This is a genomic window from Streptomyces sp. NPDC037013, assembly GCF_055607265.1.
Genome location: NZ_JBVJRV010000012.1, coordinates 1 through 112520 on the forward strand (window position 1 = coordinate 1; position 112520 = coordinate 112520).

At 72.1% G+C, this 112520-nt stretch carries 102 protein-coding genes and 1 pseudogene (1 of these 103 running past the window's edge); 50 read left to right on the forward strand and 53 right to left on the reverse strand.

Annotated elements, in window-relative coordinates; all coding sequences use genetic code 11:
- The coding region (locus ACZ7DY_RS35260) for a pyridoxine 5'-phosphate oxidase C-terminal domain-containing protein (RefSeq protein ID WP_471143324.1) at positions 1-91 on the forward strand (91 nt) is incomplete at its 5' end.
- Between the two features lie 522 nt (positions 92-613).
- Here ACZ7DY_RS35260 and ACZ7DY_RS35265 read toward each other — a convergent pair.
- Both ACZ7DY_RS35265 and ACZ7DY_RS35270 read right to left on the reverse strand, forming a co-directional pair.
- Positions 614-1669 (reverse strand): methyltransferase, encoded by a 1056-nt coding sequence (locus tag ACZ7DY_RS35265; protein WP_471143014.1) that lies wholly within the window; start codon positions 1667-1669, stop codon positions 614-616.
- A 267-nt stretch (positions 1670-1936) separates the two neighbouring features.
- Positions 1937-3532, reverse strand: coding sequence for a prenyltransferase/squalene oxidase repeat-containing protein (locus tag ACZ7DY_RS35270; protein ID WP_471143017.1), 1596 nt, complete (start codon positions 3530-3532; stop codon positions 1937-1939).
- Between the two features lie 639 nt (positions 3533-4171).
- On the opposite strand from ACZ7DY_RS35270, the gene ACZ7DY_RS35275 reads away from it, so the two are divergent.
- From ACZ7DY_RS35275 to ACZ7DY_RS35295, 5 genes are all read left to right on the forward strand, one after another.
- Positions 4172-4633, forward strand: coding sequence for a hypothetical protein (locus tag ACZ7DY_RS35275; RefSeq protein ID WP_471143020.1), 462 nt, complete (start codon positions 4172-4174; stop codon positions 4631-4633).
- A gap of 205 nt (positions 4634-4838) precedes the next feature.
- Entirely contained in the window at positions 4839-5777 is a 939-nt protein-coding gene (locus ACZ7DY_RS35280; RefSeq protein ID WP_471143022.1) for a sigma factor, read from the forward strand.
- Positions 5778-5889: 112 nt separating this feature from the next.
- Entirely contained in the window at positions 5890-6816 is a 927-nt protein-coding gene (locus ACZ7DY_RS35285) for an aromatic prenyltransferase (RefSeq protein ID WP_471143024.1), read from the forward strand.
- A 129-nt stretch (positions 6817-6945) separates the two neighbouring features.
- Positions 6946-8463, forward strand: coding sequence for an MFS transporter (locus ACZ7DY_RS35290; protein WP_471143026.1), 1518 nt, complete (start codon positions 6946-6948; stop codon positions 8461-8463).
- 213 nt (positions 8464-8676) lie between these two features.
- Positions 8677-9075, forward strand: coding sequence for a nuclear transport factor 2 family protein (locus ACZ7DY_RS35295; RefSeq protein ID WP_471143029.1), 399 nt, complete (start codon positions 8677-8679; stop codon positions 9073-9075).
- A 380-nt stretch (positions 9076-9455) separates the two neighbouring features.
- Here the strand turns inward: ACZ7DY_RS35295 and sigJ (ACZ7DY_RS35300) are convergent, their stop codons facing one another.
- A complete protein-coding gene (sigJ, locus tag ACZ7DY_RS35300; RefSeq protein ID WP_471143031.1) occupies positions 9456-10400 on the reverse strand; it encodes an RNA polymerase sigma factor SigJ in 945 nt (314 codons plus the stop codon).
- Between the two features lie 509 nt (positions 10401-10909).
- Here sigJ (ACZ7DY_RS35300) and ACZ7DY_RS35305 point away from each other — a divergent pair.
- Positions 10910-12496, forward strand: a complete 1587-nt coding sequence (locus ACZ7DY_RS35305; protein WP_471143033.1) for a class I adenylate-forming enzyme family protein — start codon at positions 10910-10912, stop codon at positions 12494-12496.
- Between the two features lie 63 nt (positions 12497-12559).
- A complete protein-coding gene (locus ACZ7DY_RS35310; RefSeq protein ID WP_471143034.1) occupies positions 12560-13630 on the forward strand; it encodes a methyltransferase in 1071 nt (356 codons plus the stop codon).
- 36 nt (positions 13631-13666) lie between these two features.
- On the opposite strand, the gene sigJ (ACZ7DY_RS35315) is transcribed toward ACZ7DY_RS35310, so the two are convergent.
- Complete coding sequence (gene sigJ / locus ACZ7DY_RS35315) at positions 13667-14596, reverse strand: RNA polymerase sigma factor SigJ (RefSeq protein ID WP_471143037.1); 930 nt, start codon at positions 14594-14596, stop codon at positions 13667-13669.
- A 393-nt stretch (positions 14597-14989) separates the two neighbouring features.
- On the opposite strand from sigJ (ACZ7DY_RS35315), the gene ACZ7DY_RS35320 reads away from it, so the two are divergent.
- A complete protein-coding gene (locus ACZ7DY_RS35320; RefSeq protein ID WP_471143040.1) occupies positions 14990-15535 on the forward strand; it encodes a ferritin-like domain-containing protein in 546 nt (181 codons plus the stop codon).
- A 69-nt stretch (positions 15536-15604) separates the two neighbouring features.
- On the opposite strand, the gene ACZ7DY_RS35325 is transcribed toward ACZ7DY_RS35320, so the two are convergent.
- Together ACZ7DY_RS35325 and ACZ7DY_RS35330 are read right to left on the reverse strand one after the other, a co-directional pair.
- Positions 15605-15976: a hypothetical protein gene (locus ACZ7DY_RS35325; RefSeq protein WP_471143043.1), complete on the reverse strand. Its 372-nt coding sequence runs from the start codon at positions 15974-15976 to the stop codon at positions 15605-15607.
- 69 nt (positions 15977-16045) lie between these two features.
- Positions 16046-16336 (reverse strand): hypothetical protein, encoded by a 291-nt coding sequence (locus tag ACZ7DY_RS35330; protein WP_471143045.1) that lies wholly within the window; start codon positions 16334-16336, stop codon positions 16046-16048.
- Between the two features lie 254 nt (positions 16337-16590).
- Between ACZ7DY_RS35330 and ACZ7DY_RS35335 the strand changes: the two genes are divergently transcribed.
- Positions 16591-17769, forward strand: coding sequence for a PP2C family protein-serine/threonine phosphatase (locus ACZ7DY_RS35335; RefSeq protein WP_471143050.1), 1179 nt, complete (start codon positions 16591-16593; stop codon positions 17767-17769).
- Positions 17770-17826: 57 nt separating this feature from the next.
- Here ACZ7DY_RS35335 and ACZ7DY_RS35340 read toward each other — a convergent pair whose 3' ends face one another.
- The 4 genes from ACZ7DY_RS35340 to ACZ7DY_RS35355 all read right to left on the reverse strand — a co-directional run bounded on the left by ACZ7DY_RS35340 (position 17827) and on the right by ACZ7DY_RS35355 (position 21897).
- Positions 17827-18045, reverse strand: a complete 219-nt coding sequence (locus ACZ7DY_RS35340; protein ID WP_471143052.1) for a hypothetical protein — start codon at positions 18043-18045, stop codon at positions 17827-17829.
- Positions 18046-18114: 69 nt separating this feature from the next.
- Entirely contained in the window at positions 18115-19380 is a 1266-nt protein-coding gene (locus tag ACZ7DY_RS35345) for a cytochrome P450 (RefSeq protein ID WP_471143054.1), read from the reverse strand.
- 86 nt (positions 19381-19466) lie between these two features.
- A complete protein-coding gene (locus tag ACZ7DY_RS35350; protein ID WP_471143055.1) occupies positions 19467-20363 on the reverse strand; it encodes an SDR family oxidoreductase in 897 nt (298 codons plus the stop codon).
- A gap of 541 nt (positions 20364-20904) precedes the next feature.
- Entirely contained in the window at positions 20905-21897 is a 993-nt protein-coding gene (locus tag ACZ7DY_RS35355; RefSeq protein WP_471143057.1) for a GlxA family transcriptional regulator, read from the reverse strand.
- Between the two features lie 104 nt (positions 21898-22001).
- Between ACZ7DY_RS35355 and ACZ7DY_RS35360 the strand changes: the two genes are divergently transcribed.
- The gene (locus ACZ7DY_RS35360) at positions 22002-22838 is read left to right on the forward strand and encodes a dienelactone hydrolase family protein (protein WP_471143058.1); all 837 of its coding nucleotides are present in this window, start codon (positions 22002-22004) and stop codon (positions 22836-22838) included.
- Between the two features lie 161 nt (positions 22839-22999).
- On the opposite strand, the gene ACZ7DY_RS35365 is transcribed toward ACZ7DY_RS35360, so the two are convergent.
- Positions 23000-24595: an SDR family oxidoreductase gene (locus tag ACZ7DY_RS35365; RefSeq protein ID WP_471143060.1), complete on the reverse strand. Its 1596-nt coding sequence runs from the start codon at positions 24593-24595 to the stop codon at positions 23000-23002.
- A gap of 184 nt (positions 24596-24779) precedes the next feature.
- Positions 24780-25721: an MBL fold metallo-hydrolase gene (locus tag ACZ7DY_RS35370; RefSeq protein ID WP_471143063.1), complete on the reverse strand. Its 942-nt coding sequence runs from the start codon at positions 25719-25721 to the stop codon at positions 24780-24782.
- 162 nt (positions 25722-25883) lie between these two features.
- Between ACZ7DY_RS35370 and ACZ7DY_RS35375 the strand changes: the two genes are divergently transcribed.
- The 4 genes from ACZ7DY_RS35375 (at position 25884) to ACZ7DY_RS35390 (ending at position 28688) form a co-directional block, all read left to right on the forward strand.
- Positions 25884-26129 (forward strand): hypothetical protein, encoded by a 246-nt coding sequence (locus ACZ7DY_RS35375; RefSeq protein ID WP_471143065.1) that lies wholly within the window; start codon positions 25884-25886, stop codon positions 26127-26129.
- Positions 26116-27492 carry an amidase gene (locus ACZ7DY_RS35380; protein ID WP_471143067.1) on the forward strand — a complete coding sequence of 459 codons (1377 nt, stop codon included), beginning with the start codon at positions 26116-26118 and terminating at the stop codon, positions 27490-27492. Before ACZ7DY_RS35375 ends, ACZ7DY_RS35380 begins: the two co-directional genes overlap by 14 nt.
- A gap of 111 nt (positions 27493-27603) precedes the next feature.
- Entirely contained in the window at positions 27604-28146 is a 543-nt protein-coding gene (locus ACZ7DY_RS35385; RefSeq protein WP_471143326.1) for a TetR/AcrR family transcriptional regulator, read from the forward strand.
- Between the two features lie 89 nt (positions 28147-28235).
- Positions 28236-28688, forward strand: a complete 453-nt coding sequence (locus ACZ7DY_RS35390; protein ID WP_471143070.1) for a hemerythrin domain-containing protein — start codon at positions 28236-28238, stop codon at positions 28686-28688.
- Positions 28689-28695: 7 nt separating this feature from the next.
- On the opposite strand, the pseudogene ACZ7DY_RS35395 reads toward ACZ7DY_RS35390, so the two are convergent.
- From ACZ7DY_RS35395 to ACZ7DY_RS35430, 8 genes and pseudogenes are all read right to left on the reverse strand, one after another.
- Positions 28696-31243 (reverse strand): annotated as a pseudogene (locus ACZ7DY_RS35395) (helix-turn-helix transcriptional regulator).
- Positions 31244-31447: 204 nt separating this feature from the next.
- On the reverse strand, positions 31448-32344 hold the full coding sequence (gene bdeA / locus ACZ7DY_RS35400) for a bis(hydroxyethyl) terephthalate hydrolase (RefSeq protein WP_471143072.1): 897 nt from the start codon (positions 32342-32344) through the stop codon (positions 31448-31450).
- Between the two features lie 172 nt (positions 32345-32516).
- Entirely contained in the window at positions 32517-35369 is a 2853-nt protein-coding gene (locus ACZ7DY_RS35405; RefSeq protein ID WP_471143074.1) for an NHLP bacteriocin export ABC transporter permease/ATPase subunit, read from the reverse strand.
- A 1-nt stretch (position 35370) separates the two neighbouring features.
- Positions 35371-37653, reverse strand: a complete 2283-nt coding sequence (locus ACZ7DY_RS35410) for an NHLP family bacteriocin export ABC transporter peptidase/permease/ATPase subunit (RefSeq protein ID WP_471143076.1) — start codon at positions 37651-37653, stop codon at positions 35371-35373.
- Complete coding sequence (locus ACZ7DY_RS35415) at positions 37650-38456, reverse strand: hypothetical protein (RefSeq protein ID WP_471143079.1); 807 nt, start codon at positions 38454-38456, stop codon at positions 37650-37652. The genes ACZ7DY_RS35410 and ACZ7DY_RS35415 overlap by 4 nt, the downstream gene beginning before the upstream one ends.
- 96 nt (positions 38457-38552) lie before the next feature.
- Complete coding sequence (locus ACZ7DY_RS35420) at positions 38553-38780, reverse strand: type A2 lantipeptide (RefSeq protein ID WP_471143082.1); 228 nt, start codon at positions 38778-38780, stop codon at positions 38553-38555.
- A 450-nt stretch (positions 38781-39230) separates the two neighbouring features.
- Positions 39231-40001 carry a polysaccharide deacetylase family protein gene (locus ACZ7DY_RS35425; protein ID WP_471143083.1) on the reverse strand — a complete coding sequence of 257 codons (771 nt, stop codon included), beginning with the start codon at positions 39999-40001 and terminating at the stop codon, positions 39231-39233.
- A gap of 393 nt (positions 40002-40394) precedes the next feature.
- Positions 40395-41039 (reverse strand): hypothetical protein, encoded by a 645-nt coding sequence (locus ACZ7DY_RS35430; protein WP_471143086.1) that lies wholly within the window; start codon positions 41037-41039, stop codon positions 40395-40397.
- Between the two features lie 536 nt (positions 41040-41575).
- Here ACZ7DY_RS35430 and ACZ7DY_RS35435 point away from each other — a divergent pair.
- Both ACZ7DY_RS35435 and ACZ7DY_RS35440 read left to right on the forward strand, forming a co-directional pair.
- Positions 41576-42052, forward strand: a complete 477-nt coding sequence (locus ACZ7DY_RS35435; RefSeq protein ID WP_471143088.1) for an AraC family ligand binding domain-containing protein — start codon at positions 41576-41578, stop codon at positions 42050-42052.
- Between the two features lie 120 nt (positions 42053-42172).
- Complete coding sequence (locus ACZ7DY_RS35440) at positions 42173-42898, forward strand: esterase/lipase family protein (protein ID WP_471143090.1); 726 nt, start codon at positions 42173-42175, stop codon at positions 42896-42898.
- A 51-nt stretch (positions 42899-42949) separates the two neighbouring features.
- Here the strand turns inward: ACZ7DY_RS35440 and ACZ7DY_RS35445 are convergent, their stop codons facing one another.
- The gene (locus tag ACZ7DY_RS35445) at positions 42950-43807 is read right to left on the reverse strand and encodes an alpha/beta fold hydrolase (RefSeq protein ID WP_471143092.1); all 858 of its coding nucleotides are present in this window, start codon (positions 43805-43807) and stop codon (positions 42950-42952) included.
- A gap of 100 nt (positions 43808-43907) precedes the next feature.
- Between ACZ7DY_RS35445 and ACZ7DY_RS35450 the strand changes: the two genes are divergently transcribed.
- Complete coding sequence (locus ACZ7DY_RS35450) at positions 43908-44318, forward strand: winged helix-turn-helix transcriptional regulator (RefSeq protein WP_471143095.1); 411 nt, start codon at positions 43908-43910, stop codon at positions 44316-44318.
- A gap of 102 nt (positions 44319-44420) precedes the next feature.
- Here ACZ7DY_RS35450 and ACZ7DY_RS35455 read toward each other — a convergent pair whose 3' ends face one another.
- The 3 genes from ACZ7DY_RS35455 to ACZ7DY_RS35465 all read right to left on the reverse strand — a co-directional run bounded on the left by ACZ7DY_RS35455 (position 44421) and on the right by ACZ7DY_RS35465 (position 46439).
- Positions 44421-44780 carry a hypothetical protein gene (locus ACZ7DY_RS35455; RefSeq protein WP_471143098.1) on the reverse strand — a complete coding sequence of 120 codons (360 nt, stop codon included), beginning with the start codon at positions 44778-44780 and terminating at the stop codon, positions 44421-44423.
- 11 nt (positions 44781-44791) lie between these two features.
- Entirely contained in the window at positions 44792-46048 is a 1257-nt protein-coding gene (locus ACZ7DY_RS35460) for a PP2C family protein-serine/threonine phosphatase (protein ID WP_471143099.1), read from the reverse strand.
- A 154-nt stretch (positions 46049-46202) separates the two neighbouring features.
- Positions 46203-46439 carry a hypothetical protein gene (locus ACZ7DY_RS35465; RefSeq protein WP_471143101.1) on the reverse strand — a complete coding sequence of 79 codons (237 nt, stop codon included), beginning with the start codon at positions 46437-46439 and terminating at the stop codon, positions 46203-46205.
- Positions 46440-46937: 498 nt separating this feature from the next.
- On the opposite strand from ACZ7DY_RS35465, the gene ACZ7DY_RS35470 reads away from it, so the two are divergent.
- Both ACZ7DY_RS35470 and ACZ7DY_RS35475 read left to right on the forward strand, forming a co-directional pair.
- Positions 46938-47447: a MarR family winged helix-turn-helix transcriptional regulator gene (locus ACZ7DY_RS35470; protein WP_471143105.1), complete on the forward strand. Its 510-nt coding sequence runs from the start codon at positions 46938-46940 to the stop codon at positions 47445-47447.
- 407 nt (positions 47448-47854) lie between these two features.
- Positions 47855-49060 (forward strand): PP2C family protein-serine/threonine phosphatase, encoded by a 1206-nt coding sequence (locus ACZ7DY_RS35475; RefSeq protein ID WP_471143107.1) that lies wholly within the window; start codon positions 47855-47857, stop codon positions 49058-49060.
- A gap of 59 nt (positions 49061-49119) precedes the next feature.
- Here ACZ7DY_RS35475 and ACZ7DY_RS35480 read toward each other — a convergent pair whose 3' ends face one another.
- On the reverse strand, positions 49120-49803 hold the full coding sequence (locus ACZ7DY_RS35480; protein WP_471143109.1) for a hypothetical protein: 684 nt from the start codon (positions 49801-49803) through the stop codon (positions 49120-49122).
- 252 nt (positions 49804-50055) lie between these two features.
- Here ACZ7DY_RS35480 and ACZ7DY_RS35485 point away from each other — a divergent pair, with 252 nt between their 5' ends.
- The 6 genes from ACZ7DY_RS35485 to ACZ7DY_RS35510 all read left to right on the forward strand — a co-directional run bounded on the left by ACZ7DY_RS35485 (position 50056) and on the right by ACZ7DY_RS35510 (position 53000).
- On the forward strand, positions 50056-50250 hold the full coding sequence (locus tag ACZ7DY_RS35485; RefSeq protein WP_471143111.1) for a hypothetical protein: 195 nt from the start codon (positions 50056-50058) through the stop codon (positions 50248-50250).
- Positions 50251-50386: 136 nt separating this feature from the next.
- Complete coding sequence (locus ACZ7DY_RS35490; RefSeq protein WP_471143115.1) at positions 50387-50557, forward strand: transposase family protein; 171 nt, start codon at positions 50387-50389, stop codon at positions 50555-50557.
- 102 nt (positions 50558-50659) lie between these two features.
- Complete coding sequence (locus ACZ7DY_RS35495; protein WP_471143119.1) at positions 50660-51073, forward strand: hypothetical protein; 414 nt, start codon at positions 50660-50662, stop codon at positions 51071-51073.
- Between the two features lie 143 nt (positions 51074-51216).
- Positions 51217-51627: a RidA family protein gene (locus ACZ7DY_RS35500; protein WP_471143122.1), complete on the forward strand. Its 411-nt coding sequence runs from the start codon at positions 51217-51219 to the stop codon at positions 51625-51627.
- A gap of 177 nt (positions 51628-51804) precedes the next feature.
- Positions 51805-52068 (forward strand): STAS domain-containing protein, encoded by a 264-nt coding sequence (locus ACZ7DY_RS35505; protein WP_471143125.1) that lies wholly within the window; start codon positions 51805-51807, stop codon positions 52066-52068.
- Entirely contained in the window at positions 52065-53000 is a 936-nt protein-coding gene (locus ACZ7DY_RS35510; RefSeq protein WP_471143129.1) for an anti-sigma factor RsbA family regulatory protein, read from the forward strand. The genes ACZ7DY_RS35505 and ACZ7DY_RS35510 overlap by 4 nt, the downstream gene beginning before the upstream one ends.
- Positions 53001-53079: 79 nt before the next feature.
- Here ACZ7DY_RS35510 and ACZ7DY_RS35515 read toward each other — a convergent pair whose 3' ends face one another.
- From ACZ7DY_RS35515 to ACZ7DY_RS35535, 5 genes are all read right to left on the reverse strand, one after another.
- The gene (locus tag ACZ7DY_RS35515) at positions 53080-55359 is read right to left on the reverse strand and encodes a catalase (RefSeq protein WP_471143131.1); all 2280 of its coding nucleotides are present in this window, start codon (positions 55357-55359) and stop codon (positions 53080-53082) included.
- Between the two features lie 142 nt (positions 55360-55501).
- A complete protein-coding gene (locus tag ACZ7DY_RS35520) occupies positions 55502-56320 on the reverse strand; it encodes a glycosyltransferase family 2 protein (protein ID WP_471143132.1) in 819 nt (272 codons plus the stop codon).
- On the reverse strand, positions 56305-57318 hold the full coding sequence (locus ACZ7DY_RS35525; protein ID WP_471143134.1) for a glycosyltransferase: 1014 nt from the start codon (positions 57316-57318) through the stop codon (positions 56305-56307). The genes ACZ7DY_RS35520 and ACZ7DY_RS35525 overlap by 16 nt, the downstream gene beginning before the upstream one ends.
- Positions 57315-58385, reverse strand: a complete 1071-nt coding sequence (locus tag ACZ7DY_RS35530; RefSeq protein WP_471143135.1) for a glycosyltransferase — start codon at positions 58383-58385, stop codon at positions 57315-57317. The genes ACZ7DY_RS35525 and ACZ7DY_RS35530 overlap by 4 nt, the downstream gene beginning before the upstream one ends.
- Positions 58382-59539 (reverse strand): glycosyltransferase family protein, encoded by a 1158-nt coding sequence (locus tag ACZ7DY_RS35535; protein ID WP_471143138.1) that lies wholly within the window; start codon positions 59537-59539, stop codon positions 58382-58384. Before ACZ7DY_RS35535 ends, ACZ7DY_RS35530 begins: the two co-directional genes overlap by 4 nt.
- A gap of 165 nt (positions 59540-59704) precedes the next feature.
- Here ACZ7DY_RS35535 and ACZ7DY_RS35540 point away from each other — a divergent pair, with 165 nt between their 5' ends.
- Positions 59705-60253, forward strand: coding sequence for a phosphatase PAP2 family protein (locus ACZ7DY_RS35540; protein WP_471143140.1), 549 nt, complete (start codon positions 59705-59707; stop codon positions 60251-60253).
- A gap of 7 nt (positions 60254-60260) precedes the next feature.
- On the opposite strand, the gene ACZ7DY_RS35545 is transcribed toward ACZ7DY_RS35540, so the two are convergent.
- A complete protein-coding gene (locus tag ACZ7DY_RS35545; protein WP_471143143.1) occupies positions 60261-61850 on the reverse strand; it encodes a diacylglycerol/lipid kinase family protein in 1590 nt (529 codons plus the stop codon).
- 173 nt (positions 61851-62023) lie between these two features.
- Here ACZ7DY_RS35545 and ACZ7DY_RS35550 point away from each other — a divergent pair, with 173 nt between their 5' ends.
- Positions 62024-62641, forward strand: a complete 618-nt coding sequence (locus tag ACZ7DY_RS35550) for a restriction endonuclease (protein WP_471143146.1) — start codon at positions 62024-62026, stop codon at positions 62639-62641.
- Positions 62642-62690: 49 nt separating this feature from the next.
- On the opposite strand, the gene ACZ7DY_RS35555 is transcribed toward ACZ7DY_RS35550, so the two are convergent.
- Positions 62691-63362, reverse strand: coding sequence for a DUF4232 domain-containing protein (locus ACZ7DY_RS35555; RefSeq protein ID WP_471143149.1), 672 nt, complete (start codon positions 63360-63362; stop codon positions 62691-62693).
- Between the two features lie 382 nt (positions 63363-63744).
- Here ACZ7DY_RS35555 and ACZ7DY_RS35560 point away from each other — a divergent pair, with 382 nt between their 5' ends.
- Positions 63745-65250, forward strand: a complete 1506-nt coding sequence (locus ACZ7DY_RS35560; RefSeq protein ID WP_471143151.1) for an FAD-dependent monooxygenase — start codon at positions 63745-63747, stop codon at positions 65248-65250.
- Positions 65251-65447: 197 nt separating this feature from the next.
- On the opposite strand, the gene ACZ7DY_RS35565 is transcribed toward ACZ7DY_RS35560, so the two are convergent.
- A complete protein-coding gene (locus ACZ7DY_RS35565; RefSeq protein ID WP_471143152.1) occupies positions 65448-66014 on the reverse strand; it encodes a TetR/AcrR family transcriptional regulator in 567 nt (188 codons plus the stop codon).
- A gap of 111 nt (positions 66015-66125) precedes the next feature.
- On the opposite strand from ACZ7DY_RS35565, the gene ACZ7DY_RS35570 reads away from it, so the two are divergent.
- The 14 genes from ACZ7DY_RS35570 to ACZ7DY_RS35635 all read left to right on the forward strand — a co-directional run bounded on the left by ACZ7DY_RS35570 (position 66126) and on the right by ACZ7DY_RS35635 (position 78833).
- Positions 66126-66524: a nuclear transport factor 2 family protein gene (locus tag ACZ7DY_RS35570; protein ID WP_471143155.1), complete on the forward strand. Its 399-nt coding sequence runs from the start codon at positions 66126-66128 to the stop codon at positions 66522-66524.
- 991 nt (positions 66525-67515) lie between these two features.
- Entirely contained in the window at positions 67516-68319 is an 804-nt protein-coding gene (locus ACZ7DY_RS35575; protein ID WP_471143157.1) for an SAM-dependent methyltransferase, read from the forward strand.
- The gene (locus tag ACZ7DY_RS35580) at positions 68280-69101 is read left to right on the forward strand and encodes a hypothetical protein (RefSeq protein WP_471143158.1); all 822 of its coding nucleotides are present in this window, start codon (positions 68280-68282) and stop codon (positions 69099-69101) included. The genes ACZ7DY_RS35575 and ACZ7DY_RS35580 overlap by 40 nt, the downstream gene beginning before the upstream one ends.
- A complete protein-coding gene (locus ACZ7DY_RS35585) occupies positions 69098-69964 on the forward strand; it encodes a hypothetical protein (protein ID WP_471143161.1) in 867 nt (288 codons plus the stop codon). The genes ACZ7DY_RS35580 and ACZ7DY_RS35585 overlap by 4 nt, the downstream gene beginning before the upstream one ends.
- Positions 69961-70713, forward strand: a complete 753-nt coding sequence (locus tag ACZ7DY_RS35590; RefSeq protein ID WP_471143164.1) for an ABC transporter ATP-binding protein — start codon at positions 69961-69963, stop codon at positions 70711-70713. The genes ACZ7DY_RS35585 and ACZ7DY_RS35590 overlap by 4 nt, the downstream gene beginning before the upstream one ends.
- Complete coding sequence (locus tag ACZ7DY_RS35595; protein ID WP_471143166.1) at positions 70710-71504, forward strand: ABC transporter permease; 795 nt, start codon at positions 70710-70712, stop codon at positions 71502-71504. The genes ACZ7DY_RS35590 and ACZ7DY_RS35595 overlap by 4 nt, the downstream gene beginning before the upstream one ends.
- A gap of 6 nt (positions 71505-71510) precedes the next feature.
- Complete coding sequence (locus tag ACZ7DY_RS35600) at positions 71511-72491, forward strand: MsnO8 family LLM class oxidoreductase (RefSeq protein ID WP_471143168.1); 981 nt, start codon at positions 71511-71513, stop codon at positions 72489-72491.
- 450 nt (positions 72492-72941) lie between these two features.
- Positions 72942-73448, forward strand: coding sequence for a hypothetical protein (locus ACZ7DY_RS35605; protein WP_471143169.1), 507 nt, complete (start codon positions 72942-72944; stop codon positions 73446-73448).
- A gap of 280 nt (positions 73449-73728) precedes the next feature.
- The gene (locus tag ACZ7DY_RS35610; protein ID WP_471143171.1) at positions 73729-74673 is read left to right on the forward strand and encodes a threonine/serine dehydratase; all 945 of its coding nucleotides are present in this window, start codon (positions 73729-73731) and stop codon (positions 74671-74673) included.
- Between the two features lie 126 nt (positions 74674-74799).
- Complete coding sequence (locus ACZ7DY_RS35615) at positions 74800-75180, forward strand: MerR family transcriptional regulator (protein WP_471143172.1); 381 nt, start codon at positions 74800-74802, stop codon at positions 75178-75180.
- A 46-nt stretch (positions 75181-75226) separates the two neighbouring features.
- Entirely contained in the window at positions 75227-76249 is a 1023-nt protein-coding gene (locus tag ACZ7DY_RS35620) for a zinc-binding dehydrogenase (RefSeq protein WP_471143175.1), read from the forward strand.
- 123 nt (positions 76250-76372) lie between these two features.
- Positions 76373-76732: a hypothetical protein gene (locus ACZ7DY_RS35625; protein ID WP_471143177.1), complete on the forward strand. Its 360-nt coding sequence runs from the start codon at positions 76373-76375 to the stop codon at positions 76730-76732.
- Positions 76729-78261 carry a helix-turn-helix domain-containing protein gene (locus tag ACZ7DY_RS35630; RefSeq protein ID WP_471143179.1) on the forward strand — a complete coding sequence of 511 codons (1533 nt, stop codon included), beginning with the start codon at positions 76729-76731 and terminating at the stop codon, positions 78259-78261. Before ACZ7DY_RS35625 ends, ACZ7DY_RS35630 begins: the two co-directional genes overlap by 4 nt.
- Positions 78261-78833, forward strand: coding sequence for a transcriptional regulator (locus ACZ7DY_RS35635; RefSeq protein ID WP_471143181.1), 573 nt, complete (start codon positions 78261-78263; stop codon positions 78831-78833). The genes ACZ7DY_RS35630 and ACZ7DY_RS35635 overlap by 1 nt, the downstream gene beginning before the upstream one ends.
- 39 nt (positions 78834-78872) lie before the next feature.
- On the opposite strand, the gene ACZ7DY_RS35640 is transcribed toward ACZ7DY_RS35635, so the two are convergent.
- Positions 78873-79385, reverse strand: coding sequence for a hypothetical protein (locus ACZ7DY_RS35640; protein ID WP_471143183.1), 513 nt, complete (start codon positions 79383-79385; stop codon positions 78873-78875).
- A gap of 4 nt (positions 79386-79389) precedes the next feature.
- A complete protein-coding gene (locus tag ACZ7DY_RS35645; protein WP_471143184.1) occupies positions 79390-79953 on the reverse strand; it encodes a hypothetical protein in 564 nt (187 codons plus the stop codon).
- Positions 79954-80492: 539 nt separating this feature from the next.
- Between ACZ7DY_RS35645 and ACZ7DY_RS35650 the strand changes: the two genes are divergently transcribed.
- Positions 80493-81413 carry an oxidoreductase gene (locus ACZ7DY_RS35650; RefSeq protein ID WP_471143187.1) on the forward strand — a complete coding sequence of 307 codons (921 nt, stop codon included), beginning with the start codon at positions 80493-80495 and terminating at the stop codon, positions 81411-81413.
- Here the strand turns inward: ACZ7DY_RS35650 and ACZ7DY_RS35655 are convergent.
- The 10 genes from ACZ7DY_RS35655 to ACZ7DY_RS35700 form a co-directional block, all read right to left on the reverse strand.
- Complete coding sequence (locus ACZ7DY_RS35655) at positions 81401-82444, reverse strand: carboxymuconolactone decarboxylase family protein (RefSeq protein ID WP_471143190.1); 1044 nt, start codon at positions 82442-82444, stop codon at positions 81401-81403. The two genes, ACZ7DY_RS35650 and ACZ7DY_RS35655, sit on opposite strands and share 13 nt — an antisense overlap.
- Positions 82445-82466: 22 nt before the next feature.
- Positions 82467-82727: a hypothetical protein gene (locus ACZ7DY_RS35660; RefSeq protein WP_471143192.1), complete on the reverse strand. Its 261-nt coding sequence runs from the start codon at positions 82725-82727 to the stop codon at positions 82467-82469.
- A gap of 95 nt (positions 82728-82822) precedes the next feature.
- Positions 82823-84172 (reverse strand): cytochrome P450, encoded by a 1350-nt coding sequence (locus tag ACZ7DY_RS35665; RefSeq protein ID WP_471143195.1) that lies wholly within the window; start codon positions 84170-84172, stop codon positions 82823-82825.
- The gene (gene sgcE6, locus ACZ7DY_RS35670; protein WP_471143198.1) at positions 84169-84717 is read right to left on the reverse strand and encodes an NADH-dependent FAD reductase SgcE6; all 549 of its coding nucleotides are present in this window, start codon (positions 84715-84717) and stop codon (positions 84169-84171) included. Before sgcE6 ends, ACZ7DY_RS35665 begins: the two co-directional genes overlap by 4 nt.
- Before the next feature lie 56 nt (positions 84718-84773).
- The gene (locus ACZ7DY_RS35675; RefSeq protein ID WP_471143201.1) at positions 84774-90587 is read right to left on the reverse strand and encodes a type I polyketide synthase; all 5814 of its coding nucleotides are present in this window, start codon (positions 90585-90587) and stop codon (positions 84774-84776) included.
- Positions 90584-91753 carry an enediyne biosynthesis protein gene (locus ACZ7DY_RS35680; protein ID WP_471143203.1) on the reverse strand — a complete coding sequence of 390 codons (1170 nt, stop codon included), beginning with the start codon at positions 91751-91753 and terminating at the stop codon, positions 90584-90586. Before ACZ7DY_RS35680 ends, ACZ7DY_RS35675 begins: the two co-directional genes overlap by 4 nt.
- On the reverse strand, positions 91750-93618 hold the full coding sequence (locus ACZ7DY_RS35685) for a CRTAC1 family protein (protein WP_471143205.1): 1869 nt from the start codon (positions 93616-93618) through the stop codon (positions 91750-91752). Before ACZ7DY_RS35685 ends, ACZ7DY_RS35680 begins: the two co-directional genes overlap by 4 nt.
- A gap of 72 nt (positions 93619-93690) precedes the next feature.
- Positions 93691-94659, reverse strand: a complete 969-nt coding sequence (locus tag ACZ7DY_RS35690; RefSeq protein ID WP_471143207.1) for a DUF1702 family protein — start codon at positions 94657-94659, stop codon at positions 93691-93693.
- A 77-nt stretch (positions 94660-94736) separates the two neighbouring features.
- Entirely contained in the window at positions 94737-95735 is a 999-nt protein-coding gene (locus tag ACZ7DY_RS35695; RefSeq protein ID WP_471143209.1) for a DUF1702 family protein, read from the reverse strand.
- 128 nt (positions 95736-95863) lie between these two features.
- A complete protein-coding gene (locus ACZ7DY_RS35700) occupies positions 95864-96826 on the reverse strand; it encodes a hypothetical protein (protein WP_471143212.1) in 963 nt (320 codons plus the stop codon).
- Positions 96827-97055: 229 nt separating this feature from the next.
- Between ACZ7DY_RS35700 and ACZ7DY_RS35705 the strand changes: the two genes are divergently transcribed.
- On the forward strand, positions 97056-97649 hold the full coding sequence (locus ACZ7DY_RS35705) for a carboxymuconolactone decarboxylase family protein (protein ID WP_471143213.1): 594 nt from the start codon (positions 97056-97058) through the stop codon (positions 97647-97649).
- Here ACZ7DY_RS35705 and ACZ7DY_RS35710 read toward each other — a convergent pair.
- Positions 97626-98093, reverse strand: a complete 468-nt coding sequence (locus tag ACZ7DY_RS35710; RefSeq protein WP_471143215.1) for an acyl-CoA thioesterase — start codon at positions 98091-98093, stop codon at positions 97626-97628. The genes ACZ7DY_RS35705 and ACZ7DY_RS35710 overlap by 24 nt on opposite strands.
- 264 nt (positions 98094-98357) lie before the next feature.
- Here ACZ7DY_RS35710 and ACZ7DY_RS35715 point away from each other — a divergent pair, with 264 nt between their 5' ends.
- A complete protein-coding gene (locus ACZ7DY_RS35715; RefSeq protein WP_471143217.1) occupies positions 98358-100259 on the forward strand; it encodes an FAD/NAD(P)-binding protein in 1902 nt (633 codons plus the stop codon).
- A complete protein-coding gene (locus tag ACZ7DY_RS35720) occupies positions 100260-101486 on the forward strand; it encodes a putative PEP-binding protein (protein WP_471143220.1) in 1227 nt (408 codons plus the stop codon). It abuts the gene before it with no gap.
- Between the two features lie 139 nt (positions 101487-101625).
- Here ACZ7DY_RS35720 and ACZ7DY_RS35725 read toward each other — a convergent pair whose 3' ends face one another.
- From ACZ7DY_RS35725 to ACZ7DY_RS35740, 4 genes are all read right to left on the reverse strand, one after another.
- Entirely contained in the window at positions 101626-103293 is a 1668-nt protein-coding gene (locus tag ACZ7DY_RS35725) for an FAD-dependent oxidoreductase (RefSeq protein ID WP_471143222.1), read from the reverse strand.
- Complete coding sequence (locus tag ACZ7DY_RS35730) at positions 103290-103868, reverse strand: DUF5987 family protein (RefSeq protein ID WP_471143224.1); 579 nt, start codon at positions 103866-103868, stop codon at positions 103290-103292. Before ACZ7DY_RS35730 ends, ACZ7DY_RS35725 begins: the two co-directional genes overlap by 4 nt.
- 304 nt (positions 103869-104172) lie before the next feature.
- A complete protein-coding gene (locus ACZ7DY_RS35735) occupies positions 104173-104826 on the reverse strand; it encodes a MerR family transcriptional regulator (protein ID WP_471143226.1) in 654 nt (217 codons plus the stop codon).
- 175 nt (positions 104827-105001) lie between these two features.
- Positions 105002-105718: a helix-turn-helix transcriptional regulator gene (locus ACZ7DY_RS35740; RefSeq protein WP_471143327.1), complete on the reverse strand. Its 717-nt coding sequence runs from the start codon at positions 105716-105718 to the stop codon at positions 105002-105004.
- Positions 105719-106149: 431 nt separating this feature from the next.
- Here ACZ7DY_RS35740 and ACZ7DY_RS35745 point away from each other — a divergent pair, with 431 nt between their 5' ends.
- Positions 106150-106953: a TIGR03084 family metal-binding protein gene (locus tag ACZ7DY_RS35745; RefSeq protein ID WP_471143229.1), complete on the forward strand. Its 804-nt coding sequence runs from the start codon at positions 106150-106152 to the stop codon at positions 106951-106953.
- A gap of 89 nt (positions 106954-107042) precedes the next feature.
- Here the strand turns inward: ACZ7DY_RS35745 and ACZ7DY_RS35750 are convergent, their stop codons facing one another.
- On the reverse strand, positions 107043-107450 hold the full coding sequence (locus ACZ7DY_RS35750) for an SgcJ/EcaC family oxidoreductase (RefSeq protein ID WP_471143231.1): 408 nt from the start codon (positions 107448-107450) through the stop codon (positions 107043-107045).
- Between the two features lie 740 nt (positions 107451-108190).
- Complete coding sequence (locus ACZ7DY_RS35755) at positions 108191-109381, reverse strand: acyl-CoA dehydrogenase family protein (RefSeq protein WP_471143234.1); 1191 nt, start codon at positions 109379-109381, stop codon at positions 108191-108193.
- A gap of 481 nt (positions 109382-109862) precedes the next feature.
- On the opposite strand from ACZ7DY_RS35755, the gene ACZ7DY_RS35760 reads away from it, so the two are divergent.
- Both ACZ7DY_RS35760 and ACZ7DY_RS35765 read left to right on the forward strand, forming a co-directional pair.
- Entirely contained in the window at positions 109863-110879 is a 1017-nt protein-coding gene (locus ACZ7DY_RS35760; RefSeq protein WP_471143236.1) for an alcohol dehydrogenase catalytic domain-containing protein, read from the forward strand.
- A gap of 233 nt (positions 110880-111112) precedes the next feature.
- Positions 111113-112210 (forward strand): acyltransferase family protein, encoded by a 1098-nt coding sequence (locus ACZ7DY_RS35765; RefSeq protein ID WP_471143239.1) that lies wholly within the window; start codon positions 111113-111115, stop codon positions 112208-112210.
- A 57-nt stretch (positions 112211-112267) separates the two neighbouring features.
- Here the strand turns inward: ACZ7DY_RS35765 and ACZ7DY_RS35770 are convergent, their stop codons facing one another.
- Positions 112268-112520, reverse strand: partial view of an MFS transporter gene (locus ACZ7DY_RS35770; protein ID WP_471143241.1) — the 3' end only. The gene runs 1328 nt beyond the window's last position; the window shows 253 of its 1581 coding nt (coding positions 1329-1581); its start codon lies off the right edge, out of view; its stop codon occupies positions 112268-112270.

Genomic DNA, 112520 nt, shown 5'->3' on the forward strand with positions numbered 1-112520 from the left:
GTTCTGGGCCAACGGCACCGACCGCCTCCACGAACGCCTGCGCTACGACCACACCCCCACCGGCTGGCACACCACCCGCCTCCAACCCTGACCCCACCCCTGCGCGGGGTGGCCGGGAACAGAAAAAAAGGGGGGCCGCCGACCGGATGGTCGACGGCCCCTGTCTCGGCGGCGGCGCTCTCAGGCGAGCGGCCGGCCCGCTGGTGATCCGCGAATGGAAGGCACGTTCACAAGAAAGCTCCTGACCGAGGGGTGAGCGGCTTCAGGCTCGAAGCCGGTGTCAGAGATCGGGAGTTGCGGATCGGGCTGCCGGGGGATGGGGCCCGGACCGTGTGTCGACCTCTGCCCAGTCCGACGACGCAGGCCGCCGGAATGTGAGGTGACACGAGCCGCCCCCTGGCGATCCCGCCCGCAGCCCTTGAGCAGTGCTCCCCGCAGCCGTGTTCCGGCGGCCGGCGGCGGTGCCGTACCGGAATGTGCGCCGGGGGCAAGAAGTGCAGCTCGCACCGGGCGTGCACCGTGCAGCCGGACTCGACCGCAGCTCTAGTGCGCGGGCCGATGGTGAGAGCACGGAACACGGCGCACGGCCCGGCCCGTTCCGCCCCCGGGTGTTTCAGGCCGCGGCGGTCACCACCGCCTCGAGCGCGGAGGCGTGCGGTGAGGGCTCCAGGAAACGCGAGACCTCAAAGCCCGCTTGGGCAAGGAGTTCCTCGTACTCCGCGCGGGTGCGGTTGCGCCCGTTGAGGACCGTCATCATCACCATGTCGATGGTCTTTCCCGGGTGGGGGTCGTTGCCCGCCGGGATCATGGGGTTGGCGACCAGGAGCCGGCCGTGGGCGGGCATGGCGTTACGGCACGTGCGCAGGATGCGCAGGCACTGCTCGTCGGGCCAGCTGGCCAGCACCTGTTTGAGGATGTAGACGTCGGCGCCGGAGGGCACCGCCACGAAGAAGTCCCCGGCCTCGGCCCGCCAGCGGCCGGCCAGGTCCGCGCTGTCCAGGACATGCCCGGCCACCACGTTCTCCAGGTCGAACAGGGTGCCCGTCAGGTGCGGGTTGCGCCGCAGGATGGTGCGCAGCAGGCCGCCCTGTCCGCCGCCCACGTCCACCACGCTCTTGGCCGTGGAGAAGTCGCAGGCGTCGGCGATGTCGTCGCTGAGCGCCTCGGAGACCGAGGCCATGCTGGAGTTGAAGGCCATGCCGAACTCCCGCTCGGTGGCGGCATAGTTGTAGAACGGCGTGCCGTACATGCCCTCGAAGGCGGTGGTGCCGGTGCGCACGGCCTCGTGCAGGCGGCCCGCCGGGTCCCAGAAGGGCGGCTCGCCGCAGACCGTGATGTAGTCGCGCACCGACCGCTCGGCGTCCGCGCGCAGCGGCTGGGCGAGCGCGGTGAGGTGGAAGCGGTGTGCCTCGTCCTCACGGAAGACGCCTTTGGTGGCAAGGAACCGCAGAAGCCGGTAGAGATAGGGCGCGTGGACCCCCGCCACCCGCGCGAGTTCGTCGGCCGTGCGGGGACCATCCACCAGATGGTCGGCGATCTGGAAGCGGGCGGCGCTGTTCAGCGCCGCCGAATACACGTATCCCAGGGCGAGTTCGAGCAGTTCGCCCGTCGCCCGTGCGGTGCTGATCGTGCCGGGGCCCTCTGAGGCCCCGGAGTGTGTGACTGCCATCGTCCAGTCCTTCTCTCATTCGTCCGAACTCCCCGGCCGGGGCACGCGTGTGCCCGGGACCGGGCGGTGGGTGTCAGGACGTGGCCGGTCCTGACCGCGTGACGGGACGTGCTTTCCCCCTCCTTTGCCTCTCGTGTGCCAGGCGGCCGGCGACGGCCAGATCGCCGCCCGCCCTTGGTGTCTTGGATGCCGCGGGCACCGGCCGCGGGCGCGTACGGGGGCCACCGGCCCCCGTACGCGCGGCCTGCCGGCCGGTGCCGGGCCGGCTCAGGCGACGCCGCTGGCGACCAGGCGGTTGAGTGCCGTCAGCACGTGCACGTCGGCCAGGACGGGAAAGTCGAAGGGCAGCGGACGCGGGCCCACCTGGTCGGGGATCGAGGTGAAGCCGCCGTCGGCGTGCTGCTGGTCCTCCAGATAGGCGAGCGCCTTGGCGAGGTCGGCCCCCGGGGCGTGGCGGGCCAGCGAGCACAGCGCCTGGGCGGTGGAGAGCACGTCGCTGTCCTTGCCCGGGCTGTGCCCCCACCCGCCGTCGCCGCCCTGGGCCTGGGTGAGGAAGGCCAGCGCCCTGGCCATGCACGCATCGGCCCGCCGGCGCAGATCCTCCTCACCGGCGGGCACCAGGGCCAGCGCGTCCAGGACGCGCACGATGACGCTCGGCATGCTCAGCGACCAGCCCGGCTCGAAGCTGCCGTCCTCGCGCTGGGCGCCGATGAGGACCTCGACGGCCGGGCGCACCAGGTCCGCGTGGTGCTCCCAGGGCAGTGCGATGACCGCCCCGGCCGTCATGTCCAGGTCCCAGGGGTGGCCCCGCAGGTAGGTGGGGAAGCCGCCGCCCTCGTTGGCCCGCGCCCGCAGGTAGGCCTCGCCGCCCTGGATGCCGTGGCGGAACCGCCGGGCGTCGAGCATCCGCATGAGCTCCACGCACCGGGCGGTGTCGTCCACGTCGGTCTGGGTGGTGGTCTCGTTGTAGCCCCAGCCGCCGTCGGCGTGCTGGCGGGAGGCGATGTACTCGCCCATCCGCGCCGCCAGCCGCTCGTGGCCGGGCGCGGGCGCCAGCGCCACACCGGCCAGCGCGGTCACAAAGACCTCCTGGCCGTCGATGAAGGGCACCCCGCCGTCCGGGCCGCGCAGGCGCACCAGCGTCTCGATGCCCTCGCGCATCAGGTCGCAGCCGGGCCGGAACATGTGCAGGGCGTGCAGGGCCACCAGGTGCGCCAGCGCGTTGCCCTCCCACACCCGGCCGGTGGGGAAGGCGGCGAGCCGCCGCACCAGCAGGTTCTGATGCTCGATCAGTTCCTGCTGGGCGGTCGCCTCTTCGGGCGCACCGGGCTCACCCCAGCCGCAGTGCGCGTGCAAGATGGTGGCCGCGCACAGCGTCAGCTCCGTCCACACCGCCTGCGGCCGCGGGCCGATGTCGCGCGGGTCGGGGCGCGCGCCGTCCGTCAGCAGCCCGCACAGGCCCAGAATCGTCTCCAGCAGCAGCCGCTTGCGCGCGCCGGTGCCGTGCCGGGAGCGGCCCAGGCCCTCCATGACGTCGTCGGGGTCGCACGGGCGGCCCAGCAGCGCGTCGACGACCACCCGCTCCAGGATGCCCTGGGGCCGGGCGCGGTGCAGGTAGTCCTCGAGCTCCTTCTGCGCGCGGGGCAGCGCGCGCTCCTTGCGCAGCAGCAGCAGAAGCAGCGCGGACTCGATGATCCTGCCGGCGCACCGGTCCTTGAGGGCGCCCTCGCCGTCCACCTGCACGGCCAGATGGCGCGCCACACGGTCGCGCACCGCCGTGGCCCCCGACCGCTGCCCGGCTCCGCCCGCTGCCACGGGCAGGGGGGCGGAGCCGGTCATGGGGTCGATCAGACGATCACTCATGCTCAGTATTCCTTTCGGATGTCCCAGCGCACGGGCCAAGGCCGTGCGGCGGCAGGTGCCGGGGGTGGCCGGGCACAGGGGGAGAAGGGCGGGGGATCGCAAAAGGGCCACGAGGGGCCGCCAGCGCGTGGCGCGCCACCATCGCGCGGCACGCCAAAGGGCGCGTGCGGAGGCAAAAGGGTCTGCGAAGGTGCGCCGGAGCCACGCCCTGGCCCGGCCCGAAGGGGCCGCATGCTCCGGGGGGAGACGAAGAACGCCGAGCAAGGCGGGAGGAGAACCTCAACCACCGCTCGGCGCGTTTTCGGGCAGGGAAAGCGTGCGGACAGTGTGACACGGCCGGGCGGGCCGTGACAAGAGCGCCGAAGCACCCACCGGGCGCCAACGCCGCTGCCTCGAGCGCCGGTTGAGGCACTTCGACGATCAAGGACGGGGCCTGGCCCAAGGCGGTACGGTGCTGCCCGGCGCACGGATTCCCCGGCCCGTCGGGCCGTCCGATCGGCCCGCCCCACACGGCCGGGCGCCGGGCCACACACGCCCCTGCCGGCCCGGCGCGGTTTCCGGCGACCTCACAAACCAGGGTGCCGCGTCGTCAGTCAAGTGTGCCGAAAGGCCTGGTTACTGAAAGAAGTGGAGACTTCGATGCACGACACCTCTTCCGAGGGTGCGCCCTCCCACGTCGGGGCGGGCACGGTGGGCCCCGCGGCCCGGGTGGTGGACGGTCGTGGCCCGGTCACGCTGCTGCGCGTCTTGGCGGCCATCGGCTGCCTGGAGACCCTGGTGCAGGGCCTGTTGGCCGGGATGCTGCTCAACGGCGACGTCGACTCGATCGACCCGCACGGCTTCAACGCCTATCTCTTTGAACTCGTGGTGTTCCTCCAGGTGGTGGCCGCCGTCCTGGTGTGGCGCCGCAACCGCTGGCTGACCTGGCCGCTGAAGGCCACCATCGGTCTTCTGGTGGCCGCCTTCACCCAGACCCTGCTGGGCCTGCACAGTTCGCTGGCCGCCCACGTCACCCTGGGGGTGGCGCTGTGCGCGATGGAGACGGCACTGGTCCTGCGGAGCTTCACCCTGCGCGCGGAGAACACCGGCTCCGCCGGCTGAGGCGGGCCGGCGGCGCACCGGGCACCTCATGCGCCCCGCGGTCACGGCGGCTTCCCCGCCGTGACCGCGTTTTGCTGTCCCCGATCCGCTTTGCGGGGACCGCGCCGCCGCCCTCGTATGGCCCGCCGTCCCGCCTCACCGCCCCCAGGCCCTCGCGTCACACCCCCGGGTGAGGGCAGCCGCGATCCGAGGAGATGCCCCGAGCATGAGCAGCCGGCCCCCGCGGGAAGACGACCGGCCCGATCCGAGCCTGACCACGGTCATGGACGAGCGGCGCCGGCTGATCGGCCTGGCCTACCGGCTGCTGGGTTCCCTGGCCGATGCCGAGGACGCCGTACGGCAGACCTATGTGCGCTGGTACGCCATGACGCCCGCGCAGCAGCAGGCCATCGCCTCCCCGGGCGCCTGGCTGGCCAAGGCCGCCGCCCGCATCTGCCTGGACCTGCTGGGCTCGGCGGGGGAGCGGCGCGCGAGGTATGTGGGCCGGTGGATCCCCGAGCCGCTGCCCGAGCGCATGGAGTGGGCCGCTCGCCCCGGCGCCGGGGACAGCCCGGCCGAGCGGATCTCCCTGGACGAGTCGCTGAACATGGCCTTCCTGGTGGTGCTGGAATCGCTCACCCCGGCCGAGCGCGTCGCCTTCGTCCTGCACGACGTCTTCGGCCACCCCTTCACCGACATCGCCGACATCGTCGGGCGCACCCCGGCCGCCTGCCGCCGGCTGACCGGCTCCGCCCGCCGCCGCATCCGCGACGCCCGCACCCCGGCCCGCCCCGCCCGCCAACAGGCCGGTGTGGTCCGCGACTTCAGACAGGCCTGGGAAGCCCACGACCCCGGCGCGCTGATCGGCCTTCTGGACCCGCACGTGGTCGCCGTCGTCGACACCGGCGGCCTCGCCGCGAGCGGCGACCGCTCCATCGAGGGTCCTGAGCCGATCGCGTACGGCCTGGTCGCCCTGCTGGCCAGGCGGCCCGAGCTGACCCTGGGGGAGCGGATGGTCAACGGCCGGCCCGGGCTGGTGATCGAGCGGAAAGGCGTCGTCGTCACCGTCCTGGCGATGGAGGCGGGCGAGGACCGCATCACCGGCATGTGGGTCATGCGCAATCCCGACAAACTGCGGGAGTGGCGGAGCGAACGACAGGAGTGAAACGGAAATTCCGCCATCTCCCGCCAGCCGCAGCAGTACTCAACCGGGACTCCAGCCATCCGCCCCATAATCAGGTTTCGTACCTGAATCTCGTGGATTTAGCGGAGGATAAATGCCTGAGACCGGCGAGTTTGCAGATCTCTACGCAGCCATTGAGGAATCGGCGCGAGTGCACGAGGTTCCCTACGAGCACGACAAGGTGCGAGCCGTCCTGACCGCGTACCAGGACGCGATCACCCCGACGACGCCGATCGCTTTCCGCATGGGCACCGGCGCACGCTATTCGAGCGACATCGACTGGCGCTTCCCGATTTCCGACGCGGGCGGCGTGGACCCCTACACCGTCGCCCTGGCGAACGGACTGCTCGAGGCCACCGACCACCCCATATCCTCCCTGTACCTGGAAGTCCTCGAGCGGTGCAAGGTCCACTGCTACGGCATCGACTTCGGTACCGCCAGCGGCCTGAAGAAGCTGTACGTGGCCTTCCCGCCGGATGACATGGAGCCGCTGTCCCGGCTGCTGGACCTGCCCTCCATGCCCGCAAGCGTCGCCGGGAACTACGACTTCTTCGCCCGCCACGGCATGGACCGCGCGCAGATGCCCATGTTCGCGGTCGACTACCGCGACCGCACCGTCAACGTGTACTTCAACGGGCTCTCCGCCAAGACCCTCGAACCCGACAGCGTCCGGGCCATCTTCCGCGACCTGGAGCTGCCCGAGCCCAGCGAGCGGCTGCTCAAGCTCAGCGAGCAGGCCATCGGCGCCTACGCCACCCTGAGCTGGGACTCCGCCAAGATCGAGCGGTTCGCCTTCACCATCCCGGGCACGGACCCGGCGGACCTGCCGGTGGCGATGGAACCGGAGATCGCGAAGTTCCTGGCCTCCATCGGCGACCAGGCCACCGGCGACCGCTTCGTCTACTACGTGGCCATGTCCTCCACCGGCGAAGAGGTCTACAAGTTCCAGGTGTACTACCAGTTCAAGCCCTGGCTGGACACGATGATGAGCCCCGGCTCCGACGAGCCCCAGGACGCCTGAGCCCCCCTTCGGCCCGCCCCGGCGCCCGGCCGCCCGCACTCCTTGCAAGGCCCACCTCACAAAGCCGGCCGCTGCGTCGTCGTAAGGGGTGAGGCCCGAGAGTTCGACCCATGGAACAAGGAGAAGATCATGGCAACACAGAGCGCAGCTCCCGCGGCTGGGCCGGGGGCAGGCGCGGCCGTCAATCCCAAGCGGTGGCTCCTCCTGGCCGTCATCTGTTGTGCCTACCTCATGGTCGGTCTCGACCTGGCCGTCATGAACCTCGCACTTCCCGACGCACAGCAGGACCTCGGCTTCTCCGACGGCGACCGGCAGTGGATCGTGACCGCCTACGCGCTGCCGCTGGGAAGCCTGCTGCTGTTCAGCGGACGGCTGACCGACCTGATCGGCCGCAAGCAGGCCCTGCTGATCGGACTGGGCGGCTTCGCGGCCGCCTCGGCCATCGGCGGCGCCGCCAACAGCTTCGGCACGCTGGTGACCGCCCGCGCCTTCCAGGGCGCCTTCGCCGCCCTGCTCTCGCCGGCCTGCCTGTCCGTGGTCACCACCACGTTCACCGACCCCAAGGAGCGCGGCAAGGCCTTCGGCGCGCTGGGCGGCGTCATGGCCGCCGGCGGCGGCCTGGGGTTGATCGTCGGCGGCGCGCTGACCGACAGCCTCAACTGGCGCTGGTGCATGTACATCAACCTGCTCTTCGCCGGCGTGGCGTTCCTGGGCACCGTGGCCCTGCTGCCCAAGCAGGCCAAGGCCGGCGCCCGGCTGGACATCCCCGGCGTCCTGACCGCCTCCGGCGGCATGTTCTGCGTGGTCTACGGTTTCTCCAACGCCGAGGACGGCTGGAGCAACCTCTCCACCTGGGGCTTCCTCGTCCTGGGCGCCGCCCTGCTGATCATCTTCGCGGCCTGGCAGACCCGCGCCGCCCACCCGCTGCTGCCGCCCCGCGTGGTCGTCGACCGCAACCGCGGCGGCGCCTACCTGACCATGCTGTTCGTCGGGGCCGGCTTCTTCAGCCTGCTGCTGTTCCTCGTCTACTACATGCAGACCATCCTGGGATACTCGGCGATCAAGGCCGGCTGCGCCATGCTGCCCACCGTCGCCTTCACCATCCTGGTCACCGGCGTCGGCGGCTCGAAGGTGGTGCCCAAGGTCGGCCCCCGCCCCATGGTCCCCGCCGGCCTGCTGGTCAGCGGCATCGGCCTGGGCTGGCTGTGGTTCATCGAGATGGACTCCACCTACGCCGCCGACCTGCTGGGCCCGCTCATCGTGATCGGCATCGGCATGGGCCTGATCTACTCCGCGGTGGCCAACACCGGCACCTCCGGCGTGGAGCCCAAGGACGCCGGCGTCGCCTCGGCCTGCGTCAACACCGGCCAGCAGCTCGGCGGCGCCATCGGCACCGCGCTGTTCAACACGATCGCCGCCAACAAGGCCGCCGACTGGCTGGCCGGCCACGTCGAGTCCGGCCCGCCCTCCCAGGGCCAGATCCAGCAGGCCGCCCTGGAGGGCTACTCGACCGTCTTCGGCCTGGCCGGCTGCACCCTGGCCTTCGCCGCCCTGGTGGCCGCCGCCCTGCTGCGCAGCGGCCCCCTGCCCACCCCGGAGACGGCCGTGGGCCCGGCGCCCGAACCGGTCGTGGCCGACCGCGTCTGAGCCCCCCGCACCCGGCCCCGCCGATCCGCGCCACCCCGGATCCGCGGGGCCGCCCGCCCGCCCCGAAATCGGGCGGCCCCGGTTATCCCGGGGCCGTCCGATTTCTGTTTACCGGACCGCTGTTTCCCGCCCCGCGCGAGGAACGTCCGCGAATGTCCGCCGTCTCCAGTGGAATTCCAGATCCGGTCGAGCCGGGACTGCTGATAATTTGGCATGAGTAATCACAAAGACATCATCAGGCAGTACCTCGACGGGGTTCACCGCGCCGACCCGGAAGCGGTTCTTCCCCTGGTGACCGACGACGTCCTGCTGGAGAAGAAGGGCCAGCCGCCCCTGCGCGGCAAGGACGTACTCCGCGCCGTCATCGAGAACAAGGACGGCGCCGCGCAAAAGGTCGTCAAGCAGGAGATCGGCGAGCAGCCGCGCCCGGTCCACAAGGTCGAGCGGATGGTCGAGGAGGGCGACACGGTGGCCGTGAGCGGCACCGTCGTCGTGCCCCTGCCGAACGGGCAGCTGGAGATGCTCTTCTCCGACTTCTTCACCTTCCGCGGTGACCTGATCAGCAGCCTGGAGAGCTACATGATCACCCCCGCCGGGCCCCCGCAGGGCTGACCCGGCTCAAGGACCCCGGCCGCGGCCCGGGGCTTTTTGGCGGCGCGGCGCGGCGGCGCGCGCAGCAGCGGGGCGGCCCCCCTTCCGGGCCGCCCCGCTCGCCATGCCCCGCCCGCCGCACTCCGCCCGGAAAAAAGAAGTGGCCGCCCGCCTCACATCGCGCGGGGCTACGTCGTCGTAACAGGCGGAGGCCGAGTTCATCCTGCTCCCCCGACAGGCGCCCGATGGGGCCCTCGCTCTCCACCTGAGGTTTCCGGCCCCGCCCCAGGGCCCCCGTCCACGGGCCGGGGCCGGAAACCCGCCCACCAACCCCCCTACGCCCAGGGCCCGTTGAGCACCCCCGCGACCCGCAGGGGGCCGGCCGGGCCCGGCCGGGACGCTCAACCCTCCGCCTGCGCCCTCCAGGGCTGCAGCTTGTCCGGGTTGCGCACCGCCCAGATGTGGGTGACCCGGTCCTCGGCGACCTCGAACGCCACGACCGTCACGGTGATTCCGTCCTGCTGGACCACGAGCCCGGGCTGGCCGTTGACCATCCGCTCCAGGATCCTCAGGTCCGGCAGCCGGCGCATCAGGGCCACCAGGCCGCGCGCGATGTGCCCGGGACCCTGGACGGAGTGCGAGCCGGCCTCGACCAGGCCGCCGCTGTCGGCGACCGAGACCGCCCCCGGATCCAGGAGCCCGATCAGAGCGCCGATGTCCTGGGACTCCCAGGCCTGCTTGAAGCTGCGGATGACCGCGGCCTGCCGGCCGCCGGGCCGCGCCGGGGCCTGCTGCGAGCCGCGGATGCGGCGGCGGGCGGAAGTAGCCAGCTGGCGGCAGGCGGCCGGGGTGCGCCCGACGATGTCGGCGATGTCGGCGAAGGGATAGCGGAAGACGTCGTGCAGGATGAACGCGACGCGTTCGGCCGGGGTGAGTGATTCCAGCACCACCAGGAAGGCCATGTTCAGCGACTCGTCCAAAGTGACGCGCTCGGCCGGATCGGCGGTGCCCTCCAGGCGCCCGGCGCCCCACTCCATGCGCTCGGGCAGCGGCTCGGGGATCCACTCGCCCACGTACTTCTCGCGCCGGGCCCGCGCCGAGCCCAGCAGGTCCAGGCAGATCCGGCTGGCCACCTTCGTCAGCCAGCCGCCCGGAGAGGCGATGGCCCGCTGCTGCGCCGGCGTCATCGCATACCAGCGCACATAGGTCTCCTGCACCACGTCCTCGGCGTCGGCCAGCGAACCCAGCAGCCGGTAGGCGAGACTGATCAGCTGACGCCGCTCGCTCATGACCGTGTCCAGGTGCGGGTCGAGCCGGTCGTCTCCCCGCGGGGGTCGGGTGCTCATGGTGTCGGCATCTCCTCACGTCGCAACCGCCGTCACCGGGTTAGACGAGACAGCGCACCCGGCTGTGAGGCCACCGCACACCCCCCGGCAAGGTGACCCACGTCACTTCCGGGGGTTCTTGGCGGGAAGGCGCCATCCGTGTCACTGTTTCTGCACGTCTTTCCTGCCCAAAACCGTTGACGCGGCAGTGAGTTGCTGACGACCCCCCTCCACCGCCCCGCGCACCGCCCAGGCCGGGCTGCTGCCCCCTGCGGTGTCGCCGCCCCTGCCTGAGCGCCCCCGACCCCGGCCGCGCCGCGACGCCGGGCCCCGCGCCCGCCAGGCACCCGCACGGCGCAAAAAAAAAGGGGGACCCGGCACGAAGGGCCAACGCCTGGCCGCCGCCCAGGAGTTCACCGCCGGACAAAGCCTTGGCGATGCTCCGGCGGCCCCCACCGCGGCGCACCCCCTGATCCCCGGAGTACGCGCACATCGCCGACCTCGCAGCATGCCCAAAGGAGACACACCCCATGAAGGGCTCTACAGCCTACCGATCCATACAAAAGCGCGGTCTGCACATCGGCCTGCTGCCGGAGATGGCCGCGGCCGTCAACCCGTCCACGCCGATCACGCTCGATCACGACCTGGATGTCCTGCCGGAGGCGGGACGGCGCCTGACGGTGACCCAGTACGCCGGCCACGTCGACGATTTGGCCGCGCGGTTGTGGGCGGCCGGGGTGCGGCCCGGTGAGCATGTGGTGCTGTTCAAGAAGGCCAACGCCGACCACTGGATGCTCGCCTGCGCCGTCTCGCGCATCGGCGCCATCGTGGTGAACCTGTCACCGGCCCTGGACGCCGCCACCGTCGCCGTCCTGCTCAAGCGCCTGGAGCGCCCCACCCTGCTCACCGACGCGGCCAAACTCGACGTCCTGGCGGACGTGGCACTGAGCGACCTCACCGAACGGGTGATCTGCACGGCGGGGGAGCGCGAAGGCACCCTCGCCCTGGCCGGGTTCGCCGGCGCGCCGCGGGTGGCCCCGGTGATCCGGCCCATCGACGAGGCCGCCGTCATCACCCACACCTCCGGCACCACCGGCATCCCCAAACTGGTGGTCCACACCCCGCGCACCCAGGGCCTGCGGCTGCTGCCGCAGTGGCGGCTGCTGTCACTGATGCGCAAGAAGGAGACCGTGGCCATCCACGTCCCCTTCGTGCACTCCCGCATGGTCGCGGCGATGTCGCTTGCGCTGCTGAAGGAGTTCCCGGTCCTTTTGATGCGCCAGTCCGACCCGGCGCAGGTGTGCGAGCAACTGCTGCGCCACCGCCCCGTACTCATCGAAGCCCTGCCCAACTCCCTCATGGAATGGGAGGAGTTGAGCGAGGACCCGCGGGCGCCGTTCGGATCGGTGAAGGTCTTCAGCAGCACCTTCGACGCCATCCACCCCTCCACGATGAGCCGCCTGCTGAACGCCTCCGACCGCCGCGGAGCCCTCTTCTTCCAGATCTACGGGCAGAGCGAGGTCGGCCCGGCCGTGGGGCGCGCCTACTTCCGCCGCTCCGCACACAAGGCGAATGGCCGCTGCGTGGGCTGGGCGATGCCCGCCGGCGCGGCCAGGGTACGGGTGGTGCCCCGCGGCGGCCAGACACCCTCCGAGGAGAGCCCCGGCTTCATCGAAGTCGCCTGGGACGGCCTGGCCAAGACCTACTTCGCCGAGCAGGACCGCTACGACACCAACCTCAACGGCCCCTGGTGGCGCACCGGCGACGTCGGCTACCGCACCCGCCTGGGATGCCTGCACCTGCTCGACCGCGAGGTCGACATGATCGCCGGAGTGCGCAGCTCCCTGGAGATCGAGGACACCGTCCTGGGCCGGCTGCCCGAACTGAGCGAACTCGTGGTGGTGGAGGGCCCCGGCGCCGAGCCCGTCCCGGTCATCTGCACCACCGACGACACACCGCTGGACCGGGCCCGCTGGAAGAAGGCCGTGGCCGCCTTCCCGCAGCTGGCCGACCCGGTGCAGATCCCGCAGGCCGAACTGCCCCGCACCGCCACCCTCAAGGTCCAGCGCCTGGCCCTGGCCGACCGGCTCAGGCACCAGAGCGCCCAGCAGGCATGAACCGCGGCCGCCCGCACCCCGCCCCAGCCACGCCGATCAACCGACCCGAAAAGGATCCCCGCAATGACCTCTGACGCCACGCTCGCACGATTTCGTGAATACATGGTGGGGCCCTCGCGGTTCATGACCCTGCTCTCCGTCTTCGAGCTCGGCATCATCGACCGGCTGCGCGAGCGGCCCGGCCTGAGCGCGGCAGAGCTCGGCGAGGCCGTCGGCGCCAAGCCCGACGCCGTGGAGCAGCTGCTGTTCCTGATGGTCAAGGAGGGCTTCGTCGCCTACGACGAGGACTCCGCCGGCTACTCCCTCGACGCGCTCGCCGAGGTCGCCGAGAGCGACCTAAAGCGCGCACTGCGCTACATGAACCTGATCAAGGTCACCGCGCTGCGCCAGCTGTTCTACCTCACCCAGAGCGTGCAGAGCCGCACCATCGTCGGCCTCAAGGAGCTCTACGGGGCCGAAGGCACCCTCTATGACGCGGTCGCCGACCACCAGGACCTCAACGACGCCTGGCTCAAGCTGATGAACACCGTCACCGCCAACATCGATCCCTGGTTCTTCGCCAACATCGACGTGCCCGCCGGGGCGCGGGTGCTGGACCTGGCCGGCAACACCGGGCTCGGCGCGATCCACACCTTCGAGCACAAGAAGTCCCCCGGACTGCGGGTGACCACCTTCGACCTGCCGGAGAAGCAGGAGGAGGCGCTGGCCAACTTCCGGGCCCACGGCCTGGAGGAGCACCTGTCCTTCATCGGCGGCAACGTCTTCGACGAGATCCCCACGGGCTTCGACACCGTACTGATCAAGCACTTCCTGGACATGTTCGACAAGGACGACGTCCTGAAGATCCTCTCGGGCGTCAACAAGTCCCTGGAGGTCGGCGGGACGGTCAACATCCTGGTGCCGGTGTATCCGGAGAACATCAAGGACACCGACAACTACAACGTCGACTTCTTCCCGGCCTTCTTCATCGGCGCGGCCATGGGCCAGGGCGGCCCGCAGAAGCTGTCGGTGTATCAGAGCTGGCTGGAGGAGAGCGGGTTCAAGGTGACCAAGGCGATCACCAAGGACGCCGCGGAGATCCCCCGCGACGTCATCCCCGTCCAGGCCATCCTGTCCGCGACGAAGATCGCCTGACCGAGGGGGTCCGGGCGGCCGAGGCCAAGGAATGGCTCAGGCCGCCCAGGGCCGCAGCTTCTCGGGGTTGCGGATGACCCAGATGTGCTGGATGCGGTCCTCGGCGATGTCGAAGGCCAGCACGGACAGCACCGCGCCCTCGTGCTGGACGACAAGGCCCGCCTGGCCGTTGACGCTGCGCTGCACGATCGTGGCCCCCGGCGCCCGCGCGGAGACGATGAGCAGGGCCTGCGCGACCTGCTCGCTGCCCTCCAGCGGGTGCAGGCGGGTGCGGACCAGGCCGCCGCCGTCGGAGACGATGGTGACATCGGGATCAAGCAGGCCGATGAGGGCCTTGATGTCCTGGCTCTCCCACGCCTGCTTGAAGTCGCCCACCACACCGGCGCGCCGGCCGGTGTCCGGGGCCAGGCACTGGTGCGCGCGGACCCGGCGGCGGGCGGAAGCAGCCAGCTGGCGGCAGGCGGCCGGGGTGCGGCCGACGATCTCGGCGACCTCGGCGAAGGCGTAGTGGAAGACGTCGTGCAGGATGAACGCGACCCGCTCGGCGGGGGTCATCGCCTCCAGCACCACGAGGAAGGCCATGCCGACCGACTCGTCCAGGGTCACCCGGTCGGCCGGATCGGCGGTGTTCTGCCCGGCCCCCGCCGCCCACTCGGTGCGATCGGGCAGCGGCTCGGGAAGCCATTGCCCCACGTACTTCTCCCGCCGGGCCCGCGCCGAGCCGAGCAGGTCCAGACAGATCCGGCTGGCGACCTTCGTCAGCCAGCCGCCGGGCGAGCGGATGGCCGCCTGCTGCTGCTCGGACATGGCATACCAGCGCGCGTACGTCTCCTGCACGACGTCCTCGGCATCGGCCAGCGAGCCCAGGAAGCGGTAGGCGAGATTGATCAGCCGGGGCCGTTCGCCCAGGACCACGCCCCGCCCCGCACCGAAGAGGGCCTCTTCCGGATCGGGCCGCATGCTCATGGTCTCGCCAACTCCCTCAACTCCCCGCCGCACGCCCGCCCCCACCGGCGCGAGGGGACACCGCCGTCCGGGCGGCGCCCGCACCTCACATTACAAGGGCCTGTCCCGTCGTACCGGTGGAGATCGATCACCACGGGCCCGCACCGCGCGGCCCGCAGACGTCCCTGCGGGGGACTTGCCCGCCTCACCCCTCGGATCGGGCGGGCCCCCCGCAGGGATCACCACCGCCCTGCGCCCTCTCCTGCCCGGACCCTCCGCCCCCTTCCCGCGGCCCGACGCGCCCACACGCCGGAACACCCCACGGGACGAAGGGGTGTAAACGGGTACGTTCAGGGTCAGCGGGTCACCGGACGGTCCGCCCGCTGTCTCGTAACCGAGGAGAGAGCAGTTGCCATGGCCGAGTTCCTGACCGACATCAAGACCATCCGCGAGCGGGCCCGCCGGCAGATCGAGAAGGGCCCGGTGACCGACGCCTACGGCGCGGACCTGGAACGCGTCCTGCTCGTGCTCAACGAGGCCCTGGCCACGGAGATCGTCTGCACACTGCGCTACAAGCGGCACTACTACACCGCCTCCGGCCTCTACTCCGAGCCGGTGGCCGCGGAGTTCCTGGAACACGCCCAGGAGGAGCAGGAGCACGCCGACAAGCTGGCGCAGCGCATCGTGCAGCTGGGCGGCGAGCCCGACTTCAACCCCGACACCCTCACCGCCCGCTCCCACGCGGAGTACCACGCCGGCACCGACCTGATCGAAATGATCAAGGAGGACCTGGTCGCCGAACGCGTCGCCGTGGCCGCCTACACCGAGATCACCCAGTGGCTGGGCGAGGGCGACCCCACCACCCGCCGCGTCTTCGAGGAACTCCTCGCCCAGGAGGAGGAGCACGCCGACGACCTGCGCGGCCTGCTGGAGCGCATCCCGGGCGAGCACCGGGCCTGAGAAGGGCCAGACACCGCGGTGGGGCCCGGCCGCACTCGGCCGGGCCCCACCGCGTTCAGCGCCTGTGTTTCACCGGTTCTCCAGGCGCAGCGTCACATCCTTTTCCTGATCGCCCGAGGCCGAGCCCTCCTCGGCGACGGCGAAGGCCGCCGAGAGGACCGTGACGACCTGGTCGACCGCCACATAACCGCCCTGCACGGCGGCGGTCACCGGACCGCTCAGCCGCGGCACCCCGCCGGGCCCGCCGCCCGCCGGACGCCCGGTGTCAAAGACACCGCTCCACACGGTCGGCCCGTCGGCCGGCGAGGGCCGCGGCGCCGAACCGTCCTGCCGGTCGGAGGCGAAGGCCGCTTTCAGCACGGCGAAGACACTCCCGGCATCGTCCGCCTTGCCGCTCAGTTCCACCGTGACCTGCGCCGAGGGATCTCCCGCACCGCTCACCGTCGTTCCTTTCCTCGCGTCGTACTGCCAAAGGGGCACAGCCAGGCCGGCCCCGCCCCGAGAACCGGCTCACCCGGTGGGCTCGTCCGGCACCGGCTCCCGGTCCGTACCGCCCCCCTGCACCGCGTCCGGGCGCTCACCGGCACCGCCGGAAGCAGCACGCCGGCCGGTACCGGCCTCGTCCGTGTCGGGCACATCCTGTGCCGCGCCGCCGGTGTCCTTGCCGTCCTCGTCCTTCCCGTCCTCCTGCTCCCGCGGCTCCCAGCGGTCCTCGCCGCCGTCGGCCTGCTGGTCGGGCAGATCCCTGGGGATCGGCGTGCTGCCGTCCGCGCCGGGGGAGGCCGGTACCTGCTCACTCATCGCGATGTCTCCTCTCGAGCGCTTGCGCCCAGAGAACGCCGGGCCCTTGCGGCCGGCCACCCGGGGCTGGGATGCAGGTACCCGCGCAGGGCAGGACAACTCGTACTGATCACCGTGGACCACCCGCGCCCGATCGGCGACACGGATGCACCACCGCCCCCACCCTTGCCCGCCGCCCCGGCCGGCCGGGCGGAGCCGGCACAGCGGTGTGAGACTGCTGCTGATCGCCGCCCCCGCCGCGGAAGGGAGAAGACGTGCCGGCCTCCGATCCCCCGGGCGCGCTCGAGGAATTCCTCGCGGACCCCGACAACGCCGTACTGGACCTGACCACCGCGGCCGGCCGGTGCGCCACGGCCCTGGGCCTGCAGCAGGCGACGGTCTACCTCGCCGACCTCCAGCAGCGCCGGCTGGTCCCGCTGAGCGAGGACGAGATCCCTCTGGCCATGGACGGCACCCTGCCCGGCTGGGCCTACCGCACCCTCTCCCTGCGCGTGGCCGAATCACCCATCGGCGGCATGACCGCCTGGCTGCCCCTGCTGGACGGCGCCGAACGCCTGGGCGTGGTCGCCGTCCAGGCCCCCTTCCTCGACGGCGCCCTGCTGCGCCGCAGCAAGGCACTGGCCCACCTCCTGGCCATGATGATCACCTCCAAGCGCGCCTACAAGGACAACCTCGTCCAGCGCACCCGCGCCGAACCCATGCAGCTGCCCGCCGAGATGCTGCGCGCCTTCCTGCCGCCGCGCACCATCGGCAACACCCACGTGGTCTCCACCGCCGTCCTGGAACCCGCCTACGAGATCGGCGGCGACGCCTTCGACCACTGCCTCACCCGGACGGACCTGCACGCCACCATCGTCGACGCGATGGGCCACAACCTCCTCTCCGGCCTCACCACGGCCGTCGCCCTGGCCGCCTGCCGCAACGGCCGGCGCACCGGCGCGGATCTGCCCGAACTTCTGGAGTCCGTGGACACGGCACTGGAGCAGTGGCTGCCCGACCAGTTCTGCACGGGCGTCCTCACCCGCCTGGACCTCGCCAGCGGCGCCCTGCGCTGGAGCAACTGCGGCCACCCGCCGCCCCTGCTGATCCGCGACGACCGGCTGGTCGAGGGCGCCCTGGAAAAAGAACCCGACCCGCCCATGGGCTTCCCCGCCGACCTGCGCGGCAGCGACCGCCAGGTCCACGAGACGACCCTGCAACCGGGCGACCGCGTCCTGCTGTACACCGACGGCATGACCGAGGCGCGGCTGCCGGACGGCACGGAGTTCGGCCTCGAACGCTTCGCCGACTTCGTCATCCGCGCCTCCAGCGCCGGGGAGGTGGCCGCCGAGACCCTGCGCCGCCTCGTCCACTCGATCATGGACACCCAGAGCAACCGGCTGCGGGACGACGCGACCATCCTCATGATCGAGTGGCGGCCGCCCGGCCGGTGAGCACGGCCGGGGAAACCGCCGGGACCAGCCGGGCCGGCCGGCCCCGGCGGCAGCCCTTCAACCCCGCCGCCGGCCGTCCTGGTGGTGGATCTCCTCCTGGGCCTCGGGGCTGGGCGTGAGCGTGTCGCCGGCCTCGCCGTCCTTCTCCCGCCCGCGCTCCTCCTCGGGCACGGGCTGTTCCTCGGCCTCCTCCACCTCCTTGAACACCTCACCGGCCGCGGTCTGGGCGGGGGCGTGCTCGCGGTGGCCGCCGTGGTCGTGCTGGTTGTCCTGCATGGTGATCTCCCTTCGGAGGGGGTGTGCGGCCGGCGCCGTAGAGGCCGGCCGCTTGTGCGGAGTGCCGGGTCAGGGCGTGGCCAGGGGCTCCTGGCCGCCGGGGCCCGTGGTGATGACGAAACCGCTGCGCGGCCGGGTCGGCATCCGGTGCAGCGGGATGCGCAGATCCTGCTGCGGCACCCGGTGGCCCAGCCGGGCCAGGCGGGGCAGCAGGGTGCTCAGGACGGCCAGGGTGATGTCCTCGCCCGGGCAGCGGTGCCCCCCGGCGACCTCGCCGCCGCCCTGGGGCACCAGTACGTCGCGGCCGGGCTCGCCGCCGGTGAACCGCTCGGGGTCGAAGACGTAGGGCCGCGGCCACAGCGCCGGGTCGTGGTTCTGCCCGTACAGGTCGAGCAGGACCAGCGTGCCGCGGGCGATCGGCTCCCCCTGCCAGACGGTGTCCTGCGGTGCCAGGCCCGCCACGAACGGCGCGAAGGGGTAGAAGCGGCGCACCTCGTGGGCGAAGGCCCGCGCATAGCCGTCCCCGCCGTCCTTCGCGCGCGCGAGGCGTTCTTGCAACTGCGGGTGGCGGTGCAGGGCGTGGGCGCCGAAGACGGTGAACCAGCTCACCGCGACGGTGGGGCGGATGATGTTGAGGAGTTCGACGGCCGCCGTCCGCGGCTGAAGCAGCCGGCCGTCGGCGTCCCGGTGGGCGGCGACCGTGTGCACGGCATCGCCCGGGCTGCCCGTGCGGTCCGGCTCGGCCCGGGTCGCCTCGATCAGACGGGCCAGCGCCTGCTCCTGCCGGCCGCGGGCCCGCCGGGCCCGCAGATGGCGCGGCCCCGCGGTGGCGAACCCGTCGACCATCGCCACCAGATCCCGCGCCATCTGCCGCGCCCCGGCCCCGGGACGGTCCGCCCAGGGGATCCCCGCCCACCGGCAGACGGCCCGCGTCAGCACCACGCTCACCTCGTCGAACAGCGTGACCTGGGGCAGGTCCGCCCACTCCTTGCGGGCCTGCTCCCACTCCTCACCGACCCGCTCGGCCAGCGCCCGGATGCCGGGCCCGTCCTTGAGCAGGGAGACGAACAACGCCTTGCGCGCCCGGTGCTCCTCGCCGTCCAGCGTGTGCACCGCGCCCTGGCCGAAGAGCGTGCTGAGGACCGGCCCCGGCAGCGCCGTCCGGCGCCGCACATGGTCCTCGTCGTAGAAGAAGGCCACCGCCTCGGGGCCGCGCAGCGCGATGGCGGGCCTGCCCATCAGCCGGGTGCGCACCGGGCCCGGGCCGGCGCGCCGGCTCAGGTCGGGCAGCCAGGTGTAGCCCTGGGCGAGCAGAGGCAGCGTGTTGTCGATCATGGGGTCCTCCTCAAGGACGCGGGGCGCGGGGGCACCGGTCCTCCGGTGTCTTGCGGCGTGGTGCCCTCGCGCGGGGCCGGGCCGGTTCAGGGCAGGGGGGTGCCGCCCGTGGCGTTGACGATCTCGGCCGTGATGAAACTCGCGTGCTGGGAGGCGAGGAAGACGTAGGACGGTGCCATCTCCGCGGGCTGCGCGGGACGGCCCATCGGAGCCTGCTTGCCGAATTCCGCGGTGTCCGGCAGCGTCGCGGGGATCAGCGGCGTCCACACCGGCCCCGGCGCGACCGCGTTGACGCGGATCCCGTCCTCGACCAGCATCTGCGCCAGCCCCTGGGTGAAGGTCACGATGGCGCCCTTGGTCATGGCGTAGTCCAGCAGGTGCGGGCTGGGCTTGTAGGCCTGCACCGACGTGGTGTTGATGATCGAGCCGCCCCGCGGGATGTGCGGCACCGCCATCTTGCAGAGCCAGAACATGCCGTACAGGTTGGTGCGCAGCACGCGGTCGAACTGTTCCGTGGAGATGTCGGTGATGCCCTTGGGCTGCGACATCTGGTACGCGGCGTTGTTGACCAGCACGTCGATCCGGCCGAACTCGGCGACCGCCCGCTCCACCAGGCGCCGGCACTGCTCCTCCTCGCGGATGTCGCAGGGCACCGCGACGGCCCGGCGTCCGGCCTGCTCCACCCAGCGCGCGGTCTCCCGTGCCTCTTCGGCCTCGGAGGGCAGATGGGTGAACAGCACGTCCGCTTCCTCCCGGGCCATGGCGATGGCCACCGCCCGCCCGATGCCGGAGTCGCCCCCGGTGATCAGCGCGGCCTTCCCGCGCAGCAGCCCGGAGCCGCGGTAGGACTCCTCGCCGTGGTCGGGCGGCGGGTCCATGGGGCCGGTCCAGCCCGGCGGCTCCTGGTCCTGCTGGGGGAAGTCGGGCCGCGGCCCCCTGTCGGTGGGGTCCTGCGGGCCCTGCTTCCCGGGAGTGTCCTTCATCTGCTGCCGCCTTCCCTGCTGTCGTGCGGACGGCGCGCGGGCGCCCTGCCGGGCCCCGTCGCGCCTCGTGCCCACCTTCGTCAAGAGCGGGCCGGCCCACCACCGGAAGATCCCGGGGGCGGGCCGCGCCCGCCGTGCGCGGCCCTCGGGTGCCCGGCCGTCCGAGCGGCAAAACGCGGCGTCACGGCCCGTCGGGGCCGGGCAGGCATGTCCGCCGGGATCGAGGAAAGCCGGACACCATGAAGATCCTCATCGTCCTCGTCGTCCTCGGTGTCGCCCTCGCCTGGTACATGAACGGGCGCAAGAGGCGCTGACCCCCACACCCGCCCCCCGGGACGGTGAGTAGGTGCGCGGCATCCGCGCCGCGGCGGCCGCCCCGGACAAGCCGGCCCACCCCGGCCCGGCCCGGACGCGCAAGGGGGCACCTGAGGCGGCGCCACACCCGCCGCAGCGACCCGTCGCCCCCGGCCCGGCGGCCCGGACCCGCCCGCCCCGTACAGCCTCTGACGTTCCGTCAGTCGCGACGGGGGCGGGGGAGGGGTCAGGTGTCCCGGTGTGCTGCGGCGGCGCGGGCTGCTGTGCGGTAGGCGCCGGGGCGGTGGCCGGTGTGGCGGGCGAAGACCTTGCTGAAGCCGCCCGTATCGCGGTAGCCCACCTCGGCGGCGATGCTCGCCAGGGTGCGGTCGGTCATCTCCAGCAGGTGCCGGGCCCGGCGCACCCGGACGGTGTGCAGATACGTCAGCGGGCTCTGCCCGGTCTCCTCGCCGAAGCGGCGCAGCAGGGTGCGGGTGCTGACCCCGAACTCCCGGGCCAGGGCGGGCAGGTCGTAGCGCTCGCGCAGGTTCTGCTCGAGCCGGCGCTTGACGCCGCGCGAAAAACCCCGGCCCGGGGCGGGCAGCAACTCGGCGTCGACGTAAGGAGCCTGGCTGGAGCGCGTCTCGTCCAGCAGGGCGATGCGCGCGGTGCCGCGGGCGACCTTCGGGCCGTCGTGCTCGCGGATGAAGCCGAGCGCGAAGTCGTACATCGCGCTGAAGGCCGCCGTGGTGGTCACGCCCCGGTCGGTGACGACCAGCTGCTCGCAGCACACCCGCACCCGGCGGTAGCGGCGCGCGAACACCTCCGCGTACAGCCACGACGTCGTCGCCCGGCGCCCGTCGAGCAGGCCGGCCTCGGCGAGCAGGAAGGCGCCGACACAGACCGACACCAGCGCGTTGCCCGTCTCGGCCTGCGCGCGCAGGGCCGCCGTCTCCGGCTCCAGACGGGCCAGGGCCGCCTCGGGGCCCAGGGCGGGGGAGACCTCGAAGCCGGGCACGACCAGCACATCCGCCGGGCGCAGCGCCGCCACCTCGATGCCCGCCCCGCCCGAGGCGCGCACCCGCCCGCGCGGCGAGACGACCGCCACCTCATAGGAGGGCTCCGGCGCGCCCCGGGCCGCGGCGACGTGCCCGGCCATGCTCAGCAGATCGACGATCCCGAACACCTGCGAGGCATAACAGCCGGGATAGGCCAGCACATTGACGCGCAGCGCACTCACACGATCTCCGATGCCCTTGGCCGCCAGCGGGTGGCGAGATCGCCCGCGAAACCGGCGGTGCCGCAGCTTCTCGCCCCCGCCAGCCTCTCGCCATCCTTTCGCCCATGACAACCACAGCAGACACCGCCGCAGCGCAGGACGACCCGCTGGAGGACTTCGAGCGCAGGGCCGTCGCCGTCGAGGGCGTCACCAAGACCGTGTACGTCACCGGGGCGGGCCCGGCCGTCATCCTGATGCCGGAGATGCCGGGCATCAGCCCCGACGTGGCGCGCCTGGCCCGGTGGATCCGCGAGGCCGGCTTCAGCGTGTATGTGCCCTCCCTCTTCGGCGTCGACGGCGCCTATCCGCGGGCCGGGGAGGGGGAGGCGATCGTGCGGCGCGCCTGTGTCAGCGCGGAGTTCCGGGCATTCGCCGGGGGCGGCACGAGCCCGGTCGTGGGCTGGTTGCGCGGTCTGGCCCGCGGCGCGCACGCCGAACGCGGTGGGCCGGGGGTGGGCACCGTCGGGCTCTGCTTCACCGGCAACTTCGCGCTGACCATGGCGCTGGAGGAGGCCGTCATCGCCCCCGTGGTCAACCATCCCTCGCTGCCGCTGGACGACCCCGGCGCCCTGGAGATCGGCGCGGCGGACGCCGCCGCGCTGGCCGAACGCGTCGCCCGGGACGAACTGAAGGTGCTCGCCCACCGTTTCGAGGGCGACCGGTGGTGCACGGGCCGGCGGTTCGCGGCCTACCGGGCGCTGCTCGGCGACGCCTTCGAGGGCCGTGTCCTGCCCGCCGGGGCGGCCCTCACCAATCCCCCACCGTTCTTCCGCGACATCGTCGGCTGCGCCCACAGCGTGGTCACGGCACACTTCGTCGATGAGGCCGGCCATCCCACGGTGCGGGCCCGCGACGAGATCCTCGCCTTCCTGACCGAGCGGCTGGCACCCGCCCCGGCCTGAAGGCGGCGCATCCACTCCGCGACGGTGACGGCGTCGCGGCCGGCGAGAAGGAGGCCCCCGTGCGGTTGCGCGGTTCCGGCGACAGCGGCTGGGACGCCAGGCCCCGGCCGGGTGTCCCGCTGCCCAGGGTGCGGTGAGCGGCCCGGCGGCCCGCTGCCGGTTCAGGTGTTCTCCCGGCCCGCCGCCTTGGCGATGTTGCGGGCCATGCCGCCGAAGACGACGGCGTGAAAGGGCGCCACCGACCACCAGTAGACATGCCCGAGCAGGCCCCGCGGGTGGAACAGGGCCCGCTGGCGGTAACGGGTGCGCCCCGGCCCGCCGGGTGTGTCCGGTGCGCCGGATGTGTTCTCGGGGTGCTGCCCGTGTTGCCCGTGCTTTGGTGTCGTCCCGTCCTTGGCCGGTGGCCCGTCCTGTTCGACGTACATCTCCAGCCAGGCCAGGCCCGGCAGCCGCATCTCGGCGCGCAGGCGCAGCATCCGGCCCGCCTCGATCTCCTCCACCCGCCAGAAGTCCAGGGAGTCGCCGGTCCTGAGGTGGCGGGCGTCGCGGCGGCCGCGGCGCAGGCCGACGCCGCCGGCCAGCCGGTCGAGCCAGCCGCGCACCGCCCAGGCGAGGGGGAAGGAGTACCAGCCGTTGTCCCCGCCGATGCCTTCGATGACCCGCCACAGCTGAGCGGGGGTGGCGTCCACGATCATCTGGCGGTGGTCGGTGTAGAGGCTGCCGCCGGCCCAGTCGGGGTCGGTGGGCAGCGGGTCGCTGGGCGCGCCGGGCAGCGAGGCCGAGGACCAGCGGGTGGTGACCTGGGCCTCCTGGATGCGCTGCAGGGCCAGCCGCAGGGCCTGGCGGAAGGGCAGCGGGCGCCCGGGGCCGTCGGGCACGTAGCGGGCGATGTCCCGTTCCTGGCAGACGACTTCATGGCGCAGGGACTCCGCCAGCGGGCGGGCGATGCCACGGGGTACGGGGGTGACCAGGCCGACCCAGTGGCTGGACAGGGCCGGGGTCAGCAGGGGGACGGGCACGATCAGCCGGTGCCGCAATCCGGCGACCTCGGCATAGGTGCGCATCATGTCCCGGTAGGTCATGACGTCCGGGCCGCCGATGTCGAAGGCGCGGTTGAGGGTGTCCGGCAGGTGGGCGCAGGCGGCGAGGTAGCGCAGCACGTCGCGCACGGCGATGGGCTGGATGCGGGTGCGCACCCAGCTGGGCGTCACCATGACCGGCAGGCGTTCGGTGAGGTAGCGCAGCATCTCGAAGGAGGCGGAGCCCGAGCCGATGATGACCGCGGCGCGCAGCACGATGCTGGGGACGCCGGAGTCGAGGAAGATGTGGCCCACCTCGGCGCGCGAGCGCAGGTGCGGCGACAGGTCCTGTTCGGGTACGCCGGCCGGGGTGAGCCCGCCCAGGTAGACGATGCGCCCTACGCCGGCCGCGCGGGCCTGCTCGGCGACGGTGTGCGCCGCGCGCCGGTCGGTCTCCTCGAAGCCGGGCCCGGAGTTCAGGGCGTGCACCAGGTAGTAGGCCACCTCGATGCCCCGCAGGGCCTCGGCCAGTGACCGGGGGTCGGTCACATCGCCCTGGACGATCTCCACCTGTCCGGCCCAGGGGTGGTCGCGCAGCTTCTGGGGGGTGCGGGCCAGGCAGCGCACCCGGTGGCCCGCCGCGAGCAGTTCGGGCACCAGGCGCCCGCCGATGTAGCCGGTGGCTCCGGTCACCAGGACGTGCCGGCCGGGCCGGGGGGCCTCTTCGCTGTCGCTCACGTGCGCCGGTACCTCGTTTCGGTCTCGGGGGAGCGGGCCGCTTCTTTCCAGGCAGTCTCACCCGCGGCGGCCCGCCCCGCGACAGCTGGCCGCCGCCGCGCATGTCCCTGTACGGGAGAGGGCCGGGGGAGAGGGGGCGGGCCCGGGGGTGCCTGACGGGCCGTCACTGCGGGGGGGGCCGGTGTCACGGTGCGGTGGGCGGGGCGGACGGTGGCAGGGGGGTCAGCCGGTAGGCGTCGCCGTGGGCGCTCACCCGGCCGGCGGTGGGCGCGGGGAAGTGGGTGCCCAGGAGGAGGGTGTCGGTGCCGGCGAGCGAGGCGAGCAGGGCGCGGCGCGAGGCCTCGGCCTGCCCGGGGTCGGTGTCGACGCAGCTTCCCAGGTGGGGGTGGGGGAGCTGGACGGGGTGGTGGATCAGGTCGCCGGTGATCAGCGCTGCCCGGCCGCGGCTGCTCAGCCGGACGGCCAGGTGGCCGGGGGTGTGGCCGGGGGTGGGCACAAGGCTCAGGCCGGGGGCGAGCTCGGTGCCCTGCGGCGGGACGTCCAGGAGGTCGAGCAGCCCGGCGTTCTCGACGGGGTGCACCGAGTCGCGGAACATCTGCCGCCGCGGCTCGTCCATGGCGTACCCGGCCCAGAAGTCCCGTTCGGCGCGGGAGGTGACGTAACGGGCGTGGGGGAAGGTGGGGACCCACGCGCCGTCGCCCGGCCGTGCGCGGGTGTTCCAGCCGACGTGGTCGGTGTGCAGGTGGGTCAGGACGACCAGGTCGACCCTCTCCGGTGGGAACCCGGCGGCGGTCAGGCGCCGCAGGTAGTCGGTGCGCAGGTGGTGCCAGGCCGGGTTGGCGCGCGTCTTGCCGTTGCCGATGCCGGTGTCGACCAGCACCCGCAGGCCCCCCACGGTGAGCGCGAAGCTGTGGCTGTCCAGGCGCAGGACGCCCGCGGGGTCGGCGAAGTCGGGGCGCAGCCACTGCTGGCGGGCGACCAGTTCGGGGCCGGCGCCGGGCAGCAGCCAGGGCCCGGTGGCGGGCGGCAGCGGCGTCTCGTCGATGCGGTGGACGGTGATGTCGCCGACGGTCCAGTACGGGGCCGCGGGCGGCGGCCCGCTCCGGACGGTGGTCGGGCTCTGCATGGCTGGGTCCTCTCCCCGGGAACACGAACGCTAAAAGCTAAGTGTTTGCGTTAAGTGAGCGTAGGTCCTACGGTGACCTAACGCAAACACTTAGCTTTTAGCGGGGGTGGGGCGGACCGCACTCCCGCAACACCCCGTCCCCGCCCACCCGTTGAGGACCCCATGCCTGCCCCTGAAGAGCCCACACCCCAGCCCGCACCCCCACTCACGCCCCGGCTGACGCCCCCTGAGGCCGCCCGCTGGGCGGCGCGCGCCGGACTCCTGCTGCCGCCGGAGCGGCACCAGGCGGTGGCCGCCACCGCCGAGCACATCCACGCCGTCGTCGCCGTCCTGCGGGAACTGGACTTCGCCGACACCCCGCCCGCCCCCCACTCCACCGCGGAGGAGCAGCCCCATGCGGCCCTTTGAGCTGACCCTGGCCGACGCCGCACAGGAGATACGGGCGCGCCGGCTCTCCCCGGTGGAGCTGGTGGACTCCGTACTGGAGCGGATCGAGCAGACCCAGCCCGCCCTCAACGCCTACGTCACCGTCACCGCCGAGCGGGCCCGCAAAGCCGCCCGCGAAGCCGAACGCCAAGCCGCCGCCGGGCACTTCACCGGCCCGCTGCACGGCATCCCGGTGGCGCTGAAGGACCTGATCGACGTCGCCGGAGTGGCGACCACGGCCAGCTCGGCGGTCCGCACCGGGCACCGGGCGCAGAGCGACAGCACGGTCGCGGCCCGCCTGGCCGCGGCCGGCACCGCCCTGCTGGGCAAGACCCACACCCATGAGTTCGCCTACGGGCTGACCACCCCCCAGACCCGCAACGCCTGGCACCCGGACCGGGTCGCCGGCGGCTCCAGCGGCGGCTCGGCCGTCGCGGTGGCCGCGGGCGCGGCCACCTTCGCCCTGGGCACCGACACCGGCGGTTCCATCCGCGTACCGGCCGCACTGAACGGCATCGTCGGCCTCAAACCCACCTACGGCCTCATCCCCCGCGACGGCGTGACCTCCCTGTCCTGGACGCTGGACCACATCGGCCCCCTGACCCGCACCGTCCAGGACGCGGCCCTGGCCCTGTCCGCCCTCACCGGCCCCGCACCGCGCGGCCCGGCCGGCCCGCCCCCGCCCGCCACGGACCTGACCGGCATACGCGTCGGCGTCCCGCGCACCTACTACTTCGACCACGTCGACGTAGACATCGAAAACGCCGTGCGGACCGCCCTCACCCACCTGCGCTCCCTGGGCGCGACCCTCGTCGACGTCGACATCCCCATGACCCGCTACATCCAGGCCACCCAGTGGGGCCTGATGGTCCCCGAGGCCAGCGCCTACCACGCACCGACCCTGCGCTCGGCGCCCGAGCGCTACGGGCCCGACGTGCGGATCCTGCTGGAAGCCGGCGAACTGATGCCCGCCGGCGACTACCTGCGCGCCCGGCGCGCCCGCACCCTCATGCACCAGGCCTGGCTGCGCCTGCTGGAACAGGCCGACGTGATCGCCGCCCCCACCGTCCCCACCACCGCCGTCCCCACCGGCCAGACCACCCTCACCTGGCCCGACGGCACCCACGAAAGCGTCTCCGACGCCTACGTCCGCCTCTGCGCGCCCGCCGACATCACCGGCCTGCCCGCCCTGTCCCTGCCCGTCGGCCGCGACCGCGCCGGCCTGCCGATCGGCATGCAGCTGCTGGGCCGGCCACTGGCCGAGGCGCTGCTCCTGCGGGTGGGCCGCGCCTACGAACAGAGCGTGCCCGCCCACCGGCACACCCCCGCGCCCCTGGCCGCCTGACACCCGCCCCGCGCCCGCCTGATGCCCGCCCGGCCTTTGCCGGCCGCCCCCGGGGCCGCGTCCCGGGGGCACGGAGACCGGCTTAAGGTGATGCCTGTGAGCCGTAGACCGATGGCGCGCCCCGGCGGGCGCAGCGCCCGCGTCCAGGAAGCCGTCCACGCCGCGGTCCGCGACCTCGCGGCGCAGGCCGGCCGCGACGCGCTGACCGTGCCCCAGATCGCCGCCCGCGCCGGGGTCACCCCCTCCACGATCTACCGCCGCTGGGGCGATCTGCAGGCCCTCCTCTCGGACGTCGCGGTCGAGCGCCTGCGCCCCGAGACACCGCCGCAGGACCACGGCGACCTGCGCTGCGACCTGCGGGCCTGGGCCGAGGAGTTCCTCGAGGACATGGCCTCCCCGGCCGGGCGCGCCTACATCCGCGACGCCCTGCTCGGTGACCCCGATGGCACCAACGCGGGCCAGTGCTCGGCCTACGCGGCCCAGCAGATCGACGTCATCCTCGCCCGCGCCGCCGCCCGCGGCGAGAGGGCACCCGACACCGAGACCGTCCTCGACCACGTCGTGGCACCGATGATGTACCGCATCCTCTTCCGCCCCGGCGGCCACGACGCCGCCTACGCCCACCGCCTGGTGACCACCCTGCTGGCCCTGTGAGCCCGGCCCCCCCGCGCGCGGGTGACACCGGCCCCCGCCCGCGCGTGGCAGCGCGCCCCAAGGCGGGGCCCGCGCCTACAAACACCCCCATGTGCCACTACTGCGGTTGCCGAGAGATCCCGCTGATCAAGGAGTTCATCGCCGAACACGAGCGCGTCACCGACGCCGCGGGCGATGCCCTGCGCGCCCTGGACCGGGGCGACACGGCCCGCGCCCGCACCCTGGTGGACGCCATGGCCCGCGAGCTGGCGGCACACTGGCGGGGCGAGGAGGACGGCCTGTTCACGGTGATGCGCGCGGACCCCGAGTACGCGCCCTACATCGCCGCCCTGGAAGGCGAACACCGCGACCTGGCCGCCCTGTTGCCCGCCCTTGACCTGTCGGACCCCGCCGACGTGGACCGCCTCACCGAGGCCGTCGGCGAACTGCACCGGCACATCGCCAAGGAGGAGGACGGCCTCTTCCCCGCCTCGCTGACCGCACTCGACGGCCAGCAGTGGAACCTGGCCATGGCCGCCTGGCGCCGGGCCCACCCCGCCTGACCCTGCTTCACCCCCGGCCCGCCACCCCTTGCCGGCCGTCCGCCAGCAGCCGCGACAGCTCGACGCGCGAGCGCACCCCCAGCACGGCGAACACATTGCGCAGATGGTGATCGACGGTGCGATGACTGACCGAAAGCCGCACCGCCACCTCCCGGTTGGTGGCCCCCTCCGCCACCTGCGCCGCGATGCGCTGCTGCTGTGGGGTCAGCGCCGCCAGCGGCCCCGGCCCCACCACCGTGCCCGCCACCGCCTCACCCGCGGCCCGCAGCTCACCGCGGCTGCGCTGGGCCCACACCCGCGCCCCGCACCGCTCGAAGGACACCAGCGCCTCCCGCAGCGGGCCCCGCGCCTGACGCGTACGGCGCCGGCGGCGCAGCCACTGGCCGTACAGCAGCTGCGTACGGCCGCGCTCGAACTCACCCGCCAGCCGCTCATGGTGGGCCAGCGCACGCTCATACGCCGCGGCCGCCTGCCCGGGGCAGGCCAGCAGGGCCGTGCAGCGCGCCAGTTGGGCCGGGGCCAGCGGGTCGGCGGTCCTGTGCGCCCAGCGCGCGAACGCCGCCGCGGCCCGCCGGGCCTCGGCCGTGCGCCCGCTGTGGACGGCCGCCTCCACGAAGCAGGGCACCGCCAGCATCCGCACCGCGAAGTGCCCGCCGCGCGGGCCCGGCGCGATGAGCGGGGCCAGCCGCGCCGCCGCCTCGGCCGCCCGCCCCGCGGCCAGCTCCGCGCGGGCCACCGCCCACAGGGCCAGACTCGCGGGCTGGGCAAGACCGTGCGGGCCCGCGCCCGCCGCCGCGGCCGCCGCGTGCACGGCCACAGGCCTCCATCTCGCCCTCCACGGACGCGGCGAGGGCGAGCACGGCGTGCAGAGCGGCCGCGGCATTGGGCTGGCCCCCGCGCCGGGCCGTCCCCAGTCCCTCCAGGGCGTGCGTGCGGGCCGCGGTGTGCCGGCCCGCGCGCAACTCCGCGTAGGCCAGGTGTTCCAGGGCGCGCGGCACCAGCACCTGCGGGCCGTGCGCGCGCAGCACCGCCAGCGCCCGGGCACCGGCCTCGCAGGCCGTGGCCACCTCCCCGACGACCAGGGCCGCGGCCGCCGCCCGCAGCAGCCCGGCCGGCCCGCCCGCCGTATCCAGCCCCGCCAGGCAGCGGCGCAGCAGAGCGTGCCCCTCGGCGGTCCGGCCCGCAAGGACGGCGCACATCCCGCTCCGGTAGGCCTCGAGGAAGGGGTCCTCGGCGCAGGACCAGCCCGTCATCGCCGCCCGGTAGCCGGCCGCGTCTCCCATCGCCCAGGACGCCTCCGCCGCCCCAATCAGCGCCCGGCGGGCCCGCTTGGGCGCCAGCAGCCCGGCCGCGGTCAGCAGCGACGTGCGCGCGTCGTGGGCCGGCCCGTCGGCCAGGGCGAGCAGGCCGCGCACCCGGTGCACCTCCCCGTGGGCGTGCCCGGCACCCGCCCGCGCCAGCAGGGCGCGGGCCCACAGCGGATCTCCCGCCAGCCGGGCCGCGTCGGCGGCCTCGGCGAGCCGGTCGGTGCGCACCGCCGCATCGGCGCTCAGCGCCGCGGCGCGCGCCAGCGCCCCACCGCGTTCGCCCGGCGCCCGGCCGGCGGCCGCCGCGGCCAGCGACGCGGCCAGCCGCGCATCGTGTCCCTGTGCCGCGCAGGCGAGTTGGACCAGCCGCGCGAAGGGATCCGGGCAGGCCGCGGCCAGCCGGGTGTGGGCGGCGGCCCGGCGGGCGAGCGGGGCCCGGCCGAGCACCGCCCGGCGCAGCAGCGGGTGCGTGAAGCGGATGCGCCCGCCCGCCGCGACCACGAGCGCGGCCTCCTCGGCCAAGGCGAGCGCGGCCGCCTTCCCGCCGGCCCGCAGCACCAGGGCGAGTTCGGCCCCCGCCCCCTCCGGTTCGTGCTCGCAGGCCGCCGCGGCCAGCAGCAGGGCGCGGGCCGCACCGGGCAACGGCCCAAGGCGCGCCACGTAGGCGTCCAGGACGTCCTCCCCGCCCGGCAGGGGATCGGGCAGCGGGGCGCGCCCGGCCAGCTGGTCGTCGGTGAGCGCCGCGGCGAACGCGGTCAGCAGCCGGGGATTGCCCGCCGCCTCACGCACCAGCCAGCCGGCCACCACCGGATCGGCGCGCCCCCGGGTGACCTGGGCCAGCAGCGCGCCGGCCGCACCCTCCTCCAGCGGGCCCAGCCGCACCCGGGGCCAGTCGGCGAACTCCCGCTCCGCGCCGCCGTGTTCGGCGAAGGTGACCAGCACGGACACCGGCCCCGCCGCGGCCGGACCGCTTGCTCGCGCGCCCAGCGCCGCCCGGGCGGGCCCATTCCAGCGGTGCACGTCATCGGCCAGGACCAGCAGCGGCCCCCCGGCCCCGCCCGCCATCGAGGCACCCGCCATCGGGGCACCCGCCATCCCGGTGTCCGCCTCGACGCAGGGGAGCGGGCCGCAGATCTGGCGCGCGTACTCCACCAGCGCGGTGCGCCCGAAGCCGGGCGGCGCGCTGAGGGCCAGCACGCCGCCCCGGCCCGCGACGGCCCGGCCCACCAGCCCTTGTACGGCGGCCATTTCCTCCTGCCGCCCGTACAGGAGGGGGGAGGTGGGGGCGGGGGAGCGGGACGTCGAAGGAGCCACGCCCGCACGCTAGGGGCGCCTGATGCCCTCCGGAAGCCCCGCATCCGCCGCTCTGGGCACACCCCCAGCGCCGCCCGCCCACCGGTGTGCACAGGCACAACCAGCCCCCACCGAAACGACTATGACAGAGCGTCAGGCTCAGCTGGTGTGGGGGCAGTTGCCCCGGTACTCCTCGATCGTGGGGCCCGGCGCGGGCAGCGGGCACAGGAACTGCTCGTAGCGCATGTCGTCGTCGATGAACCGCTTCAGCCAGGAGATGCTGTACTTCGCGATCGTCGTGTCGGGCGAGTTCGGCGTGAAGTGGGTGGCGTTGTTCAGCTCCAGATACGCCTTGTCCAGCGAGCCGGGCAGCGAGCGGTAGAACGGCTCGGAGTGCCCGGCGACCGGGGCGACGGTGTCGCCGTCCGCGCCCACCACCAGCGTGGGCGTGCGCACCTCGGGCCAGGTGGTGTCCAGGTTCCAGCCGGTCAGCGGGATCGCCGCCTTCAGCGATGTGCGGCTCTTGGCCGCCTCCAGCGTGCCGCCGCCGCCCATCGAGTGCCCCATCACCCCGAGGCGGGAGGCGTCGATCCGGCCGCGCACCGCACTGGATCTGGTCAAGTAGTCCAGCGCGGCAAGGAGTTGACGTCCGCGGCTGTCGGGCTGGTCGAGGGTGGTGAGCGTGTCGATGGTGAAGACCACGAAGCCCTGGGAGGCCAGCCGCGGCCCCAGCCAGGCGATGCTCGACTGGTAGGCGGTGAAGCCCGGCGCGATGACGACCGCGCCGAACGTGCCGTCCGCGGTGGACGTCGGGTAGTACACCGTGCCGCCGCCGAACCCGGAGACCGACAGCGGGGAGACGCCGGTCTGCGAGACGGCGTAGGAGCCGCGCGGCGCCTCGATGCTGGCCACGCTCGGGGCGGGCCCGCGCTCATAGGGATTGTCCGCGACAGCCCGGGCCTCGGGCGCCAGATGGGTGCCCACCAGGGCGGTGGTGGTGAGCGCGGCGGCCAGACAGGCCCGCACCAGGGGGCGGGAGAAGACATGCGGATGCACGGAGGGTCCTCTCGGTCAGGGCGGAGCACGCGGCCGGTTACGTTCCCGGGGGCGCCGCCACAGGCAGGGGCCCCCACCGTGGCCCCGACCGGCCCCCCAACACATCGGCAAAATCACCGGCCCCCCACCGGGCCCACCGCCCCGACCCCGCCCTTCACACCGTCTCCGGCGCTCACCTCATCTGGCGGCGTACCAGTTCGTGCAGGCGGCCGGTGGTGTCGGCCAGGAGTTGGGCGGGTGGGCCCTGTTGCACGATGCGGCCCTGGGACATCACCACCACCCGGTCGGCGTCCATGACGGTGGACAGCCGGTGGGCGATCACCACGCGGGTGGCGTTCAGGGCGCGGGTGCTGTCGATGACCGTGCGCTGGGTCTCGTTGTCCAGGGCGCTGGTGGCCTCGTCGAAGAAGAGGACGCGGGGGCGGCGGATCAGCGCCTGGGCGATCATCAGGCGCTGGCGCTGGCCGCCGGAGATGGCCCCGCCGCCGGAGATCATCGTGTGCAGGCCCATCGGCATGCGCTTGATGTCCTCGGCCAGGCCCGCCATGGCCGCCGCCTCCCACGCCTCTTCCTGCGTGAACGACTCGGCGCCGCAGATGCAGTCCAGGATCGAGCCGGACAGCGGCCGGGCGTTCTGCAGGACCACCCCGCACTGGCGGCGCACCGCCGACTGGTCCAGGGCCGACAGGTCCTGGCCGTCGTACAGGACGCTGCCCGAGGCCGGTTCGTCGAAGCCGATCAGCAGGCGCAGCAGCGTCGACTTGCCGCAGCCGCTGGGCCCCACCACGGCCACGAACTCGCCCGGCGCGATCTTCAGCGACACGTCGTCCAGGACCAGGGGGCCGTCGTCGGTGTAGCGGAAGGACAGCGACCGCGCCTCGATCGCGCCCTGCAGCTCGCCCGGCTGGGTGCTGCCCGCGCGCACCTCCGGCGCCTGGTCCAGGACGGGTTTGATCTGCTCGAACATCGGCAGCACCGCGGCCGCCGAGATGAGCGCCCCGGTCAGCTGGGTGACCGAGGTCAAGAGCATGGTCACGGCGGTGCTGAAGGTGAGGAACTCTCCCGCGCTCAGGCTGCCCCGGGCCGGGCCGGCCAGCAGGACGAACATGACCAGCGTGCACAGCGGCAGATAGACGGAGTTGACGACGGTGGTGAGGTTCTTGATGCGCCCGGCCCGCCGCTGCAGCTCCCGGCTGCGCGCGAACTCTCCCGCCCACGCGGCGTACGCGAAGCTCTCCGCGCCGGCCACCCGGAGTTTGGGCAGGCCGCGCAGGGTGTGGAACGCCTGGTTGTTCAGCTTGTTGCCGAGTTCCACAAGGCGCCGCTGCCAGCGCAGTTCCCACAGGCCCAGGGTGAGGAAGACGGCCGCGATGACGGCGAGCATGCCCAGCGCGGCCAGTGCCAGCGGCACGCTGTAGAGCAGCAGCAGGATCAGGTTCATCGCGCCGAGCGAACCGGCCTGCAGTGCCACCGGGCCGATGCCCGACAGGATCCGGCGGATCGCGCTGACGCCCATGGCGGCGCCGGCCAGTTCACCCGTGGAGCGTGCGGCGAAGAAGCGGGTGGGCAGCCGCAGCAGGCGGTCCCAGACCGCCGGTTGCAGGGCGCTTTCCATGCGGCCCTCCATCCGCAGGACGGTGAGGTTCTGCAGCAGCATGAACGACGCCGAGACGATGCCGGTGACCATCACGGCCAGCGATACCTGGACGATGAGGCTCTTCTCGCCGCGGGGCACGAACACCCCAAGGACCTGTCCCGTCGCGATCGGTACCAGGGCGCCGGCCGTCACCGTCACCAGCCCGGCGAGCACGAGGTTGCGCATGTCGGCGCCGGTGCCGCGCAGGCTGAAGAGGAAGAGCCGCCACGGCGTCAACGGCCGCTGGGGCAGCGGCCGGTAGAACATGACGGCCTGCGGCTCGAATTCGTCGGCGTTGGACGCCTGGACGCGGGTGCGCCGCCCGGAGGTGGGGTGCACCGCCTCATAGCCGCCGCGCCGCCACAGCAGCGCGACCGGCGCGCCGCTCGCGGCCCGGTGCCCCACCAGCGGCCCCGCGTTCCGCCGCCACCAGCGTCCCTCCAGCCGGACGGCGCGGGTGCGCAGCCGCGAGGCGATGGCCACCTGCTCCACCGCATCGACGCGTTCGCTCACCGCGCCGCCCGCCGACGGCCCGGCCAGGGTGATGCCCGCCGCCTCGGCGGCCAGCTTGCAGGCGGCGTACGTCGCGTCGTGCCCGGCCTCCCGCACTCGCCGCCCCCCGCGCCCGCCCGGCCGGCCGATGGAGGCGATCAAAGTCCGGTCGGCCTGCTCGCGGACGCTCTCGCCGGCCCTGATGCCGGCCGCCGTACGGTCCTCGTGCGCCCGCTCCAGGCGTTCGATCCACCGGTCGAGGGCGGCCAGCAGCCGGTACTGCTGGTTGACCATCCGCTGCCACAGGCCCGCGTCGAGAAGCAGTTCGCCGGCGGCCTGCTCGCTGTAGGCCGACCCGTACTGCACGCTGCCCGGCGCGACCGGCATCCACAGGATGTCGTCGTCGGCCACCACCTCCTCGCCGATGGTGCGCCCGTCCAGCGGCGCCTCGAACAGCACCCGGTGGCCGCGTCCGACGCCCAGCGCGAAGGCGTGCTCCAGGATGCTCAGGGCCGCGTCCTGGGTGTCGTAGCCGGTGGGGCAGGGCTGTTGGTTGGACCACCCCTCGCCGTACTCGGGGCGGTACAGCTCGCGCAGCGGGATGCGGCGCAGCGCGCAGCCGGGCAGGGGGCGCCCCACCAGGGTGTGCTGGGGTCCCTCGACCGGGCCGAGGAGCAGCGTGCCCGGCTCCAGACGGCCCAGGTAGTGCCAGTGGCCCTGCTGCACCGCGTCGACGGCGAACAGGTCGAGTGCGCCGGCCACGACCAGCCACAGCACCTGCGGGCCCTCCAGGTGCACGCTGCGCAGCCCCGCGCAGTCCACCGGGGTGCCCAGCGCGCCGACCGCGGCGGCGACCGGGTCGGGCGTGTACGCGTACTGCTCCGGTACCGACGTCACCTCAGTACTCCCTGACCAGGTCGGCGTAGGCTCCGCCGGCGGCGACGAGCTGCTCGTGGCGCCCGCGCTCCACGACCTGCCCGTGGTCCAGGACGACGATCTCGTCGCTGTCGCGCACGGTGCTCAGGCGGTGGGCGATGACCACGCAGGCGCAGCCGCGACGGCGCAGGTTGTCGATGATGAGCTGCTCGGTCTCGGCGTCCAGGGCGCTGGTCACCTCGTCCAGTACGAGGATGCTGGGGCGGCGCACCAGGGCGCGGGCGATCTCCAGGCGCTGGCGCTGCCCGCCGGAGAAGTTCTGCCCGTCCTGCTCGACGCGGCCGTGGATGCCGCCGGGGCGGCGGGCCACCACCTCGTACAGGCAGGCGTCCTTGAGGGCCGCCACCACGGCGTCGTCGGTGATCGAGGGATCCCACAGCGCGATGTTGTCGCGCACGGTGCCCTCGAAGAGGAAGACGTCCTGGTCGACGAAGGAGACGGAGGCGGCCAGCGCGCCGCGCGGAATGTCCTCCAGGCGCTGCCCGTCGATGCGGATCGTGCCCTGCCACGGGCTGTACAGGCCCGAGATGAGGCGGGAGACGGTCGACTTGCCGCTGCCCGAGCCGCCGACGAGCGCGACCTGCCGGCCGGGGCCGACCGACAGCGAGAAGCCGGACAGCAGCGGCTTGTCCAGCGGGCTGTAGCCGAAGGTGATGTCCTCCAGGGTGACGTGGCCCTTGAGGCGGCGGGTGCCGGCGGCCGGTTCGGGGCGCGCGTACAGCGTGTCCACGGGGAAGTTCTCGACGTCCTTGAGGCGGGCGATGTCGGCGGCGAAGTCCTGGATGCGGCCCGCCACCCCGTTCAGGCGGGTGATCGGCGCGGTGAAGCGGGTCACCAGCGCCTGGAAGGCGACGAGCAGGCCGATGGACAGGTGCCCCTCGACCGCGCGCAGCCCGCCGATCCACAGGATCAGCGCACTGTTGAGGGTGGCCAGTGTCGGCGCGACGACACCGAGCCAGGCGCTGGGCACGCCCAGGCGCTGCTGCTCCTCCAGGGTGGTGGCGTGCTGGCCCGCCCAGCGCCGGAAGTAGGCGTTCTCGCCGCCGGTGGCCTTCATCGTCTCGATCAACTGCAGGCCGGTGTAGGAGGTGTTGGTGAGCCGGGCGGTGTCGGCCCGCAGCTTCTGGGTGCCGGTGGCGCGCAGCCGGATCACCACGCGCATCGCCACGATGTTCAGCAGGGCGATGCCGACGCCGACGAGGGTCAGCTGCGGATCGTAGGTCCACAGCAGGGCCGCGTAGAGCGTTACGACGACGCCGTCGACGCCGGCGGCGGTGAGGTCGCGGGCCAGGGTCTCGGCGACCGTGTCGTTGGAGGCCAGGCGCTGCACCAGGTCGGCGGGGCTGCGCTGGGCGTAGAACGTGACGGGCAGGCGCAGCAGATGGCGCAGGAAGCGGGCGCCGGACAGGGTGGAGGAGATGATGCGCCCGCGCAGCAGGTTCGCCTGCTGCAGCCAGGTCAGCACCACGGTGAGCGCCACCATCGCGCCCATCGAGGCGAACAGCGCGCCAAGGAGCGAGGTCTGGTGGCCGACCAGGAACAGGTCGATGTAGGTCCGGCTGAGTGCGGGCAGCGCCGCGCCGACCGCCACGAGCAGCAGGCTGGCCAGGAGGGCGGCGAGCATCGTGGCGGTGGTGCCGCGCAGCCGGGCCGGCAGCGCCCTCAGGACGCCGGGCCTGCGGCCCCCCGGGCGAAAGTCCGGGCCCGGTTCCAGGACCAGGACGACCCCGGTGAAGCTGGTGTCGAAGTCCTGCGCGGACACGAAACGCCGGCCCTTGTCCGGGTCGTTGATGTACACCCCGCGGCGCCCCAGGCGGCGCCCGCTGCCCTCGTAGACGACGTAGTGGTTGAACTCCCAGAAGAGGATCGCCGGGGCGGTGACCTCGGCGAGCGCGGCGGGTTCCATCTGCATGCCCTTGGCCGTCAGGCCGTAACCGCGCGCCGCTTTCAGGACGTTGCTGGCCCTGGAGCCGTCGCGCGAGACGCCGCAGGCGATGCGCAGCTCCTCCAGCGGGACGTGGCGCCCGTGGTGGGCCAGGACCATGGCCAGGGCGGCGGCGCCGCACTCCACGGCCTCCATCTGCAGGACGGTGGGGGTGCGCACGGTGCCCGGGCGCCGGCCCCGGGCGGCGGGGCGTGCCGGGGCGCGCCGGGTGCGCCGCGGCGGTTCGGGGCGGTGCCTGCGGCGTCCGCCGGGGGGCGGCAGTTGTTGCCGGCGGGCGGGGGAGGGGTGCGGTGCGCTCACGGAAGCAGCCAATCGATGGGGTGCTGCGCGGCGAGGTGGACGGCGCCGGTGGCCGGGGTCAGGGAGGCGGGAGCGAAGGGCGGCCCGCCGCCGGTGGACCAGGCGTAGCCCGAGGCGGCCGCCGGGGACTTCTCCAAGGTGACGAGTACGGCCACGACGGGTCCGTCCTTGGTGAACTGCGCGGCCAGTTCCCCCTCGCCGAGGAAACCGGTGATCTTCCGGCGGGTCTGGGTGGTCCGCCCGATGGCCTTCACGTGTCCGCGCAGGGTGCCGTACTCCTGGGTGGGCACGGACTGGACGCTCAGGTCCACGGCGGCCCCCACGGGCAGGGTGGCCGCGCTGCCGGCGGGCACGTAGAGCATCGCCACGAGCGGGTCGCCGGTGTGCGCCACGCGCTCCAGGGTCGCCACGTCGGCGCCGGTGGTGACCACGGTGCCGATCCTGGCGAGGAGGGTGCTCACCCGGCCCGCGGCGATGGCGCGCACCACCTTCTCGCCGCGTGGCGTACGGACCTTGAGGACCGGGGCGCCGGCGGCCAGGCGCTTGTTCTCCTCGGCCAGGACGGCGGTCACCTGCCCGGTGACGGGGCTCTGCAGGACGTAACTGCCCTGGCCGTGGGTGAGGATGCCCGGCGCCCGCAGCGTGGAGTCGATGGACCCGGTCACCGCCCACAGGCCGGCACCGGCCATGGCCAGGAGGGTGACGGCCAGTACGAGCAGGCCCTGGGGGCGGGCGTAGCGCACCGGCAGGTCGAGTTCCTCGGGCGACTGCAGTTTGGACAGGGCCTGTTGGCGGAACTGCACGGAACGCTTCCCTTACTGTGCCTGCGGCGTCCGCGAGCCCCGGAACCTGGCGGGTTCCGGGGCTCGCGGATCATGGTGTTCCGGTGAGCGGGAGGCTCAGAGACCGGCGGTCAGGCCCGAGGCCAGGCCGGTGACGGCACCGGTGTTGAGGCCGGTGGCACCCTCGACCGTGCCCACGACGCCGCCGACGACACCCGAGACCGGGGCGATGGAGTCGACGGTGCTGGTGACGTTGCTCGCGACACCGGCGACGAGACCGCCGGAGACGTTGTCGAGGTCGGCGTCGGAAATCTCGAGGGTCTCGACCTGGGGGGTGTGGTTCATGGTGTGAGCTGCCCTTCTCATGAATGGTGCAAAGGTGTTTCCAACTCCGCGGAACCTGGGATGAGAATTCCGCGTCGGCCAGGATCAAAGCACGTTCGCAGCTCGTACATCCAATCGACGAGGGGCCCCTCGGTCACGGTTGCGGCATCGAATCACCGCTGCGTGCAGGCGGTTTCACCGCGCGGCGGCAGCTCCTTCACAAGATTCACAGAAGGAAATGGGCGACCGCCCGGATCCCTCTCCAACAAATCGGACACTCTCCCTCCAAAGAGCACTTCCTGTGGTTCGTGCACGGAAATAAACGGGGAGGAGGAGTCGAATTGCGTGACCGGAGTGCACATTCGATGTGCAGGTTCATTGAAGGCACGCCCCGGGCCCGGCCGAAGGGGACGGGCAGGACCCGGCCGGCGCCGCGGCCGGCGGGAACGGCTCCGGGCACTCAACGGCGGTTCAGCGCACCGGGAAACCGAAGGAGTGGCCCTGCTCCTTGAGCCGGGGCAGCAGCCGGCGCAGGGCCTCGACGGTCTGGGAGCGGTCCCCGCCCGCGTCGTGGAAGAGCAGCGTGGGCCCGCCGGACAGCTCCCGCTCGACGGTGGACACGATGACGTCGGTACCCGGGCGCTCGAAGTCCTTGCTGTCCACGTTCCAGCCCAGCGGGCGCATGCCCCGCGACGCGGCGAGCTTGCGGCTGGCGGGGGTGAAGGCACCGCCGGGCGCCCGGTAGTACATCGGCCGCACACCCCCGGACGCCTTGGTGATCATGCGTTCGGCATCGAGTATCTGCCGGGACTGGTAGGCCTGGGACTCCTTGTCCATGGCGGTGTTGTGCGACACCGTGTGGTCGCACAGCCGGTGCCCGGCGGCCACCACCTTCTTCACCAGCTCCGGGTGGGCCTGCGCCTGCGTGCCCACCATGCAGAACGTCGCCTTGACCCCGTACTCCCGCAGCAGGTCCAGGATTTGCGGCGTCCACTTCGGGTCGGGGCCGTCGTCGATGGTGAGGTTGATGCCGCCCTTGCCCCGGTCGGATGCGTGCACGATGGACGCCTCGACCGGCTCGAGGTCACCGCCCGGCGCGGCGGCGCTCGCCCTCGGCGCCGGGCCGTCCACGGAACCGGCCTGCGCCGTCCACACCGAAGCGCCGGTGGCCAGCACCGTCACCCCCAGCGCCGCCCCGAGAACCTTGCCGTACCAGCCCCGCCCGCCGCCGTGCCGTGCCATGACCGCCCCTTCCGCAAAAATGCCTCGCCGCCCCTTGCCACCCTGTGGCCACCTGGCAGGACGAGAGGTGCGGCCGAAGGGATGCGTCTGTTACCGATCACGGACAATTCCGGGAGAGTTCACGGACAACTCCCGGCGCGGGCAGGCCAAGGAGGCGGGCAGGCCAAGAAGGCGGGGGGCCGAGCGAGCAGTCGGTCAGGGCAGCGGACGGGTCAAGGCGGCGGCACGGGGCGCCGACTGACGGCGCTGGTGCACGACGGCGGTGCAAGGTGGCGGTTCAGGGCGGCGGTTCAAGGCGCTGGTGCGCGGCGGCCGTTCGGGGCGTGCGGGCCAAGGCCCTCAGAACCTGTCTCGGAACCGTCGAAGCGCAGGTTCCGAGACGGGGCGACGCGCTCAGTGAGCGGTGGCCGTCGGGGCCTTGCCCTGCTGCACCTGCTCGATCCGTTCGGCCAGCATCCGCGATAGGGGCAGCAGGACCTGTGGATCGGCCTTCTCCTTATGGGTGTAGACCATCGCCACCACCACGGTGCCCACGCGCATGACGGTCGAGACATTCGGGTGGCCTCCGAACTTGCTCATGCCGGTGCGTGCCACGCTCTCATTGCCGACCTTCGGCATGGAGATCTCCCGATCCACCTTGCCCGCGAAGGAGGCCCTACGCTCCTGGTAGGCGTCCCGGGCGGTCCGACCGCTGTCGAACCCCTCGACTGCGTAGTACACGCTGCCCGTGAGGTCAGCGTTGTCGTACTGCACCTCCGCATAGCTCTTCCTGCCCGCGCACGTGGGATGAGGAGGCATTCGGCACGGCGCATCCTTGGCGGTATTACTACCAGCGAGCCGAGCCTTGCCGACCTTCCAGCCCATGGGCATGCTCTGCAGATCCGGCAACGCTTGCTTGAGCTGCGAGGCGTTCAGGGGCGTTGCCAGATCCGCAACCGGCGGGGCCGAACTCGGCGTGCTCGGGTCGTTGTCGGCATGTTCATCTGCCTCGCCACTACATCCAACCGCCGTCAGCCACACGGCGGCTATCGCAGCCACCCACGCTTCTGTCATCGACCGCCTGCGGCGCACCGTGGCCCTCCCTGTAGTGATCCGCCAGCAGCATAGATACTCCCTCGCACCGTGCATGCCGATCAGTGAACGCCTGGGATCCCCGGAAGCCGGCCAACAGGCCGCAGGCGCAGGCCGTGTTGTTGCACTTCGCGTCGGGGCGGATGAGGGCTCACCCCGTAGAAGGTTTCCCGCTCGAGATGCCCGGTTCCGCGCACAACCCTGGGCTTCGAAGGTTCCAAGACGAGTTCTCAGGGGCGGGACCCCTTCGGCTGTCGGCGCCTGATGGGCCACACGCCAGAGCGGTCAGCAGAGGCGCTCCGACGGTGTCCCGGGGCCCCAGCACCCGGCCGCGCCGCCCGTGCGGCACGCAGCCATACCGAACCGGTGCGCGCCCTGGCCCGGTCGGCGACCCGGCCGCCGGCCTCGTCCGTCCGCCCCGCACGGCCCCACTGCCGCACACTGCGGAGGACCCGAACACGACCACCCGCCCCCGCCCCCTCCGCCGAAGGAGCCACGTCCCCATGAGCGAGCCGGACTTCGCCGTCCCCCTCTTCGTCCCCGCGGAGCGGACCCTCACCGGAGGGCCCGGCCGGACCAGCGTGCTGTGGGCGCTGGGCGGCGAGGACCGCGACCTGGACGCCGCCGTCGTACGCCTGGCCGCAGGCGCGGACACCGGCGAACCCGCCGGCCACGGCTTCGCGCTCCTGCTCACCGTGCTGGCCGGCGCGGGCGAACTCCGCCTGCCCGACGGCCTTCTGCCGCTCACGCCCGGCGCCCTGGCCTGGCTGCCCGCGCACACCCCCCACGCCCTGCGCGCGGGGGAGCAGGGCCTCACCTACACCACCGCCCACCGCCGCCGCACCCCCGCCCCCGCCCCCGCGGCGGGCGAACCGGCCTGCCTGCTGGACCGGGTCTGCGCCCACTGCGGGCGCCTGGCCGCCGAGAGCGACGCCCGCTACTGCACCCGCTGCGGACACCCGCTGCCCGAAACCGGCTGACACCCACCCGCCCCCAACCCCCGCCAGGCGCACGGCAACCAGCCTCTTCTCATCTGCGGCACGCGCCCCCACAATCACCCTGCGCCGTGCCGTGTCCGCCGCACAGGAGGGCCCATGCCGATGGCCAGGACCACACGCCCGCCGAGATGGTCGCCGGGACGTCTGCTCGGACGTCTGCTGGTCTGTCTGGGCCTGCTCGCCGTCCTGCCCGTCGCGACGCCCGCCGCCACGGCGCACAGCGCCCCGGCCGCACACCGGCCCGTCATCTTCGTGCACGGCTACAACGCCGACCCCGGCGTATGGGGTTCGCTGCGCGAGGACCTTGTCGCCGCCGGATACGGCCAGGACGAACTCTTCTCCTGGGGCTACGACACCAGCCGCTCGGTCAACGAGGTCCTCGCCGGCCAACTGGCCTCCTACGTCGCCCAGGTGCGCGCCCGCACCGGCGCCGACCGCGTCGACCTGGTGGCCCACTCCTTCGGCAGCCTCGTCACCCGCTGGTACGTGAAGTTCGGCGGCGGCGCGCCCGCCGTCGCCCACTGGGCCTCCCTGGCCGGCCCCAACCACGGCACCCTGACCGCCTGGGCCTGCGCGGCGTGGTCCCAGGCGTGCCGGGACATGACGCCGGGCTCCTATGTCGCCGACCGGCTCGCCGAGGGCGACGAGACGCCGGGCCCGGTGGCGTACGCGACGTGGTGGTCGAACTGCGACGAGGTCATCAACCCCGACGCCAGCGTCCCGTTGAGCGGGGCGGCCAACCACCCGGCGGGCTGCCTGGCCCACAACGACCTGCTCACCGACGACGGCGTCTCCCAAGGGGTACGGGCCTTCCTGGCCGGCCCCTGACCACGCAAGGCAGGACGCAGACCGCCGCAGACCGCCGCGGAGAACGCCCCGTCAGCCGGGCAGGCCGGCGCGGAGGAACGGGGCGAGGAGCGCGAGCAGCTCCTGGGGGCGGTCGAGGGGGATGAGGTGGCCGCAGTCCTGGAGGTGGTGTCCGCTCAGGTCATCCGCCAGGGGCCGGAGTTGGCGTTCGAGCGCGGTGCCCACGGGGTGGGAGCCGACGGCCATCGTGGGCATGGTCAGCCGGCCCGTCGCCGCGGCGTCCTGGAGCTGGCCCGCGCTGACGGGCAGGGCCCGGTAGTAGGAGAACGCGCAGCGCAGCGCTTCCCGTCCGGTGTACGCGGTCACGAAGGCGGCACGGATCTCCTCGGGCACGCCCCGCCCGAGCGTGCCCGCGTCGAGGAACCAGTCGATGTAGGGGGCTTCGTTGCCGGCCAGGACGGTCTCGGCGAGGCCGGGGACGGCGTGGAAGCCGAACCACCACGGGGTGCCGCCCGCCAGGGCGTGCTCGGCTCCGGGCAGGCGGCCCAGCAAACCCTCCATCACGACCAGGCGCCGGACCAGGCCGGGCCGTCGCAGCGCGAGCAGGACCGCGGGGGCGGTGCCCGCGTCGATGGCGACCACCGCCGCCGAGGGCTCGCCGAGCGCCTCGAGCAGCCCTTCGGCGTCGGCGGCGAGGGTGCCCGCGTCGTACCCGTCCAGGGCCCGCGCACTGGCGCCGAGACCGCGCAGGTCGGGGGCGATGACCCGGTGGTGCGCGGCCAGTTCGCCCATGATGGCGCTCCAGAGCCGCCAGGTGTGCGGGAAGCCGTGCAACAGGAGAACCGCGGGTCCCTCCCCGGCGATCGCGACGTTGAGTTCGACGCCGTTGGCCGTGACGCGGCGCAGGCGGGGTGCGGTGGTGGTGGCCATGACGGCTCCTCCGGCTGGTTACCATAGGTGACCACGTCACGATAGGTAACCTGCCGGCCGGTTCCCAGACGGCACTTTCAGGGAAGGTGGTGAGCCGCAGGTGACCACCTCGGGAGCCGGGGCCGCCGGCCGCGGGGCGCGCGGCGATCTGTTCGACCCCCACTGCCCGACGCGGCAGTTGCTGGACCGTATCGGTACGAAGTGGACGTCCATGGCCGTCAAGGCGCTCGCCGACGCCGCACCGGAGGAGACGCGCTTCGCGGAGCTGCGCCGCCGGATGCCGGGCGTCTCGCAGAAGATGCTGTCGGTGACGCTGCGGAGCCTGACCCGCGACGGGCTGGTCGCGCGCCGGGTCGAACCCGCCGTACCGCCGCGGGTCTTCTACCGCCTCACCGGACTCGGGCTGTCCCTGGAGGCCGCGCTCGCCGGGCTGCGGAGCTGGGCGGAGGAGCACATGGCCGAGATCGAGCACGCCAACGAGGCCGCGGACCGGGCGGCCGGCGAGGGGTGAGCGGGCTCAGCCCACACCGCCCCCCCCGGCACGCCTCGGTCCAAGGCCGGGAAAGAAGACCCAGTGAATCAGTGACTCAGTGGCTCGGTGGTTCTCGGTGGCTCAGTGGTCGGAGTAGCTGAAGTCGCCCATGGTCCAGGCGCTGACGTCCGCGATCGGCACGCGGTACATGCCGCCGGTCTCCGGGATGCCCACCGTGCCCTGCAGGATCCGCGCCACGTGGAAGTGCAGATGGGTGGGCGGGCCCTCGTCACCGGATGAGGCGGTGAACGCGGCGGAGAAGTCGCTCAGGCTGGCCGAGTCGGCCAGGACCTCCGACACCCGTTGCCTCCAGACGGCTTCGGGGGCCAGGCGGCCGGTGATGACCGCACCCCCGGCGACCACAGTCAGAGACATCTGATTGCTGTGCCTGGACTCCACCAGGGCGGCAATGTCCACGAGCAGTCCGTCAGGCTTCGACATGACAGAGCATCTTAGTCACCGCCGCACCCCTGCTGACCTCCGGCCCACCCCGACACGGCGTCCCGGCGCCGTGCCCCGGGCCGCCCGGCACCGTCCTGGCGCCGGGCGGCGCCGTGCCAGTCCAGGATGATGACGGTGGCGTCGTCCTTGAGGTTGCCGCGGCAGGCCTCCAGGACGGCCGTCGTCAGGGCGCGTACGGCCTCCCGCGGGTGGCAGTCGCGGCTCTCGCGTACGAGCGAGGCCAGGTCGACCGCGGCGGCGCCGCGTTCCTGCATGCCGTCGGTGAGCAGGACCAGACGGTCGCCCGGCAGGAGCTGGAGCTCCTGGAGGCGGTAGCCGGCGGGCGAGGGCACACCGAACGGCAGGTTGACGGCGAGCTGGACCTCCTCGACGTCGACGGCGCCGGCCCGCAGCCGCAGCGGCCAGGGATGGCCAGCGTTGACCAGCTCGCAGGTGCCCGTCTCCAGGCGGACGCAGAGCAGCTGACCGGTGGCAAGACCGCGCCCGTGCGTCAGCAGCGCCTCATGGGCGCGGCCGGCCTGCTGCAGCGCGTCGCACCCGGTGCGGCGGGCGCCGCGCAGCGCCCCGGTCACCAGCGTGGCCAGCAGCGCGGAGTCGGTGTCGTGGCCCATGGCGTCGGTGATGGACAGGTGCAGGGTGTCGCGGTCGAGCGTGTAGTCGTAGGTGTCGCCGCCGATGTCGTCGGCCGGGACCAGCCCGGCGGCGAGCGTGAACTGGGGGGCCTCGCAGCAGGCGGCGGAGGGCAGCAGCTGATGCTGGATCTCGGCGGCCAGGCTGGTGCGGGTGGTGCGCCGGCCCGCCTGGTACAGGTCGGTGAAGCGCCGGTCGGTGACGATGATGTAGGCCAGCGCGTGGGCCGCCTCGCCGAGCTGGGCGAGCACCGTGCTGTCGGCGTACTGCAGCGTCACCTCCAGCACCCCGATGCAGTCGCCGCGGTTGGTCACGGGCAGGATCACGCGCCGGCCGCCCTGGCCGTCCGGTTCCACGTGCCGGCGCTGGCTGCGCAGGACCGTGTCGTAGATGCTGCCGGGCAGGTCGATCCGCTCCCCGGCGTCCCACGTCCCGCCCTCGGCGGGTGCGCTCAGGCGCAGCAGCCGCTGGCCCATGAGGTCGGCGAACAGGAAGGACACGCTCTCGGCGCCGAAGCGCTTGCGCAGGTCGTGCGCTATGACCCCGACGGACTCCCCGGGCGGCGCCGACTCCGCGGCGGCCAGGAGCTCGCCCAGTTCCAGATCTCCACCGTCCATGGCAACCTCCCTCGTCTGCCGCCCCTTCTTCCCGGGAATCACCCATCTCACGCGATCGGTGCAGGTCGTGCCCTTGCCGCACACCGCAGACCGGCTGGTGAAAGGCGGGGGCGGGCCCGTCGGCCCGCCCCCGCCCCACGCTCTGCGGAGCGGCTCAGCCCAGGCTGCGGGTCCGGCCGAGGGCGCGCTGCGCCGGAACGTTCCGCAGCCGCTGTGCCCCTGCCGTGCCCGCACGCTCCTGGCGCGCCGGGGCCGCCAGGAGCTCATCGAAGAGCAGCCGGCCGGCCACCAGGGCCTGGCGCATCCGCTCGGGTTCGCCCTGCCCGGCGGCGGCCTGCCGCGCCGCCGCGTGCAGCAGGCGGGCGCCCTCCACGCGGCGCGGATGGTGCACGGAGAGCGCTTCGACCTGGCGGGCGTGCGAATCGGCCGGGAAGCCGCGGGCGACGGCCGGCTGCCACAGCAGGCGGTTGGCCCGGGCGACGGCGGCGCCGGGACAGTCGACGAACCGGCGTACACGGGCCTTCAGTTCACGCCCCGCCGCAACGCGGTCGAGTTCCGGCCCGAACCGGTCTCTGAGACCGCCGAAGCGTTCGGGCCTGACCGGCGGAGTGCCCGTGTTTCCGGGGGGCGTTTACGGAACTGTTTTGGCCCCGGAGTGGTCAATTCTGTACGCCGTCCTATTCTCCGCCCGCCTTTTCCCTCCCGGCCTGGGTCGCCTCACCAGAAGGCCGCGAATTCCAGGAGTGCCAAAGAGGCCGGTGCGGACAGGCTCTGGTGTCACCGGAGTTGGCGGATGGGCGCCCGCACCGCGGCCGGCCGCTTCTCGCGGGATGGTTCCCCGGCGGGCACCGTGGCTGACAAGCCCCCCTTCTAGTGAGAGAGTGTTTGAATGCCCCGAAGCCTTCCTCCTTCCCGCAGCCTTGAGCGGGCGGCACATGCTGCGTGCAGTGTGTCGGACCTGCTGGAGGTGTTGTGGGGGCGTGGTCAGGAAGCCGCACCCTCGGGGCCCCTGCCGCCTTCGCAGTTCCGGGCGCTGTCGGTGATCAAGGAGCAGCGGAAGGTCAATCAGCGGGCCCTTGGGCAAGCGCTCGGTTCGCGACCGTCGGCGGTGAGCCGGCTGTGCGACCGGCTGGAGGCCGCCGGCCTCATCGAGCGGCTCCCCAGCACCACCAGCCGCCGTGAAGTCGATCTGTGCCTGAGCCGCCGTGGCGCCGCCGTCCTCGAAGAGTTCCGGCGGTCGCGGGTACGGGAAGTCGAAGCCGTCCTGGCGACAATGTCACCGGGGCACTTGGCGACACTGGCCGAAGGGCTGGAGCTTTTCCGGGAAGCCGCCGGCGAGCACATAGGTCTGATGCGCGCGGCCCATTCCGACGAGGGGCCCACCACGGCCACCGCATAGCCGCGCCCCGCGCACGGCAAACGAACACGAAAAGACCGCGGGCGGAAAAAGCCGGCCGCCCAGCGGGAGATCTCCACCCCTGCGCACGCCCCCCGACGTTCCGGCGCACCCTCGCGCACCGGAAGGGGAGCCAGGGCCTCCGCAGGGCGGGAAAAGCCCCCACGGCGGGCCGGCGGAGCCCGGCCGGGAAGGGCTGCTCTTTCCGGCCCCGCCGAACGGTAGGATCAACAGTTGCCGCACAGCAATAGTCGCGGCGCCATGAAGTCTTGCTCGGTCTCAGCAGACCGCGCTGTGCGGGGCACCGCGGTCTGGGTCAGTCGGTGAAGGGCGTGCACGCCGCCAGGAGCGTTCTTCTTGGGCAGTGAGCGACCGGACGGCCGATCCCTGCGGTCGTATTCCGTCACTCGATGTCCCGCCCATCCGATGAAGAAGGCCTCACCGTGACGAATTTCCTGGCTGTGGAACGCGCCGTGCGGACAGCGGCACCCCACGACCTCCTCGGCGCGGTGCGGGCGGCCCTGGTCGAGCACTACGACGCCACCGAGGTCGATCTGCTCCTGGCGGATTACAGCCTCACCGTCCTGCAGCCGGTCACGGCGCTGCCGCACACCGCCGAGCCGCTGTCGGTCTACAGCAGCCCCGAAGGGCACGCCTTCGGCAGCCAGGAGGCCTACGAGCGGATCGTGAGCCAGGAAGGACTGGTCGACCTGTACCTGCCGGTGACCGTCCGCGGCGACCGGCTCGGCATCCTCTCCGCGCGCATCCCGCAGGACAGCTGCACGCCCGCCACGGTGGAGGAGCTGACCGCGGTCGCCGAACTCCTGGGGCACGAGATCGTCGTCGCCGAGCGGGACACCGACCTCTACCTCCAGGCCCGCCGCGCCAGCCGCCTGACCCTGGCCGCCGAGATGCAGTGGCAGCTGCTGCCCGGGCGGGCGTGCAGCCGCGCGGAGTACGCGATCGGCGCGCAGCTGGAGCCGGCGTACGCCATCCACGGCGACAACTTCGACTGGGCCACGACGTCAAAGACGCTCACCCTCAGCGTCACCAACGGCATGGGCGAGGGCATCCAGGCCTCCCTCCTCACCAACCTCGCGGTCAACGCCCTGCGCAACGCCCGAAGAGCCGGCATCGGCATCGCGGACCAGGCCGCCCTGGCCGACCAGGCGCTGTATGCGCAGCATGGGGGCCAGGAGTACGTCTCGAGCCTGCTGCTCTCCTTCGAGCTGGCGACCGGGCGCGTGCAGGTGGTGGACGCCGGCTCGCCCCAGCTGTGGCGCCAGCGCGACAAGCGTGTGGAACGGGTGCGCTTCGAGGCGCAGTTCCCCTTGGGGATGTTCGAGGAGACGGAGTATGTGGCGCAGGAATTCGATGTCCTGCCGGGGGACCGGCTGATCTTCGTCAGTGACGGCGTCTACAGTGCCGCCACGGAGGTGGGAGAGGCGTACGGCGAGCGGAAACTGGCGCTCGCGATCCAGGCCGCGGGGCTTCTTCCGGCCGCCGCGGTGCCCCGGGCGATCCTGCAGGAACTCGCCTCCTACCTCGACGCCGACGCCGAGGACGACGCGCTGGTGGTGTGTCTCGACTGGTTCGGCCGCGACCCGCGCCCCTGAACCGGCCGATCCGGGCCTCGGCCGGGGGCGTTCGACGTGCGCCCCCCCCGGCGGCGGCGTCACGGGCGGGCCCACCGGGCGGCGACCACGGTCGTGCCCCGGCCGGGAGCGCACCTCGAAATCGTCCATGAGACGGCGTGCCCCGCCGAGCCCATGCCCGAGCCCGGCGCCGGTGGTGAAGCCGTCGGTGGGGGCGGCCGCCAGGTCCGGGATGCCGGGGCCCGCATCTCGTATGGTCCGCGCACGCCCTCCCGGTGCAGGCAGGCGATGGACAGCGTCCCGCCGCCACCGTGGACGTAGGCGTTGCGGACCAGTTCGCTGGCCGCGGTCACCACACGGGTCTGGTCGACGATGCCGAAACCGGCCCTCAGCGTCGCCGCGCGCACGGCGTGACGGGCCGTCAGCAGGTCCTCTTCCGAGTGCAGTTCGATGAGCGGGGCGCAGGCGGGACCCGGGAGGTCTGCCTCCTTGAGGGAGAGGAGGGCCGGCGAGGTGGCGGCCGGCGTCGCATGCGCCCGGGCCCGGCGCGGCGAGAACTCGCCGACCGCCCGGTTCAGTTCCCCGTGGCCGTCCACGGCGCGGGCGACCGGCAGCGCGCCGTCCACCGCCGCGATCAGGGCGGCGACCACGTCATCGGCCTCTTCCCGCAGCTCCCGCCCGGCGGCCCCGGCCCCGGACTCCGGCCGGTCCTGCACCCAGCGCTCAGCGATGCCGTCGGCCCGTTCGTGAAGCGCCTTTGCCACGCGCCGGCGAACGTCCGCCTCACTGCTGCCCACTTGTAGATCTCCTCCACGAAACTGGTAGGCCCCGGGAATGTTGCCCTAGGACAACTGTCGCCCTAGGGTGAGCAGGAGCGCGGGTGCGGGCCGCCGATGTTCGCCGCCCGCCCGGTTCGGAAGGCGAGGAGCGGGGCCGTGCGCGGAAAGCGCGGCCGGCGAGGGGACTTACTCCAGCAGGACCTGTGTCGGGCCTTGCGTGAGGGCCGGAGTCGTGGGGTGGAAGAACCTGCCGGACAGAGTGCGGCCATCGCCGAGATCGTACGGGCGGTACGCGAGGGCCAGAGCCGGCGCGTCGGTCTCCTGCTGGAGCGGTTCGTGGCCGATGCGGACCTGCCCGCGCTCTTCGCTCTGCGGGAGGCGCTGGCCCGCTCCTGCTCGGACGCGGACAGCGACCCGGACCGGGAACCATGAGGAAGAGGAGCCCACCGCCCCCGGCCCGCCCGGGCACGGGGAAGGCGCGGACATCAGGCACGGCGTGCGGGCCGCGAGGCCACCGGCGTGTCCGGGCAACCGTATGAGGGGAGCGCGCGGGAGGGGAGGGGGGGAGGTGGACGCCTACTTCACGACCGAGCGGTGCCCCATGTGCGGCCGGCACACCGACGGTCTCTCCGGCCGGTTCACCTGCGCGGTCTGCGACACCGTCTGGGCCTCGGACGATCCCGCCTCCATCGTCACCCTCGGCCCGCTGGAGCCCATGCCGGTGGCCGGCGCGGCCTGACCGGGGCGCCCTTGCGGCACCACCGATCAATTGCGTGCGCATCCGCCGGACGCGCATCCCGCCGGGCAACAGAACGCGCGGCAAGGACAGGGGAGTTGATCCATGGGAGAGGAGCACGAGCTCCAGCGGCCGGCGCGGCCGCCCGAGCCGGTGGACCTCTGCGACTGGTGCGGCCGCGACCTCGACGGCACCGGCATGGCCCTGGCCGTGGTGGCCGATTCGTCGGCCGTGCACCCCACCTCGGCCCGCCAGGACGGCCGGCGTCTGCTGCTCGCCTGCGGCCAGGAGCATCTGTCGCTGCTGACAGCGCCCTACCTGCGCCGCCCCTTCGTGGAGGAAGAACTGTGGGCCGGGAAAGTGGCCAGGGCCCTGCGCGCGCATCACGGCAGGATCGACCCGGAACACCTTCCCCAGGCCACCGGACTCGACTTCGGGCAGATCATGAGGGCGATCGCCTGGAACGCCGACAACGCCGACAACGCCGACAACGCCGACCACGCCCGCCCGCCCGCATAGCCTCCGCCCCGCCCCGTCCCGCACCTCGCCGCTGAGCCGCCCCGAGCGGGCCCAGGGGGCCGGCGGAAAAAGAGAAGGCGAAGGAGGGTGGGCCCCGGGCACAATGTCGGCGCCCTGCGCCCCCTGAGGGAAGGACCCGCGCCATGGCCCGCGCCATCACTTTGATCCGCTCCGCCTCCCTGTCCGACGTCGCCGAGTACGCCTACGCGGCCACCGCGCCCGCCGAGGCCCGCCTGGTCTTCCTCGCCGGGGCCTGCCCGCTCGACGACGACGGTGCGACGGTGGCGGTCGGGGACTACGCGGGCCAGGCGGCCAGGGCCGTGGAGAACATGCGCACCGCGCTCGCCGCCGCCGGCGCCTCACTTCAGGACGTCATCAGTACGAGGGTCCTCGTCGCCTCGACCCGCAGAGAGGATCTGGTGGCCGCCTGGGAGGTGGTCCGGGACGCCTTCGCCGACCACGACGTGCCCAGCACCCTGCTGGGCGTCACCGTGCTCGGCTACCGGGACCAGCTCGTCGAGATCGAGGCCGTGGCCGCGGTGCTCGACTCCTGAGAGCCCCCCCGGCGGCCCGGGACCCCGCGCGGAGAGGGCATACTGGCCCCGAACCCGGCAAGAGCAAAGGGCGGCGATGTGGACGGACCGCGACATGGGCACCCAGAAGAGCCTCTTCCCGCTTCGGTCCCACCGGACCTGAAGAGCCGCCCGCTGCCAGGGCGGCCGGGGCTGTGCGTGAGCGGTGAGATCGTTCTGGCCACGCGGGAGAAGTGGCAGCGGATGCTGCGGGACCTGGTGGCCGGAAACCAGCGGGCCGTCCACCTGGAGTTGTCCGCGGTGAGCTTCGTCGACGTCTGCGGGGCCACAGCCCTGGTGGCCGCATCCCATACCTTGGAGGAGGGGAGCCGCATCGTCCTTCACCGGCCTCCCTCCAGCCTCCAGCGCCTGCTCGAGGTGCTCTGGCCCAACGTGTCGGCGGTAGAGGTGGCGAGGCAGTGAGCGGTACAGGGACGGACAGGGACTTCCTGCACCCGGCGTTGTTCTACCGGACGAGCGAGGAGTACGTGGCCGGCACGGCGTCGTTCGTGCGCCAGGGGCTGGCGGCCGGCGAGCCCGTCGCGGTGGCCGTACCGGGGGACAACCTCCGGCTGCTGCGCGAGGAGTTGGGCAGCGCGGGCGCCCCCGTGCGCTTCCTCGACATGACCCAGGCCGGACGCAACCCGGGACGGATCATCCCCCGCGTGCTGCGCGACTTCGCCGACCGGCACCCCGCCCGGCGGGTGCGGATCATCGGCGAGCCCATCTGGGCCGGGCGCACCGCGACGGAGTACCCGGCGTGCGCCCAGCACGAAGCGCTGATCAACAAGGCGTTCCAGGGCCGTCCCGTGAGCATCCTGTGCCCCTACGACACCGCCCGGCTGCACCCGGACACCGTCGCCGACGCGTACGCGACCCACCCCACCGTCGTGGAGAACGGGCAGACGCTGCCCAGCCCCGCCTACGCGCCCGAGGAGATCATCACCCGCTACAACGAGCCCCTCGTCGCGCCGGACGGCGCCGCGGAGTTCTCCTTCGACGCGGAACTGCTGTCCGACGCCCGCCGTTTCGCGCTCGCCGCTGCCGCCCGGCTCGGGCTGCCCCGCGAGCGCACCGCCGACCTGGAACTGGTGACGGCCGAGCTGACCACCAACAGCGTGGTGCACGGCGGCGGCACGGGAACCCTGCGCACCTGGTACGCCGAGGGCCAGGTGGTGTGCGAGGTCCAGGACGCCGGACAGCACAGCGACCCCCTGGCCGGGCGCCGGGTGGTGGCAAAGGAACAGAGCGGCGGTCGCGGGCTGCTGATGGTCAACGTCCTGTCCGACCTGGTCCGCACGCACACCGGGCCGGCCGGCACCACCACGCGCGCCTACTTCGACGCCGGGAGCTGACCTGCGGGGTGCCGGGCCGGGCCACACGCCCGGCCCGGCACCCTCGCCGTGCGGCCCCGGATGTGAGGGGCCCGGCGGGTCAGAGGGCGGGGGCGAACCGCTCCCAGGCGCGGTGTGCCCTCAGCAGGGTGACGACCCCGTCGAGGACCGCGGTGCCGGCCTCGCCGACCACCACGCCGGCGGCGGCCGTGGGCAGCCCCGCCGTCTCCAGGACGGCCGCCCCGGGCCCCCATGCCCCGAGTGCCTTGCCGTGCCGGAACGCCTCGGTGATCATCAGCAGCAGGCGGGGTTCGACCCCGGTGGCCCGCCCCGCGAGGTCGTCCGCCTTGGCGTCGCGGGCCCCGTAGGCGTCCGGGGCCGGCGCCGGCGCCCCGGCCAGCAGCAGGGCGTCGAACTCGATGGACCGGGCGGTGGTGAAGGTGCGCTGCACAGGGAGGGGATCGCCGTCCGCGTCCAGGGTGCCGCCGGTGGGGGCGATGACCAGCGGCACCATCCCGGCGTCCAGGACCGCCTGACGTACCGTGCGCAGTCCTGCCAGGTCACTGGTGCCGTCGGTGACGATGCCGATGATCCGGCCGTCGACGGGCCACTCCCGGCCGAGCTGGGAGAGTGCCGGGCTGGGTTCCACGGCCGCCGGCTCCACGGACGGCTCCGGTGCCGGCAGGCCGAGGCCGGTGGCGACCTGCGAGCACAGCCGCGGGTCGATGTTGGCGAGCACCCGCAGCGCCCGCTCCTTGATGCTGTTGTTCCAGCACTTGCCGAGCTCGAAGGTGTAGGCGGCGATGATGTGCTCGCGCTCGGTGGGGCTCATGCTCAGCCAGAACTGGCGGGGCTGGCTGAAGTGGTCCTCGAAGCCGGCCGGTGCCTCGCGCACCTTGCGGGAGGCGGGCACCGCGGCCGGCACCTCGATGTAGGCCCCGGTGTCCGCGCCGGCCAAAAACGGGCAGCCGCCGTCGACGGAGTTGGGCCGGTAGGGTGCCGCGCCCCGGTGCACGGCGCTCTGGTGCATGCCGTCCCGGGTCATGTCGTTGACGGGCGCGTGGGTGCGGTTGATGGGCAGCTGGCCGAAGTTGGGGCCGCCCAGCCGGCTGATCTGTGTGTCCAGGTAGGAGAAGAGGCGGCCCTGCAGCAGCGGGTCGTCGGTGACGTCGATGCCGGGGACCAGGTGGCCGGGGTGGAAGGCGACCTGCTCGGTCTCGGCGAAGTAGTTCGACGGGTTGGCGTTGAGCGTCATCAGGCCGATCGGCCGCACCGGCGCCAGTTCCTCGGGCACGATCTTCGTCGGGTCGAGGAGATCGATGCCCTCGAACATCTGATCCTCGGTGTCGGGGAAGGTCTGCACGCCCAGCTCCCACTGGGGGAAGGCGCCGGCCTCGATGGCGTCGGCCAGGTCGCGGCGGTGGAAGTCGGGGTCCATGCCGCCGGTGATCTGCGCCTCCTCCCACACCTGGGAGTGCACGCCCAGCTTGGGCTTCCAGTGGAACTTCACCAAGGTGGTGGCGCCCTCGGCGTTGACCAGCCGGAAGGTGTGGACGCCGAAGCCCTCCATCATCCGGTAGGAGCGCGGGATGCCGCGGTCCGACATGTTCCACAGCGTGTGGTGGGTGGCCTCGGTGTGCAGGGTGACGAAGTCCCAGAACGTGTCGTGGGCGCTCTGCGCCTGCGGGATCTCCCGGTCCGGGTGCGGCTTGCCGGCGTGGATCACGTCGGGGAACTTGATCGCGTCCTGGATGAAGAAGACCGGGATGTTGTTGCCGACCAGGTCGAAGACGCCCTCGCCGGTGTAGAACTTCGTCGCGAAGCCCCGGGTGTCGCGCACGGTGTCGGCGGAGCCGCGCGAGCCGAGGACCGTGGAGAAGCGGACGTAGACCGGCGTCTCGACGCCTTCGGCGAGGAAGGCGGCCCGGGTGATGCCCGCGGCCGAGCCGTAGGCCTGGAACACGCCGTGCGCGGCCGCCCCGCGGGCGTGCACCACCCGCTCGGGGATGCGCTCGTGGTCGAAGTGGGTGATCTTCTCCCGCAGGTGGTGGTCCTGCAGCAGCACCGGGCCGCGCGGCCCCGCCTTGAGCGAGTGGTCGGTTTCGTACAGGCGGGCCCCTTGAGCGGTGGTCAGATACGCGCCGTCCTGGGCGAGGCTGTCCTGCGGGGCCCCGGTGGGCTGCCCCGTGGGGCCGTAGGTGTCGGGGCCGCGCTGGTCGGGCTTGGGCGGCAGCGGTCCGCGCGGCTGCGTGGGCTCCTCCACCGGCGCGTCCTGCGGGCCGGGTGCGCCGGGAATCTCATTCCCGGGCCGCATGGCCTGCTCCACCTTCTCCACGACCTTGTCCACGGCGGCCGTCACCGGGTTCTTCTTCTCGCTCACTGGCATTTCCGATCATCGGAGGGGACAGCACCCTGCCGAGCAGGGGCCGGTGGCACTGGGCAGGGACGCAATCGCGTGACGACCGGTACCCCCTGCCCTGCCGGCAAACACATGAACTGAGCCGTCCGGGGCGCCGTCCGGATCAGGGCACTTTGCGCCATACGTCGCTCGCCTCGTCGTACTCCGCCCTCCCCAGCTCGGCGAACGCGCGCAGCCAGCCCTCCATCGGCCAGCTGCCCCACCGCCGCCGGTACAGCGCCCCGTTGCGCAGGATGTCGTCGAGGTGCTGCAGGGGCGGCTGCTGCGTGGGGTGGTACTGGTGGTAGGCGGGAGCCCCGCCCACCCACCACACGCCCACCCCGCGGCGGGCCGCGGTCGCGGCGAAGTCGGTGTCCTCGGCCCCGTATCCCGTATACGCCTCGCAGAAGCCGCCGATACGGGCCCAGGTCCGGGCGGTGACGGCGAACGACAGCGACCAGAACAGCTCCGGGTCGCCCCCGCGCACCACCTGCCCCTCCGCCGGGGCCGGCCGGGCCCGGTGCGGCGCGGCCAAGCCCTTCAGGGCCTCCAGGCGGTAGCCGCCCGGCGGCGGGGGCGGCAGGTAGGCGACCGTGCCGCACAGCAGCGCGCCGTCCTCGGCGACAGCGGCGTAGCGCTCCAGGAGCGTGGGCCCGGGCACGCAGTCGACGTCGAGGAAGACCAGCAGCTCCGCGCCGTCCGCCAGGGCGCGTGCGGCCCCCGCGTTGCGGGCGGCGGCCAGCGGCAGGCGCCCCTGCGCCAGGGGCAGCGTGACCACCTGGGCGGTGGGCCTGCGGCCACAGGTCAGCGGCCCGATCCGCGGATCGGCCATGGAGACGACCACATACTGATCCGGGGTGCGCAGGCCGGCGGCGAGCGCGTCCTGCTGGAGCAGCAGATGGCGGTGCCGGCCCGCGCACAGGGTGATCACCGCGGTGCGCACGCGGCCTGCCTCGGGGAGCGGGACGCCAGCTCGGTGAGCAGCCCGGCCGCGCGCCGGGCGCCGTCACCGAAGGACCACGCCGCCCACCGGTCGGGCCGGGCGGCCGTCTCGGCCAGCAGCGCGGGCCACTGCGCCGCCTCGGGCCAGCTCTCTCGTACCGTCGCAAGACCCGCCGCGCGCAGGGCCCTTGCAGTGGCGTGCTGCTCCCGGTGGGGCCGCTCCTGGGGGATGACGAGCGTGGGCACCCGGGCGGCGGCACACTCCGCGACGGCGTTCTGCCCGGCATGGGTGATCACCACCCGGGCCCGGCACAGCACCGGCCAGGGGTCCTCCAGCCAGGCCGCCCCGGGGCCGCCGAGGACGGTCCACGACCAGCCGGGGGTGGCGTGCCGGGCCTCTTGCAGGCGCGCGTCGCTCAGTTCGCTGCCGCCCGCCCCGAACATCACGACCACCTCGTTGCGGGGCGTGCCGTCCCCGGCGGCGGGGTGGGGGCGCCCGTCGTAGCGGGAGATGCTGCCGGTGTGCACGGTCTTGGCCCGCCAGTGTGCGGGCCAGTGCGGCTCGGGCAGCGCGTGCGGCCAGGGGGCCAGGAGGGCCTGTGCGAGGTCGTAGCCCAGGCGGTGCGCGGCATCCCGGCGGTCGCCGCGCATGGCCATCACCACGACCGGCACCCCCATCAGCCGCGCCAGCGCGGCCACTTCCACCGACACGTCGCACACGAACAGCGCCGGCCTCTCGCGCCGGATCCACTCGGCGATGATCCCCATCCGCTCGCGGTGGCCGGGGTGGTGCAGCGGCACCCAGTGCAGGCGTCCGTTGGCCGTGGCGTCCAGCGGCCCGGGCGTGGTGTCCGCCGGCAGGGGAACCCACCGGCCCCGCCAGGTGTCCGGCCGGGGCAGCGAGGAGAGCAGGGTCAGCGGGCCCGGCACGTGGGCGGCGATGCACTGGGCCCGGTGCAGATGCCCGCGCCCCTGGTGGTGGACGTAGTAGCCGATCACCGGGCCGCCACCTCCTGGTACAGCGCGGTGTAGTCGTCGGCGGTACGGGCCAGCGAACAGAACCGCTCCGCCCGGCGCCGCGCGGCCCGCCGGTCCAGGCGCATGACGCGCGGGATGAGCGCGGCCAGGGCCGCCACGTCGCCCGGCGGGGCGAGCAGCCCGCAGTCGGGGGCCAGGATCTCCCCGAGCGCCCCGCGGTCGAAGCCGCAGACCGGCGTGCCGCAGGCCAGAGCCTCGGCCACGACCAGGCCATACGGCTCGTCCCAGCTGGGGGTGACCAGCGCGGCGGCCGAGGTGCCCAGCAGCCGGGCCAGCTCCCGGCGTCCGAGGTGACCGACGTAGCGGGCGCCGTCCCCCAGCAGCGGCGCGACCTGCTCATCGAAGTAGCGCCGGTCCGAGACGGGCCCCGCCAGCCGCAGCGGCACGCCGGCGGCACGGGCCGCCCGGATCGCCAGGTGCGGCCCCTTCTCCGGGACCAGGCGGCCCGACCAGACCAGCGCGTGGCCGCCCGGCCCGGGCCGCCAGAAGTCCGTGTCGATGCCGTTGCGCACCACCCGCGCGGCGGGCACCACGGGATGCCAGGCGCAGGCGGTGAACTCACTGACGGCGGTGAAGACCACCGGGCAGCTGTCGGCCGTCTGGATCGCCGACTCCAGCCAGGGAGTGGGCGGCGTGTGGAGCGTGGTGATCACCGGAACCCGCAGGGCCGGCGCCATCGCGACGGGAAGGTAGTGCAGGCTGTTGTTGTGCACGATGTCGAACCGGTGCTCACCGTCGCGGGCCAGATCGAGCATCAGACTCAGATACGCGTGGTGCTCCTGGAGCCAGGTGCTGCTGGGCATGCTGGTGTCCGCGCGGGCCGCACTGCTCAACACGACCCGGCGCACGGGCAGTTCACGCGCCTCCAGGGCCGGGTCGGAGCCGGGCGCGGCGAACAGCTCCACCCGGTGCCCCCGCCTGCTCAGCGCGTGCGCGAGCCCCCAGGTGTGGGCCTCGAGGCCCCCCGCGAACGGTTCGGTGATCGGGTGGCGCGCGGAGGCGATGAGGGCGACCCGCAGGGAGCTCATCGCAGCAGGTCGGCATAGAGGTCACGATGCGCGGCGGCGACATGGGCGCGCTCTTGTGCCCGCACTCGCACCGTGGCCCGGGGCGCCGGCGCCCCCGCGAAGGCGGCGAGCACGGCCTCGCGCAGGGACTCCTCGTCCAGGCCGTGCTCCTGGCTGTGCCCGTAGGTCAGGCAGGGGCGCTGCTGGGCGTAGAAGCCGCAGTCCGGGGCGGCGACGGCGGTCCCCAGATCGTGGCAGGCCTCCAGCCATCCCGAGTGCGTCCCGAACCGGTAGGGCAGGACGGACAGGTCAAGCGAGGTGAGGTAGTCCCACAGCTGCGCGTCGTCGAAGTAGTCGTGCACCGCCAGGGTCAGACGGCCCCGCCCGGCGAGCTCGCGCAGGGGCCCGATCAGCTGCGGGGCGTAGGCCGGACTGTGCGGGTCGGCCACCTCGCGGTGAACGTTCACCTGCAGCTCCGCGTCGGGCAGTTCGGCCACGGCCCGGGCCAGGACGCCCACCACGGGCAGCACGGACATGTTCGCCCGCAGGCTCTTGGCGTGCACCCCGACCCGGAACCGCCCGCGCTCGGGCCTGGGCCGGGAGATGAGCGGCGCCTCGACCACGTGCGGATGCGGCAGCACGGTCGCGGTGCGCCCCCACCGGCCGCGGATGGCGCGCGCCGCGCCGGGGGTGAGGGTGATCAGCCGGTCGGCGGCCGGGACGAGGACGTCCAGGGCGGCGTCATGGGCCGAGGGGTCCGCCTGGTGGGGGTTGCGCAGGTCGTGCACGGTGTAGACCAGCGGCTTGTTGTGCCGGCGCAGCGTGTCCACCAGCGCGGTGAGCTGGGCGGGGCTCTGGGCGTCGAACCCGAAGTGCAGATGGAAGACGTCGAAGTCCCGGTGGTGCGCGCCGACCCACTGCGGCTGCAGCATCACCGGCGGCCACCAGCGCTGGGAGGTGCTGGGCGCGCCGTTGGGGCGCGGGTCCGACAGCCGGGTGACGCCGTCGGCGTGCGGCAGGGAGCAGTGGCGTACGTATACGTGGCCGGCGGGCACGGAGGCGACCCGTATCTCCGGCGTCCCGATCTCGTCCTGGGGGCGGGCCTCGTGCGGCGGGGAGGCGGTCGGCGGCAGTTCTTCGAGCACGTCGAACTCCTCGGTGCGGGGGCCAGGCACTCGCCTTTCAGTCTGGGCAGTGCCGACGTGAGGCGCATGTCGAGCAGAGGGGCAGGAGGCGCCCGCGGAGGCGCCGCGGGCGCGCGACCCGTACCGCCCGGGATGCGCGAAGTTCCGCCGCCCGGGGGCTGATTACGGTGGGGGAGATGGGGATAACCGCAGTTCATGAGGTTGCTGACAGGCTTGTATGAGACCGACCGGGTGCTGACGCAAAGGGCCGCCTCCCGTATCCCGCCGGGCATGGCCAAGGTGCTCTCGGCGGTGGAGGAGACCGCGGAGAGCACGAAGCTGTGGTGCGGTGCGGCCGGCGCGATGGCCTGGCTGGGCGGCTGGCGGGGACGCACGGCGGCGGCCGCCGGGCTGGGGGCCCTGGTGGTGGCGCAGCTGATGTCGAACGGCCTGTGCAAGCAACTGGCCGACCGGCCCCGCCCGCCCGCGGAGTGGATCCCGCACGACGAGGTCGAAGACCGCCCCGACTCTTCGTCCTTCCCCTCCGGGCACACCGCGGCCGCGGTCGCCTTCACCGCGGCCGTCGCCCCCACCTGGCCGGCCGCCGGCGCCCTGTGCGCGCTGCCGGCCGCCCTGGTGGCCCTCGAACGCGTGCAGTCGGGCGCCCACTACCCCAGCGACGTCGCCGCCGGCGCCGCCATCGGCCTGGCCGCCGCCTGGCTCACCCGCCGCACCCCGGCACTGGTCATCCGCCACTGGCCCTAGCGGCGGTTCAGCGCAGCCACTGGTCCTGATCGGCGGGCCGGTAGAGGGTGAGGGCCTTGGGGAGTTTGTCGAGCACGAGGTGTTCGTACGTCGCGTCCGTCACCTCACCGTCGTAGGCCACATGCGGTTCTCCCTCCAGGACCTCAAGGCGCAGGCTGCGCACCTGGGCGGTGGTCAGGACCCGCGAGTTGTGCAGGGTGCCCGTCAGGACGGCGACGAGCAGCCGGGTGCGGGCCAGCGGGGTGCCGGCCTCCACGGCGCGCACGTCGAGGAGGCCGTCGTCGAGCTGGGTGCGGTAGGTGGGGGCGAAACCGGCCGGGTGGTAGATGCCGTTGCCCGCGAACAGGAGCCAGATGCGGCGCGGACGGCCGTTGATGACCACCGAGAGCGGACTGCCGGTGGCAAGGACCTTGGCCAGACCGATGACGAGCGCGGGCCACTTCCCGATCCGCTTCTCCAGCCGCTCGCGGGCATGGACCAGGTCCGAGTACACCCCGATGCTGAACGTGTTGAGGAAGAGCTGCTGTTGCCCGCCGGCCACGGCCGCACCGCCGACCGGGGTCCGCCCGCCGTCGTCGGCCCGGATGCTCCCGGCCCCGGGGGTGCCCGGGGCATCGGAGGGCCGGGCCACGCAGACCCGCCCCACGTCGGCGCTGACCGCGTCGCCCGCCGTCAGGGCGCGGACGACGTCTTCCAGGCTCACGTTGCCCAGGTCCACGGCGAAGTGGTTGAACGTCCCGCCGGGAAAGACGGCCAGCGGCACCCCGAACCGGGCCGCCACCGCACTGCCCGCGTTGACGGTCCCGTCGCCGCCGCACACCCCCAGCGCCCCGCCGTCCGCCTCGGCGCGCCGGGCGGCCGCCTCCAGCAGGGCCACCAGGTCATCGCCCGGCTCGAAGACGGTGATCTTCGCTTCGGGCAGCAGCGTGCGCAGGGTTTCCGCGGTGTCCCTGCTCCAGGCGACACCGGAGGACGGGTTGACCACCAGGTGCAGGCCCTGGCCGTCCTTGAGCGCGGGGGCCGGCCTGCGCGGCGGCGCGGCGGCGGCCGCCGTGGCGGGCTTCACGGGCCACCAGCGGCAGGTGAGCAGCGCCGCGCCTATCCCGATGAGTGCTCCGGCCGCCGCGCGGCCCCGGTGGTCGAGCCCGTGGCGGCTGCGCGCGTAGGCCAGTCCCGCGGCGAAGGGCAGCACCGCCAGCCCGTGGCGGGGGGACTCCAGGAGGACGGCCGAGGTGAAGGCCGTGGCCGCGGCCGCCGGGCTGGAGGGCAGGGAGGAGGTGCGCGGCCGCGGGAAGAGGGACGGCAGCCCGTCCAGTACCGGACGGGCACTGCGGGCGGCCGGCTTGGCCAGGGCGTGATTGACGGCCGTGACGATCGCCACGGAGCCCACTCCGCGCAGCGCCGCCCGCCGGGCGTTCCTGCCGCCCGCCAGCCCCAGTACGGCCGCGGCCCCCAGCCATACGGCGTCGTGCTCGACCGCCGCCCGCAGCAGCCGCGACACGCAGGTGCCCTTGCGGGCGGGGCCCACCAGGGCCCGGGAGGCGGCCAGCCGCCGGCCCGGCCCGGGTACCTTCCACCGACGAACAGGTCGCTTCATACGCTCGTCACACCTCTGCATTTGTCAAAAGTCCGCTGCGTGCGGCGGGGACCGGCCGCAGGAGATCCCACCCTACCGGCGCCGGTCACCGTGCCGGGCGCACGCTTTCCCGGGCCGGGCCCGGGGCAGGAATACCCCACGCGGATACGGCAGGAAGCCGGGAGGCGGGGGCAGTGGTGGTCGTGGCGGGGGCGGCCGTGCACACGGCGACGGCGTGGCCCCTCCTCGTAGCGGTGGTGCTCACCGCTGCCGCGACGGGGGCAGCCGGCCGACGGCTGTGGCACGCACACCGGCTCGCGGTCACCGGGCACCGGCAGTGGCAGGAACAGGAGGAGGCGAAGGCGCGGGAGTTGTCGATGACAGAGGTCGACGCGCTCTCCTGGCAGGACTTCGAGCACTACGTCGCCCACTTGTGCCGCCGGGACGGCTGCACCCGGGTCGTGGTCAGCGGCAGGAGCGGCGACCTGGGCGCCGACGTCGTGGGCCGTCTCGCCGACGGCCGCACCCTGGTCGTGCAGTGCAAGAAGTACGCGCCGCACCGCAGTGTGTCCTCGTCGGACATGCAGAAGTTCGTCGGCACCGCCCGCCTGGAACACGGGGCGGACATCGCCCTGTTCGTCACCACCGCCCGCGCCTTCACCAGGGCCGCGCTGGATCTGGCGGTGCGCCAGGACGTCGTGGCGCTGCACCGCGATCTGCTGGGCGCCTGGGTCAGAGGAGCCCGGCTGGAGACGCTGATCCCGTTGAACGGACGCGGCGGCGGCACGAGGAAGGGCCGCCCGCCCCGCTGAACGGCCGCACCCGCGCCGCCCGTTGCCGCGGCCGGGCGCGCACGCGCCGCTACTTGGTGGTGTGCGTCGGGTAGACCTGTACGTCGGTGTAGGCGCCCTTGATCGCCCCCGCGCCGGCGGGCCACTTCAGGCTGACGCTGTGGGTCTCGTTGGGGGGCGTCACCAGGATGTCGGTGGGGGAGGTGAGGCTGTCGCCGCTGGTGTCGATGTCGTAGGCGAGGTTGAAGACGGCGGCGTCGCCGGGCTTCAGGGTGGTGACGCGCGGCTGGGCCCGGCCGCGCTCGATGGGGCTGGAGGTGTGGTCGGCGTCCTTGATGTCGACGCCCGCGAAGCCCGTCGCCGAGCAGGTCGCCGAACCGCGGTTGACCATGGTGATGTCGATCCTGCCGGTGTTCGCGTCGGGCGCGGCGTCCTTGGCGTCGATGGCCAGGTCCGCCGTCTTGCAGAACGTGACCTTGGAGCCGGTCTTCGCCGTGCCGCCGCCTGCCTGCGCCTTGGTCTCCTCACCCGAGCCCCCCTTGGCGTCGTCGCCGGCCTCGGAGCCGCTGCCGGAGCCCGAGCCGCTCCCGGCCTGCGAACCGCCGCCCGAGGACGAAGAGGAGGAAGAGGAGGAGCCCTTGGAGGAGGAGTCGGTGCCGGAGTCGTCACCGCCGCAGGCGGTGAGCGAGAGGGCGGCGGCGACACCGAGGACGGCGAGAGCGGAGGTACGGGTGTGCTTCATGGTTTCCCCCAGAAGTAGGGCGGTGAGTGCGGTCGGAAATATTTGTATCCCGCACCGAGTCACAGGCGTTCTTCCGCCTCGTCTTCGTTCTGTCACAGGCGGGGCTGCGGGAGGCGACCGGCACGGAGAGGGCCGGACCGGGCATGAGGAACCGGACGAGACCGGCTCCCACGCGACGGGCCGGCGGGCCGAACACGCTTGACGGGCACCCCAGTTCACGGGCCCGCACGCGCGCGTGCCGCCTGCGGCGGAGCTCCTCGGCCGGACCTCACCCCCGTCTCGTTTGCGCCTTGCGTCCCCGTCCGGGTGAAGGCCTTCTGTTTGGCGGGGCGGGGCCGGGCTCACTCGGCATGGTGAGGGGATGTTCTCTGCGGGAGCTTCCATGGATGCTGACGTCGTTGTGGTCGGGGCCGGGCCGGTCGGCCTGCTGCTCGCCGGTGAGCTGCGGCTGGCGGGCGTGCGCCCCCTGGTGGTGGAGCAACTGGCCAAACCGACCGACGAGCCCCGCGCACGCGGCATCGGACCGCTCGCCTTCGAGGCGCTCCAACGCCGTGGCCTGGGCGAGCGGGTGACGGCCCATCACCCGGCGGGCAGCGCCGACCGGGTGCGTGACCACGGAAGCGAGAAGGGGCACTTCGCCTGGATCCACAAGATCGACCAGAGCGTGCAGGCGGAACCCGACCGGGTGGGCGCCCTGATCTGGCAGCCCGATCTCGAACAGATCCTCCTGGACCATCTCGCGGGGCTGGGCGTGAGCGTGCGCCGCGAGCACCGGGTGACCGCCGTCGCGCAGGACCCGGACGGCGTCACCGTCCTGTGCCGTACCCCGGACGGCGAACGGCGCTTCACCGCGGCCTACGCGGTCGGCTGTGACGGCGGCCGTTCCACCGTACGGAAGCTGGCGGGGTTCGACTTCCCGGGCACCGACCCCCTCATGATCGCCCGGCGGGCCGAGGCCGACGTCGAGTGCCCCCAGGGCCTGCCCCCCTCGGGACGCACCCCCACCGGCACCCTCTTCCACGCCCCCGGCACGGTGGCCACCTTCGACTTCGAGGACGTCCTGGTCGACCCCCGACTCCCGCTCACCGCCCAGGAGATGGAGGCGAGCCTGAGGCGGGTCAGCGGCCGCGAGGTCACCGTCGGCCGGCTGCGCGGCGGGACGCGCTTCAGCGACCAGGCCCGCCAGGTCACCTCCTACCGCAACGGCCGGGTGCTGCTGGCAGGCGACTCCGCGCACGTCCACTCGCCCAACGGCGGCCAGGGGCTGACCCTTGGCCTGCTGGACGCCGCCAACCTCGGCTGGAAGCTCGCGGCGACCGTCCTCGGGCGCGCCCCGCACGCACTGCTCGACAGCTACAGCGCCGAACGCCATCCCGTCGCGGCGGCCACCCTGCACAACACCCGGGCCCAGTCCGCGCTGCTCAGGCCCGGCCCGCACACCGACGCGCTGCGCGACATCGTCTCCGACCTCATGGACATCACCGAGGTCAACCAGTACTTCGGCCGGCTGCTCAGCGGCCTGGGCACACGCTACGAACTGCCCCACGCCGACGAGCGCGCGCACCGCTTGACCGGCACCCACTGCCCCGACCTGCGGCTGCACACGGCAGGGCCCGGCGGTACGGGCACGCCGAGCACCCTGGCCCGCCTCGCCGAGCCCGGCCGGCCCGTCCTGCTGCACACGGCCGGCCTGCCCCAGGTGCAGGAGCTGGCGGACCGGTGGCGCGCGACCCTCACCGTGGCGCGGGTGACCTCGATCGACCACCCCGACCTGAGCGCCGTCCTGGTCCGCCCGGACGGCGTGGTGGCCTGGGCCGCGGGCACCGGGGCCGACGCGGGTGCCGCCGACCTGGAGGAGGCGCTGGGCGCCTGGTTCGTACGGGCCTGAGCCGCGGCCGAACGCGCCCTGGGGCGTGTCCGCGAAGTCGCGTCCGGCCCGCGGCGTCTGGCACGCGCGCGCTCGCCGCGTTGTCGGGCCCGCCCGAGTACGCCCGGTACGAAGGCGACCCTCCGCCTTGCGATCACACGCACCAGACGCCGCGAGCCACGCCCTTCGGGCGAACCACGCGACTTCGCGGACACGCCCTAGGACTGCTCGATGAGCTCCGCGACGAGGCCGCGGACGTACGCCTCGTCCGTACCGGGCAGGGAGAAGACCACCCGGAAGTAGAGCGGCGCGATGATCCGGTCCAGGACCCGCTCCAGGGACGGCGGCCTCTGGCCGCGCTCCCGCGCCGTCTCCAGGACGGGAGCGAAGCGCTCGGTGACCCGGCGCAGGCACTCGCGCAGTCCCTCGTGCCGCTCGTCGACGTCGGGCGCGACCTCGGCGCGGAAGAAGGCGATGCCGCCGGGCCGGGAGAGCTCTGCCAGCGTCCACAGCGCCTGGTTCTCCAGGTCGGTGCGCAGCTCACCCACGAGCGGGGGCGCGCCGGACTCGCCGCGGTGCTCGGCGATGTCGGCCAGGAGTGCGGCGAGCGTGCCCCAACGCCGGTAGAGGGTGCTGGGGTTGACCCCCGCGCGCTGGGCCACCGCCGGGAGCGTCACCTGGTCGGCGCCGCGCTCGGCCACCAGCGCGACCGCGGCGCCGTGGACGGCGGCCCGGACGCGGCTGCTGCGGCCTCCGGGCCGCCTCGTGGGTGCGTCGGTGTTCACCACCCCACTCTAAAGCAAAGACTTGCGCCTTAGTGGCCGGTGTGGTCTAGAGTCGCCCTGACGCAACTAACGCACAGATCACCGCTTTAAGCGTCTTCTGGAGGGATCACCATGTCCACCGTGTCCACCGACCAGTCCGCCGCGCTCGCGCTCGGACGCAGCTTCCACCAGGCCCTCGTCGCCGGCGACTGGGACGGCCTCCGGGCCCTGCTGCACGACGACGCCACCTGGACCCTGCCCGGCGACAACACCATCTCCGGCACGGCCGAGGGCGCCGACGCCGTGGTGGCGCGCGCCCGGCAGATCGCTGCGTACGGCCTGAACTTCGAGCTGCTGCACCTGCTGGTCAGCCGGGAGAACATGGCGCTCTCCCTGCACAACACCGCACGGCGGGGGGACGCCGTGCTGGACGAGTACCTGGCCACGGTCTGCCGGCTCCGCGACGGCAGGATCGCGAGCATCGAGACCTACCTCTCCGACGTACCCGGGATGAACGCCTTCTTCGTCTGAGCACGCCCGCCGGCCTGGCGGCCCGGGCCTCTTGCCGCCACCACCGGGCCAGGACGAGCCCACGGCAAATCCCGGCCCCATGGTGGCGATGAGGCCCGGGGCGCCCGCGGGGGCGCGGGAACTGCGCGTCTGCGCCAACGCCTCCGGATGGAGGGTGTGGCCGGCTCGGTGACCGTAGTGCTGAACACGGCGTCGACGCCCTCGGGGCGCACCCTGGCCTTCTTCAGCGCCTCCAGGAGCACCTGTTCGTCGAGGCCCAAAGCGGTGTCCAGCCAGGCCCAGTTGGCGTCGGTGAAGTCGGTGAGCGCGCGCAACTCACGCATCGGACACGCAATGTGACGCGTACTCACCCCCGCGGCCTCGGCCCGCCCGGCCCCTGGCCTTCACCCTTCTCGGTTGGCCTCTGCGCCGTCGTCGGTTCTGTCGGCACCGAGCGACCGTCCTTTCCGCTGCACATTGTGCGGTCCGCTTCAGCGTCGACGACGAACCCCTGCCGACGCACACGCAGCCCACGCGTCCACCCGCCGCATCGGCTCGCTGCCCGAACGGCTCCGATTGTGACGCGGCCTCAAGCCGGTTGCAGAGCAAGGTTGTCCGCTTGGAAAGTGAATCCAGGTCGCCTGCGGTGACCAAAGTTTTATGTATAGAGCTTTTCTCTAATATGTCTGGAACGTGTCACTCTTGTTTCCGGATGGGCGATCTCCTCTTTTGGTGTTGATCAAGGTGGTGATGCCCTCTACTGTCGATTCGTCTCGACCTGCGAGATGCAGCGATAGGAAAGCAGGAGCGAATGACCGTTCTCTCAGATCTCATCGTCGACCCGAAGCCCGTTTCCGATGTCGGTGCTCCAGAGGAGGAGAAGGGGTACTTGATCCCGACGTACATTCCGACGATTGAGGAGACTGTCACCGCCAGTGGTGCCCACCGTCAGGGTGGCTGCCTGAGCGTCGTGTGCTGAGTTTCTGACAATCGATAGCAAGGGATTCATCGGGTGCGTGTAAGGCGCGAAGACCTTCGCGTCCCCGACGCTCAGGCCGACCTCTACCTGGTCGGTCTGGGCATCGGTGGACTTGAGCGCAGGACCGTGGAAGCGGATGAGGTGCTGCGGAGCGCAAGTGTGATTCTCCATCACACCGCCTTTGATGCCGATTTGAGGCACATGTATCGGGCGGCGGTGGTCGACCTGGAGTCCGTGTACGGAGCTGACCCCAACCCGGTGCAGACCTACCACGAGATGGCGGCTCAGGTGCTCCATGCGGTCAAAGAGCGGCGCGGAGGGCCCGTCTGTTTTCTGACGTACGGGCACCCCATGTATCTCGTCGACTCGGCCTGGATTCTCATGGAGGCGGCCAAGGCTGAAGGAATCTCCGTCAAGGCTCTTCCCGCCACTTCATTCCTGGATGCGGTCCTGGTGGATCTCGGGGCTCGCTTCGACAATGCCGTCCAGGCGTATGACGCGAACCTGTTCTATCTGCATGATGTCAGGCCCGATACGCGTTTCCCTGTACTCCTGGCACAATTTGGAAGCTTCAACAGTAATCGACTTCGACAGTCGGGTGATCTTTACGGGCGGATCTCCCCGCTCGCTCGCAGACTTCAGGACATCTATCCGGCCGACCGCGGGGTTGCGGCGGTTCTCTCTTCCTGGCGGCCGGACATGGCCCCCCAGGTCAGCCATGCGACGATCCGGGACATCGACTCCCTGATTTCCAGCAGTCACAGTGGGACGACTCTGTTCATCGGGGGGAGCGAACCGTGGGCGAACGCCCAACAGGATTGGATGAGGCTGAGGTAATTCCGTTCGACTTCTGGGGTGTGGCGGTCGATGTCCATCTCCGGCACCCCAAGGACCGTGACCACGTCCGCTACTACTTCCAGGACTACCTGCGGCCTCTGGGCAGCACGCGTGCCGGCATCTCACTCGCCCTCCTGCCCGCCGAGGGGCGATTCATCGACGGGGCCACCGACGTCCGCAAAAGCATTCACGTCCGGCTGGCCGGTAACTCCTGGCAGCTCTATGAGAGGTACGCGGGACAGCCGGACCGGGCGACACCCCTGCCGCCGTTCCTGCTGCCACCCTTGAACTCCATCGTCCGCCCCGTGCACGCGAGCGCGGTTGCGTCGCCGCAGGATTCCTCCCGGGCAGTCCTGCTGCACGGCCCCTCCAAGGCCGGCAAGTCGTCCATCCTGCTGGAGCTGATCCGGCTGGGCTGGCACTTCGTCTGCGACGACACCGCACTGCTGCACGACGAGCGCACGATCTTCTCCTACACCCGGCCCATCGGTGTCAGGGAATCGACGCTGGAGATCCACCCCTGGCTGCATGCGCACATCGCGCAGGCCCCGAGCTTCCCCACGCCGACCGGGAAGACCTGGGCTGTCCATGTGAACCTTTTGCCGGTCAAGCGGTCCCCGTCCGCGACTGACTGGACCTGGACCGTCACTCTGCTCCCTTCCCGTACTTACCACGTCACCCGCCTCGCGGAGAACCATTTGAAGATCGCATTGGATTCGAGACGGGACATACGGCGAGCCGCCGCAGACATCATCACGGAACTCACCGGAGACCGTTCATGATCCAGAACCTGTACTTCGACTTCTACGGGGTGACGACCCGCTTACGGGTGGTGCCGGCCGACGTCGACGAGGCCCTGTTCTCCTTCGGGGATCAGCACCTCTCACGGCCTCCTGAAGGTGAACCCGATGTGGTGGTGACCTTGAGCTGCACTGAATGGCCCGAGCGCGGCTTCTTCACCAGCCTGCTCCGCAAGGACAACCTGGCCAAGCGCATCGAGGTCGACCGGCGTGCCGACCACACCTGGATCCGCGTGGCCGATCACACCTTCACGGGCTGGTCCGAGATACCGTCACCGCTCCCGCCCTTCCGCTACTCCGACCTGTGGACAACCACTGCGGTCGGCCCGGGGACCTGTCTGGTACTGCCCGATGGCCAGGGACTGCTTGTCACCGGGGCCAACTACGTCGGCAAGACCTCGACCGCCCTGGTGCTGTGCCAGCGCGGAGCGCGCCTGGTGAGCGACAGCCTCGCCGTACTCGACCTGAACACGGGGCTGTTCCGTCGCCATGACAGTCCCCTCGGCTTCCGCAGGGGAAGCCGCCGGCACCACCTGCACAAGATCAAAGACGGTGTCCATCGCGAAACCGTTTCCCCCGACACCGGTCTGGTCCTCCTGGTGCCTCCCGCGCAGTTTCTGGGCGTCCCCAACCTCACCGAGGCCACGGTCGACCAGATCGTGCACCTCGAACGCCACGCCTCGCCCGCTGAGCCCTACACCACGGACACCGACCTGTCTCCCTGGTTCTCCGGTGCTCACCGGCACGAAATCGCCCGGCACCTTCCCGGCAAGACCACGGTCGTACCCGTGCCGGAGGCGGCCTCGCCCCTTCAGATCGCAGACCTTCTCGAAAGCGCCCTATGAGTGACCTGCTGACCGCCGACGCCGTCTCCAAGACCTACGCCGGCGCCTCCGCCCCGGCCCTGTCCGACGTCTCGTTCCGCATCGGGGAAGGAGAGGTCGTTGCTCTGCTCGGACACAACGGGGCGGGAAAATCGACCCTATTCGAGATCCTGTGCGGGCTTCAGCAGGCCGACTCGGGCACGGCGAACCGTTCAGTGGGCGCAGCCGACTTCGGCTGGTGCCCACAGCGAGAGATCATCGACTGGTCGCTGACCACGCGTCAGAACGTCGAAATGGGCCTGGCGTTCCGCCGCGGGACCCTGCGTGGTGTGCGTGCCCTGGCGGAGGAGGTCTGCGAGGTCGTCGGCCTCGAGCGATTCCTCGACCGCCAGGCCGAGACGCTCTCCGGTGGCGAACTGCGCCGCTGCCAGATCGCCCGTGCCATCGCCGGCCGGCCCCGCCTGATGATCCTGGACGAGCCGACCACCGGCCTGGACCCCGACGCTGTCGCGCAAGTCTTCGACTACCTGCGGGACAGTGCCGACAAGGGATCCACCATCCTGGTCAGTACGCACGACACCTCGCGCTTTGCCGAATACTGCACACGCGTTCTGGCCCTCAGCGCCGGCCGTCTCCTCACCGACCAGCCGGTGCGGGCCTTCCTCGCCCCCGTCGGTGAGTCCGACGACCTGTGGGACGGCTACCGGCACCTCACCCGGCAGTCCTCCACCACGTCCCAGCTCCCGTCGACCGAGGTGGTGCACCCATGAGCAGCCTGCGGGCACTCTCGCTGCCCCACCGTCTCGCCCGCCCCATGATCGCAGTCCGCTTCCACTGGCTCTCCCTGTGGAACTGGCGGCAGGTCTACTACGGCCGGATCATCGAGCCGATCGCCTACCTGCTCTTCCTCGCCGCCGGCATCGGGGGAGCGGTGGCCTCCGGGCACAACCAGAGTCTGGGCACCTATCTCGAGTTCGTCGTCCCCGGCATGTTCGCGATGCTCGCGTTCCGCTCCGGCACCGCTGCCATCTCCGATGTCGCCAACGATCGCAAATGGGGCGTATTCGCCTTTTACACTCTGCACGGAGGCGGCCCGGCCGGATACCTGTCGAGTATCGTCACGATCCTCGGCACGGTCTTCCTCGCCCAACTCGCACTGGTCGTCGCCCTCGCCGCCCTCCTGGGCGGCCTCGCCGACGTGCCGGCGTCGCGCTTGACGACCACGGTGCTGACTGCGCTCCTTGTCGACGCCGGCTGGATCGCCACAGGAGCAGCCCTCGCCGCCCGCGTGCAGTCCTACGCCACACGCGACTTCCTGCTGACCGTCACCGCACTGCCTGTCGTTCTGGCGGCACCGCTGTTCTATCCCCTGGACTCCGCACCCGGTTACCTGCGTGCCCTGGCCCACGCCGACCCGCTCACCTACCAGGTCGCCTGGCTGCGCGGCACCTGGTCGGGCGATCCCTCAGGCCTGCTCTGGGCAGCCCTGTGGGCGGCGATCGCGGCGACCGCAGCCGTGCCGATGCTGGCCCGAGCCGATCGCGTCACCCGGGAAAGGTGACCGACCATGAAACTCTCCGTCCTCGACACCGCTCCTGTCTTCGCAGGAACCACCGGCGCTGCGGCGCTGCAATCCAGCGTGAAACTGGCGCAGCACACAGAAGCGCTGGGCTATACCCGCTACTGGATAGCCGAGCACCACGACAATCCCGCGACGGCGGCCACCACACCCGAGGTGGTCGTAGCGGGCGTCGCCTCCGCCACGACCACCATCCGGGTGGGATCCGGCGGCGTCATGCTCCCCAACCACTCGGCACTGCGTGTCGCCGAAGCCTTCACCACTCTGCACGCCCTGTTCGGCTCCCGCATCGACCTGGGCGTTGGCCGTGCCCTGGCCGGTAGCCCGACACTGAGCACCGCCCTTCGGGGAACTTTCCCCTCCGCCTCACCGACCGCGTTCGCCACCCAAATCGAGGAACTGCGGCGATACCTCTCTCACACCACCCCGACCGCACAGGCCCACAACGCACCCGTCCCCGTGTGGATCCTTGGGGGCAGCATCCCCGCCGCCCAGACAGCGGCCGGCCTCGGCCTCCCCTTCGCCTTCGCAGGCCACCTCGACACCGCAGGGGCCGAGGAGACACTGACGGCGTACCGCCAGTCGTACCGGCCCTCACCCGAACACCCTCACCCGTACACCATGGCCAGTGCAGGCGTGTACCTGGCGAAGACCCGAAACCAGGCCGCCCAACTCGCCCGCACCTATGCGGAGCACGTCCTGGCCGAAAGGCGGGGGAACCGCACGCCCATCGACCCAAGGCGCGTGCCACAGGCGACAGAATCGACCAACCATCAACACGGCATGGCCGACAGCCAGGCCCAGCACTGGATCTGCGGTGACAGGTCCACGGCCGAAGCAGCCCTTCACCGATACGCCAACGACCTGGCCCTGGATGAACTCATCGCGCTGACCGTCATGGAGAACTTCTCCCACCGGGCCCTGTCGTACGAGATCCTCATGCAAGCAGCCACGTCAGCGGCCGACTAGGTGTGCCTCCTGTTGCCTGGCGGTTTCGCTGAACCTGGCAGACGCACTATGGGACGCGTCCGGCCCCGCCTGGCTCGCTCTGCGCATCACCGTGTCGGTGCTTCGCTGCTGCCCTCATCGCGTATCTGACCCTGTGGCTGATCCGGTATCGACGACACCGGGCGAGCTCGCACCAGAGCACGGCATGGGCGCCACGGCCAGTACCCATGTCGTCTCGTTTCTGCTCTGGACGCGTGGGCTGAAGAGCGCCCCCACCCCCCTCCGCCGCCTCGCGCCCGAACCGCGCACCGCACCGGTGACCGAGGGGCCGCCCACGGAAGGTGACGCGGCATCAGTGGTGATCATCGGGGCGGGTGCGGGGGCGACCTCGTCGGCGAGGGCGTCCCCGCCGGGGGGGCACGGCCCCTCGTCAGGAGCCCCGGACGCACCAGGCCAGGAAAGGAGCGCGCGATGAGCACACAGCAACCCCACCACGACCACCAGGACTGCGGAGCTCGGAACGACGAAGAGCCGACATGGAGCTCCCTATCCGCCAAGGGGAAGATCCTGGCCGCGGCCGGACTCACCGGCCTCGGTCTCGGCGTCGCCACCCTCCTGCTGCTCGTCCTCCTGCTCGTGGTCCTCCTCGTCACAGCCGCGTTCAGCGACGTGATCGAGTTCGACGGCCCGTCCACCCCGCTCTGGGCCGCCCTGCTGTGCCTGCCCTGCGGACTGCTCGCCGGCATCTTCACCACTCCCGTACGCCTGGTGGTGCGCCTCAACCAGCCCACGCAGCGCACCCGGCAGGTGGCCGAGGCGCTCACCTCGTGCCTGACGACATTCCTCGCCGCCGTCTTCGTCCTGGAGTTCACCCCCGGCCTGCACGCCACCCAGGTGTGGCTGCCTGCCGTGGCCGCCACCGCGCTCGGCATCACGGCGAACCTGGTGACGGCTCGCGTGGAGTCACGCAAGAGGTAGCGGCGGCAAGGGCGGGTGAGCGCCACCCGGCGCACCGCACACCGCACACCGCCGATGGCGACGGCGCCCACGTGAACGGCGCCCCTGTGGGCGGTGAGGCCGGCGGCGCATCCAGCGAATCCAGCGAAGTCAGCGAATCCACCTCGCAGTCAACGGAGAAGGGCGACGTCGTCATGATCGCCGAGCTGCCGGATCACTCCCTGCCCCCACCCGCCCACCTCCACGTATCGTGCGACCGAACACGTCATACGACCGACGACCCACACCCCGGAGGAGCACCATGATCGGTGTCGAGGAGCTGGAGGCCACCGCGGCACACATCGCGGACCACGTGGTGCGCACTCCCACCGTGCCCAGCCCGGGCCTGAGCGCACTGCTCGGCGTACCGGTCACGGTCAAGCTCGAACTGCTCCAGCGCAGCGGCTCCTTCAAGGCGCGCGGCGCCGTCGCCAAGCTCCTCACTTTGACCGAGGAACAACGCGCGGCCGGCGTCGTCGCCGTCTCCGGCGGCAACCACGGCGTCGCGGTGGCCGAGACCTCCGCCGCCCTGGGCGTACGGGCCACCGTCGTCATGCCCCGCACCGCCCCGGCCCGCTCCGTGGAGATCGCCCGGGCCGCCGGCGCGGATGTCCGCCTGACCCCCACCATGGCCGAGGCCTTCGCGCTCATGGAACGGCTGGAGGCCGACGGACTCACCCTGCTGCACCCCTTCGCCGACCCGGTGGTCATCGCCGGACAGGGCACCGTGGGACTGGAACTGGCCGCGGACGCGGGCAAGTTGACCGACGTCCTCGTCTCCATCGGCGGCGGAGGCCTGATCGCGGGCGTGGCGGCGGCCCTCAAGGCGCGCCGGCCCGGCGTACGGGTGTGGGGAGTGGAGACCACCGGGGCCGACGCCATGTCCCAGGCCCTGGCCCACGGCGGCCCGCTCCAGGTGGATGTGAACTCCCGCATCAGCACACTCGGCGCGCCCACCGTCTCCCCGCTGACCTACACGATGGTGCGCGACATGGTCGACGAGGTCCTGGTCGTACCGGAGGCCGAGGCCTATACCGGCGTACGCGAACTGGCCGAACACGCCAAGGTATGGGCCGAACCCGCGGCCGGCTGCCTTCTGCCCGCCGCCCGCCGCGTCCTGGCCAAGACGGGCGACGACACCCACCTCGGCCTGGTGATCTGCGGCGGCAACACCACCATCGACGACATCACCGCCTACACCGCGTAACCCCGAGCCCTCCCGGAGCCCTCCCGGAGCCTTCTCGCGGACAGGGTCCCCGCCTCGTCCCCCGCCTCCCTCCGCGGTGGGGGAGTGGCGGGAAGTCCGTGCTGCCCACCGGCGTTGCTCCCGAGTATGAAGATCGGTGAAGCGTCCAAGGTCAGCGGCGCCAGTGCGAGATCCCTGCGGTATTACGAGGACGAGGGCCTGATCGTCCCCGGCCGTTCCCACAACGGCTACCGCGACTACTGCTTGCCCACCCTCGACCGGATCCGGACCATCCGCGCACTCCTGGAATCCGGCCTGCCCGTGCGACTGATCAGGGAACTCCTGCTCCACCTCCCGGACGATGGCGATGGCGAGGGCGGCGGCGATGCCACGCACGCGGCATGCGCACCCTTCCTTCGCGAGGTGGAGAGCTACCGCGACCGTCTGGCCGTCCGCATCACCGACCTCCACACCCAACAGGCCGCACTCGACGCCTACTTGCGCCGGGCCCGGACCACCACCCCATGATCACCGCTTGACCTTGACGCCGGTGTGAAGCTCCTACGTTCCCTCCATGGAGAACAACGAGCAGCGCCCCGGCGCCGAACAGACCATGACCATGCGGGCCCTGATCCAGCACTCGCACCAGGGCCCCCAGCACCTGAGCCTCACCACGGACCGGCCCCGCCCCACCCCGGGCCCGGGCGAGTACCTGATCCGCGTCGGCGCGGCCGGGATCAACTTCGCCGACGTCCTGCAGACCCACGGGACCTACGCGGCAGGACCCCTGGCGCCCTACGGGGCGGGCTTCGAAGCCGCCGGCCAGATCGTCGGTGCCGGGCCGGGGATCACCCGCCCCCTCCCGGCCGGCACCCACGTCATCGGCACCGGCCCGGGTGCCTTCGCGCAGTACATGACGATGCCGGCCGCCCAGGCGCTTCCCGTCCCCGCCGGCTGGACGGACGCCCAGGCCCTCGGCCTGGTCCTGAACTGGGTCACCGCGCTGGCCGCCCTGAAGCCGCTGGGCGAACTCCGGCCGGGCGAGACGGTCCTCATCCACGCCGCGGCCGGCGGAGTGGGACAGGCCGCGGTCCGCCTCGCCCGCCACTACGGCGCACGCGTGATCGCCACGGCCTCGCCCGCCAAGCACCACACCCTCAAAGCGCTGGGTGCCGACACGGTCCTGGACAGCACCCACCCCCAACTCGCCACGGAGATCGGTCACCTGAGCGGCGGCGTGGACCTGGTGCTGGAATCCGTGGGACGGGCCACATTCCCGGCCAGCCTGGCGGCCGCCAAACCCTTCACCGGCCGCGTCATCGTCTTCGGAGCCGCCTCCGGCGACGCCGCCCTGACCACACACGACCTGATCTTCACTCACCAGGTCCAGATCAAAGGCCTGCACATCGGTGCACTGGCCGATGCCGCCCCCGCCCTCTACGACAGCCTGCTCACCGAGCTCAGGACACTCATCGCCGACGGCGTGTACCCGCCCGGCACCCCCGAGATCCACCCCCTGGCCGCGGGACCCGCCGTCCTCCAGGAGCTCGAAGCAGGCCGGACCCACGGCAAACACGCCCTCGACCCGTGGCTGTGAACCCCGCCTGACCCCCCACCAGAGACACCCCGAGGACCTCCTCCAAGGCATCCCCGAGCCTCCCGGAATGGTAACTTTGCAACAAGTTGGAAAGCATGAGGAACATGAGGAAAGCGGGGGGCGGTGCTACAGATCCAGATCGGCCCGGGACGGACCGCGCCCCACGGCGACGGCCTGGGCCGCACCCTCCTCGGCTGGCACGAGGGCATGAGCGAAGACGAGGCGTGGGAAGCCGGCCGGGGCGTGTGGAAATTCCGGGCCGACCGGGCCCTGGCCCAGCACGAAGCCCAGATCATCAACACCGAAGGCACCGTCCTGGCCGTCGCACGGATCACCGGAGTGACCAAATGCCAGGGCCGCTACGCCCTCGAAGGTGAACTCCTGCACGGCGACCCCCGCATCGGCAAGCCCAGCCCGTACCCCCACCTCTCCCGTAACCCCGTGGCCTACATCGACGACAACCAGAAGAGGGACACGCGGTGAGTGACTTCGACGCCATCGATTCGCTGCTCGCCTCCGTGACGCCCGAGACCGAGCTCCCCGCCCCCCGGGTACGCCGCGAACTGCGCGAACAGGCCCGCCTGTCGAAAGCCCAGGCGGCCAGAGCCCTCGGCATCAGCCCCTCCACGCTCGCCGCCTGGGAAGCAGGCCGCGAACCCACCGGAGAGGCACGCGCCAGATACGGCTACCTGCTGGACGGCCTGGCGGCCAAACTCGCGGCCTCGGCCCAGAAAAATCCCCGAGCCGAGGCCCCCGCCACGGACGAGGACGCGGGCAACGACGCGGACGAGGACGCGGGGGACGATGCGGGCGACGACGTGGAGACACTGACCGGCCCCGAGCCCTGCGTGCTGTGCGGGCAACCGGCCACCCACCGCGTCGCGGGCTTCCCGCAGCACCTGGACGCCACCCAGTGCGGCACCACCACCGCACCCGCAGAACGCACAGCACCCACGAAATCCGCCGAGCCCCCCGCCACCTCCACTCCCACCCCCTCCTCACCCCCCGCCCCCCACCGCCCCAACCCGCCGGCCCGGCGCGCCTTCCAGCAGCCCTCCGGTCCGGCCGACCTGATCGGCCGCGCGGTGAGCGCCGCACTCGAGGCACACGGCGGTGACGTCACGGCGGCGACAGCGGCACTGGTGAAGAAGGCGATCCCGGACGCCATGGCTCTGCTGGACGCCACCCGCAAAGGCGGCCGGTACGACCTGATCGCCCATCCGTGGATGCCGGACATCCTGAAGAAGCAGACGGCACGCGGCGCCGACCAGGTATGGGAGGCCCGCCCCAAATGGACGCGCGCCCAACTGCCGCCCGGCGAACACCAGGTGACCGCCCTGGACATCAACGGCGCCTACCTCTCCGCCCTCAAGACGCACCTGCCCCTGGGACAGCTGGAGCACTCCACCGGCCCCCACCACGACCGCCGCCGCGCGGGCGTCCACCTGATCACCCCGGCGCCCTGGGACCACGAAGACGTCCTGCCCAACCCGATCGGGCAGCGCGACGAGCCCGGCCCCCTCTGGGTCACCGAACCCACCCTGCGGCTGCTGCTGCGCCTGTCGGGACCGAAGTACGGGCTGTGCGAGCCGCCCGAGATCCACGAGTCGTTCACCTCCGGCGCGACCGAGGGCCTGCTGGAGAAGTTCCGCATCGCACTCAAGGACGCCCGCGAGACGGCCATCGCCACGGGTGACGAAGTGACGCTGGAGTACGTGAAGGCCATGTACTCCAAGTTCGTCTCCACCATGGGCGAGTCGAACTACAACCGGGAGCTCTACCGCCCGGACTGGATGCATCTGATCCGTTCCCAGGCCTTCGCGAATCTGTGGACGAAGGCCCTCAAGGCCCACGACGCGGGCCTCACCGTCGTGCAGGCCATGGGCACCGACGAACTGCACGTCATCGGCGACTGGCGCAAGGTCTTCCCCGAGGGCCGCGGTGTCACCGAAGTGAAGGTGAAGGACGCATACGCTGCCGGCACCGCGACCGAGACGGGGAGGGAGAGCTGATGCCGGGACGCAACCACGAGTTCGGGAAGTTCGGGGCCGCCGGCACCAGGGGCAGCGACCTGGTCGCCCGCCGGCTGGACACCCTGGTGGACTTCATCGCCACGCCCGTCACCACCCCGCGCGGCCTGCTGGCCCGCCTCCACTACCTGACGAAGTCACCCAAGACGCTCAAGGCCGCCCGCGCGGCCGGCCTGACCGTCACCCACCGCACCCTGCAGGCCTGGCTCACCGGCGCACGCAAACCCTCCAAGGCCAACCTGCGGCGCATCGAAGAGAGCTACCGCACCGTGCGCCGTCACAACGTCGCCCGCCACCTCCTCAAGCGCCTCAACTCCTCCGGCGGCACCCGAGTGGAGATCCACCCCCTCAACCAGTCGCAGGTGCCAAGGCCCCACCAGCGCACCCTGGAGTACCGGCACATCAACGTCCGCCGCTGGGACCGCATCGTGACCGCCTGGGCCACCGACGACAGCCACGCCCTGGACGAGGCCTGGACCACCGGCGTCCTGCCCGACCTGGGCAGCCAGTGGGGCCAGTACGAGTACGTGACGAACATCGGCTTCGCCGCCTGACCGCCACCGCCCACCCCACGTCCGCGTGGCGGACGCCCCTCACTTCCTGAGGGCGAGCCGATCGCTGAGGGCGACCGGCGCGCCGCTCTCGCGCGGAACGGGGCCAAGCCCGCGAGCCTTTGGTGTCAGGTGCCGGCGGGCCACGGCGGCGAGCAGTGCGTAGGAGAGCAGCATCAGCACGACGGTGACGATCCACGTACGCGATCCGGCCGGGTCGTAGACCCGTCCCGCGTTGCCCACGTCCACGGCCGGCGCCCTCTGTCCTTCCGTGAACGAGTCCCGGCCGCTGCCGAACAGCTTGACGCCCTCGAGCCGCACGGTGCCGTCGGTGGAGCGGAACGTCCCCGACCACTCGCAGCTGGAGTGCCCGGGGTGCCCGGCGTGTCCGGAGCACACGAGCCGGGTCGCGGTGAAGGTGCCCCGCGGCCCGTTTGCGGTCGCGGCCCGGGCGGCGTTGCCGAGATTCGGCACGGTCAGCCAGAACAGCAGCACTCCGGCCAGCAGGAGCAGCAGGGACACGAACCCGGAGGGCTTCCTCCCGCTCACGGCCATTCGGTCAGTCCTTCGGCGCGCAGGCACACCGCGCGGCGGCGTTGTCCGGCCGGTTCGCACGGGTGTGGAGGTAGACCGCCACCACCATGGGGATCGTCACCACGGTGTTGTAGAACAGGTGCAGTTCCACGCGGGGCGCGACCAGCTGGATCAGACTCGTCGGCGCCGCCCTGCCCAAAAGGTGCGCGCCGACCAGGACTTGGACCAGGAGCAGCAGATGCTCCAGGTGGTGCCAGACCTGGATGCCCAGGGACACCTTCCACCAGGTGCCCGAGCGGCCCGTGAAGCCCGGGCGCAGGAGGAACAGGCCGACCATCATCACCAGGGCGTAGCCGTAGTGCATCCATTCCGAGGTGACGAGCCACGGGAACGGCATCCCGAGCACGCCGCGCGCTTCGGGGACCGGCCAGCCCATGACGTAGATCTGGTACGCCTGGACCAGGTGCTCCGCCCAGTGCGCGACGACGACGAACAGGAAGACGCGCAGGCCGAGTTGGTGGTGGCTGCTGTTGAGGGAGTCGATTCCGCCCCGCAGCGTACGCGGTGGTACTCCCGTGCTGATGGCCATGCCTGAACCTCCACGGTCGGGGAACCGGGGCTCATCACACCAGGCTCGCGCGCACGCGGGCTTCTTCCTCCGTGCTCTCTCCCCGGACCGGCAAGGGGAGGTCCGTGGACCGGCCGGGCGGTCAGGCGCCGCGCCCGGGGGCTGCGATACGCCGCCCTCGCCGGGCGAACGCTCCTGCTCAGCGGCCTGATCGGGGAAGGGCCGGTGCTCCTGTCCCTCCCTGCCCCCGCCCCCGAGCCGGTGCTCCGGCGGGGGCACCGGGGCGTTTTCGGGGCCCGGCGCGCAGTTGCCGCCGCACGGCCGGGGTCATTAGCTTTTTGGCATCAGGAGGTGCTCGTCCCGCGGCGCGCCGCTCTCACCGGCCGCCCCTCTCCCCTTCAGAAGGGGTAGAGCCGTGCCCACCTCGCACCGGATGACGACCTCCCCGTACTCAGCGCCCCGACGGCGGCCCACCATCCCGACACCCTCGCGCCGCCGGGTGGTCCCGCGAACTCCGCGGCGGCGTGGGCTGAGCCACCCCCTCCAGGAAGGGCTGACGCATGAGCACCCGGCGCACGTGGAGCACGGCCGACATCCCGGACCGGACAGGCACCACCGCGGTGGTCACCGGCGCGAGCTCCGGCATCGGCCTGTGCACGGCGCAGGAACTCGCCCGGCGAGGCGCCCACGTGGTGCTGGCCGTACGCGACCCGGAGCGCGGGGCGGCCGCGGCCGCCCGCATCCGGGCCCAAGTGCCCGCGGCCGCCCTGACGGTCCGCCGGCTCGACCTCGCCGACCTCACCTCCGTACGGGAGGGGGCGAAGGCGCTCGGCGAACAGTTCACCCGCATCGACCTGCTGATCAACAACGCGGGCGTGATGTGGAACGACCGGGCCCACACCCCGGACGGACACGAACTGCAATTCGCCACGAACCACCTCGGGCACTTCGCCCTCACCGGCCTGCTCCTGGACCCCTTGCGGGCCGCGCCCGGCGCACGCGTGGTGACCATCAGCAGCTACCTCCACCGGCTGGGGCGCATCGACTTCGGCGACCTGCACGCCGAACGCCGCTACAACCGGTACCGGGCCTACAACCAGTCCAAGCTGGCCAACCTCATGTTCGCCCTCGAACTCCACCACCGCCTGGCGGAGTCGGGCTCTGGCCTGGTCTCGCTCGCCGCCCACCCGGGGCTGGCCGCGACCGGCCTGGGCCGCGACTTCCCGGCCCCCGTGCGCAGGTTCGGCTCCGCGCTCGCGCCGCTGTTCCTCCAGCCCGCCCACCTGGGGATGCTGCCCGGCCTGCGCGCCGCCACCGACCCCCGGGCGCGCGGCGGTCAGTACTACGGGCCGCTCGGCGTGACCGAGACACGGGGCGCACCCGGCCTCGTCCGCCCCGGCAGGGCCGCCCGCGACCGGGAGGCCTGCCGCCGCCTGTGGGAGGAGTCCGAACGCCTCACCGGCGTCCGCTACCCCTTGTGACCCCGCGCCCCGCCGGGCACGCGGATCCGCCCGCCGATCCGCACCGCGGTGCTCAGGGCGGCGTAGGAGGTCAGTTCGATCAGTTCACGGTCGGTGGGAAACCGGCTCCGGAAGGCCGCGATGTCCTCCGGGAGGGCCTGATACGGCGCGAAGGCGGTGAGCAGCGCCAGCCGGGCGGCCGGCACGTCCTGGGCCGGCAGCCCCGACACGGCCTCCTGGAGCCACCCGCGGCCCGGCCCCGGGGCACAGCCGTCCCACCGCTCCAGGCGCGCGCGCAACCGCTCCCGTACCGGTTCGGGCACCCAGCGCGCCCGGCCGTCCACGGCGGCGAAGGCCCGCCCCAACGCCTCGGCCACGCAAGGACTGCCCAGGGCCCACTCCAGTCCGGGCGGCAGCGGCGCCGCGGGCAGCAGATCGAGCGAGTCGCCCGGCGCCAGCGGACCCGGGGCCGCAGGACGCATGGCCAGAGCGGTGGTGCGCATGATGGGCCCGCGCAGCGGCACCGGGGTGCGGGCGGGCATGGGGGAGTCGGCCAGGAAGAGGGTCACCATGCGGTTGATGTAGTGGAACGTCACCACGACGCCGCAGAGTTCGGGCGCCTGATCCTGCGTGAACGGCAGCGGGAGAGCGCTGGGGGCGTCTTCCGGGCCGTGCCGCCCGGCCGTCCCGGCCCACGCGGCGATCGGGGCGATGGTCCTGTCCGGCGGCAGCGTCCCCAGGATCGCCTGGTGCACACCGACGCAGTACGGGCAGTCATTGGCGCGGGAGACCGCGGTGGCGACGGTCTCCTTCACCGCGCGGCTCACCAGCCCCTCGGCGAGCAGGGTCTCACGCAGCATCAGCCAGGTCGCCGCCAGTGAGGCGGCGGCCGGCGAGTGCAGGGCCACGGGCGGTGCGAGCACCCCGAAGTCCCGCTCCGTGCGGTGGTACACCTGCGCCACCAGACCCCGGGCACGGCGCGGGGAGATCACCTCCACGTACCGCACCTGCCGCAAAGAGCCCCGCAGCACAGCCCGCACGAGCGGTCTCATCGCCACTCCTCCCTCTCCTGTTTCACACGGCTTCTCTTCCTCGGGGACCGCTCGCCCTCGACGCGCTCTGTTTCGGGGTGCTGCCTAGGCGTGCTGCCGCCGGGAGCCAGCCCAGCTGCTCCGCCAGCAGACGCATCAGCGCGGTGGCCGTCTGCTGAGCGGTGGACGTGTGGTACGCGGGCGGGGCCGCCGCGCCGAGGACGGCGCCGGCCGCCGGCTTGGCGTCGGGTGCGGCCGGCGGCCGGGACACCTGCTCGCCCTCGCCGGTGGGCTGCCCCCTCACCGGGGCGGGCCCCCGGCCCGTGCGGACCCGCGGCGGGCGGAGCCGCACGCGAAGGGGCCTTGGCCTGCGGCCCGTCGGGTGTTCCCGTTCGTCCATCAGGGCGCCGCGCTCACCGTCATCGGCAGGCCGCCGCGCATCCGCAGCGACAGCATGGGCTCGGCGACCGCCCGGTGCCCGGGGACGGTGCGCAGGTCCAGGTCCCGGGTGATGAGCGCGGTCACGAACACCGCCTCCATCATCCCGAGGCTGCTGCCGACACAGAAGCGCGGTCCCGCGCCGAAGGGAATGTAGGCGTAGCGGGGGCGGCTGGCCACCGCCTGCGGATCGAAGCGCTCGGGATCGAAGCGCTCGGGCTCCTCCCACAGCCGCGGATTGCGGTGCATGATGTACGGGCAGATCAGGACATCCGCCTTGGCCGACACCGCGTAGCCGCCGACCTCGTCCGCCTGTCGGGCGATCCGGGGCAGGACCCACACCGGCGGGTAGAGCCGCATGGCCTCCTGGACGACCTTCGTCGTGTACGTCAGCCGGTGCAGGTCCTCCACGTCCGGCAGACGCTCACCCAGAACGCTCCTGGCCTCCGCGCGGACCGCCGCACGCACCTGGGGATGCCGCTCCAGCAGGTGCAGCGTCCAGCCCAGGGTGCTGGCCGTCGTCTCGTGCCCCGCGAGCAGCAAGGTGACCAGCTCCTCCCGGAGCTGCCCGCGCACCTGCCGGGGCCGCCTGCCGCGCTGCCGGGCCGCCTCGATGATCCGGGCCAGTGCGTCGTCGCCGGACTCACCGCCGGCCATCCGCGCGCCGCGGTCGGCCACCAGCTGATCCGCCACCCGGTACAGCTCCCGGCGGGCCCGGCGGAAGCGGGCCTGCGCGGGCAGCGGGAGCCAGGGCGCCGCCACTCCCTGGGAGACCATCTCCAGCATCGCCTGGTCCTGCACCTCCTCGAAGGAGGGCGCGAGGGTGTCCTGGGAGGTGAGGTCGGAGTCGAGCAGGGTGCGGCCCAGCACCCCCAAAGTGAGCCCGGTGACCTCGTGCAGGACGTCGACCGGGCCACGCCCCGCATGGGCGCGCAGGAGAGCGACCAGTTTGCTGCCCTCCTGCGCGACGGCGTGCGCCTGCCGGTTGATGCGCCCGGGCTTGAACGCGGGCTGCACCGTCTGGCGCTGGGCCCGCCACACCTCGCCGTCACTGGTCAGCAGGCCGTCGCCCAGCACCCGGCGGGACTGCACCAGGCCGATGCCCTTGTGGTAGTTGGCGCTGTTGTCGGCAAGCACGTGTTTGGCGTAGTCGGGCCGGTTGAAGACGTAGAGCTTCTTGGGCCCCATGGAGACCCGCACGGCGTCGCCCAGGGCGGCCGCGTCCCTCATCATCCCCAGGCGGTCCACCACGAGCTTTTTCAGCAGCCCCGGCAGGGCACTGACCGGCGGGCCCGGCGGGTCGATCCTCATGCCACCTCGCCCCCACCGTGTTCGGGGGCGAAGCGCCGGAAGCGGCCGCCGGAGAACAGCAGGGCCTCACGGAAGGGCCAGCGCACCGCGGAGAGCACCTCGCCGAGAAAAATCGTGTGATCACCGCCTTCGTACAACGTCCTCTTCTCGCACTCCAGATGCGCCACGGCACCGGCGATCAGCGGTGCGCCGGACTTCGGCCCCAGCTGCCAGCCGACGGCGTCGAACTGGCCGGCCCCCACGGGACGCGAATGGTCGGCGAAGTGGCGTGCCACGGCCTCCTGTCCGACGTCGAGCACCGACACCGAGAACGCCCGCGCACCGTCCAGGCTGCCGTGCATCAGCGCGTCCTTGCCGACACAGACCAGCACCAGGGGCGGGGAGAGGGAGACGGAGGTGAACGAGTTGGCCGTCATGCCCCGCGGGGAGTCCCCGCCGACGGTCACCACGGTGACCCCGGTGGGGAAGGTGCCAAAGGCGCCCCGCAGTTGTTTGCGGTCCTCCAGGTCGACGAATTCCATGGACGAAACAGTGGTCGGGCTCATCTCTGCCTCCCTGTCAGCGGCCGGGAGCCGGCCCGTGCGGCGGCCCGTCCGGCCGGTCATGGCCGGGTCCCGGCGGCGGTGGCCGCGCCGTCAGGGCCTTCGGTGAGGAAGGCGAACACCGCCGGCTCCAGGGCGTCGCGCAGCGCCGTGACGAAGGTGGCGATCCGCAGTCCGCCCACGGTCAGGACCACCCAGTTGTCCTTGTCCGGCGGGACCAGCGTCAGGGGCGCCCCGGCCATCAGCCCGGCCTTCCTGAGACACTCCACGGCACCCCACACCCGTGTCGCCGCGGTATCGGGGGCCTCGCCCGTCTCCTTGGCCACCAGCGCGGCCAGCTCGGCGTGTTCACCCAGCAGCCCCGCCCACTCGGCGGTGCCGCGGACGCAGACCGCCTCGATGTCGCAGGCCACCGTCCGGTCGGCGGCGACCCCGAGGGTCACGCCCAGGCCGTGGGCGGCCGAGATCCGGCGGCCGTCGGCGAGTTCGGGCCGTCCGTCGGGCCGGTAGCGCACCTCGACGCGCTCGCCGAGGGCCCGCCGCACCGCCCGTGCGGTGGCCGCACGCCGCTCGTCCCTGGACTCCCCGGCGCCGGGCACATCCGGTTCGACGGCGATGTCGAGATGGGTGCCGAGCACCTCCTCCACGGCCCGCTCCAGGTAGGAGCCGAGCAGCGGGGCGACCCACGGCCCCGAGCCGTCCGTCTTGCGGACGGCCCGCAGGGTGAGCCCCTCCCACCGTTCGACGACCCTGCCCTCGCCGGCGCGGACCGCGATGTCGTACACATAGGTGTCGCCGTCCCGGTGGCGCTCGGTGGCGCAGTAGCGCACCTCCTGCGGCAGATCCTGGCCGGCGGCCATCGGGTACAGCCGCTCGATGCCGGACGGCAGCAGGGTCGCGTCGGGCACGCACACCTGGTTGCCGTGCATCAGCGCGTCCCGCATCCCCGGATCGGCCAGCAGCAGGGTGTCCGGCAGGAACCCGGCGAACCAGCCCGACGGCGCGCCGAGCGCCACATCGGCATCCACGTGCCGGGCGGCCGCCCGGTGGAAGCGGCGCAGTTGCTGGAAGCGCCCGCCCTGGAAGAGGACCCCGCCGTACAGGTCTGCCGCCGGGTCCAGCGGGGCGCCCGGGACGTCCGGGGCGACCTGCGCGGGAGGCCCCTCGGGCAGGTCGGCGCCGGAGTAGAGGAGCCGGGCGCGGAAGTGTTCGGCGACGAAGCCGGTGTCCTCCGCGTGGATGGCCACGTCCACGGTGTCGGTGTCGGTGACGGTGGCCGCGATCCGGATGCGGGTGCTCCCCGCGGGCGGCACCACGATGGGCCGCAGGAACTGCGCCCCCTCGATGACCGGTACGTCGCCGCGTCCGGTGACCGCGGACGCCACCTGGACCATGGCCTCCATCCCGATCACCGCGGGCATCAGCATGTTGCCGTCCAGGAGGTGGTCGGCGAGGTAGGGGTCGGTACCGCTGTTCAGTTCGGCCTCGGTGACGAGTTCGACGCCGTGGTAGCGCACCAGCGGGGTCCCGGTGAAGCGCAGCAGCGGCAGCGGCGGCAGGTCGCGGCGTACCGTTCCGATCCCCTCGGTCCGCCCGCTGATCACCGTCACCACGGGGGCGTCCGGGTCCGAGATCAGCCGCAGCAGGATCTCCACGCCCTGGTCGGGCGAGATGGGGACGATGCCCTCGCGGGAGAGGGACTCCACGACGGAGAGCTTCTCGCCCATGCCGACCCCCGACCACACGGACCACTCCATGCACAGGGCACGGCAGCCCGGATGGTCGCGGGCGACCTGCTCGGTGAGGTCGGCCAGCCATTCGTTGGCGGTGGCGTAGTGCGCCTCGCCGCGCAGCCCGGACCGGCCGATGATGCTGCCGAAGGTGACCAGGAGCTTCAGGTTCTCCTCGCCCACCGCGTCCAGGACGGTGCGCAGCCCGTCGACCTTGGGGGCGAACGTGGTGTGGAAGGCGTCCATGGCCAAACCGGTGAGGGAGGCGGGCTCGTTGCGGCCCGCCCCGTGCAGCACGGCGGTGACGGGGCCGAGCGCGGCGGTGAGTTCGGCCACGGCCTCGGTGACGCGTGCCGGGTCGGTGACGTCGGCGGCGGCGTAGTGCACCGTGGCCCCGCTGTCCCGCATGCGCCGCAGGTTCGTGGCGAGGTCCTCGTCCACGGCGGGGTCCGAGCGGCCGATGACCGCCAGCTTGGCACCGGTGCGGCGGGCCACGGCCAGCGCGCACTCGGCGGTGATGCCCTTGCCCCCGCCGGTGACGAGCAGGACGTCGGAGCCGGCCAGGACCTGGTCGCTGCGAGCGGCACGCACCGGCAGGGCGCGCAGCACCGGGACGCGGCGGCTGCCGTCCGCGGCGAGATGGACCTCGCTGAAGCGGGTGGTCGCCGCGACCTCGGCGGCCACCCGGTGCGCGGCGCCCTCGGCCACCGGGGTGTGGACGACGGTGGTCCGCAGGTGGGGTGCCTCCAGGTGCAGGGTCTTGGCCAGTCCGGCCGCGCCCCGGCCGTGCTGCACCAGGACGAAGCGGCGCTCGCGGTCGCCCGCGAGGGCGGCCTTGGCGCCGTTCAGCGCGTGTTCGATCTCCGCACGGCTACAGGTCGGTGGCAGGCAGACCAGGACCCCGGATCCCACCCCGGCGTTCTCCAGGGCACGGCGCACCTCCTGGGCGAAGGAGTGGCCCGGGGTGGTGAACAGCTCCCAGGAGCCGTTGTGTTCGCCCGGGGCGGGGGCGGGCGGCGGGGCCTCGTCGAGGTCGACGGCGAAGGGCCGGGCCCACGCGGCGGCGCCGGCCACCACGGGCGGGGCGCCGCTGCCGCTCTCGCCCGTCTCGGCGAGAGTGGTGAGCGCCTCGGCCAGTTCGCTCATCGTGGCGGTGGCGAAGTTGGTCGGTACGTGGGCGGCGGTGAGGCCGAGTTGGACGGCGGTCTGGTTGACGATCTGGCCGACCGTGATCGAGCTCATGTGCAGGTCGTCCAGGAGACTGCTGTTCTCATCGACCAACTCGGGCGGCAGTTCCGCCCGTTCGGCGACCAGGGCGCGCAGCACGCTGAGCGCCGACTGCCCCGAGGGGCCGGTGGCCGGGGTGCCGGCGCCCTCGCCGGAGGCCTCGGCGCGGGGGCCGCGCGGGGCGGGCAGGGCCACATCGGGCGCCTGCTCGCAGGGGCTGGCCAGGAAGCTGAACGCGGCGCCGATCTCCAGCGGCCGGGTCAGCCGGTCGTTGAAGAGCCGCTCGTGGATGAGCGGGGCGCCCAGCACGTAGGCGGTGCCGACGACCTGGAGCACTGCGCGCAGGGACTCGTCGTCGGTGTTCAGGGCGATGGCCGGTACGTCGGTGGTGGCCGCCGCCATGCCGGTGAGCACCCGGCCGGGGCCGACCTCGACGAACAGGTCGACCTGGGGGGCGGCCGCCCGTACCGCCTGGGTGAACAGGACCGGGTCGGTGATCTGGCGCCGCAGCAGCTTGGACAGATCGGTGTCGCTCTCCAGTTCGCCGCCGGTGACGGTGGAAACGACCCGGCGGTTGACCTCGTCCATGCGGGCTGCGGCGAGCCAGTCGCCGAAGGCGTCGGCGGCCGGCGCGACCAGGGGCGAGTGGAAGGCGTGCGAGACCGCGAGGTCGGTGCAGGTGATCCCGGCCCGTGCGGCCCGTTCGGTGACGGTGGCCAGGGCGTCGGAGCTTCCGGCGACGACGGTCTGTCGGGGGCCGTTGTAGCCGGAGATGACCACGGGCAGCTCCGCGATGAGCTCCCCGGCCTGCTCGGGGGTGGCGGCCAGCGAGACCATGGTGCCCGACGCGCTGTGCTCGGCCATGGCCGCGCCGCGGGCCCGGGCCGCCTCCAGCAGGGTGGTGGAGTCCAGGGCGCCCGCCCAGTGCAGGGCGGAGAGTTCGCCCAGGCTGTGGCCGACGGCGAGGTCGGCGTCGATGCCCAGCGCCTCCAGGACGCGCAGTCCGGCGGTGGAGCCGGTGACGATGCGGGGCTGGGCCACGTCGGTGGCGACCATGTCGCCGGTGGCGGGCAGCTTGGCCCGCCGGTAGACGTCGGCGGCCTCGGTGAAGCGGCGGGCGAGCGCGCCGCCGCCGGTCGAGGTGCCCGAGCCCTGGCCCGGGAAGAGGAAGCCGATGCGGGCGCCGTCGGCCGCCCGGCCGAGGACGGTCCGCCCGTCGGGGGAGAGCGTGATGCCGTCGTCCTGGTGGGGTGTCTCGGCCAGCTGGCGCAGCCGCAGTTCGGCGTCGTGCGGTGAGGTGACGACGGCGGCCGCCCGGTGGGGCAGTTCGCGCAGTTCGCGCTGGAGGGTGGCGGCCAGGTCGGCGAGCTGGGCGTAGGAGACCGTGCCGGCGAACTCGGCGACCTGGAGCAGGCGTTTCTTGAGCGCCTGCGGTGATGGGGCGTCCAGGAGCAGCAGTTCGGCGTCCTGGAGCGAGTTGGCCAGGGTGGCGGCGCGCCGGCTGGTGGCCTGGCGCTTGGCGGGTGCGGTCCTGTCGAGTACGACATGGGTGTTGATCCCGCCGAATCCCATGGCGGTGATCCCCGCGCGCAGCGGTGCGTTCGCGGGCCAGGCCTCCGCCTTGCGCAGGACCCGCAGGTTGGCCGAGTCGGCGGTGAGCAGTTCGTGCGGGTCGACGCAGCCGATGGCCGGCGGCAGCATCGCGGCGTCCAGGGCCATCGTGGCCTTGATCAGTCCGGCGATTCCGGCGGCGGCCTTGGTGTGGCCGATCATGCCCTTGATGGAGCTGATGACGGCGCGGGGGGCGCCGGGGGCTGCGGCCTGGGCGCGGGCGCCCATGATGGCCTTGAGTTCGGTGGCGTCGCCGACGGCGGTGCCGGTGCCGTGGCCCTCGAAGAGCGGCACGGTCTCGATGCCGAAGCCGGCCCGTTCGTAGGCGCGGGCCAGGGCGAGCTGATAGCCGCTGACCTCGGGGCGGGTGATGCCGCCCTGCCCGTCGGAGGAGATGCCCCAGCCGGCGATCGAGGCGTAGATGCGGTGGCCGGCGGCGAGAGCGTCCTCTTCGCGCATCAGGACGACCATGCCACAGCCCTCGCCGGGCCAGAAGCCGTTGGAGCCGCGGTCGTAGAGCCGCATCTCGTTCCTGGCCAGCGCCCCGGTCTTGGCGAAGCCGATGATCTCGAAGGGGTCGATGGACAGGTCGACGCCCCCGGCGACCGCGATGTCGAGGTCCCCGTGCAGCAGCGAGGTGGCGGCGGTGGTGACCGAAAGGAGCGAGGACGAGCAGGCGCCGTCGACGGTGTAGCCGCCGCCGTTGAGGTCGAAGTGGTTGCAGATCCGGCCGGCGATGGTGTTGGACAGGCCGCCCGCGAGGGTGTCCTCGTCGATGGCGGGGAACGGCTTTTTGTAGGCGTCCTCCACTCCCTGGAGGAATTCGCCGAGGCGTTCGTCGCCCCAGTCCTGCCCCTTGAGGGCGTCGGCGAGTACCCGGCGCACGTACGGCCAGCGCAGCCGCATCATGTTGGCCCGGGCGAACTCCCCGGTGAGCGTGTTGCCGACGACGACGCCGGTGCGCTGTTTGGGCAGCCCTTCCCCGGCCGGGAAGCCGGCGTCGGCCAGCGCCCGGGTGGCGGTGTCCAGGGCGAGCCAGTGGGTGAGGTCGGTGGAGCGGTAGGTGCTGCCCGCGATGCGGTGGGCGATGCGGTCGAACTCCCACCCCTCCAGGACGGCGGCGTTACGGCTGTAGAACTTGTCGGGGGCCGTGGGGTCGGGGTCGTAGTAGTCGTCCAGACGCATCCGCACGTCGGGCAGCCGGCGAAAGGCGCGCCGCCCGGCGACCGCGTTCTCCCACAGTTCGCGCGGGGTGGTGGCGTCGGGGTAACTGCACGACACGCCGACGATCGCTATGCGGCTCATCCGGGCACCGCCACCTTCTTCTGACGTGCGGTCGCCGCCCGCTGGGACGCGCACCTGCCGTGGAAGCAGGTGCCGTCCCGGCACGGGTCACCGGTGCGGACCGCCGTGATCGTGGCCGCCCGTACGGGAGCGGCGTCCGGGGCGGGGGAGGCGTCCGGAGCGGGGGAGGCCCCATTGGCCGGTACGGCGGCGGCCTGCTCCGCGGGCTCTGCCGGGGCCGGGGGCGCCGGGGCCCGGGGCGGCTGCTCGCCCGCCGCCGCGACCTGCTTGGCCATGAAGTGCAGGCCCCACAGGTAGCCGCCGCGGATCAGGCAGACCAGGGCGGTGGCGAAGAAGATGCCGTAGGCGATGCCGAGCCCGGTCAGCACCCCGTACATGGTGGCCACCCCGGCGCCGAAGGCGATCTGGGAGGAACGCTTGGAGGGGGAGGTGCCCGGGTCGGTGACCATGTAGTTGGTGAACAGGACGAAGGCCACCCCGGTCATCATGCCCAGCGCCGCGGGGATGGAGGTCCCCATCACCAGGCCGCGGATGACCGCCTGCAGGGCGAAGCCGATCAGCCAGGCGCCGATGAGCCACATACGGCCCGTCAGCTTCGCGTTGAGCATGGTGCCAAGGACCAGGATGATCGCCGGGAGGACCCAGTCGGCGGGCCCGTACAGGTACTCGGTGAAGTGGTAGGGCGGGGCGATGCTGGCCCAGGGGAAGAGCAGCAGGATCACCACGATGCCGAAGTTCGAGGGGTTCATGTAGTGCCGCATGCGCCCCTTGACCGGGGCCCGCAGCACCCACTTGGTGCCGACGGCCACGATGACGCCGAACACCAGGACCCAGACACGGTCGTTGACGTAGGTGAGCATGTTCACCGCGAGAGCGGTGATGTGCGCGGGGAAGAGGAACTCCACCATCCCCTTCACCCCGCCGCCCGCGAAGCGCGGTGCGCGCTTCTCGGTCCTGGCGCTGACCGCCTCCAGCCCGATCTCCACCGTGTAGGCGGTCAGGAGCGCGATGAACGGCCACAGCCAGGGCTGTTCGAAGCCGAGGAAGGTGTACCCGGCGATGTTGAGGATCGAGATCGAGATCGCGAACCGGCGCAGTGCGGTGATGACCTTCGCGTCGTGCCGGGGGGCGGCAGCCGCGCTCGCCTTGGTTTCGGGCACGGTCACTTCTCCTTCACGTCGGCGCCGAGTTCCAGCGAGTGCCGGCCGGGTGCCAGCCGGAGATCCTTGGTGTGCACCTGTCCGGTGCGGTCGCGCCAGCTCAGGTGGGTCTGCAGCGGCCCCTGGTCCTGCCGGCCGAGGCCGATGTGCACGTCCTGGCTGCGCTTGCCGGAGTGGCCGCTGCCGCCGTCGACACGGCCCAGACGGGTGCTGCCGTCGGGCAGGGTCACGGTGACCTGGGCGCCGACCACGGGTGAACCGGCCTTGTCGGTGAGGCGGAGGTTCAGGTAGTCGCCGGTGTTCGGGCTGATGTTGCGGTGGAAGACGGGGTCCTCCCACTGGCGTGCCACGACCATGTCGAGGCGTCCGTCGCCGTCGGCGTCGCCGGTGGCGATGCCCCGGCTGGGCACCGGTACGGCCAGGCCCAGCTCGTCGGAGAGGTCGCTGTAGGCCTTGCCGTCCTTGTTCTGGGCGAAGAAGCGCATGTGCTGGTCGCCGGCGAGGTCGTCGCCCTCCTCCACGCGGGGCCAGAAGCGGGGGTGCTTGACCAGCGAGTCGTTGGCGGTGGCGAGCTCCTGGAGCTGGGCCCAGCGGTTGCGCTTGCCCTTGACGAAGCCGACGGCCTGGGTGATCTCCTGGATGCCGTCGTTGTCGAAGTCACCCATCTTCACGTCCCACCCCCATCCGGACCAGGCCAGGCGCAGCGGTGCGCTCTTGTCCTTGTAGGGGGCGACGCCGTCACGGAAGCGGGTCCGCAGGTCCCTCTTGTCGCGGGCCGTTGCCATGAAGGCGAAGTTCGACTCCTGGATGCCGAAGGACGTGGTGATGTTGGAGACGAAGGCGTCGTACAGGCCGTCGTTGTCCAGGTCACCGAAGTCGACGCCCATGCCCTTGAAGGAACTGCGGCCGATCTCCTTGGACTTCGGCGTGGTCGCGGTGTGCTCGGCCTTGACCTGGCGGAACTTGAACGTGCCGGGGGTCGACTCGTTGTAGAGCAGGGCCGAGGTCCCGAAGTCGTGCGCCAGGTACATCTCGGGGCGCTGGTCCCCGTCCAGGTCGGTGGCCGAGACCGCCAGCGTCCAGCCGTGCTCGATGCCCTTGGGCAGGACGTCCTCGACCTGCTTGTACCCGGAGGGCGTCCAGCGGAAGAAGTGACCGCCGCCGCCGTTCTGGGCGTGGGAGAGCGAGTCGTTCATCGTCACGCCGCCGTCCACGGTGTCGTCCAGGACCGGGCTGTCGGGGAAGTAGTTCCCGATGTAGATGTCGTTGTGCCCGTCACCGTCGAAGTCGGCGACGGTCGCGGCATCGGAATTCCACAGCGGGCCCTGGTACTCCTTGCCGCCGTCGCCGGGGACCAGCTCGACGGGCTCGAAGCACTTCGGATCCATGGTGGTGGTGTCCTTGCCCGGCTCCCTCTTCGCCTGGAAGATCACCGGGGTACGGCCCCAGTAGTAGACGAGCAGGTCCATCGCGCCGTCCTCGTTGAAGTCACCGGGGACGCAGCCGATCGGCGCCATCGTCTTGCTCGTGGGCAGCGGCGCCATGTCCAGGGTGAACGGCGCGTACGAGGCGCTCTTGCGGCCGGGCACCGGCGCGGGGGTGACCACGGCCTGGTCGATCTGCGGATCGGTGATGCACAGGTCATTGGGCAGACCGTCGCCGTCCAGGTCGTTCATGGCGACGCCCGCACCGACCGAGGAGATCCACGCCTCGATGTGCTTGTAGGCCTTGTTGACCTTGCGGACACTCTGCTTCGTGTATCCGCCCGGCATGGATATGGCCATCGGCTTGAAGGCGAAATTCTCCGCAAGCTCCGCTTTATCGGCGGCACTCGACTCGTCCGGCTTCACCGCGTAAAAGGTGCCGACCATGAGAATGAGTGCGATGACTCCGGGCGCTTGCTTCCGCAGCCAGGAAATCGGGTGTGTCATTCCGGCGCCTTTCTATGCGTACGGAACGGAAGTGATCTCTGCGGCGATGTGCTGCCGCCAGATCTCGAATGCGGGAATGTCCCCGCCGTCGCAGCCGGCGGGCGCCGAGTCGGTACACACCCGGGCGGCCTCCTCGGGTGTCCGCCCGCCGCACAGGACACGGGCGGCGACATGCGTGTGGGCGGTCGTCGTCCCCGCCCGCTCGCGCGCCTCGCAGGCGAACGCGGAGCCCTGCGCCAGGTTGGGCCGGTGCTCACCCGCGTGCTTGGCGAAGCGCCGCAGCTCGTCCTCGTCGGCGCTGCCCGCATAGGTGCAGGCGAGCCCGGCGCCGGCGTACATGTCGCCGTGCCGGTGGGCGGGAAAGGCGTCGATGAGCTCGGCGACGATGTCCGGGTCGGTGCCGCCCACGAACCACAGGGCGCGCCCGATGCCCTGGTCGACGACGCGGGCACTGTAGGCGTCCGGGCCGCCCTTCCAGCTGAAGGGGTGTTCCAGGCCGGGGTCGCGGACGTAGGCGTCGGTCTTGAAGTACGCCTGGTGGAAGCCGTATCCGTCCAGGATCAGCCAGCGCAGCACCGGATCGAAACGCGTCACGTCGGGCCACAGGAACCGCGGCAGCCGGGCCATCGCCCAGCCGACGCCGACATGGATCATGTAGTTGTGGTGGCGGCCCCTGCCCTCCAGGATCCCGGTCAGCCGCTTGCTGCCGCCCGTCAGCGAGTCCAGCATGACGGCACCCATCCCGGCGCCCTCGTACGCGAAACCGCGAAAGGCCCGGGGAACCGTCTCCAGCCAGTCGGCAGCCTGGTCCGCGGAGCGTGCCTCGACCGCGTAGGCGTATCCCTGGAGGAAGCTCGTGCCGACCGTTTCCAGCTGCTGCTTGGCCTCCGCGTTCTTGATGTGGAACCCGCGTGTTTCCAGCTGCGTTTCCCGCACATTGGGCGTGAGGACCCGGCGCCTGAGCGCACGCATCATGGACACCTGAAATACCGCCCCTCGATCCTTTGCCTGAATTCCCGTTCGCTAGACGAAGATATTCGACAGGGGTACCCGCGCGGCTACTCCAGGAATGCTTGACGGGAATGCGTGAGAACTTGTTCGCGCACCGCGCGGCGCCACAATTCATAGGCCGGGACAGCACCGGAGGCGCCCGGCTCGGGCGCGGCGGCGTCGGCCAGCGCGGCCGCCGCCTCGACGGTGATCCCGGCCAGCGCGTGCAGCGCGGTCCTGGTGTGCTCGGGGACGGTGGCGGAGAAGTGGCGGGCCTTCGCCGCGAAGACCGCGCCCTGCGCCACATGCCCGTACAGCTCACCGGACTCCGCGCGCAGCGCGGCCAGTTGGTCGGCCGTGGCGCAGCCCGCGAAGGTGGCGGCGAGCCCGACACCCGACCACAGATCCGGCCGGCGTTCGTGGGCGAACCTGCGCACGGCGGCGCTGACCTGCCCCACCCGCGCACCGTTGATGAACCACAGGGCGCGGCCGATGCCCTGGTCCACCGCCCGCTGGAAGTAGCCCGGGTGCCCCTCCCACGCGTAGGGGGTGTCCGGGCGCTGGTCCTCGACCCAGCGGGTGTGGTCGAAGTAGGCGCGGTCGAAGCCGTAGCCGTCGACGGCCAGCCACGTCATCGGCGGGTAGAACTCCTTGCCGTCGAGCTCCTCGGGCACGGCCTTCTTCCACAGCGGCCGGGGCAGCTTGGCCATGGCGAAGCCGATGCCGATGTAGTTGAGGAAGATGTGGTGCCGTCCGGCGCCCTGCAGGAGCTCCCGGGTGCGTCCGCCGCGGCCGGGCAGCGCGTCCCGGATGACCGAGGCCATGGTCGCGCCCTCGTAGGCGAAACCCTGCACCTCCGGTTCGACCAGGGAGAGCCGCCGCTCGACCTCCCACAGCTCCCGGGACTCGATGCCCCATTCGAAACCGGTCACCACGGCCTGCGGGATGGCCTCCAGCTGCCGGGTGGCAGCGGTTTCGGTCACCGGGAACCCGCGCCCGGCGAAGCTCACGTCACGCAGGGACGGAGCCATCAGAAGTCTGCGCACAGAGCCCATAGCCGTTGCCATGCGGCGCCTCCTCGGCCGGCCACCAGGGGGGTGGCGGGGGCCTCATCGTCGATCGGCGGCCAGGACCAGGGCATCTCCGGGCGTGCGCACACCCCTTGGCCGCGCGCTTCCGGCGCCGTCGCCGGTGCTCAGGCCGCCCAGGGCGCGATCGGATACCAGGGGATGATCTCGCGGCGCGCCAGCAGCCTGACGTCCCAGTACAGGACGGTGAACACGCCCGCGACGATCAGGGTCACCGCGGTCACGGCCGCCATCCGGCCCGGACGGGCCGTCATCCAGGCGGAGAGCCGGCCGCCGGCGAAGTAGGCCAGCAGGAAGAAGAGCACCGCGATGATCACCACGTTGCCGAGCGACTGCAGCACGAACACCGCCGCCCCGTACAGGGGGTTGCCGCTGTCGGCCGCGTCGCGAAAGAGCCGGCGGAAGAGCGGATACGGGCGCCCGATGAGGAAACCGCCGACCAGCACACCCATGAACACCGTCTGGGCGTGCGGGAAACGGCGGGCCGCCCTCGCGAACGGATCGCGGGTGTAGCCCAGCGCGCCGAGCCCCAGCCAGAACATCGAAAGACCGATCACCCCGAACGCGACCATCGACTGCACCGACCACCCCGACAGCTCTCCCGCAGCGGGCTGCGCCTCGGAGAACTGCGGCATCGACGTCCCCACCAGAGCGACCACCGCCCCGTACACCGCCGAGACCGCGGCCATCCCCAGGAAGAGCCAGGCCAGCGGCTTGAGCGCCTGGACGGCCCGGCCCGCACGGCTGTTGACCGTCCCCAGCATCGGGGCGACCGTGCCGAACACCGCGATGTTGCACGCGGTGAGGGTTCCGGCCAGACCCGAGGTGAAGGCGAAGGCGATCCCGGTCGCCACCGACGCGAGCGGGGCCGTCTCCGGATCACGGCCGAGGATCGACCTGGCCACGTTGCCGCCGACCGTCTGGTCGACGAACTCCGCCGACCAGACCACGGTCAGAAGGAAACCGGCCGCCGCACCGAGGAACAGCAGCAGTCCGCGCCGCCGCACCCCGGCTTCTTTCCTGCTGCCGACGCCGCTGTCACGAACCGGTAAGTGATCGGTGTCTGCCACGACAGAGCTCCCTCGTCGGCCGTCGGATCCGGGCGACAGCGTAGGGGCGGCGTGCGGCGGTTTCTTGTTCCAGGTTGCTGAATCCGCGGACGCCCAACGCGGCGGAGCAGGGCGGGCGCTCAAGGCGGGGCGGCCGAGCCGAAGTCAGCAACACGGAAGTTGGTCCCCGCCGCCCTCCTCAGGAACATGGACGGGTCTACCGCCCGGACGACCGACAAAGGACGCGCCCATGGCCCACATCGACATCGGCAACGACGAGCCCGGCATCCGCGGTCTGATGGCCCACCGCCCGGACACCGCCGCGCCGCTCAACCACCTCGCCAACGTGCTGCTGCGGGAGCCGGCCACCCTGAGCCGCGGGGAACGCGAGCTGATCGCGGCCTACGTCTCCCATCTGAACAACACGCCCTTCTGCGCCGGCACGCACGGCGCGGCGGCCGCCGCCCAGCTCGACGGCGGCCGGGACACGGTCCGGGCCGTGTGCGCCGGCCCGGACAGCGCACCGGTCACCGCCCGGCTGCGCGCCCTGCTGCGCATCGCGGCCGAGGTGCAGCAAGACGCCCGTCCGGTGTCCCAGGAGGCGATCGACGTGGCCCGCGCCGAAGGCGCCCAGGACAGCGACATCCACGACACCGTGCTGATCGCCGCGGCCTTCTGCATGTACAACCGCTACGTCAGCTGCCTGTCCACCGACATCCCGGCCGAGGACTACTACGCCGTGGCCGCACACCGCATCGTGGGACACGGCTACGGCACGGGCCCGGCCCCGGACCACGTCCCGGACCTGCCTCTTGGCGCCTCAGCCCCCGCGGACGGAAGCTGAGGCCGACACCTGCGCGGCGTACGGTTCCAGCGCCAGCCGCAGGGCGTCGGGCACCCGCGTGGGCCGGGTGTCGCCGTTGGGCCCGCGCATACAGGCCACCCGCTGCCGGCCACGGGCCACCAGCTTCTCGCCGCCCTCGTGCAGGCGCACGTAGTCGAAGGTGAAGACGATCTGTGTCTGGGTCAGCTCCTCCAGACGCATCTGGATCGACAACCGGTCGAAGGCGGTGATCTCGGCGAAGAACTCACAGCTCACCGAGATCGTGAACAGCTTCAGGTCCTCACGGATGTCGTCGAGCACCTCGGGGGCCCTCTCCAGCAGGAACATCTCCCTGCACCGGCCCTGCCAGCGGACGTAGTTGACGTAGTAGACATTGCCGACCAGGTTGGTCTCCTCGAATCCGACGACATGGCGCAATTCGTAGTAGGGCCGCACGTCGGTCATCAGCGCTTCCTTTCCTTCGCCGTCAGGCAGGGCGGGCGAAGACCGGTGACGGCACGAACGGATCCACCACCAGGCCGAGTTCGAATCATGGGAAGGGACCCCACCGATACGATTGAGGATCGCCCGCCGACCGGCATCTCCGGGCTTGCTGAGGGATCTCCGACCCGGGCGAAGCGTCCCGGCCGCACCGGGCCTCGACGGCTGATCCCACCGGCCGAAGAACCGGTCCGACACCCCATCGGGTCCAGATGACGGAGAGGCTTCATGAGTCGAACGGGCGTGCGCCCCAGAGTGCTCGTCGTGGGCGCCGGCCTGGCCGGCACCGCCACGGTGATCCGGCTGCTCCACTTCGCACGAAGACCACTTGAGATCGTCCGGCTGGAGCGGCGCCCCGACTACCGCTGCGCCGGAGTCGCCTACCACCGGGACGGCAACCCCTGGGACCACGTCTTCAACATCCAGGCCGGCCGGATGTCCGTGTTCCGGGAAGACGTCCTGGACTTCATCCGCTGGGCCAACCACGAGGCCGACCGCCGCGACTGGCCACCGCACTGGGCCGCACAGCACTTCACCGAACACGGCCCGGCGCCCCGCCGGATCTTCCAGGACTACCTCCAGGACCGGCTGGCCGAAGCCAGACGAGAGGCCTACCCCGGCGTCGACCTCGTCGAAGCGGACGGAGACGCACTCGACCTGGACACATGCGAGCGGGGCGTCGAGGTGACCGTGGGCCACCTCTTCGCGCACGGCATCGAGGGCCTGCGGCCCGGGCCGCGCCCGGACACCCAGCTGCTCCGCGCGGACCACGTCATCCTGGCCACCGGCCCGGAGCTGAAGGATCCGCCCTTCGCCGCGGAGGTCGCAGGCCACCCCTCCTTCATACGCAACCCCTACTCCGCGACCGCCATCCGCACCCTCACCCGCCTCGCCCCCCACGCCACCGTCGCCCTCGTCGGATCCGCCCTGACCGCCTACGACTCGGCGGGCCTGCTGCTGCGCAACGGCCACACCGGGCGGATCCACCTCATCTCCAAGTCCGGGACGATCTTCCGCACCTACCCCCACACCCACGAACACGGCGTCCTGCGACTGCCCCGCCCCGACGCCCTGCTGGAGCCCTACCGCAACCGCGAGGAATTCCTGGCCAGGGTCAAAACCGCATGGCAGGCGGCATGCTCAACGGTCCGGGACAACCACCCCGACATCTCCTCCGCGATCATCTCCGAGCGCGTCGCCAAGGCGTGGGAGCCCTACCTCCCCGAGGCCATCGCACGCATCCCCACCGGCGAACTGCGCTTCCTGCTCGATGAGTTCGCCACCACCATCGCCGCCCTGCGCGTGGGTGCCGTGGAGTACACGATGGGCGTCATCAAAGACGCCATGCGGCCACCGCACGGCACGGTGGACCTGCTCCTCGGAAGGGTGCGGGCGATCACCCCCACCCCCTCCGGACGGCTGCGGGTCTCGGTCGCCGCCCAGCAGGCCAGGCACGACATCGAAGCCGACCTGGTGGTCTCCAACTTCGCCAGGGAGTCCGACTACGCCAAGGTCGGCCGGCCGCTCTGGCGCAACCTCCTGCGCAAGGGCATGGCGACCCCGCACGAGCGCACCGGACGCGGCCTGGAGGTCGACGAATGCGGAACGCTGCTGGGCGCCGACGGGCGACCGGCAGGACCGATCTCCGCGGTCGGCGCGCTCAGGGAGGGCGACGAGATCGTCCGGCACGGCCGCACCGGCGCGTTCACCTTCAACCTCGCCGCCATCAAGAACCACTCGGTGTCCGTCGCCGCCCACGTCGTCGAGCAGCTGGACCTGCGCCAGGACGGCCTGACCGACATCGCGGCCCGACACCCCCATTACCGCAGCTATGCCAGCAATCCGGAGGAAGCGGCCAGGGCGGCCCTGGAGGAGTCTGTGGTACTGGAAGTGCGAAGGCTGGCCACGCGTGAACGCCGGCAAAGAGCAGCACTCGACTCCCGCCTGCACGCGAGCATCCTTTCCCTGAGCGGCCTCCCGGCCCTCCCGAGAGATGTCTCCCGGCCCGACCGCCTGATGAGAGCAGTCGTCAACCGGGTCGCTGTGGAACGCCTCAACGACGTCTCCGTGACACCACGGCAGTTACGTCGGCAACTGGGGATCGAGAACGCCGAGAACCTGGAGGGCTAGTTGAACGGGAACGGGCGGCGGATTGCGGGATTCCTCCTGGCCGGCGGCACCGAAAGCGTGCTGCACGGCATCTGCAACCGCACGAGAAGTCCACGCGAGGGCACCATCCTCGTCGCCCCTTCCCTCGAAGCCGGGCTCTACGACGCCATCGTCGCCGCCCGCGCGGTGGTCTGCGGCTCCGGCGGACTGACCGGACACATGCAGTCCCTGTGCCGGGGCAGAGGCATCCCCGTGCTCCGCGTCGAGGAGGCCGACCTCGCCGATCTGGTCGGCGAGGTGACGCTGTACCTGGAGAGCGCCTCGATCGTCGTCGGAGCGCAGCCGGCCGCCCGGCCCAAACCCCACGGCCCCACCCTGGACGACCTCGGCTCGGCCTGCGCGGTCATCGCCGACCTGCAGGACATCACCGCCATCAACGCCTGCGGGCCCAACGCCGCACAGGTCGGCTCCTTCTTCATCCGCGAGGAGTTCCTCTGCCTCGCACTGGGCCTGAGCCCGCTCGACGCCCTGGCCGGCGGCCCCGAAGACATCACCGCCTACGGACAGGCCATCGCAGGCAGGCTCTGCGGCTTCGTCCAGGCGCTGCTGCCCGGCCAACGCCTGGTCCTGCGGATGCTCGACCTGCGCTCCGACCACGCGGCCGACGTCACCGAGAGCGCCCCCGTCGCGGTCGAGCCGAACCCCGAGATGGGCCTGCACGGCGCCCGCTGGCTGCTCGGCTGCGCCTCCTACCGCGACGCCCTGCACGTCGTGCTGTCCACACTGCGCGACCGCCTCGGCGACGAAGCCGACCGGGTGAGCCTCTCGGTGCCCTTCGTCAGCGACGAGAGGGAGTTCACCCGGCTCAGGACACATCTCGACCTGCCCGACGGCGTTCCCCTCTCGGCGTTCATCGAGACGCCCTCCGCCGTGCACGCCACCTCGGCGATGTGCGCCGCGGGCGCCAGCGAACTGTTCGTCGGCATCAAGGACCTGGTGCAGTTCTATCTCGCGGCGGACCGGGGCAACCACCTGGTCGCCGACTCCTACCGCACCCGCCACCCGGCCGTCCTGGACGGGGTGCGCAGGGTCGTGGAGTCCGCCCGCGCCGCCGGCACCCCGGTACGGGTCTTCTCCCTGGCCTCCGACCTCGACCACTACCTGGCGAACCTGCCGGCCCCCGACGGCTACATGATGTGCACCGCCGAACTCCAGCAGATGCTCCTCAAGTACTCCTCCCGGACCTGACCACCACGCCGCGCCCCCGCCACCGGCCGTACGGCCGGTGGCGGGGGCGGGCGGGTGCGGGAGCGGAACTGCCCTGGGACGGGCGCGGGGGAGCGCAGCCCGTCCCAGGAGTCCTGCGCCCGTTGCGGGCGGGTCCTGCTCAGCCCGCCGTCCGCGGGCGGGTGAGCAGGGGCAGCTGCCCGCGGACACCGGCCCGCCCGGAGGTGCTGCCGTCGGGGGCGGGGGCGCCGTAGGTGACCTCGACGCCCCTCTCGCGGGCCGCCTGGACGATGCCGGGAACGGCACGTTCGGCGAGCGCGGAGATGGTGAGCGCGGGATTGACGGTGAGGGCGCCCGGCACGGCCGAGCCGTCCGTCACGAAGATGCCGGGATGGCCGCGCAGTTCGTGCCGGTCGTCCAGGGCGGAGGTGTACGGGTCGTCGCCGATGCGGCAGGACGCGAGCGGGTGGACGGTGTAGGCGCCCACCACGTCATTGGTCCAGGGCGTCACGCGGGAGAGCCCGTCGCGTTCCAGGATGTCCTTGACGACCGCGTCGGATTCGTCCCAGCCGCGCAGGGTGTTGGCGCTGGGCCGGTAGGAGATCGGGCCCCGGCCGAGCATCTGCTGGGAGATCCGCACGGCGTTCCCGGTCGGCGGGGGCGGCCCGAAGACGCCTTCGTTGTCGTCCTCGACCATCGTGAAGATGGTCAGCCAGGAACGCCAGCGCCGGACCATCTCGGTCTTCTCCGCACCGAACCAACTGGGCTCGGGGGCATCGGGGACCTGGGCGAGGATGGTGCCGAACCCCGGCGGGAAGTAGAGCTGTTCGAGGGAGAAGCGGGAGTGCTCGGGCAGGCTGCCGTCGAGGTTGTCCCAGCTGGCCACCACCGGCCCCTTGCCGATCTGGTTGGCCAGGTAGGCGATGTCGCCGCCGCGGTCGAGGCCCAGCAGGTCGCGGGCCCGCTCCTCGTCGATCAACGCGTTGTTGAGCCGCTCGCCGTTGCCGGAGAAGTAGCGTCCGACGGCATGGGGCATCGTGCCGAGGTCGGCGGCGGAGCGCTGCAGGATGACCGGGGTGGCGCCCGCTCCCGCGGCCAGAATGACGATCTTGGCTTCGATGACACCGCTGCCGTTGCTCAGGCGGTAGTCCGTGTCGTCGATGGTGTTGTAGTGGACGCGGTAGCCGCCGTCGGCGGTGCGCGTGAGTTTCTGGACCTCGTGCAGCGGCCGGATCTCCGCCCCGTGGGCGCGCGCGGCGGGAAGGTAGTTCAGCAGCAGCGAGCGTTTCGCGTCGAACCGGCAGCCGGCCATCATCCAGTTGCAGTTCGTGCACTTGGAGTTGTCCACAGCGGTGGGGACGGGATTGGCGGTCCGGCCGGCGTGGTCGCAGGCCGCGGCGAAGAGCCCGCCGGCGTAACTGACGTCCTCCCAGCTCTGGGTGGTGATGGGCAGGGCCTCGCTGACCACGTCGTACCAGGGGTCGAGGACATCGCGGTCGATGGCGGCCGGCCACATGCGCCGGCCGATGCTGCCGGTGCGCTCGAAGACGAAGCGGGGCGCGCGGGGCATCGCGGCGAAGTAGACGACGCTGCCCCCGCCGACGCAGTTGCCGCCGAGCAGGCTCATGCCGTCGCCGACGGTGAAATCGAAGATGCGGGTATAGGAGGAACCGAGCAGGAAGTCGTGCTCGAAGTCGTTCGACTCCAGCCAGGGGCCCCGCTCCAGCATGGTGACCTTCGCCCCGCCCGCGGCGAGGTGGTACGCGGTGATGGACCCGCCGAACCCGCTGCCCACGATCAGCACATCGGTCTGCTCGATCGCATTCACGCCAGGCTCCCGGAGGGTGTGGTGTCGGGGTGCAGACGGGCAAGGGGGCGGCCGTAGGAGAACTCGGAGAAGCGCCACAGCCCGTCTTCGGAGGGCGGCGCGAAACCCAGGGCGGCCAGGCCCGGGTGGCCCGCGGCGATCGCGTCGGCGGTGTGCAGATGGGCGCCGGTGTCGAAGGCCATGTTGCTGAACAGGGCGAGACTGACCCAGATGTCGCGCTCGGGGTGTCCCGGAGCGGTCAGCACGGCCACCAGGTGCCTGCGCTCGGTGTAGGACAGGGCCACGAAGGGCGGCACCGCCTCGCCGGTGTCATCGGTGTCGTCGGGGTCATCGGTGGTGTACAGCCGGGCATGGGCGTTGAGGGCGTCGGCGAAGTCCTCCAGGGAGTCCGACAGCCCGGTGGCGGGGGTGCGGAGCAGTTCCAGGGCGCCCGCCGCCACCGCGCCGGGACCCGGTACGACGCCGGCCACCGCCCGGTCGCCCTCGTACCGTTTCGCACCGGGGACGATGGTGTCGGCGAATGCTTCCAACGTGCTGACTCTGTCCTGATCTGGCAGCGGTTGAATGGGTGGCATTCCTTCTCCATTTCGGCGCATGGGCGGCATGGAATCGGCAGCGACTCGACAGGTCGAGAACCACTCCGCACAGATCCTCCGCCGTGGGGGTGGGCCGGGCATCTCCGTCATTGCTGCCTCGATGTGCTGCGGTGAACGCGGGGGCACCCCTGGTGGCGGCCGTGCACATGGCGCGAATACGCCCCGCGGCCGGGTATGGGGTGATGCGGCCGGTGCGGCAAATGCCGCTTCTCCCGCGTATTTCCCCCGGATCACCGGAATTTCGCAGAAATGATTTCTTCCACGGCCCGGGGTCCGGCTGAATTCAGCTGCCGGTCCTGGTCTCGTGCCGGCGGATGGCCTCCTCGGCTTCCGCGATGCGCCGCAGGCCCAGCAGGATCGGCTCATACAGGACTGTCAGCGCGACCGCCGCCTCCAGCTGTTCGCCCGAAGATGTGTACCGATCCGCCACATCCAGTACGGGGGCGGCGAGTTGACCCGCAGCGTGCGCGTACGGCGTCAGGTCTTCGACGGCGCACGGATAGCCGAGGCGTATCAGTGCGCCGATCGCGGTCACGAGCATCGCGTGCGTCGGCGATTTCGCCGCGGATTCCCCGCTGTTGTCCCAACCGAACCGCTCGAGCAGGGTGTCAACCCGCTGGCGCGCGGCCTGTGTCGCCGGGTCCATCGGCGGCGGCCCGGGGCCGGGGGGGAGTGCGAAGAGGGCGGTTTCCAGGCGCAGATGAGGGGATGTGGACTCGTCTTCCACCGCGGCGAGGACTTCCCTGGCCGTGGCCATGGACATCTTCCCCACGTGGACGAGTGCCCGGATGAGGCGCAGGCGCCGCAGATGCGACTCGTCGTACTCCGCCTGTGTGGTCGTCACCCGCCGGCCCGCGTGCAGCAGCCCTTGCCGCATGTAGTACTTGATCGTGGGCACCGGCACCCCGCTCTTCCCGCTCAGTTCGGCCATGCGCATGCGCTTTCCCCACTTCTCTCGATGCCGCCGGTGAGCAGGCCGTTTGCGCTGGGCCATCTCCCGGGCGGTGCGGACGGAGGCTCCGGGCCTGCGTGCTGCCGCGATCACGGGGGCGGCGGGGGTGCGCGGCGGGGTGCGGGGGTGGGTCCGGCGGTGCGCCGGCCGCGGCGCGGGATCATCCGGCGGCCCGGACGATGTCCGTCTCGAACGCCTCGGACCGCACGCGCTGCAGCGCCACCAGTATCGGGGGGTCGAGAATGCGCATGCCCCGCAGCCGGAAGTCGGTCGGGCCGAGCGGGGTGTCCCGGCGCACCTCCAGAGGGCCGAGGGAGCCCACATGAACCGCTTGGTCCTCGGTCAGGGCCTCGCAGGCGTGTCCCGGAACGGAATGTCCCAGCAGGAACCACGTGCCCTCCGGAACCTCGGTGATTTCGAAAGGTCCGGGAAAGGGGAGGACGGTGCAACTCACCGGCTTTCCCTCGGGTACCCGCGTAGGGAAAAGGCCGAGGAATAATAATCCCAGATCCGCACCCTCGGGTGCGGTGACGGAACCGTATACCGAACCCCCGGCGTCTTGCTTTCCCGCGACCTTTACCGAAGTGACGAAGCCGTTGAATCTCCGGTATACGGAGGGGGATACTCCGACGCTTCCTGAAAATCGCGAGCTGAAGGTTCCCACGCTGCTGTACCCGACCATGTGACTTATGGCGGTGACAGTGAGATCGGTGGTCAAAAGCAGTCTTTTTGCCTCCCGGATGCGCATCGCCGACAGGAAACGGCCCGGTGAGACGCCCGTCACCCTCTGGAATTCGCGGGAGAAATGAAACTTGCTGTACATGGCGAACCCAGCTATGTCGTCAATGCTCAGCGGCTCCGAGAGGTTCTCCCGCATGGTCTTGATGGATCGCTCGACGGCATCGACAATGGTGGGCACCGCGCGTTTCCCGCTCTCCATTTACCCTCCCAGGGCAGTGAAAAGGCGATCAGGTCGGTGAATTCGAGGCCATGGGGCCGGACGGGGGGCGACCTAGAACGCTCACAGCGGAATGGACGTTAGCAGTACGTCTCACAGCCGAACAAGCATCCGTTTTATGTTTCGAGTGCATAAACCATGGGAATATACGCACGCCCGTTGGAGTGCCTTAAAACAGCAACATCGGAGATGTTACGAGCTCCTTTGACTTCCTCGACGATGCGGTTCTCGACCGACTTCCAACCGGATCTATTGCTCTCCGTAGTGAGCATCGGGAGAGAAGGACCGGACGCCGGGCTGCCACACACTGGGTGCCGGAACATATCCGCAACGAGTGGAGGGAATTCCCCATGGCGAAGCAGAGGGACGTCCTGGCAGATCTGGTCGAGGAAGGGGACGCGCTCGATGCTCTGGTCGCGGAGTTGGGCGACGCCGAGTGGGATACGCCGACCCCCGCGGAGGGGTGGACGATAGCCCATCAGATCGCACATCTGGCCATGGTCTTCGAGCTGGCGGAGAAGGCCGCCGCCGACGCCCCGGCCTTCAAGGCCAAGGTCGCCGGGCTGGGAACGTCCTTCGACGCGGCGGTCCAGCAGGGGCTGTCCCCCTACCTGGCGGCCGGCCCGGCCCGGCTGCTGGAGCGCTGGCGGAGTCAGCGCGCCGCCGCCGAGCGGGCGCTGTTCGCGGTCGGGCCCGCGCAGATCGTGCCGTGGCTGGTGCGTCCCATCCCCGCGGGGGTGCTCGCCGCGGCGGGGATGATGGAGACCTTCGCCCACGGCCAGGACGTGGCGGACGCACTGGGCGTGCGGCGGACGTTCACCGACCGGATCCTCCACATCGCCGAATTCGTAGTGGTCACCTGGGATTTCGGCTACCAGTCGCGTGAAATCGCAGCGCCGACGACCGGGTTCCGCTTCCGGCTGACGGCGCCTTCGGGAGAGGTGTGGGAGAGGGGACCCGCCGAGGCCGACGAGCTCATCGAGGGTCCGGCGGTCGACCTGTGCCTGCTCGCCACCCGGCGGCGCCACCGCGCGGACCTGGCCCTGACCGCCACCGGCCCCGAGAGCGACCGGTGGCTCGACATCGCCCAGGCGTACCGCGGTCCGGCGGGCCCCGGCCGCCGTCCGGGGCAGTTCAGCGAAGTGCTGGGGTAGCCGGCCGCAGGTGGCGAGGGGGGAGGGGGAAAGGGCCGGGGGCCCGGGGCCGGTCAGCCCCGAGCCCCCGGCCCGTCCGCGAAGTGGTCTCAGCCGACCGGAGTGTTCTGGTAGGCGGCGAGCTGCCACCCGGTTCCCTCCCTGACGACCACCCAGGTGGCACGTATGGACCGCTCCGCCGCGACCTCCTTCTCCCCGGGCAGCAGAATGCCTCCCGCGGTGACGAGAATCGCGGATTCCGGGCTGAGGAACTCGACCGAAATCGGCTCACCGGTCACGCGTGTCCCCTTGTAGGATCCGGCGAATGCCTCGGTCATGAACTCTTCGACGGCCTTGCGGCCCTTCTTGAAAGTCCCGGGCAGGATCATCGTGCCGTTCTCCGTGAATACCGCAGCGAACTTCTTCGCGTCGTGCTTCGCCCACGCCGCGACAATCCGCTGCGGAACCTCCGCCGCACCTGCCTGGTCCGCCTGGGTGGAACTGGTCGTGTTAGGCATTGAATTCTCCCTCTGGTACGCGTGTTTCCCGCTCCGCGACAGCGTGGCAAAATTCTTCGCCCCCGAACAACTCCGACGATGCCGTCACCCCGCGGAACGGTCCGGTCCGGGCCGTAAAGCGCAAGTTACCTGGCTGCACATTCACATTTCCCGGAACACTCTCCTGCCGGCCGTACTCATGAGTACGGCAAATTCTGCCGCGCCGGATTTCCGGGACAGCGATACGGCAGACGGCAGAAGAGGCCCGAAAGGGACGCAAAATACGGGGGAATGCGAGAATTCCGAGGAGCGAACAGCCGCATGCATACGAAATAAATGCGGCTTCATCCGGCGCCGGCCCTGCCCCACGATCCAGTCGATCTACGAGGACCGCAGGCGCTGGAGAGACGCTGCCAGGAGCCCGAGCCGAGAGGCTTTCCCGATTCACTGTCCGGTGCACGCCACCGCAACCGCCCGAGTTCCCCACGAACGGTGAGGGCGCCGTGACAGTGAGGTTAATCGCCGGTTTCCGCGCGAGCATGCCCGGATGACGAGCCCGGTCCGGGCCGAACGGGAGAAAGAAGCGGTGGTGAACCTGAACCACGGGAAAAAGGCCGACGAGACCGGGCCGCCCCGCACGATTTTCGATTTCCCGTACAGGGCGGGGACCGGAACGGGGCCGCAGCCACCGCCCCGGCCCCCGGCCCCGCCCCCCTCGGGCCCCCGGCCCCCCCCGGGCCCTGCCGAGAGAAGCAGGATGATCAGAGGTACTGGGTGTTGGGCGTCAGCCCGCACAGGATGCGGCCGTACAGCTCCAGGTTGGTGTTCGGGTGCATGATGGCGTGCAGGTTCAGCGTCTGGACATCGCGCTCGATGCGCTGGATGGGCACGTCGGTGTAGATCGACGAGGCGCCGCTCGCCGTGTTCAGGATGTCCACGGCCTCCTTCGACCGCTGGCACGCCGCGCCCGTGTCGAGCCGGACGCGGGCCCGCTCCTCCAGCGTCCACGGCTCACCGGAGGCGTTCTTGGCATCCACGAGGTCGGCGATGCGGTACACGTGGAACTCGGTCTCGTCGATCTTGACCGATGCCTCGGCGACCTGGAGGTGGGTGAGCGGGGCCTCGCTCTGGTCGGTGTACTCGGTGTAGGTGATCTTCCGGCCGGGCAGCCGCTCGAAGAAGACGTCCCTGGCGCCCTTGGCCAGGCCAAGGGCGGTCGCGCTGACAGTGGCGCACGCCGTCGGCATGATCGGCGCCCGGTTGATGAGCGCGTCGGCGTTACTGCCGTGGCCGCTGTGCCCCTGGAGGATTCCGCCCATCGGGATGTACCGGCCCTCCGGCACGAACACCTCGCGGGCGACGGTACTGACACTGCCCGAACCGCGCAGCCCGGCGGTGTGCCAGTCGTCGTCGATCTCCAGTGAGGCCAGCGGAATCAGGGTCATGATGGGCTGGTAGCCGCCGTCCGGCATGGCCAGCACCGCCGCGTTGGTGTTCCACTTGCTGTGCTTGGCACCGGAGTTGAACGACCACCGGCCGTTGACCACGATGCCGCCCTCGGCCGGCACCGCCGTGGCCGTCGGACTGAGGATGCCGCTCACCAGGTCGTCGGGGGAGGCGAACACCTCGTCCTGCACCGCGTCGGGAAAGAGCCCGGCGACCCACGCGCTGATGGACCACACGCCGGCGGTCCACGACGCGGACCCGTCCCCCCTGGCCAGCTCTGCGAGCACCTCCACCTGCGTCCTCATGTCGGACTCGTAACCACCCAGGCGGGCGGGGATCCGGGTGCGCAGCAGGCCGGCCTCCGCCATCGCCTTGATGGTGTCCTCGTGCAACTGGCGGTTCTCCTCGGCCCAGAACGCGTTCTTGCGGAGCGTCGGCACCAGCTTCGCCGCGCGGGCAACGAGGTCGGCGCGGGTGGGTGAGTCCGCAAGCTCGGTGGTGTCCACAGATTCTCCTCGGGAAGCGATGACAGGGGGTTCGTTGGGCGCCCGGCGACCGAAAGTCCTGGATCACCGTCGCAGGCACCGGTGTGCGAGACATCTCCTGAGTTGCGGGTTACGGGCAGGTGGTCACGCCGGCCGTGCGCAACTCCGCGCCGCGGTCCCTCTGGAACCCAGCGGCTGATCTCTCAGCGCATCCTGCTGCGCACCGCCGGGCGCCGCATCTCCCGGCTTGCGCTGTCGGGCACCGGCCCAACCGCCTTGCGCGGAAGGGGAGTTCGCGCCAGGTCCGGGAGGGGCGCGGATGCCAAGAGCACGCCAGAAGATGCCGGGCGCCCGGGCGGGTGTGAGGCTGACGCCGGTCGAAGCTCGCAGCCACGCGACAGCCGGCCGCCCACGGGAGCACGCCCCCCTCGCCCGGACAGAACACCGCGGCGTACGGCTCGCGCGGCCTTCCCGAACGTCTGAAGCCGGAGAGTGAACGCCCATGAAAGCAGCCGTCATTCCCGCGATCAACGCCCGGTGGGAGATCAGGGAAGTCGCCACCCCCCGCCCTGGCCCCGGCGAGGTCCTCATCAAGGTGCACGCGTGCGGGATCTGCCACAACGACATCTGGGTAGCCCAGGGCGTCTTCCCCTTCCCGGCCTGCGAACCGGCGATCACCGGACACGAGGCGGCGGGCGAGATAGTCGAACTCGGCCCCGGGACCACGACCCGCCAGGTGGGCGACCGGGTCGGCACCACCTGGGTCCAGGCCGCCTGCGGCCGATGCGCCTACTGCCGGCGCAACCTGCCGCTGACCGGCCAGTCCGGCATGATGTGCGCGCAGCCCGTGATGACCGGACTGACCGTCCAGGGCGGCCACGCCGAGTACCTGTGCGTGGCCGAGGCGAGCACCGTGCTGCTCCCCGACGGCATCGACTACGCGACGGCCGCACCCGTCCTCTGCGCCGGCTACACGGCCTGGAGCGCGCTGCGTGCCAGCCGGCCGCAGCCCCACGAGCGGATCGCCGTCCTCGGCATCGGGGGACTGGGGCACATGGCCGTGCAGTACTCCCGGGCCTGCGGGTTCGAGACCATCGCCCTCACCCGCTCGCCGGACAAGCACGAACTCGCCGGCAGGCTCGGGGCCGACCTCGTCGTACGGGACGGGGAGGAACTGCGCGAGGCCGGCGGCGCCGACGTCGTCCTGGTGACCGGCACGTCGTACGAGGCCGCCACCGACACGCTGCAGGGGCTGCGGGTCGGCGGGCGGATCGTGCTGGCCACCATCGACCCGGCGGGCTCCTTCACCATCGGCCCCGGCACACCGTTCTGGGCGCGGGGCCAGCGCGTGCTGGGCGCCACCCACGACGGGCTGCGGTATCTGACCGAGGCACTCGACCTGGTCGCCAAGGGCGCGGTGACCCCGATGACCGAGGTCTTCCCGATGGACAGGATCACCGACGCCGTCGACAAGGCGGCGAAGGGAGAGGCCCGCTTCCGGGCCGTCGTGACGTACTGACAGCACACACAGAGAAGTTGGTCCGAGAAATACCGCACTCTGGAAGACGCCCGCCCGCGACGTAGCCCGGACAATCCACTTCCGAGACCGGTTGTGGCTCTCTCCCGGGCCTTCCGACGACGAGGCAGGTACACATGACAGAGGCAACGGCACCCCGTCGGGGCGGACTTCCTTCCCTGACCGCATTACGATTCGTTGCCGCGTTCCTGGTATTCGTCTGCCACGCACATTACTTGGGCATATTCAGCGACACCTCGGTGCGGGACGCCTACGACTTCACCACCAGCAGCGCCGGCGGGGTCGGCGTCTCGTTCTTCTTCGTGCTCAGCGGGTTCGTCCTGACCTGGGCGGTGAAACCGGACGACACGAAGGGCATGTTCTGGCGCCGGAGGTTCTTCAAGATCTTCCCGAATCACGCCGTGCTCTGGCTGATCCTCGTCGCCATGCTGCTCATATCAGGCACCCCGATCGAGGCCGGCCCCGCCACGGCCAACTTCTTCCTGGTGAACGCCTGGGTGCCGGACATGGACAACCTCATGTTCGCGGTCAACGGGGTCACCTGGTCACTCTCGGCGGAGATCGTCTTCTACCTGCTGTTCCCGTTCCTGATTGTCGGTCTCAACAAGATCCGCGCCAACCGGCTCTGGTACTGGGCCATTGCCGTGTCGGCCCTGGCATTGTCGGTCCCGCTGCTGTCGAAGACCTTCCTGCCGGATACTCCGATGTTCCCGGCATACGACCAGTTCTCCTGGCCGCAGATGTGGTTCGCCTACCAGTTCCCGCTGGTGCGCTGCCTCGAGTTCGTCGTCGGCATCCTCTTCGCCCGCATCGTCCTGAGCGGACGGTGGATCCGCCTCGGCCTGGCCCCGGCCGCGCTGAGCGTCCTCGCGGTATACGTGGGGGCCCTGTGGCTGCCCCAGCTCTGGTCGTTCGCCGCACCCTACTCATTCCCGCTCGGGCTGCTGGTCGCGGCCGCCGCCACCGACGACCTCGCGGGCCGCGGCAGAGTACTGGCCCGCCGCCCGCTGGTCTGGCTGGGCGAGATCTCCTACGCGTTCTTCCTGATCCACCTCAACGTGATGAACTCCGCGCAGGCGGCGTTCAAGGGGGAGTGGATGGGATACGGCGCCTTCGACCGGGCGGCGTGGAGCACGCCGGTGGCGGTGCTGTTCCTGCTGGGCTGCCTGGCCCTCAGCATCGTCCTGGCCTGGCTGCTCCACCGGTTCGTGGAGATGCCGGTCATGCGCCGCTGGGCCAGGCCCCGGCCGCACCCGCCGGTGCTGCCCGCGGTCGGTCCCGACGGGGTCAACGCCCCCACGGCCACGGGCTGAACCGGGCCCGGCGCTCCGCCCGGCCCCGACCTGACGGGTACCGGGCGGAAGGCCGCATCAGGATTCGGCCGTCTCGGCCTTCTCGGGGCTTTCGGCGACCGGATCCAGCTCCTCGGACGTGGCCTGCGCCGGCGTCGCCTTCTCCGGGCCCAGCGTCGTCCACACCAGGACGAAGATGAGCGCGATGATCACGATGCCGACGACGGCCACCACGTTCAGCCCGTCGGTGAAGGCGTTGCGCGCCGTGTCCACCAGCGACTGGGCCGGGCCGGCCGGGAGCTTGGCGGCGGCATCGACCGCTTCGGCCAGC

Excerpts from the sequence above, each read along its gene's own strand:
- ACZ7DY_RS35265 (WP_471143014.1), bottom strand. The coding sequence starts at position 1,669 with ATGGCAGTCACACACTCCGGGGCCTCAGAGGGCCCCGGCACGATCAGC.
- ACZ7DY_RS35270 (WP_471143017.1), bottom strand. The coding sequence starts at position 3,532 with ATGAGTGATCGTCTGATCGACCCCATGACCGGCTCCGCCCCCCTGCCC.
- ACZ7DY_RS35275 (WP_471143020.1), top strand. The coding sequence starts at position 4,172 with ATGCACGACACCTCTTCCGAGGGTGCGCCCTCCCACGTCGGGGCGGGC.
- ACZ7DY_RS35280 (WP_471143022.1), top strand. The coding sequence starts at position 4,839 with ATGAGCAGCCGGCCCCCGCGGGAAGACGACCGGCCCGATCCGAGCCTG.
- ACZ7DY_RS35285 (WP_471143024.1), top strand. The coding sequence starts at position 5,890 with ATGCCTGAGACCGGCGAGTTTGCAGATCTCTACGCAGCCATTGAGGAA.
- ACZ7DY_RS35290 (WP_471143026.1), top strand. The coding sequence starts at position 6,946 with ATGGCAACACAGAGCGCAGCTCCCGCGGCTGGGCCGGGGGCAGGCGCG.
- ACZ7DY_RS35295 (WP_471143029.1), top strand. The coding sequence starts at position 8,677 with ATGAGTAATCACAAAGACATCATCAGGCAGTACCTCGACGGGGTTCAC.
- sigJ (WP_471143031.1), bottom strand. The coding sequence starts at position 10,400 with ATGAGCACCCGACCCCCGCGGGGAGACGACCGGCTCGACCCGCACCTG.
- ACZ7DY_RS35305 (WP_471143033.1), top strand. The coding sequence starts at position 10,910 with ATGAAGGGCTCTACAGCCTACCGATCCATACAAAAGCGCGGTCTGCAC.
- ACZ7DY_RS35310 (WP_471143034.1), top strand. The coding sequence starts at position 12,560 with ATGACCTCTGACGCCACGCTCGCACGATTTCGTGAATACATGGTGGGG.
- sigJ (WP_471143037.1), bottom strand. The coding sequence starts at position 14,596 with ATGAGCATGCGGCCCGATCCGGAAGAGGCCCTCTTCGGTGCGGGGCGG.
- ACZ7DY_RS35320 (WP_471143040.1), top strand. The coding sequence starts at position 14,990 with ATGGCCGAGTTCCTGACCGACATCAAGACCATCCGCGAGCGGGCCCGC.
- ACZ7DY_RS35330 (WP_471143045.1), bottom strand. The coding sequence starts at position 16,336 with ATGAGTGAGCAGGTACCGGCCTCCCCCGGCGCGGACGGCAGCACGCCG.
- ACZ7DY_RS35340 (WP_471143052.1), bottom strand. The coding sequence starts at position 18,045 with ATGCAGGACAACCAGCACGACCACGGCGGCCACCGCGAGCACGCCCCC.
- ACZ7DY_RS35345 (WP_471143054.1), bottom strand. The coding sequence starts at position 19,380 with ATGATCGACAACACGCTGCCTCTGCTCGCCCAGGGCTACACCTGGCTG.
- ACZ7DY_RS35350 (WP_471143055.1), bottom strand. The coding sequence starts at position 20,363 with ATGAAGGACACTCCCGGGAAGCAGGGCCCGCAGGACCCCACCGACAGG.
- ACZ7DY_RS35360 (WP_471143058.1), top strand. The coding sequence starts at position 22,002 with ATGACAACCACAGCAGACACCGCCGCAGCGCAGGACGACCCGCTGGAG.
- ACZ7DY_RS35370 (WP_471143063.1), bottom strand. The coding sequence starts at position 25,721 with ATGCAGAGCCCGACCACCGTCCGGAGCGGGCCGCCGCCCGCGGCCCCG.
- ACZ7DY_RS35375 (WP_471143065.1), top strand. The coding sequence starts at position 25,884 with ATGCCTGCCCCTGAAGAGCCCACACCCCAGCCCGCACCCCCACTCACG.
- ACZ7DY_RS35380 (WP_471143067.1), top strand. The coding sequence starts at position 26,116 with ATGCGGCCCTTTGAGCTGACCCTGGCCGACGCCGCACAGGAGATACGG.
- ACZ7DY_RS35385 (WP_471143326.1), top strand. The coding sequence starts at position 27,604 with ATGGCGCGCCCCGGCGGGCGCAGCGCCCGCGTCCAGGAAGCCGTCCAC.
- ACZ7DY_RS35390 (WP_471143070.1), top strand. The coding sequence starts at position 28,236 with ATGTGCCACTACTGCGGTTGCCGAGAGATCCCGCTGATCAAGGAGTTC.
- ACZ7DY_RS35420 (WP_471143082.1), bottom strand. The coding sequence starts at position 38,780 with ATGAACCACACCCCCCAGGTCGAGACCCTCGAGATTTCCGACGCCGAC.
- ACZ7DY_RS35425 (WP_471143083.1), bottom strand. The coding sequence starts at position 40,001 with ATGGCACGGCACGGCGGCGGGCGGGGCTGGTACGGCAAGGTTCTCGGG.
- ACZ7DY_RS35435 (WP_471143088.1), top strand. The coding sequence starts at position 41,576 with ATGAGCGAGCCGGACTTCGCCGTCCCCCTCTTCGTCCCCGCGGAGCGG.
- ACZ7DY_RS35440 (WP_471143090.1), top strand. The coding sequence starts at position 42,173 with ATGGCCAGGACCACACGCCCGCCGAGATGGTCGCCGGGACGTCTGCTC.
- ACZ7DY_RS35445 (WP_471143092.1), bottom strand. The coding sequence starts at position 43,807 with ATGGCCACCACCACCGCACCCCGCCTGCGCCGCGTCACGGCCAACGGC.
- ACZ7DY_RS35455 (WP_471143098.1), bottom strand. The coding sequence starts at position 44,780 with ATGTCGAAGCCTGACGGACTGCTCGTGGACATTGCCGCCCTGGTGGAG.
- ACZ7DY_RS35460 (WP_471143099.1), bottom strand. The coding sequence starts at position 46,048 with ATGGACGGTGGAGATCTGGAACTGGGCGAGCTCCTGGCCGCCGCGGAG.
- ACZ7DY_RS35470 (WP_471143105.1), top strand. The coding sequence starts at position 46,938 with ATGCCCCGAAGCCTTCCTCCTTCCCGCAGCCTTGAGCGGGCGGCACAT.
- ACZ7DY_RS35475 (WP_471143107.1), top strand. The coding sequence starts at position 47,855 with ATGTCCCGCCCATCCGATGAAGAAGGCCTCACCGTGACGAATTTCCTG.
- ACZ7DY_RS35495 (WP_471143119.1), top strand. The coding sequence starts at position 50,660 with ATGGGAGAGGAGCACGAGCTCCAGCGGCCGGCGCGGCCGCCCGAGCCG.
- ACZ7DY_RS35500 (WP_471143122.1), top strand. The coding sequence starts at position 51,217 with ATGGCCCGCGCCATCACTTTGATCCGCTCCGCCTCCCTGTCCGACGTC.
- ACZ7DY_RS35530 (WP_471143135.1), bottom strand. The coding sequence starts at position 58,385 with ATGAGCTCCCTGCGGGTCGCCCTCATCGCCTCCGCGCGCCACCCGATC.
- ACZ7DY_RS35540 (WP_471143140.1), top strand. The coding sequence starts at position 59,705 with ATGAGGTTGCTGACAGGCTTGTATGAGACCGACCGGGTGCTGACGCAA.
- ACZ7DY_RS35545 (WP_471143143.1), bottom strand. The coding sequence starts at position 61,850 with ATGAAGCGACCTGTTCGTCGGTGGAAGGTACCCGGGCCGGGCCGGCGG.
- ACZ7DY_RS35555 (WP_471143149.1), bottom strand. The coding sequence starts at position 63,362 with ATGAAGCACACCCGTACCTCCGCTCTCGCCGTCCTCGGTGTCGCCGCC.
- ACZ7DY_RS35560 (WP_471143151.1), top strand. The coding sequence starts at position 63,745 with ATGGATGCTGACGTCGTTGTGGTCGGGGCCGGGCCGGTCGGCCTGCTG.
- ACZ7DY_RS35570 (WP_471143155.1), top strand. The coding sequence starts at position 66,126 with ATGTCCACCGTGTCCACCGACCAGTCCGCCGCGCTCGCGCTCGGACGC.
- ACZ7DY_RS35585 (WP_471143161.1), top strand. The coding sequence starts at position 69,098 with ATGATCCAGAACCTGTACTTCGACTTCTACGGGGTGACGACCCGCTTA.
- ACZ7DY_RS35590 (WP_471143164.1), top strand. The coding sequence starts at position 69,961 with ATGAGTGACCTGCTGACCGCCGACGCCGTCTCCAAGACCTACGCCGGC.
- ACZ7DY_RS35595 (WP_471143166.1), top strand. The coding sequence starts at position 70,710 with ATGAGCAGCCTGCGGGCACTCTCGCTGCCCCACCGTCTCGCCCGCCCC.
- ACZ7DY_RS35600 (WP_471143168.1), top strand. The coding sequence starts at position 71,511 with ATGAAACTCTCCGTCCTCGACACCGCTCCTGTCTTCGCAGGAACCACC.
- ACZ7DY_RS35605 (WP_471143169.1), top strand. The coding sequence starts at position 72,942 with ATGAGCACACAGCAACCCCACCACGACCACCAGGACTGCGGAGCTCGG.
- ACZ7DY_RS35610 (WP_471143171.1), top strand. The coding sequence starts at position 73,729 with ATGATCGGTGTCGAGGAGCTGGAGGCCACCGCGGCACACATCGCGGAC.
- ACZ7DY_RS35615 (WP_471143172.1), top strand. The coding sequence starts at position 74,800 with ATGAAGATCGGTGAAGCGTCCAAGGTCAGCGGCGCCAGTGCGAGATCC.
- ACZ7DY_RS35620 (WP_471143175.1), top strand. The coding sequence starts at position 75,227 with ATGGAGAACAACGAGCAGCGCCCCGGCGCCGAACAGACCATGACCATG.
- ACZ7DY_RS35635 (WP_471143181.1), top strand. The coding sequence starts at position 78,261 with ATGCCGGGACGCAACCACGAGTTCGGGAAGTTCGGGGCCGCCGGCACC.
- ACZ7DY_RS35640 (WP_471143183.1), bottom strand. The coding sequence starts at position 79,385 with ATGGCCGTGAGCGGGAGGAAGCCCTCCGGGTTCGTGTCCCTGCTGCTC.
- ACZ7DY_RS35645 (WP_471143184.1), bottom strand. The coding sequence starts at position 79,953 with ATGGCCATCAGCACGGGAGTACCACCGCGTACGCTGCGGGGCGGAATC.
- ACZ7DY_RS35650 (WP_471143187.1), top strand. The coding sequence starts at position 80,493 with ATGAGCACCCGGCGCACGTGGAGCACGGCCGACATCCCGGACCGGACA.
- ACZ7DY_RS35655 (WP_471143190.1), bottom strand. The coding sequence starts at position 82,444 with ATGAGACCGCTCGTGCGGGCTGTGCTGCGGGGCTCTTTGCGGCAGGTG.
- ACZ7DY_RS35665 (WP_471143195.1), bottom strand. The coding sequence starts at position 84,172 with ATGAGGATCGACCCGCCGGGCCCGCCGGTCAGTGCCCTGCCGGGGCTG.
- sgcE6 (WP_471143198.1), bottom strand. The coding sequence starts at position 84,717 with ATGAGCCCGACCACTGTTTCGTCCATGGAATTCGTCGACCTGGAGGAC.
- ACZ7DY_RS35675 (WP_471143201.1), bottom strand. The coding sequence starts at position 90,587 with ATGAGCCGCATAGCGATCGTCGGCGTGTCGTGCAGTTACCCCGACGCC.
- ACZ7DY_RS35685 (WP_471143205.1), bottom strand. The coding sequence starts at position 93,618 with ATGGTCGGCACCTTTTACGCGGTGAAGCCGGACGAGTCGAGTGCCGCC.
- ACZ7DY_RS35695 (WP_471143209.1), bottom strand. The coding sequence starts at position 95,735 with ATGGCAACGGCTATGGGCTCTGTGCGCAGACTTCTGATGGCTCCGTCC.
- ACZ7DY_RS35705 (WP_471143213.1), top strand. The coding sequence starts at position 97,056 with ATGGCCCACATCGACATCGGCAACGACGAGCCCGGCATCCGCGGTCTG.
- ACZ7DY_RS35710 (WP_471143215.1), bottom strand. The coding sequence starts at position 98,093 with ATGACCGACGTGCGGCCCTACTACGAATTGCGCCATGTCGTCGGATTC.
- ACZ7DY_RS35715 (WP_471143217.1), top strand. The coding sequence starts at position 98,358 with ATGAGTCGAACGGGCGTGCGCCCCAGAGTGCTCGTCGTGGGCGCCGGC.
- ACZ7DY_RS35730 (WP_471143224.1), bottom strand. The coding sequence starts at position 103,868 with ATGCCACCCATTCAACCGCTGCCAGATCAGGACAGAGTCAGCACGTTG.
- ACZ7DY_RS35735 (WP_471143226.1), bottom strand. The coding sequence starts at position 104,826 with ATGCGCATGGCCGAACTGAGCGGGAAGAGCGGGGTGCCGGTGCCCACG.
- ACZ7DY_RS35740 (WP_471143327.1), bottom strand. The coding sequence starts at position 105,718 with ATGCGGGAGAACCTCTCGGAGCCGCTGAGCATTGACGACATAGCTGGG.
- ACZ7DY_RS35745 (WP_471143229.1), top strand. The coding sequence starts at position 106,150 with ATGGCGAAGCAGAGGGACGTCCTGGCAGATCTGGTCGAGGAAGGGGAC.
- ACZ7DY_RS35750 (WP_471143231.1), bottom strand. The coding sequence starts at position 107,450 with ATGCCTAACACGACCAGTTCCACCCAGGCGGACCAGGCAGGTGCGGCG.
- ACZ7DY_RS35760 (WP_471143236.1), top strand. The coding sequence starts at position 109,863 with ATGAAAGCAGCCGTCATTCCCGCGATCAACGCCCGGTGGGAGATCAGG.